The sequence below is a fragment of the Aquabacterium lacunae genome (assembly GCF_004310865.1).
Lineage (GTDB): Bacteria > Pseudomonadota > Gammaproteobacteria > Burkholderiales > Burkholderiaceae_C > Aquabacterium > Aquabacterium lacunae.
Genome location: NZ_SIXI01000003.1, coordinates 456,188 through 554,491 on the forward strand (window position 1 = coordinate 456,188; position 98,304 = coordinate 554,491).

Here is a 98,304-nt window from a genome sequence, read left to right on the forward strand (position 1 = left end):
GCCGTGCCCCAGGGCCGCTGGTCGCGCAGCCTGCACCTGGGCCGGCTGGCGGGCGAGCTGCTGGCCGGGGCCGTGGCCACGGGCGCCGGTCAGCTGGCACGGGGCGAGCGCCCTTCGTGGGCCGGCAGTGTCCTGACACCGGGTAACGCGCAACGCCTGACCGAGCGCCTGGCGCAGATGCGGGGCGCGGTCATGAAGCTGGGGCAGCTGATGTCGATGGAGGGCCAGGACGTCTTGCCTGCGCCCTTTGCCGAGCTGCTGGCCCGCCTGCGCGACCAGGCCTATGCCATGCCCGCCACCCAGCTGGCCGACGTGCTGGAGCGCGAATACGGCCAGGGCTGGCACCAGCGCTTCCGGCACTTCAGCTTTGCGCCCATCGCGGCCGCGTCCATCGGCCAGGTGCACCGAGCCGAAACCCACGAGGGCGAGGTGCTGGCCCTGAAAATCCAGTACCCCGGCGTGCGCGCCAGCATCGACAGCGACGTGGACAACCTGGGCCTGTTGCTGCGCATGCCGGGCCTGACCCCGCCCGGCGTGGCGCTCGACACCCTGCTGGCCCCGCTGCGTGCGCAGCTGCAGGCCGAGACCGATTACGCCGCCGAGGCCCGCGCCGCCACCGACTACCGCGACAGGCTGGGCGACATGCCCGAGCTGTTCGTGCCCCGCGTGAACACGGCGCACAGCACGGCCCACATCCTGGCCATGGACTTCGCACCGGGGCAGGCCCTGGCCACGCTGATGCAGCCGGGCGTGCCGCAAAGCCAGCGCGACCGCGTGGCCACGGCGCTGTGCCGCCTGGCGGTGCGCGAGTTCTTCGACATGCGCCTGGTGCAGACAGACCCGAATTTCGGGAACTACCTGTACGACGCCGACACCGGCCGCATCGGCCTGCTGGACTTCGGCGCCGCGCAGGCCGTGAGCGACGCCCGCGTGGCGCAGCTGCGCGAGCTGGGCCGCGCACTGCGTCAGGCCCACCGCGCGCGCACCCACGAGGCGGCGCTGGCCGTGGGCCTGGTGCACGCGAGCGACACCCCGGCGCAGCAAACCGCCGTGGTCAACCTGCTGTTGACGGTGGGCGAGCCCTTGCGCACGCAAGGCCCCTACGACTTCGGCGCCTCGACCCTGGTCAAGGAGGTGTTCCAGCAGGGCCAGGAACAGTTCCTGGCGTCAGGCTACGGTCAGCCCCCGCCGGCTGACGTCATGCTGCTGCAGCGCAAGTTCATGGGCACCTTCCTGCTGTGCGCCCGGCTGGGCGCGCGGGTGGACCTGGGCGAGGTGTTCGGCTCGGCGCTGGATGAAGACGCGCGCTGAGCCTGCCAGCACAGGGCCTCAGACCTGCACGCCCGCCTGCATGGCCTGCTGGTCGGCGTGGTACGAGCTGCGCACCATGGCACCCACGGCGGCATGCGTGAAGCCCAGGCGCTTGGCCTCTTCTTCATAGGCCTTGAAGGTGTCGGGGTGCACGTAGCGGCGCACCGGCAGGTGGTGGCCGGAGGGGGCCAGGTACTGGCCAATGGTGATCATGTCGATGTCGTGCGCGCGCATGTCGCGCATCACCTGGTAGACCTCTTCGTCGGTCTCACCCAGGCCCACCATGATGCCGCTCTTGGTGGGCACGTCGGGGTGCAGGGCCTTGAACTTCTTGAGCAGGTTCAGGCTGAACTGGTAGTCACTGCCCGGGCGCGCTTCCTTGTACAGGCGGGGCGCGGTTTCCAGGTTGTGGTTCATCACGTCGGGCGGCGCGGCCTTCAGGATCTCCAGCGCACGGTCGTCACGCCCGCGGAAATCAGGCACCAGGATCTCGATGCGCGTGGCGGGCGATTGCTCGCGCACCTGCCGGATGCACTCCACGAAGTGGCCGGCACCACCGTCGCGCAAATCATCACGGTCCACGCTGGTGATCACCACATACTTCAGCTTCAGCGCCGCAATGGTCTTGGCCAGGTTGGCCGGCTCGTTCACATCCAGCGGGTCGGGCCGGCCGTGGCCCACATCGCAGAAGGGGCAGCGGCGGGTGCACTTGTCACCCATGATCATGAAGGTGGCCGTGCCGTGGCCGAAGCATTCACCGATGTTGGGGCACGAGGCCTCTTCGCACACGGTGTGCAGCTTGTGCTCGCGCAGGATGTTCTTGATTTCGTAGAAGCGGGTGCTGGGCGATCCGGCTTTCACGCGGATCCAGTCGGGCTTCTTGAGCACTTCGCCGGCCGGCACGATCTTGATGGGGATGCGTGCGGTCTTGGCCTGTGCCTTTTGCTTGGCGCTGGGGTCGTAAGCGGGGGTTGCCGAGGCCTCGGTGGAGGCGCCGGCAGGGGTCGTCGGTTCAATGCTCATGGCAGGGTTCGATCGGTCGGGCGGCGGGTTGCGCCCAGGCAGCACTTTAACGCACCGGGTTTGGGCGCGCGATGGTGGATGCCCACACGCGCCGCAGGCCCGGCGGGTTCACGGGGTGAAATCAGGGCGCCAGGCGCTGTTGCAGGTGGTGGCTCAGCACCTCGGCCAGTTCGGCCGGGGCCACGTGCACGCCCAGGCTGGCCAGGTCCACCGTGGCCAGGCCGGCATAGCCGCAGGGGTTGATGCGCAAGAAGGGGCTCAGGTCCATGCCCACGTTCAGCGACAGGCCATGGTAGGTGCAGTGGTTGCTGACCTTGATGCCCAGGGCCGCCACCTTGCCCAGGCCCTTGAAGGGGTCACGCGGGTCGGCCGGCTCGCGCAGGGCTTCGTGCGCAAACGGGTCGGCCACGCGCACGTAAATGCCGGGGGCGCCCGCCACGCGGTGGCCTGTCACGTTCACGTGCATCAGGGTGCGGATGATGGCCTCTTCCAGCCGGTACACATACTCCTTGACGAAGTAGCCCAGGCGCCGCAGGTCGAGCAGGGGGTAGGCCACGATCTGGCCCGGGCCGTGGTAGGTGACCTGCCCGCCGCGGTTGGTCTGCACCACCGGGATCTGCGCGGGGCCGGGCGGGTTCAGCAGCACATGCTCGGGCTTGCCGGCCAGCCCCTGGGTGAACACGGGCGGGTGCTCGCACACCCACAGTTCATCGGGCGTGTCGGGCGTGCGGGCTTCGGTGAAGGCCTGCATGGCCTGGAAGGTGGGTTCGTAGGGCACCTGGCCCAGCATCTTCACATTCATGCGGGCATGTTAGCCGCTGGGCGGCTGACATGCTCGGTGCAGGGTTCAGGGCTCAGGCCACGGCCTGGCGCTGGAACAGCAGGCCGGGCAGGCGGGCCACTTCGCCCATCAGCTCCAGCTCCAGCAGGCGGGCGCCCAGTTCGGCCGGGCCCAGGCCCGTGCGGGCCGACAAGGCCTCCTGGCTGATGGGGCCATGGCCCATGGCCTGCAAGACTGGGTCGTCGGTGTCGGGCGAGTCCGAGGTGTCGCTGGGTGCTGCGCCCAGGGCGTGCGCCGCAGCGGCCGAGTCCGGCACGCGCGCCCCACCCCACTGCAGTTCTTCCAGCACGTCGGCCACGGTTTCGACCAGGCGGGCGCCCTGGCGGATCAGGGCGTGGCAGCCGCGGGCCTGGGGCGCATGGATGCTGCCGGGAATGGCCATCACCTCGCGGCCCATTTCAGAGGCCAGGCGCGCCGTGATCAGCGAGCCCGACTGCACGGCGGCTTCCACCACCAGGGTGCCACGGCTCAGGCCGGCCACCAGGCGGTTGCGCCGCGGGAAATGGTCGGCCTTGGGCGGCGTGCCGGGTGCGAATTCGCTCACCATCAGACCCTGGGCGGCAATGGCCTGGGCCAGTGCGGCGTGCTTGCGCGGGTACACGGAGTCCAGGCCGGTGCCCACCACGGCCACGGTGCGGCCAGGGGCTGGACCAGGGGAGCCATCGGCATTCGAGGCTTCCAGCGCGCCACGGTGGGCGGCGCCGTCGATGCCGTCGGCCAGGCCCGACACCACGGTCAGGCCAGCTTCGCTCAGGGCCTTGGCAAAGGCCCGGGCATCGGCGAGGCCCTGGGGCGTGGCATGGCGGCTGCCCACCAGGGCCACGGCCGGGGCGCCCAGCAGGGCCAGGTCACCCTCCCACCACAGCAGCAGGGGCGGGTCGACCTCGTCTTGCAGCAGGCAACGGGGGTAGGCCGGGCAGGCCAGGCTCAGCACCCCGCGATTTGGCCCGCCTTGCAGCCAGGCCTGGGCCCTGGTCCACCAGGTGGGCAACTCGGGCACGCCCGTGGCCAGCCCCTTGCGCTCGCGCGGGGTGCTCAGGGCCTTGAGGGTGTCGGGGGCCGCGCTCAGCACGGCCTGGGGGCTGCCCAGGGCGGCCAGCAGTCGGCGGGCGGCCGCAGGGCCCACCCCGGGGGTGAGCACCAGTTGCAGCCAGGCGCGCAGGTCGTCGTCGTTCACGCAGGGTCGGGGCAGCGCTGCCGGGGCGGAAGGTCAGTTCTGGATGTCAGGGCTGTACATCACGGTTGAGTGAAGCGGTCACCCGGCTTGACGGGCTCCTGCACCGACAGGATCAAGGCGTACGACATCTTCTCGAAGGGGCGGAACACGTACAGCAGGCCATGACGCTCGTCGGGCAACTTCACGCTGCGCTTGTCGGGGTCGGTGATGTCACGGATCTCGGCACCGGCGCGCCACAGGGCCAGCACATGGCCCTTCTCCACGCCGTCACGCGTGCCACGGTTGATCACCACGATCTGGTTCTGGCCAGCCGTGAGGGCCTCGCCATAGATGCTGACGATGGCGCCCGCCATCTGGGCAGGGGCACGCGGCACCACCGATTCAAACTCGCGCGGAGGCACAGGCGACAAACGGTCACTGACCATCACTTCCTGACGCACGCGGGTGATCTGCAGGGTGCCCGGCACGATCAGCGGTTTGCCATCGGCACCCGTGCCCTCCACGCCTTCACGGGTCAGATCACCCGCACCCACGTACTGCGCTTCATAGCCGAGCACCTCGCGGGTGTCCGGGTCACGCAGGGGCTTGGGTTCGCGGAACAGGCGGAATTCCTTGCGGCCTTCTGTGTCGCCGCGCACGTACACGCTTTCACCGCGCGAGGCCAGCACACGGCCTTCCTGGGTGGCGATCACACGAGGGGCCTTCACCAGCTCGTCGCCGTTGTTGAAGATCACGGCCTCGTTGAAGAAAGGCTCCAGCAGGTGCACCGGCACGGTGGCAATCGCATCGGTCAGGCTGCCTTCGCGCACGCGGGGGCTGAGCTTGACGTCACCGCCACTGGTGCCGCTGCTGATGGGCGTGCCCAGGCGCAGGCGTGCGCGGCCATTCGACTTGTCGAGGTACAGCACCTGGCCCGGGAAGATCAGGTGCGGGTTGCGGATCTGCTGCAGGTTCATGCCCCACAGTTCGGGCCAACGCCAGGGGCTTTTGAGGAACAAACCGGAAATGCCCCACAGGGTTTCACCACGCTTGACGGTGTGGCTGTCGGGCGCATTGGGCGCCAGTTCGGACAGCGGCACGCCGGCTTCGGACACCTGCTGCGCCGTGGCCTTCTGCTGCGCCGAGATCGGGAAATTGGGCACCTGCGCCTGGACCGACGCCGAGGCCAGCAGGCCCAGGCTGATCGAGGCGGCCAGGGTCAAAGCGTGCAAGGTCTTCAAAACAGTCTCCAACGTGCACTCCGGCCGCGAGCGGCGCTCCCACATGAATCCCGGAGATTGGGCACAATCTGGTCAATGATCGCCTGATTCTGCCCGCAAATTGCAAGTCGCGGCAACGACGGTTGCCCGGTGTTACGGGCCCTGTTCGTGCCGCCCGCACCTGCAGCGTTGCACGGCTTCCACAAGAGATACGAGTTGACACCATGGCCCTGCTGCCCATCCTGACCTACCCCGACCCTCGCCTGCACACCGTGGCCAAGCCCGTGGCCGAGGTCGATGACCGCATCCGCCAGCTGGTCGATGACATGCTCGAGACCATGTACGAGGCCAAGGGCGTGGGCCTGGCCGCCACCCAGATCGATGTGCATGAGCGCGTGGTGGTGATCGACACCAGCGAAGAGCGCAATGAGCCGCGCGTGCTGATCAACCCGGAGATCATCTGGCGCAGCGACGAGATGCTGACCTGGGAAGAAGGCTGCCTGTCGGTGCCCACCATTTACGACAAGGTGGAGCGCCATGCCCGCGTGCGCGTGCGCGCCCTGGGCAAGGACGGTCAGCCCTATGAATTTGATGCCGACGACGACCTGCTGTCGGTGTGCGTGCAACACGAACTCGACCACCTGATGGGCAAGGTGTTCGTGGAGTACCTGTCCACGCTCAAGCGCAACCGCATCAAGACCAAGCTGGTCAAGCGCGCCCGCGACGAGTGAGGCGCCCGCGCATGAAGCTGATCTTTGCCGGTACGCCGGAGTTCGCCCGCGAGGCACTGGCCGCCCTGCACGCGGCCGGGCATGACATCGCCCTGGTGCTGACCCAGCCCGACCGCCCGGCCGGTCGCGGCATGAAGCTGCAGGCCTCGCCCGTCAAGCAGTTCGCGCTGGAACACGGCATGCCGGTGGCCCAGCCCCACAGCCTCAAGCTCGACGGCAAGCACCCGCAGGAAGCGGCCGAGGCCAAGGCCCTGATCGAATCGGTGGGCGCCGACTGCATGGTGGTGGCCGCCTACGGCCTGATCCTGCCGCAGTGGACGCTGAGCACCCCGCGCCTGGGCTGCCTGAACATCCACGCCTCGTTGCTGCCGCGCTGGCGAGGCGCTGCGCCCATCCACCGCGCCATCGAAGCGGGTGACGCCGACACTGGCATCACCATCATGCAGATGGACATTGGCCTGGACACGGGCGACATGCTGCTGGAAGCGCGGGAAGCCATCCAGCCCACCGACACCACCGCGGTGCTGCACGACCGCCTGGCCGCGCTGGGTGGCCGCCTGATCGTCGAGGCCCTGCAAGCCCTGAACGACCAGGCCAACGGCGGCCCGGGCCTGCAACGGGTGCCGCAACCGGCCGAAGGCATCACCTACGCGCACAAGATCGAAAAGGCCGAAGCGGCCATCGACTGGGCCCTGCCGGCGGCTGTGATCGAGCGCCGCGTGCGCGCCTTCGACCCTTTCCCCGGAGCCAGCTTTCAGGTGGGTGCCGACACCGTGAAGGCCTGGGCCGCCCGGGTGGTGCCCGGCACGGGCCAGCCCGGCGAGGTGCTGCAGGCCGACGGCGAGCACCTGGTGGTGGCCTGTGGCGAGCAGGCCCTGGCCCTGACCGTGCTGCAACGCCCGGGTGGCAAGCGCCAGCCGGTGCGCGAAGCCCTGCAGGCGCTGCCCGGCGTGACACCCGGCGCACGCCTGGCGTGAAGCGATGTAAAGCCCGGGCCCCAAGCTGAACCGAACTTGAACTCCGGCCCGTCTTCCCCATCTAATAGGGTGCCGCCATGTGGCGGCTTGCCCGGCCTCCCGAAGGAGCCCTGACATGTTCAACATGATGAAAACCGCGGTCCTGATGGCCGCCATCACTGCCCTGTTCATGGCCATTGGCGCCATGATCGGTGGCCGCACCGGCATGATGCTGGCCCTGGTCGTGGCCCTGGGCATGAATTTCTTCAGCTACTGGTTCTCCGACAAGATGGTGCTGAAGATGTACAACGCCCGCGAGGTCGATGCCTCGTCGGCACCGCACTTCTACCGCATGGTGCAAGAGCTGGCGCAGCGCGCCCAGATGCCCATGCCCAAGGTGTACATCATCGACGAAGCCGCCCCCAACGCGTTCGCCACCGGCCGCAACCCGGAAAACGCCGCCGTGGCGGCCACCACCGGCATCATCAACGTGCTGAGCGAGCGCGAGCTGCGCGGCGTGATGGCGCACGAGCTGGCCCACGTCAAGCACCGCGACATCCTGATCAGCACCATCAGCGCCACCATGGCCGGTGCCATCTCGATGCTGGCCAACTTCGCCGTGTTCTTCGGAGGGCGCGATGAAGAAGGCCGTCCGGCCAACCCGATCGCCGGCATCGCCATTGCCATCCTGGCCCCGCTGGCCGCCAGCCTGATCCAGATGGCCATCAGCCGCGCGCGCGAGTTCGAGGCCGACCGCGGCGGCGCCGAGATCTGCGGTGACCCGGCCGCCCTGGCCAGCGCGCTCGACAAGATCCACCGCTACGCCCGCGGCATCCCGATGGCAGCGGCCGAGGCCCACCCCGAAACCGCGCAGATGATGATCATGAACCCGCTGTCGGCCGAGGGCATCAAGGGCCTGTTTGCCACCCACCCGGCCACGGAAGAGCGCATCGCGCGCCTGATGGCCATGGCCCGCGGCGGCCGCTGACGCACCACACTGGTTCAAGTCTCACCCTGGGGCGCCGATACAGGACAGGCGACCGCTTGTCCTGCCATGTCGGCGGGCCCATGAGGCATGAACCAGATCACCGACCAGATCGCTCGACGCTCCCGCCGCTGGCTCCAGGCCTCCTGGGCTGCGCTGGCGTGCGGCTTGCTGGCCAGCCTGTGGGGCTGGCACATGGCATCAGATCGGGTGGCGCGCGAAGCCGACCAGCGCTTCGCGCAAGATGCCGCCACGCACACCCAACTGCTGAAGCAGACGCTCGACCACTACGGCGACCTGCTGCACACCTTCCAGGCCGCTTTGGAGGCCAACCCTCAGCTCGACCGCAACGCCTTTTTGCGGCTGTACCAGTCGATCAACCCGGCCGACTACCCCGGCATGGCCGCTGTGCAGTACGCACGCTGGGTCTCGGAGGCCGAACGCCCGGCGCTGGAGCAGGCGGTGCGCAACGACCGCAGCCGCAGCCCCCAAGGCTTCCCCACCTTCAAGGTGCACCCGCCAGGCCCACGCCCGCACTACATGGCCGTGGTGTATGCCGAACCGCTGGCCAGCAACCCGCGCATCCTGGGCTTCGACCAGGCCCATGACCCGGTGCGTCGCGAAGTGATGGAACGCGCCCGTGACAGCGCCCGCCTGGTGGCCTCAGCCCCGGTGGAGCTGGTGTCTGGCACCGCCCGGGCGCGCGGGTTTGTGCTGCGGGCCCCCGTGTTCGACACCCGCCTGCCGCTGGCCACCCCCGAGCAACGTGGCGCAGCCTTTCTGGGCCAGGTGGGCTGCGCGGTAGAAGCACATGGCCTGAGCGCCCGGGTCATGCCCCAGGCCATGCGTGAGACACTGCGTTGGCGGCTGGAAGACATCGGGCCAGACATGGCAGACCGGCCCTCTGCCGCGTCGGTGCTGTTCGACTCCCAAGGGGCCGATGTGCCCACCGAGAGCGTGGCCCTCGCCGATCGCCGCACGGCGCGGTTCAAGGCGCTGGGCCGCACTTACTCGACCACGCTGATGCGCCCTCCCGTGCGAGCGCCCTGGCAAGCCCTGCCCCTGGCCACGCTGGCGGCCGGCCTGATGAGCAGCCTGGGCCTGTGGTGGGCCTTGCGCAGCGTGGGCCGCCAGCAGGCCGAGGCCGCCGCCCTGGCCGAGTCGCTGGCACAAGATGCCACCGAAAGCGCACGGCAACTGCAGTCGGTGATGAACAGCACGCAAGATGCCATCCTGACCGTGGACACCCAAGGCCAGATCACCAGCGCCAACCGGGCGGCACGCGAGCTGCTGCAACTGCCCGAAGGGGCGGTGGCCATGACACTGCGTGAGCTGATTCCCTACGCAGGCGAGAGCCCACACGGCCAGATCGAAGCCCTGCTGGCCCGCCGGGGTCTGAGCCCAGAATCACCCGCCAAGCGCGTGAGCCTGACCGACCTGCGTGGCGAACTGGTGGCGGCCGAAGTGTCGGTCAATGCCCTGATCGGCCACACGCAGGCGGCCATGCTGCTGACCCTGCGCGACATGCGCGCCCAGGAAGCCGCCGAAGAGGCCTACCGGGCCGCACAGCGGCAACTCGACGAAGTCGATGAGATGCGCCGGGTGATCGTCCACCATGCGCCCTACGCCATCCTGGTGCTCAATCGCATCGGCGTGATCCAGGCCATCAACCCGGCCGGTGAAGCGCTGCTGGGCTTCCGATCGGGCGAACTGGTGGGGCGCTCGACCACACAGCGGTTTTTCGACCCCGAACAGGTGAGCGCGCGCAGCCAGAAGCTGGCCATGCGCCTGGCGCGTCCGGTGCGCGACATGCAGGTGCTGATCCACCTGGCCGAAGAAAGCCCGGACATGCCCTCGGAATGGACCCTGATCCGTGCCGACGGCCGCCGGATCGTGGCCGAAGTGACCGTGACGGTGCTCAGGAACGAAGCCCAGGAAATGACCGGCTACCTGGCCATGGCGCATGACGTGACCTCGCGCACCGAAGCCGAACTCCAACTGCAGCACCAGGCCCTGCACGACGCCCTGACCGGCCTGCCCAACCGCAACATGGTGCAAGAGCAGCTGCGCGGCGCTGTGCAGCAGTGCGAGCGCGATGGCGGCCACCTGGCCCTGATGTTCCTGGACATCGACCGATTCAAGAAGATCAACGACACGCTGGGACACCAGGTGGGTGACGGGCTGATCGCCGAAGTGGGCCAGCGCCTGCGCAAGGGCATGCGCACCACCGACATCGTGGCGCGCCTGGGCGGCGACGAATTCGTGGTGCTTCTGCCGCGCATTGCCCAGCTGGAAGACGCCAATGTGGTGGCCCAGAAAGTGATGGACCTGTTCCACGAGCCCATGCGTGTGGGACCGCACGAACTGCGCGTGACGCCCAGCGTGGGCCTGGTGCTCTACCCGGTGCATGGCGCCGACCCGGGCACCCTGATGCGCCACGCCGACCTGGCCATGTACCAGGCCAAGAGCCTGGGCCGCAACCGCGTGCAGGTGTTCAACAGCAACCTGGAAGCCACAACGGCCGACACCCTGAAGCTGGAAAACGAGCTGTACAAGGCCCTGGAGCGCAATGAGTTGCGCCTGTTCTACCAGCCCCAGTTCGATTGCCGCACGGGCCGCATCATTGGCGCCGAGGCGCTGTTGCGCTGGGAGCACCAGGGCAAGCTGGTGCCGCCACTGGACTTCATCCCCTTTGCCGAGGAGACCGGCCTGATCGTGCCCATCGGGGCCTGGGTGTTGCGCGAGGCCTGTCGCCAGGCCCAGGTGTGGCGCATGGACACCGGCTGGCCGCTGCGCATGGCCGTGAACCTGTCGGCCGTGCAGCTGGACCAGCCCGACATTGCCGACCAGGTGTCGGCCGCGCTCAAGCGCAGCGGACTGGACCCCAAGGCCCTGGAGGTCGAGATCACGGAAACCGTGGTGGTGCGTGAGTCACTGCGGGCGGCCGATGTGCTGACGCAACTTCGCCAGCTGGGCGTGTCGGTGGCCATCGACGATTTCGGCGTGGGCTACTCCAGCTTCGGCTACCTGCGCGAGTTGCCGGTCGATCGCTTCAAGCTCGATCGCTCGTTCCTGCAGGCCATCCCGCACTCGGCTGGCGACTGCCGCCTGGCCGCGGCCCTGATCGCCATGGCGCACCGACTGGAAGTGGGCATCGTGGCCGAGGGCGTGGAAACCGCCGAGCAGATGGCCTTCCTGAAGACGCACCAGTGCGACGAAGCGCAGGGCTATCACCTGGGCAGGCCCATGCCGGCCGAAGGGTTTGCCGAGATGCTGCGACACCATGTGCAAGCCGCCGCGCTGGTGGCCACCAAGGACTGATCAGGTCGAGCCCCAGGTGGGGCGCTCACCGATGGGGCTACGCCCGTTCACTGGGCGATCAGGCTGCGGCGGCGGCGCTCCACGTAATGCGGCGACCCCACCGAGGCGGCATCGGGGCACGTGGTGCCTGAACCATTGCAGGCGATCGATTCCACCGTGTACAGACGCACGGTTGCCGGGCCGAGGCTACCGTCTGCGCGTACATCTTCACCTTCGTAGTACGGGTCGGCCGTTGTGCTGCAACTGACCGTGACGCGAAAGCCCAGGTCAGTGCGCAGATCGAGTGTCTGGCTGGCGCCATTGCAAGCGCCATCCTTCCAGATGCCACGTCGGGCCTGATAGAAGCCCCACTGCACGCCCGCATTGCTGGCCTGCACGGCGCGCGAAGCGTTGATGTCCTGGCCGAAGGTGACCTGCTGGGTCCAGCCGAGCCGCACCACGGCCGCAGCCAGTGCAGCAAGCAGCACCAGCACCAGCATGGCGGCCACGGCGCCCAGGCCGTGCATCGACAGGCGGGTTCTCATGGGCATGGGTGCATGTTCCTCATGGCACGTTCGAGACGTGGGCCCCGGCGTTCAGCAGGGTGGTCTCGCCCCCCCGCGACACCTCGATCAGGATGGACAGGTAGCCGCTTTGCTGCGTGGCACCCTTGTTGGGGTCGTACGTGAAGGTGCAACGCTTGACCTTGCTGGCCAGCACGTCGGCCCCGACCACCGAGGGGCAGGCACTGGGGTAGGCGGCATTGAATCCGTAGTTCTTCAGCCGGTACAGCTTGCCCTTGCCGTCGCCATTGGCGTCGACCGTGCCGTCGGCTCCACTGCACACGTAGAACACGGCCTTCTGGTTGCCTGGCACCACCTGGAAGCGCCCACCGTCGTAGCCGTACGGAAACTGCTTGGGCGACACCGTGAACCGGTACATGCCCTGCGTGGCCGCGGGCGTGGTGATGCCCGTGATGGCCGATCGGTTGCTGCCTTCGTAAATGTCGTTGGCGCTCTGGTTGTTGATGACCACCTCGTCACCCACCGCGGCCATGGGCGACAGGGGGTTGAGCACATCGAACACGGTGGTGACGGTGGTGGTGTCCAGCGGCGCCGAGCAGGTGCTCGACGGCGTGCTGCAACCCGGCGGGTCATCATTGACCGTGTCAGGCCCGCGCCGGTACCGACCCGAGGTGAGAAACGGCACCACCTCGAAACACTGCTGCCCCCCGGGCATGCGGATCGAATTGGGCACGCCCATGCGCACATCACGCACCATGCGGCGCAAGGCCAGGTCGGCCTGGTCGATCAGCTCGGCGCGGGTGCGCACCCCCACATAGCTGCCCACCGTGGGCTTGACGACGATGGCCACCGTCACGGCCAGGAAGGCGGTGACCACGATGACCACCACCATCTCGACCATGGTGAAGCCGCGAGCGCGCCTCATGGTGTGCCCCCGGCGTAGTCGGTGCGCCAGCCCACCAGCTGCAGGCTCTCGGCCCCGCGGGAGGCCGTGACCTGGATGCGCAGAGAGCCGGCCACACCACCCAGCGTGCCCGATTGCACCGAGATGCTCACGGAATAGCCGGGCAGCTCGCTGATCGTGTTGCCTTCGATGTCGCAAACCTTGCCTGTGGTGGCATAGCCGTTGTAGTCGGACACTTCGTTGTAGGTGTCGCGGGCACAGCCGCTGGGCGCGGTGTTGGGCTCAGATTCTCGGAAGGGCTTGAGCTGGATCTCTTCCATGAACTGGTCCGCCACCACCAGCAACTGCTTGCGAACGGCCGGGTCGGCGCTGTTGCGTGTGGTGGCTGTGAACGCGGCCATCACCCCGGCCAGGCCCACGCCAATCACGACGATGGCCACGACCATCTCGATCAAGGTGAAGCCACGGGCCTTACTCGACATACCCGGTTTCCCCCACGATGTTGATGGTGGCCACCCCGGCGGCCGTGATGGCGCGGTTGGCTGCGGTGGTGCCTGCCCCATCGGAGGTGACACGCCCGTCGGGCTGGAAATACAAGGTGCCCGCGGGGGACACGGCCGTGCCGGGCGAGGTGCTGGCCGTGGCGTACACATGGCTGCCGCCCGGGCCCTGCAAAGGCGTGTTGCAGCTGCTGGCCGGGTTGGCCGACGCGATGTTGAGCGTGACGCTGCTGGCGCCGATGTCCACACACACCAGCCGGCGGTGCGACACGGCCGACTTCTGGGCATAGCGCAGCCCGCCCATCAGCGCATCGCGCCAGCCTTCGTCACGCGCGGCCAGTGCAGCGCCGAACTTGGGCACGGCCATGGCGGCCAGAATGCCCACCAGCACCAGCACCACCACCAGTTCGACCATGGTGTAGCCCCTGGTCGAAGGGGGCATGCGCACAGTCAGCGGGCGCGCATCAGTCCACATCCTGGATGCTCATGGTCTTGGTCGACTCGGGTGAATACACACCGAACGAGGCCGTGGCCTTGGGGTCGCAATAGCTCTTGGTGCCATTGGCTGCGGTGCACACGGTGCGCAGCCAGGTCATGGGGGTGGCCAGGGTGCCCAGGCTGAGGGTGACGTCCACCGTGCCGGTGTTCTTGGCCCCTGGCGCGGTCAGTTTCAAGGCACCGTTGCCCGACGCGAGTGTGAGCGCATTGCCGCCAGTGGTGAGCACCTGCACGCCACCCTTGTGGCTGCGGTTGTTGGAGGTCAGGAAGCCGTTCATGGGCAGGAGCGAGGTGGTGGTGCAGGTGTCGTCTGCCGCCGGGGCCCAGCTCTTGCCCGTCCAGTACTGCAGTTGCACAGGCATGGACAGCGTGGACTTCTCTGAACCATAGGCGTTGGACAGGCGGATGCGCCCTTGTCGCAGGTTCAGGCCACTGAGCGTCTGGGTGGTGGACGCGATCACAGCGCCCACGCCCGCCGTGTCCAGGCCTTGCACCGCCACCGAGACCGAATCGAAGGGTGACTGCAGGGTGCCTGCCGCAGGCAGCGGCACCGTGAAAGCCCGTGCACTGCTGGCGGTGCTCGTGGCGCTGCTGCTGAAATCGCTGCGCGGGATGGTCAGCGCGCTGCCGTTGTAGCTGACCTGCACGTCGTGCGTGGCGTACGCCCCGGTGTAGTTGGCCGTGGTGTCGCCATTGGTGTTTTGCGCCGTGACCTGCACCGGGAACGGCTGGCCCAGGTAGGTGAAGGCACCGCAGGCCTTGACGCCGCTGACCCCGAACTGCGCCGGGATCACCCGCAGGCGCTTGGCCTGCGACACCAGGTTGCTGGCCGCGCCCAGGTAGTCGGCCAGCGAGGCCGTGAAGTCCAGGGTGCCGACGTCGTCCCAGCTGGTGCTGGAGGCCAGCTCCCTCGTGCTGCTGTTCCATGTCAGCGCCGGCAGGGCATCAGGCTGAACCGAAGAGCCGGCCGGCAAAATCGCCGTGGCCAGCGTCGGCAAGGACAAGCCACTTTCCGAGCCGAAGCTGCCCGCCACCTGCCCGGACTGGGTCAGGGCCTGCACCTTCACGGGAATGGTCTCGCCCGCCTTGAACACGTTCTGGGACGATGCCACCTGCAAGCCCCCCGGGTACACGATGGCACGTGTGCGAGCCGTCAGGTTGGCCAGGCCCAGGGTGTTGGTCAGGCTGGTGCCCAGCACGGCAATGTCGAGCTGCACAGGCCCCACATCGTTGTAGTTGAACGAGGCATTCACGCTCTTGCCGCCCGAGATGGTCGAAGTGACCAGGTTCAGCGTGGAGGCCACGCCACTGGTCAGCGCCGTGCCGTTGATCACAGGCCGCGTGCCGTTGGCTGAGCTGTAGGTGGCCGTGACACTCAGTGGCAGCGTGACCGACAGCAGGGTGGACACACAGGCATTGACCTTCAGGGGCTGGGCACCGGTGTGAGTGCCGCTGCCGTCGCCCGCAGGCTGGTTGGGCAAGGACACCAGCAGTGTCACCTTGTCGACCTTGAAGTTGCAACTGCCGCCCGGGGCCGTGCCGAAGCCGCAGGTGGCTGCGCTGGAGGGCGCCGGCGTGACGCTGCTGGTCGAGACCGTGTACGTGGCGGTGGTGCTGAACAGCCCCAGGCTGAAGGTCTTGGCGATGGTGCCCGACACCGACTGTCCGCTGGGGATGCTGAAGCTGTTGCTGCCGCCACCCGAATTGAAGTTCAGGGTGCCGGTGACGCCAGCGGTGTAGGGGGCCGTGCAGGCCGCATTGGCGCAGGCCCGCACGCGGAAATTGCTGGCCGCACAGGTGCCGCCCGAGGAGGTGTCCGACAGCAGCTCAAGGTGGTGCAAGGCCACCACCGAAGCCGAGTTGTCGACATAGCTGAGCTCGTCCAGCTTGAAGGTGCGGCTGGAGTACGAACAGAACAGGATCAGTGCGCAACTGGTGAAGCGCGTGGCCTGGAACTCGACACTGTTGACGCTGACCCCCGAAGGCGGCACGTAGATCATGCGCGCGGTCTGGTTCACGTCGCTGCCGCTGGAGCCAAAGATCAACGAGAAAATGGACTCGAAGAGCCCCATGTTGTCGTAGCCCCCCACGCAACCACTGGTGTTGCTGGAGCAATTGCTGATGGTGACCGAGCTGCCGTTGCTCAGGTTGAACTTGACCGTGTTGTCGCTGTCGCCCGTTTGCAGGTTCCACAGGAAGCTGACATAGCGCGTGCCGCCCGTGAACGACACCACCAGCTTGGAGCCATTGGCCGAACCCGTGCCGCTGGTGACCTGCGCGTAGTTGTCGGCAAAGCCGGTGGGCAAGCTGGTGTTGGCGGTGGCCGTGAAGGCGCCCCCGCTGGAGCCCAACGAAGTGCTGCTGCCCACGCCCGAGGCATTGCTCAGGGTGGTGCTGCTGAAATTGATGGTTTTCAGGTTGGCATCGGTGAAGGTCTGCGGCTTGAAGCCGGCCTGGCTGGAACCGATGAATGACAGCTGGGCCCAGGCGGGCGCGACCAGCATCAGCGACAAGATCAGGGCGTGCCAGGCAGTGGCACCGGTGCGAGACAGAAGGTGTTTGAAGGTCATGACTGCAACTCTCCGAGCAGATGACTGCATGAAACGATGACCGCAGCCTGAAGTCCAGACCTTGCCAGCGCAGCGCCGTGACCTAAAGCCGAAAAAGTGGAAAAAAGAAACGACTCTTTCACATGCACAGGCGCACACCCAAGGGAAAGGCGCCAGACCACCCACGGGGCTGGCGCCTCTCGCATCACCCGGCAGTGGCTCAGTTGCCTGCGCCGATGCCCGTGTAGTTGCGGGTCAAGGCGGGGGTGACGCCCACGGCCGTGATGGTGCAGGTGGCGGTGGTGCCGATGGGGGTCAGCGCTGTGGTCGAGAGCGTGTACTTGGCGCTGTCCACACCACCTTGCACCAGATTGGCCGCGTCTTCGCAACTGTCGACCTTGATGCAGGCGTTGTCTGTGACCTGGTTGTTCTTGGCCGCGCAGCCCGCGTAATTGACCGACATGGCGCTGCCCAGCGTGCCGGCCATGCCTTCGATGGCGGCCACCTGCGCGTCAGACCGCAGATCGATGAACTTGGGCAGGGCCGTGGCGGCGAGGATGCCCAGGATGACGATGACCACGATCAGTTCGATCATCGTGAAACCGGCTTGAAGCTTGCGCATGTTGAACTCCAGGTGTGGGTGATGGTGAGGGTTGCGTGAGGTGCCTATGCCTCGAATGACGCGGTCGTTCGTGTGTTTCGGCACGTTTGGTCAGTTCTTGAGGGTGACTTTGCCCATGTCCCACATGGGCATGAACACCCCCAGAGCCAGCAGCAGCACGAGCGCACCCAGGAAGATCACCAGGACGGGCTCGATCTGTTGAGACAGGGACTTGAGCGAATACTCCACTTCGTTGCCGTACAGCTCGCCGATCTCGTCGAGCAGCTCATCGAGCATGCCGGTTTCTTCGCCAATGGCCAGCATCTGCAGCACCATGGGAGTGAACACGCCCGTGGCCACCGCAGCGCGCGTGAGCGTTTCGCCCCGCGTGACAGATTCACGCATTTGCTCGATGCGTGAGCTGATGTAAACGTTGTCGGCCGTCAGGGCCACGCTGGTCAGCGCCCTTTCCATGGGCACCCCGCTCTTGAGCGACAGCGCAAAGGCCCGCGCAAAGCGCGACAGCGTGGCCTGCGTCACGATGGTGCCCACCAGCGGCATGCGAAGCAGCGTGCGATGCCAGATGGCCTTGCCGTCGGGCGTCTGGATCCATTGCCGAAAGCCCATGAAGGCCAGCACGATCACGCCCAGCATCCACCAGCCGTATTCAAGCGTGAAGTTGGACGTGCCGATCAGGATGCGCGTGGGCAGCGGCAGCTCGGAGCCCAGGCTCTTGAACACGCCGGCAAAGGCCGGGATCACCAGGATGTTGATGACGGCAATGGCCGCCACCATGGCTGCGATGACGAACGAAGGGTAGCGAATGGCCGACTTGATCTGCTGGCGCATGAACTGCTCGAACTCCAGATGCTGGTAGAGCTTCCAGAACACGGCTTCGATCTGGCCCGAGGCCTCGCCCACGCGCACCATGGCGATGTAGAAGTTGTCGAACACCTTGGGGTGCTGCGCCAGCGAGGCCGACAGGTCCACGCCGGATTCCAGGCTGCGTCGCACCTCGTACAGCATCTGCTTCATGCGCGGGTTGTTGGCTGTTTCCTGCAGGCCCGCCAGAGCCCGCAGGATGGGCACGCCAGCCTTGAGCAGGGTGTAGATCTGGCGACTGAACAGCATCACGTCCTGAGGCTTGATCTGGGGGGTGCCAAACTCGATCTTGAACTGAGGTGCCTGCACACCGCCTTGCGTGCTGGTGCTTTGTCCGCCCGTGCTGGGCGCCACAGCGGCTGCGCCGCCGCCCGCACCACCTTCGGCCTGAATGGTCAGGGGCGTGAGGCCCTTGGCCAGCAGGATGTCGGCCACATCGCGCTGTGTGGGGGCATCCAGCTGGCCGTCCACCCGGCCCACGGGGCCCCGTGCGGTGTAGCGAAAGCGGCTCATGCGTCCACCTGGGCGCTGATGCCGATGGCCTCGGCCACGGTGCTGCGCCCTTGCAGGGCCAGCTGGGCCGCGTCATGGCGCAAGGTGTTGCGGCCAATGGCTTGGCGTGCGATCTTGGAGAACTCCGAGGGCTCGCAACGGCCCAGCGCCTCGATCAGCGGCAGGGTCATCTCCAGGTACTCGTACACGCCGGTGCGGCCGCGGTAACCCGTGTGGTTGCAGTCGGCACAACCCTTGCCATGCCACAGCGGTTTGACCGCTTCTTCTTCGGTGACCACGCTGCGCAGCCAGGCCATTTCCTGGTCGGTGGGGGTGTACGAGGTCTTGCAGCTCGGGCAGATCGTGCGCACCAGGCGCTGGGCCACGACCAGCTGCAGCGACAGCGCCACCATCCAGGCCGGCACGCCCATGTCGACCAGGCGGGCCGGGGTGGAGGCCGCATCGTTGGTGTGAAGGGTCGACAGCACCAGGTGGCCCGTCATGGCGGCACGCAGGCCGATCTCGGCCGTGACCTTGTCGCGCATTTCGCCCACCAGGATCACGTCCGGGTCTTGACGCAGCGCAGCGCGCAGGATGCGCTCGAAGCTCATGTCGATCTTTTCCTGCACCTGCACCTGGTTCAGGCCGGGCAGCCGGTATTCGATCGGGTCTTCGGCCGTGAGGATCTTGCGCTCGGTGGTGTTCAGGGCATTGAGCGCGGCGTACAGGGTGGTGGTCTTGCCGCTGCCGGTGGGGCCCGTCACCAGGATCAGGCCGCTGGGCTTGGCAATGGCACGCTCCAGGGCACCCCGCATGCCCTGGGGCATGTGCAGCTTGTCCATGTCGAGCATGCCCGCACTCTGGCTGAGCAGACGCATCACCACCGACTCGCCATGCTGCGAGGGCAGCGTCGAGATCCGCACGTCGACCGTGCCGTCTTTGAGGCGCACGGCAAAGCGGCCGTCTTGCGGCAGGCGCTTTTCAGAAATGTCCAGGCCGCTCATCAGCTTCAGGCGCAGGGCCACGGCCCCTGCGATCTTGCCGTCGGCTTCGGTCTGCACATGCAGCACCCCGTCGATGCGGTAGCGGATGCGCAGGGCCTTTTCCTGCGGCTCGATGTGGATGTCGGAGGCTCGGCTGCGCAGGGCCTGCTCGAACACCGAATACAGCAGGCGCACCACGGGCGCGTCTTCGTTGCTGGTGCTCTCGATGCCCAGCAGATCGCCCAGGTCGCTTTCGAGCTCGGCCAGCTCGGAGGTCAGCTCGCGGGCCAGGCCTTCGATTTCTTTGGTGCTGCGGTACACGCGGTCGAGCGCCACGGTCAGGTGGCCTTCGGTCACCACGGCCATGTCGATGCTTCGGCGCAGCAGGCGGCCCAGTTCGTCGTAGGCGTAAATGTCGGTCGGGTCGGCCATGCCCACCACCAGGCCCGAGCTGGGGTCGTCCAGCACGATGGCCTTCAGGCGCCGTGCATGGGCCTCCGGCAGCAACTGGGCCACGTCGGGGCGCAGCGGGTAGCGGCTCAGGTCCACAAACGGGGCATGGATCTGGCGGGCGATGGCCTTGGCGATCTGCGCTTCGGTGATCCACTGCTTGTCGACCAGCACCTGGCCCAGCTTGCGGCCGCTGGCACGCTGCTGCTGCAGGGCCTCGTCGAGCTGGATGGGCGTGATCAGCCCGTCCTGCACCAGCAGGTCACCCAGGCGAAATTTCTGAGGGCGGGTCATGGCGGGCTCCGGAAGGGTCAGCGCGGCAGCAGGTTGGCTTCCGGCTGGGCATCGCTCCAGCCCGAGCCGTCGGCCGAGATGATGGTGGGCTTGATCAGGATGACCAGCTCACGCTTGCCCACCGTCTTTTCCTTGTACTTGAAGGCATTGCCCAGCACCGGCACATCGCTGACCACGGGGATGCCACTGTCGCTTTGCGTACCGTACTGCTGCATCAGCCCGCCGATGGCCACGATCTGCCCGTCGAGCACCCGAACGATCGAGTCGGTCTCGTTGATGGAACTGGTGGCCAGCGGCAAGCGCAGCACGTTGCTGCCCAGGTCGAAGGTTTTCTGCTTCTCAGCCACCACACTGATGGCCGGGTGCACGTGCAGCATCACACCGCCGCGGTCGTCGATCTGCGGTGTCACGTCCAGCGAGATGCCACTGAAGAAGGGCTGCAAGGTCAGCTCCGGTGAGTTGACGGTGCCTGTGGCGGTGGTGACCAGGTTGCTCTTCACGTTGGTGAGGAACAGCTCGTCGGTGCCCACCTTGAGCACGGCCTTCTGGTTGTTCAGCGCGGCAATGCGCGGGCTGGACAGCACCTGCGTCTTGCCCTGGCTTTCCAGGAAGGACAGCAAGGCCGCGAAGTTGGCCCCCTGGAAGGCCAGGCCATAAAAGCCCTTGCCCAGTGCTTCGGTGACGACAGAAGAGGCCGGGTTGACGGTGGCACTGCTGTTGGACAAGGCACCGTTGTGCGACACGGTCTGCCCCGGGGCCACGCCCACGATGCCCGCCGTGACACTGCCACTGTTCACGCCCCGGAAGGCCGACCAGTTCACGCCCGTCTGCGCGGCACTGTTGAGCTGCACTTCCACGATCTTGGCTTCCAGCATCACCTGGCGCTCGATGGTGATCTGCACAGCCTTGAGGTACTCGCCCACCTGACGCAACTCGGCGGGAGTGCCTCGCACCACGATCACGCCCGCGCCCGGGTTGATCGTGACCGCACTGCCCTTGCCCAGGTTGACCAGGCTGTTGAGGGAATCACGCACATCGCGCCAGAAGTCGGTGTCGGAGGTCATGCTGACGGCCGACATTTCGAGCGCTGTGGCCGACTTGCCCGCGCCTGACGCGTTGCCGCCCCCTCCCGATGAGCCGCTGGCACTGCTGCCCGAGCCCGGGGCTTGCACGATGGAGCTGGACTGCACACGCAGGTCGCTCACGCCCTGACGGCGCCCCGGCAGGTAGCTGATCTTGAACATGCGGGTCTGCACGTCATTGGGGTAGACGAACACGCGGTTGCCCGTGAGCTTGAAGTCGTAGCCATACAGCTCGCGCAGGGCTTCCAGCGCTTCCATCACGGTGGTGTTGCGCAAACTGATGGACACCGAGCCGCCCAGGTCGGGCGGCACCAGGATGTTGTAAGGCCCACTGCCACCGAGCTGCAAGAACACCTGCGAGGCAGGCGCCTGGTTGACGACCAGGTCGAAGCGGCCTTCGGCGCCGGCACTGGCACGTGCGGCCATGCTGGCCTGGGCAGCCTGGGTGCTCAGGGTGGAAGGCGCCGCCATGCCGGTGCGCCCGCGCGCAGCCAGCTGCAGGTCAGGCGTGAGCGGGGTGGGCGCGCTCAGGGCGGCCACAGTCACCGGGGCCATGGGCGTCTGCACCTGCGTGCTGTCCTTGGGCTGGCTGCCCAGGCTGATGCTCATGCCCTGCACGGTCTGCAGCGCATCGCGGCTGCCCACCAGCGGCGCATGGCGCCCCCCCTGGGGCACGGCAGGGAAATGGTCGAGATCGGGCGTGGCCACCTGCGAGACCTTCAGGTGCATCGAGGCCACCACATGCCACCCCTGCGGCCTGGCCTTGCGTTGCTTGCCGGCTTCTGCAGGCGCATGCGCCAGCAGCACAGCGGCCGTCAACACGCCCAGGATCAGTTGAGAAGACTTCATGCTCATTCCTTGGCCTCCACAGGGGTGGCAGAAGAGTTCGGTGCACTGGCGGCCTTGGCCACCTTGGCAGCAGAGGGCAAGGCCTTGCGCGACCACAGGGCCAGGCGGCGGCTGCCGCCGCTGCCCGTGCGCAGGTTCACGCCAGAGCCGTCAATGGCCACCAGGGTGCCCAGCTCGGGCACCTTGTCGCCCAGTCGGTACACGCGGTCGTCGATGACTGCACTGCTCATGGCAGCGCCCCCCACCACCACCGAGCTCACGCGTGGCACATGCACGGCGGCGGGTCGCGCGGGCCGCATCACAGCGCCCATGCCTGCCCCCAGTGCCGGGCTGTTGCCCGCGCCCTGGGGCAGCCCCGGCGGCGCGGCCATCGGGATGGCGAAGGTCGGGCGGGTGGGGTCCGCCTGTGCGTGTGCCGTGCCCGCCCACCAGGGCAGGCCCAGCGCACCAGCGGCCCACAGGGCGCCCAGAACATGAGGTCGCAGGGTCATGGCGCAGTGATCTCCAGCGGTTCGGCGTCGGGGCTGACCGTCAGCACGCGCACATTGAGCAACAGGCGGCCGGTGTCGTCGGTGCTGAGCACCAGGCCTTGCCACAGCAGCTTGCGGGGCATCTGCTCGGCCGTGACCAGCCAGGCGAGCAGGTCGTTGAAGCCGCCGGTCATGACCACCTCCAGCCCTTGTCGGTACAGGCCCGAAGCGTCCTGCGGGCTCAGTCCCGCCTTGGTGATGTCTTCGGGGCTCAGGGTCTTCATGCTGACCAGGCCCAGATTGCCGTTGCGGGCCAGCAGGCCTTCGATCACCTGCCGCATCTCGCCGGCAGGCACCAGGCCTGACTGCAGCTCATCGAGGGCCTTGGCCTGCTGCTTGACGCTGGCGCGCAGGCGCTCCAGCTCTCCCTTGAGCTGCCCCTCCATCAGGGCCAGGTCCTGGCCTTGCCGAGCCACCTCGGCATCGCGGGCACGCACGGCCGACTCGGCCGTGGTGGCGCGCAGGCTGGCCGCCTTGTAGCGTGACCATGCCGGGGTGAACAGGCTCAGGTCCAGCAGATACCAGCACACCGCGGCACCGGCGATCACCAGCAGGCGACGCTCGCTGAGGGTTCGTGCAGCGTGCTGGCGGCGCCATTGGCGCCAGCGGCGTCGGGCCTGGTCTTCCAGCCCCTGCAGCTGACTGAAGTCGATCTTGCTCATGGCTGCGCTCCTGGCGCCGGCTGTGCGGTCGATGCACTGGACGCGGGGGCTTGGGCCGCCTCGACAGCCGATGCGGCCCCCACTGGCGCCCTGGCATTACCGCCCGCCCTGGCCTTGAGGGTAAAGGCCGTGATGCCGGCCAAGGCGGCCTGCTGTTCACCCAGTGATTTCATTTCGAGCTGCGCGAAGCGCTTGCCCTGAAACTGAGGCTCCTGCCCCAGGCGGGCCAGATAGCCCGGCAGCTGCTGCGGGCCGATCATGCGGCCACTGAGCTCCAGATCCTGCCCATTGGGCAAGATGGTCAGGCCCGTGATCCACAGGTCGCCCACGGCCTGGCGGGCCAGGGCCTTGAAGTACTCCGAATAGGGTGCACTGGTGCTGGCGGTCAGGCGCTGGATGGCGTCGTATTGGCTGCGCTGCGTGCGTTCGGTCTCGCGCAGGGCCTCGAGCTCCCCCATCGACTGAGGGCGTGGTGGGCCTTTGGGCAGATTCACCGCGCCGTCCACCAGGGCCTTTTCGGCGGTTTCGGCACGCATGGTCATGCGGGCAGACAAGGCGTTGAGGCCCATGCTCACCACCACCACCCCCCCCACCACACCGGCGGCCAGCTTCACGCCGAAGTCCAGCCCGAAGGGCTCGGGGCCCTGGGATTGCCGGGCTGTCAGGAGCTGCAGCTGGTGCTGCCCGCGAGCCTCGCCCACATCGCGCAGGGCTGCACCCAACGCACAAAGCTCGGCGAAAGTCGGGGTGGTCATCAGGGCCTGAGCGGCCTCGTCCTGCGGCTTGCAGTCCAGCCAGGCGCCCAGCTCCAGCTGGCGCACCGGCACGTAGACCAGGTCAGCCAACACCTCGACCATGCCTTCGGCTCCCGCCGGCATGGCCACGGTCAGCTCCGACAGCTGCACCTGGCTGTGCATGCGCTCGAAGGTGTCCAGCGTGCGCAGCACCTCCAGGCCCGCGCGCCCCACGGCATTGCCGCGGCCCTCGACATTGCCCGCCACGGCGTGGGCCACCACCTCGATGGTGCGGGTCATCAGCAGCTCACCCTGGAAGGTGACCACCAGCATGCCGTAGTCGTCACCAAACACCATCAAGGCGTGGGCCTTGCCCTCGGTTTCGCCCAGGGCGCAAATGTTGCGCAGGGCCGATTCGGTCACCTCGTAGGCGGCCCATCGCATGCCCTCGTCGTCCGACTCCAGCTCGATCGTGCGGCCCTTGTCACCCGGCAGCATCACGGCCATGCACGAGCGCGACATGCGGTTCTGCGAACCTTCAGGCAGCGGCAACACATCGATGGCGGCTTCTTCCAGCGCGAAATCGACCTGGTCGCGCAGGCTCCAGCGCAAGGCATCGGCCCATTCGGGCTGGGGCACATCGGGGGCCGAAGTCGAAATCAGGGCGTATTCACCACGGGCCAGCACCAGCGATGCAGCCGGCACGGCGCGGCCGTGGGCGCGCTTGAGGTTGCGGATGAGGTCGGTGAGTCCGTCAGGCTGGGCCTGCCACAGCCACGACACCGAGGGGCGCCCCTCAGCGGGCAGGCTCAGGCGCACGGCTGCCGCGGTGCCGCCAATGCGTGCCACGCCGAGTCGTTGTGCGTTCCTGGTCCGTCGCTTGCCAAACAGCTTCATGGGGGGAGCCTTTAAGAGCCTGCCCCTCCATGGTGTCAAAACCTGTTTCAGTGGACGGAAAGATAAGCGGCGGTGCTTGGGGCTTATTTCACGCCCCGGCCGCTTTTCCGACCTCGCTCAGTTCAGCAAACGTTGCGGATCGGCATCGAGTTTGGCCAGTGCATCGCGCGTGGCACGCACCGTGAGCGATTCTTCTTCCAGCGGCACCAGCAAGCCGGCCTGCAAGAAAGCACCCAGCCGATTGAGCTGGAACAGCACGCCGCGCCCTTGCGGCGAGACGAACAGGGCCAGCAGCTTGTTGCGGCCTTGCCAGGCCAGCTGCACGCGCTCCTGACGGTCACGGTAGTCGAGCTGGAACCAGGCACCCAGCTTGAGCTCGCGCGCCCAGGCCAGCATGGCCGGCGTGGGCATGGTGCCCCCGGTGGCCACCACTTCCAGGTCTTCGCTGTCGTAACCCGACAGGTCACGCAGGGTGTCGGTGTCGAGTTCGACATCGTCCATCTCGGGCAGCAGCTGGTCCAGCGCATTGAGGCGCTGGGTGATCTCGCGCAGACGCTCGGGCGAAATCGTGGCCGACTTGGCCGTGAAGGCCGCCTGCAAGGCCACATTCAAGGCCTTGAGATGCTGCTCCTGGCGCTCGGCACTCAGGCCCGCGCGGGCCATGCCCTGACGCAGGAGCTTGAGCAGAGGCGGCAGGCGCTGGAGCACCTGGTTGCGTTCTTCGCGGCTGTTCTTGGCGCTGGCCGACCAGATCAGGTCGGCGGCCATCTGCTTGAGCTCGCGGGTGTCATCGCTGCCGGGGGCTCCCAGCACCGCACTTTGCGCCAGTACATCGGCCCAGACCTTGAACAGGAACTCGCGGATGCCCTCGTGCACGGGCACCGCCTCCAGCATCTTGCGCAATTCGATGGTGTACTGGATGGCGTAGGCCTCTCGCTGCTCCAGCTGCTGGGCCAGCGAGACGCCCTTGCGGCTGGCATCGTTGCCTTCCTTGAAATAGTTCTCCAGGAACTTTTCGAATTCGACCAGCACGGTCTGGAACACGCGGCGGCCGGTGTCGGGGTAGGCCTCGACGGTCTGCACCACACGGCGCACCTCTTTGAGCAGCAGGTCCCCCTGGGTTTCCGGCTGTTCGACGGCACCGGCCAGGCCCATCACGCAGGCGCCCATGCGGTCAATCAGCAGGCGCGCCGGGTGGTCCAGCGTGGCGAAAAAGTCGGGTTCGGCCACAGCCACACGCAGCACGGGCATCTGAAGGCGAGCAAACCACACCCGCACGGTGGCCGGCAGGCGCTCTTCCATCAGGATGGCCTGGAACAGCAGCGCCACCACCTCGATGGTGGCGCGCTCGGTGGGGCTGCCGGCCGCCTGTTTGAGCTCACGCTTGCGCTCGATCAGCTCGCGGGCCAGCGCAGCAGGCTCGGGGCGCTCACCCACCGGCACGTCGACCTGCTGACGCACGGCCGCCTCGGTGCGGGCCATGGCCTGGCTCAGGCCTGTTGCCAGGGCGACCGCCCCGTCTGGCTGGCCCATCAACTGGGTGGGGTCGAAGCCCGGCACCTGACGGGCCACCACCTGGTTCAGCTTGCCCAGCACCGCCTGGGAACGGGCAGCCTGCGGCACTCGGCCCAAACCGGGCGCCTGGGTCATGAGGCGGGTTTCGTCATAGGACACGGCCCCGGCACTGCCCATGGCCGTGACACGGTTGCTGCCGGCACCCAGCGCGCCAAGGCCGCCGCCTGACACGCGCGAGCCCACGCCGGGGCTGGGCGCCATGGGTTGCACGATGCCCACGTCACGGGCACGCCGAATGAAGGGGCGCAGATCGATCTCGGGGGCCACACCATGCTCCAGCAGCAGGCGGTTGGCTTCGTGGTAGGCCTCTTCAGCCAAGGCTGCCACCTCGTCGTGCAACACGTTCTGCAGCGTCTTCCAGTGGTCGGCGGTCAGCCCCGCAGCCATCCAGGCATCCAGCACCCAGCGCGAGAGCATGGCCGGCTTGAGCACATCGCCTGCAGCTTCGCCGGGATTGGGGTCCTCCGGCAACAGGCCCCGCAGGCGAGAACACAGGTCGGTGAATTGCCAGCCAGCCTTGTCAGCCACAGCCTGGGTCAGGCGCGATGCCATGAGGTCGAGTTCGACCACCGCATCATCGACCAGGCTGAAGATGGGGGCGCCGTTGGCGCCCTCTGCAGTGGCAGGCAGACCCATGGGACGGGTGCTGGGAGTGCCTCCGCGCTCCAGCACATCAAGGGCCGCCCGAAGCGACTGGTTCAGTCCCTGAGCCCAGGGCGCACTGCTGGCGGGCCAGGCCAGAACCAGCTCGCGCCGCCGGGCATACAGACCCGGTTCGGCCGTCTGCGAGGCCAGCAGACGCGCCCCTTCGGCGCACGCCGACACCAGCGATGCAGTGCCTCGGAGCACTGTATCCAGGAAGGTGCGGCGAGCAAGTCGCGCGAGGTCGCGCGGGGAACCGAGGGTCATCGAGCCTGCATGAGTAGAGTCAAATGACTCTACACCACAGCGCCGGCGTTCGGATCGTTGGGGTCGGCGTCTTTCTTGACGCTTTTCATCAGGTCTTCGCGTTTGATGCCCAACCACATGGCCAGGGCCGCCGCCACGAACACCGACGAGTAAATGCCGAACACGATGCCGATGGTCAGGGCCAGGGCAAAGTAGTGCAGCGTGGGGCCACCGAAGATCAGCATGGCCAGCACCATGGCCTCGGTCGAGCCGTGGGTGATGATGGTGCGGCTGGTGGTGCTGGTGATGGCGTGGTCGATCACCTCGCTCACGCTCATCTTGCGCTGCTTGCGGAAGGTTTCACGGATGCGGTCGAAGATCACGACCGATTCGTTCACCGAGTAGCCCAGCACGGCCAGCACGGCCGCCAGCACCGACAGCGAAAACTCCCACTGGAAGAAGGCAAAAAAGCCCAGGATGATGATGACGTCGTGCAGGTTGGCCACAATGCCGGCCACTGCGAACTTCCATTCGAAGCGGATGGCCAGGTAGATCATGATGCCCAGCACGGTCACGCCCAGGGCCAGGGCCCCGTCGCGGGCCAGTTCGTCGCCCACCTGCGGGCCCACGAACTCGCTGCGCTGCAAGCTGACAGGCTCGGTGGCCCCGGCTCGGCACACCTGGCGGGCGCCCTTGTCGCCCTGGTCCACCGACACCTGGCCACCTTCGGCCTTGCACACCGCGGCAAACACCTGCTCGACCACCTGGCCCTGCTTCATGTCGCCGCGCAGGGGCAGGCGCACCAGCACATCGCGCGAGGTGCCGAAGTTCTGCACCTGCACATCGCCGTACTTGAGCGATTCGACCGCCTCACGCACCTTCGGAATGTTGGCGCTCTGGGCGTACTGCAGCTCGATGAGCGAGCCCCCCGTGAATTCGATCGACAGGTGCAGCCCGCGCGTGACCAGGAAGAAGACCGCGGCAGCGAAGGTCAGGAACGAAATGACATTGAAAACCAGCGCATGCCGCATGAACGGGATGTCGCGCTTGATGCGGAAGAACTCCATGATTTACTCCTGTGCCTTCCAGACCTGGCCGATGGACACGCTCTTGAGCTTTTTCTGGCGGCCGTACCAGAGGTTGACCAGACCGCGCGAGAAGAACACAGCCGAGAACATCGAGGTGAGGATGCCCAGGCAGTGCACCACCGCAAAGCCACGCACCGGGCCCGAGCCGAAGGCCAGCAGCGAGACGCCGGCGATCAGGGTGGTGATGTTGGAGTCGAGGATGGTGGCCCAGGCGTGTTCGTAGCCGGCATGGATGGCCGACTGCGGCGGGGCTCCATTGCGAAGCTCTTCGCGCACGCGCTCGTTGATCAGCACGTTCGAGTCGATGGCCATGCCCAGCGTCAGGGCGATGGCCGCGATGCCGGGCAGTGTCAGCGTGGCCTGCAGCATGGACAGCACCGCCACCAGCAGCAGCAGGTTCACGGCCAGCGCGATGGTGGAGAACACGCCAAACAGCATGTAGTAGATGCACATGAACACCGCCACGGCCACAAAGCCGTAGACCAGGCTCTTGAAGCCCATTTCGATGTTCTCGGCACCCAGGCTGGGGCCCACGGTGCGCTCTTCGATGATTTCCATGGGCGCAGCCAGCGAACCGGCGCGCAGCAGCAGGGCGGTGTCGGCGGCTTCTTCCGGGGTCATGCGACCCGAGATCTGCACGCGGCCACCGCCGATTTCGCCGCGGATGACTGGCGCGGTGACCACTTCACCCTTGCCCTTTTCGAACAGCAGGATGGCCATGCGCTTGCCCACGTTCTCGCGGGTGACGTCGCGGAAGATGCGGGCGCCGCGCGAGTCGAGCGTGAGGTGAACGGCCGGCTCCTGGTTTTCATCGAAGCCCGACTGGGCATCGGTGAGGTTGTCGCCGGTCAGCACCACCTGGCGCTTGACAATCAGGGGCATGCCGCCACGCTCCTGGTACTTTTCGGTGCCAAAGGGCACCGAGCCGCCCGCCAGGGCGGCCTGGGCCTCGGCGCCGTCGTCGACCATGCGCACCTCCAGGGTGGCGGTGCGGCCGATGATGTCCTTGGCCTTGGCGGTGTCCTGCACGCCGGGCAGCTGCACGACCACGCGGTCGGCGCCTTGCTGCTGGATCACGGGCTCGGCCACGCCGAGTTCGTTGATCCGGTTGTGCAGGGTGGTGATGTTCTGCTTGAGCGCCTGATCCTGGATCTTGCGCAGGGCCTCGGGCTTGAGCACGCCTTGCAGGGTCAGGTCACCGCTGGCATCGGTGCCGGGCGTCCAGACCAGATCGGGCAGGTTGTCGGCCACCACCGCAGAGGCGGCCTTGCGGGTGGCCTCGTCGCGGAAGCGGATGACCAGATTGTCGCCGTCACGGCGGATGCCGCCATGGCGCAGGTCCTTGTCGCGCAGCAGGGTGCGCAGGTCACCCGACAGGCTTTCGGCCTTCTGGGTGACGGCCGCGCGCATGTCCACCTGCATCAGGAAGTGCACACCACCGCGCAGGTCCAGGCCCAGGTACATGGGCGCGGCATGCAGGCTGCGCAGCCACTGGGGCGAGCGCGACAGCAGGTTCAGCGCCACGATGTAACGCGGGTCGGCCGGGTCAGGGTTGAAGGCCTTGGTCAGGGCATCGCGGGCCTTGATCTGGGTGTCGGTGTCCTTGAACCGGGCCTTGATGGAGCCGCCCTCGAACTCGACGAAGTCAGGCTGGATGCCAGCCGCACTCAGGGCCGCTTCCACGCGCGCACGGTCGTCGGTGCTGAGTTTGACCGTGGACTTGCCGCTGGACAGCTGCACGGCCGGGGCTTCGCCGAAGAAGTTCGGCAGGCTGTAGAGGGTGCCGATCACCAGGGCTGTGGCGATCAGCAGGTATTTCCACCAGGCGTAACGGTTCATGTCCGACCTTCGATTACTTCAGGGTGCCCTTGGGCAGCACCTGGATGATGGCCACGCGCTGCACCTGCAGTTCGGTGCCGGGGGCCACTTCCAGGGACACGAAGGTGTCGCCCAGCTTGCTGATCTTGCCCAGCAGGCCACCCTGGGTGACGACTTCGTCGCCCTTGGCCAGGGCCGACAGCATGGCCTGGGTTTCCTTTTGCTTCTTCATCTGCGGGCGGATCATGAGGAAGTACATGACCACGAACATCAGGACGAGGGGCAGCATGCCCATCAGGCCACTGGTGGAAGAAGCGGCCGCATCGGCGGCGTAAGCATTGGAAATGAACACGACAGGATCCTTCTGCCCGGCACAGGCCCGGGCGGTCAACGATTGTATGCGGGGGGTGGCTCAGGGTTTTCGGCAGGCCGACCACCCCGAACGGGAGGGGGGGAGGACGAAAAAGGGTCAGAGCACGTACTTGGTCTGCGGATGACCGGTCACGGCACGGTAGATGGTGTCGAGCTGTTCGCGGCTGGTGGCGCGCACCGTGAGCGTCAGGCCGATGTACTTGCCCGAACTGCTGGGCCGGCGCACGAGGTGCCGCCCTGCGTCGAACTCGGGCGCGTGCGCGACGACGAGGGCGACGATCTGGTCGATGTAGGCCTCGTCGTGCAAGCCCATCACCTTGATGGGGAAATCACAGGGGTACTCGATCAGCGACTCTTCGGGCGGGATCTGGGGCGTGGTCATGGAAGGCTCCGACGGAAAAGGCGCGGGGATCACTGGATGGCCAGGCGCAGGGCGTCCCAGGCGCGGCCGAAGAACCCGGCGCTGGGCACCGCATCCAGTGACTGCAGGGGCATTTCCTGCCAGGTCTGACCCCCGATCTGCACCTTCAGCGTGCCAACACTCTGGCCACGGGTCAAGGGGGCCATGAGCGGGTCCTGGCGCACCACGCTGGTCTTGATCTGGCCCGCCTGACCGCGCGGCACCACCACCACCAGGGGCTGGGTGCGGCCCAGCTTCACGGTGCTGGCGGCGCCCTTCCACACCGGGGCGGTGGTCACGGCCTGGCCGCCATCGAACAGCTTGACCACGTCGAAGGCGCCATAGCCCCAGTTCAGCAGCTTCTGGCTTTCGTTGGCACGGGCCTCGGGCGAGGCAGTGCCCACCACCACGCTCAGCAGGCGGCGGGTGGCCCCCGGGTTGCCAGGCACCGGGCGCTTGGCGGTGGAGATCAGGCAGTAGCCGGCGGCGTCGGTGTAGCCGGTCTTCAGCCCATCGACCGTGGGGTCGCGGTAGAGCAGCAGGTTGCGGTTGGGCTGCTTGATGCCGTTGTAGGTGAACTCCTTCTGGGAGTAATACGGCAGCGACTGCGGGAAGTCGGTGATCAGGCGGGTGGCAATGACCGACAGCTCACGCACCGTGGTGGTGTGGCCTGGCGCGGTCAGGCCTTCGGGGTTCTTGAAGGTGGTCTGTTTCAGGCCGAAGGCCTGGGCCTGGCGGTTCATCATGTCGACGAAGTTCTCGACCGTGCCGCCCACCGCTTCGGCCAGGGCCACGGTGGCGTCGTTGCCGCTCTGAACGATCATGCCTTTGATCAGGTCATCGACCTTCACGCGGGTGTTGACCTGGATGAAGGTGCGCGAGGCCCCGGTCATGCCAGTGCGCCAGGCACGCTCGGACACTGGCAGTTCCTGGGTGAGCTGCAGCTTGTTGGCCTGCAGGGCCTGGAAGACGAGGTAGGCCGTCATCAGCTTGGTCAGCGACGCCGGCTCGACCGTCTGATCGGGCTGGCGCGAGGCCAGGGTCATGCCGGTGGACAGGTCCTGAAGGATGAAGGCGCGGGCGGCCACCTCCGGTGGCAAGGGCATCAGGGCCGAGGGGGCAGCCGACGCGCTGGCGGTGGGAGCCGACTGGGCCAGGGCCGGCGCGGCCAGCAGGCTCAGGCCGACCGACAGGGTCAGGGCCGACAGGGCACGGGAGAACGTGGAGGAAGAGGGCATTGTGTGAACACTGCAAAAGACCGGGGGGCAAATGGGGCCCGCCCGGAGGAACTCAAGCCCCGCACGCCGGTGCGGAGGTAAAGAAATGCCAAGGCACGTTGCGAACGCCGGCACCCCGCTCAGGGCGACACCGGCCGGCGGGCGGCCAGGTGCTGACGAACCACGTGGCGCACGGTGTGCAGCTGACCATGGAAAAAATGACCCGCGCCAGGCAGCACGGTCAGGGGCAGGCTCTGGGGCCGGGCCCAATCGAGGATGTCGGCCAAGGGCACCACGTCGTCTGACTCGCCTTGCAGCACCAGCGTGTCGGCCGGCACATGGGGCACACCGTAGCGCACCGCAGGGCTCACCAGCACCAGGGCGTGCAGGCCCTGGCCCTGCGCGGCCAGGCGCTCGGCCGCCACCGCGGCACACCGCCCGCCGAACGAGAAACCCGCCAGGGCCACCGGCAGGGTGCGCCAGGCCGGGTCCATGCGGTGGTGGGCCAGCACGGCCAGCAGGTCGTCGACCTCGCCACGGCCTTCGTCCCAGGCCCCCTCGGACCGGCCCACGCCACGGAAGTTGAACCGAACGGTCACCCAACCTTCCATCACGAAGGCCCGCACCAGGGTGTGAACCACCTTGTTGTCCATGGTGCCGCCCATCAAGGGGTGCGGGTGGGCCACCACCACCAGGCCGCGCGGGGGCTCGACGCCCTCCGAAGCTGCAGCGGCGGCATCCGGGCCTTCGACCACCACTTCGAGGGCGCCCGCGGGCCCCTCGATCAGCTCGGAAGCAGGTCGTCCGATCATGCGCGCACCTGCCCCCTCAGCGGCCGATGCAGGGCGACAGCACGAGGCGATCGACCACCTCGCCCTTGGCCAGGTGCTTGTCGACGATCTCGTCGATGTCGGCCTGGTCGACAAAGGTGTACCAGGTGCCTTCGGGGTAAACCACAGCCACCGGGCCTCCGGCACAGCGGTCCAGGCACCCGGCCTTGTTCACACGCACCTTGCCCTGGCCGGCCAGACCGGCCTCTTTCACGCGCTGCTTGCAATGGTCGAAGCCCGCCTTGGCACCGTGCAGGGCGCAGCAATCTTCGCCGTTGGGGCGTTCATTGAGGCAGAAAAAAATGTGGCGCTCGTAATAGCTCATGGGTGCATTCTAGGAGTGGGTGGGGGTGTCGAGGGCGCGGGAAGCCGCACGGCCCAGCAGCCAGACAAAGGCCGCATAGGGCCACAGCAGGCCGAACCACCTCGACAAACCGTGAAAACGCACGAAGCGCCCATGCTCCCATGCCTGCAGGGTGAGCGCATGGTAGGGGTCTTGCGGCAGGCCATGCACGAGCACCACCAGGCCCGCCAGCACCGCCATGCCGGCCAGCGCGGCGGCGGTGCGGCTGCGATCGAGGAGCAAGGCGCCGAGCACCGAGCCGAGCAGCAGGCCCTCGACAGCCTGCACGTTCAGCCACACCAGCAGGTGCTCGGGCCCGAAGTTCAGCGCGGCCGACAAGCTGGAGCCCAGCACGGCCATGGCCACGGCGCCGGCCAGCAGCACCAGGCGCAGCCCCATGGGACGCGCCACGGCGCAGGCCAGGCACATGGGTGCCAGCACGCCCAGGGCCACGATCAGCACATCCCGCAGGGGCTGCCACCAGGGCGCCGGCAGGGTCATGGCCAGCGGCAGGAACACCGACAAAGGGTCGGCCTCGGGCACCAGCCAGTGCTGCCAGGGGGTGTCGGCCAGCACATCGACCAGCCACAGCTTCAGGGGTGGCCACAATTGGCCCTGCGCCAATGGCAAAGGCGGCGGGAACAGCAGGCCCAGGGGCCACATCCACAGCAAGGCCAGCCCCCAGCCCGCCTGAGGGATGAACCAGCGCTCACGCAGGCGGTGCCAAACGTCGACCAGGCCGAGGGCATGCAGGGTGATGGCGGCCATCACGCCCCATGCTGCACCCAAGGTGTTGAGCGTCCAGTCAGAGATGGATGGGGTGCGCGTGGGCAGCATGAACTGCGCGAGCTCCAGTCCGTAGGACAAGGCCGAACAACCCAGCAGGGCCCCCACGGCCGCCAGGCCCACATGCCAGCCACTGCGCAGCAAGGCCAGGCACATGATGGCGCCCAGGGGCATGTAGCCCAGCAGGTTCTCGACCAGGTCCTTGGTCTGCTCGGAGGGCAGCTTGGGCAGGGCCCAGCCGAACACCCCCGGAGATGGCCAGACAAAGCCCGACAGGGGGTACAGCGTGGCGTACACCACCAAGGCCACGGCGATCCAGGTCAGGGGCCAGGCCGCACTGCGGTAAAGGGACATGCGGAAAGCCTTGGGCGGCAGGCGCGGGCAGGCCGCGTCAGAAAGGCTTGACGACCACCAGGATCACGATGGCGGCAAACAGCAGCACCGCCACCTCGTTGAACACCCGGAACCACACATGGCTCTTGGTGTTGGAGAAGTCTTCAAAGCGACGCAGGCGGGCCTTGCACACATGGTGGTACCCGATGGCGCCCACCACCAGGGCCAGCTTGGCGTGCATCCAGCCATTGCCCGGGCCGCGGCCAATGCCGTAATGCAGCCACAGGATCAGCCCCAGCACCAGGGCCACGCCCATCAGGATGCTGGTGAAGCGGTACAGTTTGCGGGCCATGAGCAACAGGCGCTCGCGCTCGGCATGGCTGTCCTTGGGCACCTCGGCCAGGTTCACGAAGATCCGGGGCAGGTAGAACAGGCCTGCAAACCAGCTGGCCACGAAGATGATGTGGAGGGCTTTGATCCAGAGCATGGAGGCATTATGCGGCGCCGCAACAAGCAGCCACCGGCCAGCCAAGGGCTGATTCTGGAAAAAAAAGAGCCCCGGCTGAATGCCGGGGCTGTGAAGCCTTAGCGCTGTCATCACGGTAAGGCACCTGCTCAGGGAGGAAAAGCAGGGGATGAGGCCTTGCGGCGTATCATCCGGGATCAATTATAGACCGGTTCGCCGAACATGCGAAGTCGAGATGTCCGAAATCGCACATTTCTCATCGTTTTGTCATGAAGACCGGGCCCCGCTGACGCCCCTGCCACGCACCGCACGCCATGTCCTTCCTGCAGCACTTCCCGCACCACCGCCCCCGCCGCCTGCGCAAAGACGAGTTCACACGCCGCCTGGTGCGTGAGCATGCGCTCACATCAGCGGATCTGATCTACCCGGTGTTCGTGCTGGACCAGGCCGAGGGTACGCAAGACATCCCCTCGATGCCAGGGGTGAAGCGCCTGGGCCGTTCGGCCCTGTTCGAGGCAGCCGAACAGTGCGTGGCCCTGGGTATTCCGGTCATGGCGCTGTTCCCTGTGATCGACCCCAGCCTGAAAACCCCCGACGGCCAGGAAGCGCTGAACCCCGAGGGGCTGGTGCCGCGCACCGTGCGCGAGCTGAAAAGCCGCTTCCCTGGGCTCGGTGTGATGACCGATGTGGCGCTCGACCCCTTCACCAGCCATGGGCAGGACGGCCTGCTCGATGACACCGGCTACATCCTGAACGACGAGACCGTGGCCGTGCTGACCCGCCAGGCCCTGGTGCAGGCCGAAGCCGGCGTGGACATCGTGGCCCCCTCCGACATGATGGACGGCCGGATCGGCGCCATCCGCCAGGCGCTGGAATCGCAGGGCCTGATCCACACCCGCATCATGGCCTACAGCGCCAAGTACGCCAGCGCCTTCTACGGGCCCTTCCGCGACGCGGTGGGCAGCAAGGGCAACCTGGGCAAGGCCGACAAGAAGGTCTACCAGATGGACCCGGCCAACAGCGACGAGGCCCTGCGCGAGGTGGGCCTGGACATCGCCGAGGGGGCCGACATGGTCATGGTCAAGCCCGGCATGCCCTACCTGGACATCGTGCGCCGCGTGAAGGACGAGTTCCACGTGCCGACCTTCGCCTACCAGGTCAGCGGTGAATACGCCATGCTCAAGGCCGCCGCCGCCAATGGCTGGCTGGACCACGACGCCGTGATGATGGAAAGCCTGCTGGCCTTCAAGCGTGCGGGCGCCGACGGCGTGCTGACCTACTTCGCACTGGAAGCCGCTCGCCAGCTGCAGGCACGTTAAGCTCCCCAGCATCCGCGTCTCGTCGATCACCTGCCCCTCCTGGGAGTGCCGTGCGTTTTTTCTGGATCCATGACGGTTTCACCGAACTGCCTGAGTGGCCCACCCACCTGCAGGGGCCGGGCTTTCTGTGGGTGACCTCCGGCAGGCGCGAGTTCGAGGTGCAGCTGGCCGACATCCAGGGGCAGCTGCAGCGTCTGACCGGCGGCAACCTGGTCGACCTGCACGTGTCCGACCTGCTGAACCCGCAGCTGCCCTCGCAGTACGACTACACCTCGTGGTATGACCTGCTGGTGTTCCGCCGCCTGGCCGCACGGCCGGGCACCGAGCGCATGTTCCTGGATGAAGAGCACGGCACGGCCAGTTCGGCCCGCCAGGCCCTGGCCAGCATCGACACCAGCCCCGTGGGCTTCGCGCTGTTCGACAAGCTGCTGCTGACCGTGCACCCCACCGATTGCTCGGTGCGTGACTTCTTCGTGCAGCGCTTCAGCCAGATCGGCGCGATGCAGAGCCGCTCGGAACACGACCCGCGCCCTGAGCCGCTGCTGAACCCCGCACCGGACGAAGACGCCCACCTGGGCGCCGATCCGGCCCTGCAAGGCCTGAACGACCACGGCGGGGGCCATGGGCGCGGCACGGGCAGCCGCATGCCGGCCAGCCCAGCCGACCTGATGCTGCGGGTGGTCAACCACATGGTCGACAGCTACCTCGACCTGCGCCGACTGCTGACCCGCCAGTTCGGCTACCTGCAGCACGAGCTGCTGTCGGCACGCAACCGATTCACCAGCTGGCAGGCCCTGCTGGAATCGCGCAACGCCCTGCACCTGCTGGAAGACACCTGCGAAGACCAGCGCAGTGCCGTGCAGGAATGGATCGACGCCCTCGACGAATGGCCCATGCCCGAGGACCGCGGCGCAGCCCGCGAGCGCGAGCTGCTGAGGGTGCGCTCTCGCGACGTGCACGAGCACATCGAACGGGTGCTGACCCATGTGCGCCGCCTGGAGGCCTCGGCCGAAAGCGCCGTGCAGATGCACTTCTCGCTGCAGGGCAGCCGCACCAACGACATCATGAAGACGCTGACGGTGCTGACGGCCGTGTTCCTGCCGCTGAACCTGATCACCGGGGTGTTCGGCATGAACTTCGACTTCCTGCCCCTGATCCACACCTCGGCCGGCTTCTGGGTGGCCCTGGGCCTGATGGGCCTGGTGGTGGTCGGCCTGCTGTGGTGGTTCAGGCGGCAGCGCTACCTGGGTGACTGAGTCACGCCACGCGGGCATTCAGCCCAGGTTGTCCTGCACGAAACCCCAGTTCACCAGCTTGTCGGTCACGGCATGGATGTGGTCGACGCGGCGGTTCTGGTAGTCGAGGTAGTAGGCGTGCTCCCAGACATCCAGGGCCAGCAAAGGCCTGGCACCCACGGTCAGAGGGCTGTCGCCACCACCGGTGCGGGTGACCCTCAACTGGCCATCTTGCAGCACCAGCCAGACCCAGCCGCTGCCGAACTGGGCCGCAGCGGCTTTGGCCAGCTCCTGCCGAAGCGCATCGACCGAGCCAAACGACTGCTCGATCTTCTGCTTCAGGGCGGCAGGCGGCACCCCGCCCCCCTTGGCCCTCAGGCCCTGCCAATAAAAGGTGTGGTTCCACACCTGACCCGCGTTGTTGAACAGGGCGGTCTTGGCAGGCTGCCCGGCCGAGCTGGTGATCAGGCTCTCCAGCGATTGCTCGGCCTGGGGCGTGTCCTGGATGAGCTTGACCAGGTTGTCGAAGTAACCCTTGTGGTGCTTGCCATAGTGAAAAGACAGGGTCTGCGCCGAGATGACCGGATCGAGCGCCTGCTCGGCAAACGGCAGAGGCGGCAGGCTCATGGCCGACGAGGCTCGCGCGGCAGAGGGCCACCAGGCGGCGCCGGTGGCCAGAGCCAGCCCGGCCGCTGAGGTGTTCACCAGGAACTGACGTCGGCCTTTGGCGCCTGTGTTGGTGGCCGTGGTGGCGGCAGGTGTGGTGGCAGGTGTGGTGGCGGCAATCGAAACGCGAGTGTGCATGGGAGGGCTCCTGTGGTGAATGGTGGCGTCATGGCGCCACCATATGCTGTCGCCACTAGGTGCCGCTGTCCATCCCACGATGTGAACTTGCGTCAGACAGCACCTCGCGCGCCAGACACAGGTCGTCCCAGGCCAGGGCCTTGTCGGCCGGGTTGCGCAGCAGATAGGCCGGGTGGTAGGTGACCACCAGCGGTACGCCTTGGAAGTCATGCACGCGACCGCGCAGCTTGCCGATGGGCTCGGCAGTTTTCAGCAGCGACTGCACGGCGAAGCGGCCCATCGCCACGATCAGGCGGGGCTGCACCAGCGCCACCTGACGCAACAGGAAAGGCTCGCACTGGGCCACTTCTTCGGGCTGGGGGTTGCGGTTGCCGGGGGGCCGGCACTTGATGACGTTGGCGATGAACACCTGCTCTTCAGGCGGCGCCTCGGCGCGGGTCAGTCCCACGGCCGTCAGCATGCGGTCGAGCAATTGGCCTGCGCGGCCCACGAAGGGCTCGCCGTGACGGTCTTCCTGCTCGCCAGGGGCTTCGCCCACCAGCATCCAGTGCGCCTGCGGATGGCCCACGCCGAACACGGTCTGCCGGCGGGAGTGACACAGGCCGCAGGCCTGGCAGCCAGACACAGCCTCGCGCAAGGCCGGCCAGTCCATGGCCTCGACGCCCACGGGGCGAGGGCCCAGCGCCAGGGCCTCAGCCGACACGGAGGGCAACACACGCGGGGCCTGGCCCCGCGCCTCGGGATCGGCCTTGGGCGGTCGACCCATGGCTGGCGAGGGTGGGGCCGCAGGCGCAAGCGCACTCGCGGGCCTCGTGCCGTGGGCCACGGGGCCCGCTGAGCCGGCCATTGCCGGTTCGGCAGACACGGTGGGCGCCACCGGCTCGCCCGGCGCCACCACCACGGGGCGCGCTTCGGCCTCATCGGCTGTGACGGGCCAGAAGTTCTGCACGCCCAGCTCGCGCAGCATGGCCAGTCGGCGATCAGTCCAGCGCGGCGTCAAGGGCCACCTCCCGCTTCATGACCACGGCGTCTTCTCGACCGCCCACAGCCGGGTAATAGTTCTTGCGCAGGCCCACCGCCAGGTACTGGTGGCGGGCATACAGCGCGCGGGCGCGCCCATTGCTCGGGCGCACTTCCAGCCAGATGGCTTCCTGACGGTGCGTGCGCGCCAGGGCCACCAGCAGGTCCAGCAGCAGGCTGGCCACGCCCTGCCCGCGCACGCGGTCGGCCACGGCGATGTTGAGCAGGTGCAGCTCGTCGACACCGAACATGACCACGCACACCCCGACCACCCCCCCATCGGGCAGGCAGGCCACCCGTGTCCAGTAGCCGCTGGCCAGCGAGGATCGGTAGTTGTCCGGCGTCCAGGCGTGGATCGGGTGCGCACAGGCCAGCTGCTCGAAGGCCACCACGGCAGGGATGTCCTCGGGCCTCATGGGGCGCAGCACCAGTTCCGCCAGCAAGGGCGACACCGATCCCGAACCCTGAGGGGCCACCCCAGACAGGGCCGCCATCAGGCACGCTCCGCCAAAGCCGCGGCCACCCGGTCGGCCGCTCGCTCTGCCGTGGTCTGGGCCACCTTGTCTCGCACGTACAAGGGCAGCGCCAGCGCCGCATCGCAAGCCAGCCCCTGGGCCCAGGCCTGCCGCGCCAGCACGGCCAGTGCGGCGCCCTCGGGTGCGGCTTCTGGCACACAGCCCACGCCGGCTGCACCCAGGGCCTGCGCCTGTTCGGGGAATGCCGCGAGCGCCGTGCCACAGGCCCACACCCGGCCGAGGCCCGTGGCATCGGGAGAAGCCGTCACATGAGCCAGCGCGGTGTCGGTCAGCCGGGCCGCAGGCCACAAGGCCGGCTGCGCCAGCGCACACCAGCCCTGCGCCGGGCGCCACCCCCAGGGCTGCGCATACACCTCGCTCATGCGGGCGTCTTGCAGCACCCACACCACGGTTGCCGGGTGGTCGCTCAACTGCGTCGCCAAAGGGGTGCAGCGCTGACGGGCCGATTCAGCCACCAGGGCCAGGGTGTCCAGCGGCAACACGGGCAGCCCCAGCCCCAGGGCCAGGCCTTGCGCCACCGAACACGCCGTGCGCAGGCCCGTGAAGGCCCCAGGCCCCCGGCCAAAGGCGATGGCCTGCAAGGCGCTGCGTGGCACACCCGCTTCGTCCAGCAAAGCCTGCACGCCAGGCAGCAGACTGGCCGAGGCCTGGGCGCCCCCGCCCAGCGCCCGCACCCAGGTGCGCTCGCCCTGACAAAGGGCGAGGTGCACGACCTCGGTGGCGGTGTCCAGGGCGATCAGGCAAGGCGTTTCAGACATGCCGCCAGTGTACCGACTGGCGGCCCACCGGCCCTTTGTGGCGCAACGCTTCCGCAGTCGCCACTATCATGCGCGCATGCTCAGCCGTCTGCCTGCCCTGCCCCCGCCTGCCTTGGTCAGTCGGGTGTTTGCGCTGGGGGTGTCCCTGGCCCTTGCGCATGGGACACAGGCACAAGCACAGGTGCCCACCGAGCACGCCTCCCGCTGGCCCAGCGCATTGGCCTCCGCCTGGCAGGCGACCGGCCTGTCCGCCCAGAGCGTGTCGGTGTGGGTGCAGGCTGTCGAGGCCGAGCAGCCCCTGCTGGCCATTGCCCCCGACAGCCCACGGCGCATGGCCTCGGTCATGAAGCTGGTGACCACCGGCGTCGCGCTTCAGACCCTGGGGCCGGCCGCCACCTGGCAGACACCGATCGGCCTGACCGGCACACTGAGCCCCGACGGCGACCTGCAGGGGTCGGTGCACATCCGGGCTTCGGGTGACCCTTCGCTGGACGGCATGCGCCTGCGCGAGGCCCTGACCCAGTGGCGCGAGCAGGGACTGCGACGCATCCGCGGTGACGTGGTGGTGGACCACAGCCTCTGGACCTTGCCGCCACATGACGCCGCAGCCTTCGACAACGCGCCCTGGAAGCCCTACAACGCCGGGGCCTCGGCCTGGCTGGTGGCCCACGGGGCGGTGACCCTGCGCTTCGAGCTGGACGGCCCCACCCGCCCCCGCGTGCGACTCAGCCCCCCGATGGACGGCGTGACGGTGATCAACCAGCTCACCTTGTCAGACGGCCCTTGTGGCAACTGGCGCGAAGGCATCCGGCTGGAGGCCCCATCGGACGTCGGCGAACGCAGTTTGCGTCTGCAAGGGCGCTACCCCACAGCGTGCCTGGCGCAGAACTGGCCGATCCGCTGGCCCTCCAGCACACCGCTCGAACACAGCGCCCGCACCTGGCTGGCCGCCTGGCAGGCCCTGGGCGGCAGCCTCGACGGACAGGTGCGCGAGGGCCCGTGGCCCCCTGGCCAGCCCGTGTGGTCCACCTGGACCTCACCGCCCTTGCACGAGGTGGTTCGCGACATCAACAAGTTCAGCAACAACGTGATGGCGCGCCAGCTCTTCCTGAGCCTGGCCACGCCGCATGGCCCGGCTCAGCCGCCGCTGGCTGGCGATGCCCTGACCGTGGCCCGCGACGTGGCCGCCCGGCACGTGCGCCTGCGCACCCAGGGCCCGGACGGGGCCAGCCCTTGTGAAGGTGAGCACCTGGTGCTGGACAACGGCGCCGGCCTGTCGCGCACCGAAGGCGCGACCGCCCGCTGCATGGGCCACTGGCTGAAGGCCCTGTGGCAGTCACCGCAAATGCCCGAATGGCTGGCGTCACTGCCGATTGCGGGCGTGGACGGCACCGCGCGCCGCATGACCGGCGCCGTGGGCCAGGCCCATCTGAAAACCGGCTCACTGGACGACGTGGTGAGCCTGGCGGGGGTGGTGCATGCCTCCCGTGGCCAGCGCTACCTGGTGGTGGCCGTCGTCAACGACCCGAAGGCCGAAAAGGCGCGCCCCGCGCTGCAGGCCCTGTTGCAATGGATTTCGCAGGACACCCCATGAGCTTGTTTGTGCCCGGCCTCAGCACCCTGGACGCCACCGTGATCGAAGGCGTCGGCAGCCTGGCGGCCATGCTGACCACCGGCTCCTTCATCCCTCAGGCCTGGCTGACGTTCCGCACGAAAGATGTCAGCGGCATCTCTCTGGGCATGTACAGCGCATTCACCACGGGCGTCGCCCTGTGGCTGCTGTACGGCATGGCCATGGGCTCGTGGCCCATCACGGTGGCCAACGCCATCACGCTGAGCCTGGCCATGGCCATTTTGCTGATGAAGCTGGTGTACGGAAAGCAATGACCGGCCCCTTGGGGGCCACGCACATCAGAACGGGTTGTTGCTGACCCGGGTGAAGGCCAGAGCACCGACTTTGGCCTGCCCCGTCGGCCCCAGCACATAGTCACTGGCCCACAGGTGGCTGTACAGCAGGGCACCCGCGACCGTCGAACTGCCGCCGACGGTTTGCGCGCCGTCGTACACACAGTCGAGCAGCGACGACGAGGCGGAACCGTCCGGCTTGAACAGGGCCGATGTGTTGCACATGGCCTGGGTGGTGTTGATGCTGCCGTAATTGGCGGGATTTTCGGCAATGTCCTTGATCAGGTCGTAAGCCTTGACCAAACCGACCTTGGTGCCGTCGTTGACCACCCCGTTGAGACCGATGAGGCCCGCATTGAAGGCTTGCGTGAGCTCGTTGACCGTGGTGTTGTAACCGGCGGCACCAGGCGCCTTGCCAAGATCCGGAACGGTCACAACCACCACACGAGCCCCTGTCGACAACAGCCCATTGATGGCCTGACCGAGGCGCTCGCCACGGGCTTTGAGCTCGGTCTTGGCGGCATCCAGCTGACTGGGCGTGACCTTGACCAGGGCCAGTTGCTCCAGCACGTCATTCTGTCCAACCCACACAGTCACCAGCACGCCCTCACGCAGTTCGCCACGGCGTGCACCGAAGGTTGCGATCACGTCGTCCACCTTGGCGCCAACCTGGGCATAGGTTTCAGCCCCGGTCTTGTCGGCTGGGCAGGCCGTGCCGTAACCCAGGTTGTAGCTGTTGGCGAGCACCTGGATCCACAAACGACCTTCCAGGCTGCAGGCCCACAAGGTGCGTTGCTGCCGCTTGTGAACCGGGCTGGTGTTGAAGGTGGTCGAGGTCTCTTCGCGGATCAACCGCAGCGCGCCGGTATCGACCGAATAAACCGGGTTTGCATAAGTTTCCGCAGACAGACTGCTCAACACGGCGTCGTTGGTCTGGTACTCACCATCGATGAAGAAGGCCTGGTCCTTGACCACATAGTTCACGCCGTATTTCTGCCCCGCCACGGTGACGCCACCGACCGTCTGGGTGCCGATGAAACTGAGCTCGTCACCGAAGGAGATCATGCGTGAAGGCGTGAAGGTCTTGACCCGATCGCCCCCACCGCAGGCACTCAAGCCCACCGTCAGAGCGGCCGCGAGGGCCACAGCCCCCAGACGGCGCACGGCGCGGGCAGACGAAACAGAGCGGCGAACAGCGGCAATCGACATGGAATCTCCAGCAAAAGGGCCTGCGGCATGCACGGGCACGGAAGGCCACGCGGGCTGCAGCAGGACAAGCCTGCAAGCATACCGCCAGATTGTGTGCTGCCTGTGAAGGCGTTCGCCGGGGCGCCCTCAGGCCGCGGCGGCCCGCAGCAGGCGGTCGCGCACGCCGTCCCAGGCCGATTCGTCGGGCGGCGTTTCCACCCAGATTTCTTCGATGCCCAGGGCGTCCATGTCGCGCAGGTCGGCGAACAGGTCGTGCGCGGCCTGGGTGGCCTGCGCGGGCATGGCCTTGAAGATGACGCCTGGCTGCACGGGCCGGTGGGCCCAGGCGCTGCGCGAATAGGCGGCCACCTTGGGGATGGGGTTGTGCCAGCCGGCCAGCACCGGGATCAGGCCGTCGAGCGCCTTGAGCAAGGCGGCTTCGGGCATCAGGCGCACTTTGGCGCGCGGCGCGTAGTGGGCCAGCAGGGTGCCCGAGGCCCGGGGCGCGGTCGGGTCCGGGGCTTCGGGGCGCGACCAGCCGATGGGCTCGCCGGCCACCACCTCCAGCTCGTCGCGGGTCAGGCGGCCGGGACGCAGCAGCACCGGGTGACCGCGGCTGCAATCGACGATGGCCGATTCGATGCCCACCTGGCAGGCGCCGCCGTCGAGCACCCACAGGTCGTCGTCGACGAACTCGCCCATGACGTGGTCGGCCCGGGTGGGGCTGATGCGGCCGAATCGGTTGGCGCTCGGTGCGGCTACGCCCAGCACACCCAGCTGGGCGGCTTCACGCAACAGGGCCAGGGCCACCGGGTGGTCGGGGCAGCGCAGGCCGATGGTGTCCTGCCCGCCGGCCGAGGCCGCGGCCAGCCCAGGCTTGCGCGGCACGATCACCGTGAGCGGGCCGGGCCAGTAGCGGGCCATCAGGCGCTGGGCCACGGGCGGCAGGGCCTCGGCAAAAGCCAGGGCCGCATCGGCATGGTGCACGTGCACGATCAGGGGGTGGTTCGAAGGGCGCCCTTTGGCCGCGAAGATGCCGGCCACGGCCGCATCCTGGTCGGCACGGGCCCCCAGGCCATACACCGTCTCGGTGGGAAAGGCCACCAGGTGGCCCTCGGCCAGCCGGCGCGCGGCCTGGGCAATGGCGTGCGGGTCGGCCTGGGGGTCGAGGCGGGTGGGCTGGGCCATGGGATGTTGCCGGGGGTCAGAAAGCTTCGATGCCCAGCAGGGCAGCGGCCTTCAGTGCCACGTCACGCGCGGCTTCGGGCGTGGCGCCGGTCACGGTCAGGTGGCCCATCTTGCGGCCCTTGCGTGCGTCGGTCTTGCCGTACAGGTGCAAGTGGGTGCCGCTCAGGGTCAGCACGCCGGCCCAGTCAGGCTCGACCTGCGTGGTGCTGCCCGCCGGGAACCACAGATCACCCAGCAGGTTCAGCATCAGGCAGGGGCTGTGCAGCACGGGCTCGACCAGCGGCAGGCCGGTCATGCAGCGCACCTGCATCTCGAACTGCGACACGTCGCAGGCGTCGATGGTGTGGTGGCCGCTGTTGTGCGGGCGCGGGGCCATTTCATTGGCCACCAGGGTGCCATCGGCCAGCACGAAGAATTCGATGCACAGCACGCCCACATAGTTCAGCGAAGCGGCGATCTGGCGGGCGTTGGCCACGGCCTGCGCGGCCAGCTCGGGGGCCACACCAGGGGCCGGCGCGGTGGTCACGGCCAGGATGCCGTCGCGGTGCAGGTTGCGCTGCACGGGGAAGTTCACCACGGTGCCGTCGCGGCCGCGGGCCACGATCACGCTGACCTCGAAAGCCAGCGGCAGCATCTTTTCCAGCACGCAGGTGACCTGTTTCAGGTCGGCCCAGGCGGCGTTGAGCTCGTCACGCGTCTTCACGCGCACCTGGCCCTTGCCGTCGTAGCCCATGCGGGCGGTTTTCAAAATGCCGGGCAGCAGGCTGTCGGGCACGGCGGCCAGTTGTTCGGGCGAATCGATCACGGCGTGGGGTGCGCAGGGCACGCCGCAGCCGGTGAAGTGGGCCTTTTCACGGGCGCGGTCCTGGCACACGCTCACGGCCGCACCACTGGGCGCCACCGGGCGGGTGGCCGCCAGGGTGTCGAGCGCTTCGGCCGGCACGTTTTCGAACTCGGTGGTCACGGCCGCGGCCACGGCGCTCATGCGGGCCAGGCCGTCGGCATCGAGGTACGCCGTCTGGATGTGGGTGTGCGACACCAGGCCGGCCGGGCTGGTCGGGTCGGCATCGAGCACCGCCGTGGCGTACCCCATGCTCTGGGCCGCGTGCACGAACATGCGGCCCAGCTGGCCGCCCCCCATCACGCCCAGGGTGGCGCCGGGCAGGATCACGCCTTGGCTCATCACTTGGGGTCCAGGGTCAGGTCGGCCGTCATGGCCTCGGCCGCGGCGGTCTGGCGGGCGCGGAAGGCGTCCAGCTTGTCGCGCAGGGTGGCATCACCGTTGGCCAGCATGGCCACGGCGAACAGGGCCGCGTTGGCCGCCCCCGCGGTGCCGATGGCGAAGGTGGCCACGGGCACGCCCTTGGGCATCTGCACGATGGAATGCAGGGAATCGACCCCCTGCAGGTGGCGCGAAGGCACCGGCACGCCCAGCACGGGCACCGGGGTCTTGGCGGCCAGCATGCCCGGCAGGTGGGCCGCACCGCCGGCCCCGGCGATGATGGCTTGCAGGCCACGGCCACGGGCTGTCTCGGCGTAACGGAAGAGCTCGTCGGGCATGCGGTGGGCCGAAACCACCTTCGCTTCGAAAGGCACACCGAACTCGGTCAGAATCTCGGCAGCAAGGCGCATGACGTCCCAGTCGCTGCTGGACCCCATCACGACACCAATCACGGGCGATGCGCTGTTCACGCCGCTCTCCTCAGGTACAAAACCTCGATTTTAGGCTCGCATGATCGACATCACCCTGGAAAACTTCGAATCCGACCTCATGGCCGCCTCCATGCAGGTGCCTGTGCTGCTCGACATCTGGGCCCCCTGGTGCGGCCCCTGCAAGCAGCTGGGCCCCGTGCTGGAGAAGCTGGAAGCCGAGTACGGAGGCCGTTTCCTGCTGGCCAAGCTGAACGCCGACGACGAGCCCCAGATCGCGGGGCAGTTCTCGCAGATGTTCGGCGTGCGCTCGATTCCGTTCTGCGTGATGCTGGCTGGCGGGCGCCCGGTGGACGGCTTCGTGGGCGCCATTCCCGAGGCCCAGATCCGCGAGTTCCTTGACAAGTACGTGATGCCGGGCGATGGCCTGATGGCCGACGAGCCCGCGGACGACGTCGACTCGGTGGATGAAGCCGGCGCCGACGGTGCCGACCCGGCACTGGCCAAACTGCTGGAGGCCATCGACCGCGACCCGTCAACCGACGAGCCCCGCTTCGAGCTGGTCAAGCTGCTGCTGGAGCGCGGGCAGGTCGAAGCCGCCCAGGCCATCTTCGAGCCCATCGCCGCCAAGGGCACAGGCCCGGTGCCCGACCGGCGTGTGCAGGCCTTCGGCATGTACATCGAGGCCGCCGTGGTGGCCCCGAGCGCCCGCAGCGCGGCCGAACTCGACGCGGCCATTGCCGCCAACCGCCGCGATTTCGACGCCCGCTTCGAGCTGGCCCAGACCCATTTCGGCGCCGGCCGCTTCACCCACGCCATGGACGCCCTGCTGGAAATCATCATGCGCGACAAGGCCTGGTCCGACGAAAAGGCCCGCAAGACCTATGTCGGCATCCTGGAAGTGATGAGCAAGCCCGTGGTGCGCGAGCCCAAGCGCGCCCCCGGTCAGCCGGGCCAGCCCGGAGGCCCCGGTGCCCCAGGCGGCGCACCGGGGCAGCCCCCGAAGCTGGAAGTGGCCGGCAAGGTCGAGGTGCAACCGGCCGACCCGGTGATCGACGCCTACCGGCGCAAGTTGAGCATGGCGATCTTCTGATCACCCCTCATTCACGGGGTGTCGCCGTGCACGGAATTTCACCAACATAATCTGATTGATTCAGACAAAACGAGGGTTTCATGGTCCGGAATTTCACCCACCTGTGCGGCCTGGTCGGCATCCTGGCGCTGAGCGCCGGTGCCCACGCAGCCACCATCACCCCGACCTCTGTGTCAGGCTCCGGCGTCTACTCGGGCGCCCTGAGCGAATTGACAGACGGCATTTACCCCGCCGATTACAGCCTTTGGAATGCGCCAGGCACCGTGTCCTGGGTTGGAACGGCCCCGACCTTCGTGTTCGACCTCGGCCAGCTCTACACGCTGAAGGACATCACGCTCACGGTCGACAACAACGACTACTACTTCCTGCAGGTGTCGACCAACGGCTCGCAGTGGAATGCGTTGACCACAGTGCTGGCCTTTGATGGCCCCGTGACCAGCGGCATGGACACCTTCAGCAGCGAAACGGGCTCGCCCGACTACTCGGCGTTCATCGATTTCCAGCCCCAGACCGTCCGTTACGTTCGCTTGTCGGCGGTGGGTGGCGACGAACTGTATTCGGTGGGCGAGGTGTCGTTCCAAGGCGCCGCCGCCGTGCCTGAGCCACAGGCCATTGCGCTGATGCTGGCCGGTGTCGGCGTGGCCGGTGTGGCTGCCCGTCGCAAGCGCCAAAGCTGAAACTGACCAGCAGTCATTGAGGCTGCACGGGCGTCGACGCCCTGCCATGGTCCAGCCGCCTTCGGGCGGCTTTTTCATGGCCGCAACGCGCATACTCAACACCATGACCGATTCTCAAAGCCCATGCATTCGCCGCCCCTTTCGCCCCTGATTTCGGCTTCGGCCCTGCGCGCTCGCCTGAGCCGCGAAGAGGCCATCACCCTGCTGGACTGCCGTTTCAACCTGGTCGATGTGCTGGCCGGGCAGGCCGCATTCGGGCAGGGGCACATCCCGGGGGCGGTGTACGCCCACCTGGACTTCGACCTGTCGGGCCCCAAAACTGGCCAGAACGGGCGACACCCTCTGCCCACACGGGATGCCTTCGCCCAAACGCTCACACGCTGGGGCGTGCAGCCAGGCCGCACGATGGTCTGCTACGACGCGCAGGGCGGCATGTTTGCGGCGCGGGCCTGGTGGATGCTGCACTGGGCGGGGCACACCGACGTGCAGGTGCTCGATGGCGGCTGGGCCGCCTGGCAGACCTCCGCGGATGACGCCACGGCCGCCGGCGCGCCAGCCGATGCGCCCCTCCCCGACCCAGCCCTGCCCAGCATCGCTGTGGTGAGCACCGCCGATGTGCTGGCCAACCTCGAGGCCTCCGCTCCCTTCACCCTGCTCGATGCCCGCGCGCCCGATCGCTTCCGCGGTGAAAACGAAACGCTGGACCCGGTGGGCGGGCACATCCCCGGGGCTTTGAACCGCTTTTTCCAGCAGAACCTGCAGGCCGATGGCCGCTTCAAACCAGCCGCGCAATTGCGCGCCGAATTCACCCAGGCCCTGGGCACGGTGCCCGCTGAGCAGGTGGTGCACCAGTGCGGCTCGGGGGTCACTGCCTGCCACAACCTGCTGGCCATGACCGTGGCCGGCCTGCCGGGTTCGCGCCTGTACGCCGGCTCGTGGAGCGAGTGGTGCAGCGACCCGTCCCGCCCTGCAGAACGCTGATCCACGGGAAATCGAGCCCCCTCAAACGACTGCCATTCAGCGGAAACCCGAATGCCCTGAAGTGTCGCCAAACGAACAATTGCCCATCAGACAAAAAGGTCCGTCAGATGCCTGACGAGGCCAGCCCTTCTTCAACAAGGACAGACAGATGAGCAAGACCTTCCAGGCCGCACTGGCCAAAGTTTCCCTGGGCCTGAGCGCCCTGGCCCTGGCTGCCGCCGCACACGCTGTTGAAAACGGCCCCGCCCCCACCGAAACCTCGGTGACCGGCAACGGCTCGTTCGCCACCGCCAGCGCCAAGATCGCCACCCCCAACGGCTACGGCTCGGGCACCGTGTGGTACCCCACCGCCGGTTCGGGCTACGGCCTGATCGTGGTCGGCCCCGGCTTCACCGAAACCGAAAACGCCATCAACTGGTGGGGCGCCCGCCTGGCCTCGCACGGCTTCGTGGTCGTGACCGTGGGCACCAAGACCACGCTGGACCAGCCTGAAAGCCGCGGCAAGCAGTTCATGGCCGCCCTCAAGCAAGTGGTCTCGCTGGAAGCCACCGCGCCCTACAAGGGCAAGATCGACGCCTCCCGCCAGGCCGTGGCTGGCCACTCGATGGGTGGCGGCGGCACCCTGGCTGCCGCCCGCGACAACCCCAGCCTGAAGGCCGCCATCCCGCTGGCCCCGTGGCACACCCTGAAGGATTTCTCGTCGGTGAAGGTGCCCACCCTGGTCATCGCCTGCGAAAAGGACATCATCGCCCCCGTGTCGTCGCACGCCAAGCGCTTCTACGACAGCATGAACGCCGCCACGCCGCACGCGTTCGCCGAACTGGCCGGTGCCGACCACTTCTGCGTGAACAACAGCACCTCGGCCGCCAACAAGGCCACCGACACCAAGCTGGCCGTGTCCTGGCTGAAGGTGTTCATGGACAACGACCAGCGCTACCTGCCCTTCCTGAAGGAAACCAAGCCGGCCGCCAACCTGTCGCGCTACCTGACCGCCGGCTTCTGATGGCGCAGGCTGGCCCCAGGTCAGCCTCAGCCACCCGGCCCCCAAGCCCCGCCAGCCTCGTGCTGCGGGGCTTTGTTCATGGAGGATCCCGCGCAAGCGCTACGATGTGCCCATGAAAGTTGCCGCCCTGCAGATGGTCTCCACGCCCGACGTGGCCCGCAACCTGGCCACGGCCGAACGCCTGATCCGCCAGGCCGCGGCAGACGGCGCCGAGCTGGTGGCCCTGCCCGAATACTTCTGCCTGATGGGCCAGCGTGACCGCGACAAGCTGGCCATTGCCGAGCCCGACCTGGGCGACGCCCTGCCTTCGCCGAAAGCGCCCATGCAGAGCCTGCTGGCGCGCCTGGCCCGCGAACTGGGCCTGTGGCTGGTGGGCGGCACCCTGCCCCTGCACAGCCACACCCCAGAGCGCGTGTGCAACAGCGTGCTGGTGTACGCCCCGCAAGGCCAGCGGATGGCCCGTTACGACAAGATCCACCTGTTCTGCTTCGACGACGGCACCCAGCGCTACGACGAGGGCGCCACCCTGCAGGCGGGCCGCCAGCCCGTGGCCTTCACCGCCACCGACCGGCAGGGACAGCCCTGGCGCGTGGGCCTGGGCGTGTGCTACGACCTGCGCTTTCCCGAGCTGTTCCGGGCCCTGAGCCAGCCGGAGCCCTGCGACCTGTTCATCCTGCCTGCGGCCTTCACCCACACCACCGGCCAGGCCCACTGGGAAGTGCTGTTGCGTGCCCGCGCCATCGAGAACCTGGCCCATGTGCTGGCGCCGGCACAGGGGGGCCTGCACGAGAACGGCCGGCGCACCTTCGGCCACAGCCTGGCCATCGGGCCTTGGGGCGAGGTGCTGGCCGTTCAGGCCGAAGGCGAAGGTGTGGTCATGGCCACGCTGGACCGCTGCGCCCAGGCCACCCGCCGCCAGCAACTGCCCGCGCTGCAGCACCGCGTGCTCTGAGCCGGCCTGCGCGACCAGGGCGTGGCGCGCGCACCACCGCGGCTGCATCCTGGCTGTCCGCTTCAGACAGCCCACCCCATTTGCCAGGGTTTCACACATGGGCAGGCCTGTCGGGGCTCACGACACTGGGCCACACACCTCAGGAAGCGCCCATGCCTGCTCGCCACCACCCGAATCTTCTTGCGTCGCTCTGCCGGCCTTGGTGGGGCATGGCCCCGATGTCCACCGCCGTGTCCATGCTGCTCTCGCTGCTGGCGGCCGCGCTGCCCCACCCGGCCGAGGCGGCCACCGTGCGATGCACCGACACCATCGCGGCCGAGGCCCAGGTGCTCAACAACGGCTTCGGGTTCAACCCCAGCAACACTCGCCACGTGCTGACCGGTCTGCACAGCGGCAATGTGGGACGGCTTCAGCTGGCGCGCACCCACGTGGCCGTGGGCAGCCAGGAGAAAAAAGGCGTGCCCGCCGTGACCGACCAGGTGGTGTACTTCAGCGAGGGCCGCGACTTCGTGGCCGCCAACCGGCGCACCGGGTGCGAATACTGGCGCCAGAGCGCCGACAAGCGCAGCACCGCCCTGGTGGGCGGCAATGCCGTGCGCAGCTCGGCCATCTACCACCTGCCTGCGCACAACGGCCGCAAGGCCCTGGTGATGGGTGGCGACTTCTACGGCACCTTCTACGCGCTCGACGCGCAAACCGGCCAGCTGGTGTGGAAAGCCTTCCTGGGCACCGACACCAGCCGGCACTTCATCACCGGCTCACCGGTGGTGCACCAGGGCACGATGTTCGTGCCTGTGGCCACCAAGGAGGTCATCACCACCGTGCTGGACGTGCTGTCGGCCTGCTGCAGCAGCCACGGCATGCTGCAGGCACTCGACCCCTACACCGGCAAGATCAAATGGACGTACCACACCACGGCCAACGCGGTGTACGACGCCAAACTGGGCTTCAAGGGCCCCAACGGGGTGAGCCTGTGGGGCACGCCCACCATCGACGCGGCCCGCAACGCCGTGGTGATCGGCACCGCCCAGAACCTGAGCCCGCCCACCACCGCCAACTCGGATGCCGTCATTTCGCTGGACATGAGCACGGGCAAGGTGCGCTGGGTGTTCCAGGCCACCGCCAAAGACACCTGGAACGCCGCCTGCCTGATGCCCAAGGGGCTCGACGGCCACTGCGCCGTGCCGGGCGGCAAAGACCTCGACTTCGGCGCGCCGCCCATCCTGGCCACCTTGCCCGACGGCACGCAGGCCATCGTGGCCGGCAGCAAAAATGGTGTGGTCTACAGCCTGAACCCCGACACCGGGGCCCTGAACTGGCAGCAGCGGCTGGGTGTGGGCAGCACGCTGGGCGGCATCCACTGGGGCATGGCCATCGACCGGCAGCGCGTCTATGCAGCCGTCACCGACCTGTGGGTGAACAAGCTGGCCCGCTTGAACGTGAGCAACCTGATCGCCGCACCGGGCACCCTGGGCGCCGACATCCACGAAGAAGTGGGCGCCCGGCCCGGCATTTATGCGCTGGACCTGCGCACTGGCGAGCGGGTCTGGGAGCGTCACGACACGCATGAATCCGACGGTGTGCGCTACAACAGCATGTACTCGGCCGCACTGAGCGTGACCAACGACGTGCTGTTTGCCGGCAGCCTCAACGGCATCGTTCGGGCCCTGAGCACGCAAGACGGCCAGGAATTGTGGCGGGCCGACACCGCCGTGGCCACCCTCGATGTGCACGGCGTGCCTGGCCAGGGGGGCTCCATCGACTCGGCAGGGCCCGTGCCCGCCGGCACCGACCTGTATGTCAATTCGGGCTACAAGAGCTTTGGCGGCAAGAACGCCTACCAGGCCGGCGAAGGCAACACCCTGTTTGTGTTCCGACTGCCCTGAGTGCGGCCTGTGTTCAGAGCAAGGGTGGCAAGTTGTCGCCCTGGCTGCCGTCCATGCCCGGCAATTCATTGCCGAACAGGTTCAGCGCGCTGTGCTGAAACCGTGACCGGAAGGTCTTGCGGTCGATCAGCTTTTGCTGCGCCTCGGGCGGCAAGTCGGTGATGCGCAAGATGTTGCGCTCGAGCAAGGCGTCGATCAGGTCTTCCAGCACCCGCACCAGGCCGGCGTCCAGGCGGGCAAAGCCCTCCGAGGCGGCATCGGCGCGGTTGAAGAACGCCCGCACGTCGGGGTGTTCCTGCGGCAGCACCTCGGCGCCGGGCACGGCGTCCACATGGACGCTGGAGATCTGCCCCTGGGCATTGCGCAAGACGTAGAACATGCTTCCTCGACGGCAAGGTGACGAGCTTCCTTTGTAGCGGAAAGCAGTCCACAGCCCTGCGCAAAAGATCACGGACAAGACCGGTCAGTTCGGTGCTTTGTCATGGCCGCACCACCCTTCAGAGTCGGGCAGCGAGGTCGATATCCCCGAAGTACAAGGCCCCCGCGGAATGCGGCGGCTGCCCACTCACCGAAAGGAAATCTCCATGCCGATCCTGTCGCGTCGTTTGTTTGTCGCCACCCTGAGCCTGGCCGCCCTGGCCGCTGCACCTGCCGCCCAGGCGAACAGCGTGGCCACCAAGGACGAAGCCGTGGCCATGGTCAAGAAGGCCATCGCCTACGCCAAGGCCAACGGCAAGGACAAGCTGTTCGACGAGGTCAACAACAAGGCCGCCCAGTTCATCGACCGCGACCTCTACATCTACGTGGCCGATCCAGCAGGCAAAGTGCTGGCCCATGGCGCCAACGCCAAGCTGGTGGGCAGAGACCTGCAGACCCTGAAGGACGCCGATGGCAAGCCCTTCGTGCTGGACATCATCAAGATCGGCGAGAGCAACAAGCCGGGCTGGGTGGAATACCGCTGGCCCAACCCCGTCACCAAGCAGATCGACGACAAGGTCACCTATGTCGAAAAGCACGACGGTGTGATCTATTGCGCCGGCGTCTACAAGTGACCTGCCCGCTGGCCCATCAGCACGGCTGAAGGGCCCCAGGGAGGGCCGCTGCCCTGCCCTTGCCTTCCATCGCAGAAAGCCTGCCATGTCTGTGCTGACCAAATTCAAGGTGTCCCACCGCCTCGCACTGGGCTTTGGCCTGGTGTCGGCGATGTTGTCGGTCGTGTGTGCTGTGGGCGTGTTCAACGCCCAGCGGGCCAAAGGCCTGATCGAGTCGGAACTGCTGGCCTCGCAGACGCTGCAAACCGAAGCCTTGGCCATGTTGAGCGCCGTGCTGCAGCAAGACATCTCGGTGCGCAACATCGGCCTGCTGACCGACCCCAACGCCATGCAGGGGCAAGCCAACGAGGCCCGCAAGGCCAACAAGGCCGTGGGGGCCATCATCGAGCGGGTCGGGCAGCAACAACTCAATGAGCGCGACCGCGCCATGCTGGCCGAGATCCGCCAGCTCAACGACAAGAGCGTGCCGGTCACCGACGAGGCCATCGGCTTTGCCGTGTCCTACCAGCCGGAAGACGCGGTCAATGTCATCAACGGGCAGCTCGACGGGCTGTCACAGAAACGCCGCGCACTGGTCATGCAGTTCGCCGACCACCAGCGCGCCCGCACCGAGGCCGTGAGCCAGTCGCTGGTCAAAGGCGCACGCAACGCCGCCATGCTGATGCTGGGCGTGGGCCTGACCGGCCTGGTGCTGGCCGTGGCCGCCGCCATGCTGGTGGGTCGCTCGATCACGCAACCGCTGCGCGACGCCAACCACGCCGCCCGCCGCGTGGCCGAAGGCGACCTCACGGTCGACCTCAAGGCCGATTCGCGCGACGAAATCGGCGAGCTGGTGGGCGCCATGGGCGCCATGGCCGACAGCCTGCGCCGCATGATCGCCACCATGCGGCAATCGGCCGAGAACATCCACATGGCCTCGGCCGAGATCGCCAGCGGCAACCAGGACCTGTCCATCCGCACCGAGCAACAGGCCTCGTCGCTGCAATCGACCGTGTCCACCGTCACCGGCATCACCGAAACCGTGCGCCACAACGCCCTGTCGGCCCGTCAGGCCAGCGAGCTGGCCGTGAAGGCCGCCACCGTGGCCGAAGAGGGCGGCAACCGTGTCAACGAGGTGGTGCGCACCATGGACGCCATTTCCGATTCGTCGCGCAAGATCTCCGACATCGTGGGCGTGATCGACGGCATCGCCTTCCAGACCAACATCCTGGCGCTGAACGCCGCTGTGGAAGCCGCCCGCGCAGGCGAGCAGGGCCGCGGCTTTGCCGTGGTGGCCTCGGAAGTGCGCTCGCTGGCCCAACGCAGCGCCAACGCCGCCCGCGAGATCAAGACCCTGATCAGCAGCAATGTGGAGAAGGTGGAAACCGGTTCACGCCTGGTGACCGACGCCGGCAGCACCATGTCGGACATCGTGAGCTCCAGCCAGCGGGTGGCCCAGATCGTCTCCGAGATCACGCAGGCCACCACCGAGCAGGCCCAGGGCCTGGAGCTGGTGCACATGGCCATTGGCGGCATCGACCAGGCCACGCAGCAGAACGCGGCCCTGGTGGAGCAGGCCGCCGCCGCAGCCGAGAGCCTGAAGGATCAGACCCGCAGCCTCAACGACGCAGTGGCGATCTTCAAGACCGACGCCAACAGCCGGGTCGAAGCCGCGCTGTTTTGAGCACGACGGGCGGGCCCTGAACCCGGCCAGGTTCAGAGTTGGCCGTACGAGTGCAGGCCCGACAGGAACATGTTCACGCCCAGGAAGGCGAAGGTGGTGACCACCAGGCCCACCAGCGACCACCAGGCCGCGAAGGTGCCGCGCAGGCCCTTCATGAGCCGCATGTGCAGCCAGGCCGCGTAGTTCAGCCACACGATCAGGGCCCAGGTTTCCTTGGGGTCCCAGCTCCAGTAGCCGCCCCAGGCTTCGGCCGCCCAGAAGGCACCCAGGATGGTGGCGATGGTGAAGAAGGCAAAGCCCACGGCAATGGCCTTGTACATCACGTCGTCACACACTTCGGGCTTGGGCGTGAAGGCATTGATGGGGCCGCGCGCCAGGATGACCAGCACGAAAAAGCCCAGCACGCCGGCCAGCATGCGGCCGGTCTTGGCCACGGCCGAGGCGGTGTCGGGCGCGAGGTCACCGGCCAGGCTGAAACCCAGCAGGGGCAGGCCCATGGTCACCACCGGCACGCCCACCAGGCCCACCCACAGGGCTTTGGGCGTGGCGGTCTTGAGCAGGTAGGCCAGCGCCACCATGGCGGCCAGCGCGAAGGTGCCATAGCCCACGAAGTTGGCCGGCACGTGGATCTTCATCCACCAGCTCTTGAGCGCCGGCACCAGCGGCTGGATGCTGCTGGCGTCACGGGTGATGGCATACCACAGCATGAAGGCCACCGAGGCCATCACGATCAGCATGACGAAGGCGCCCAGGCCTTGCAAGGACTGGCCGGCACGGCGGAAGCGGTCTTCGTAATACAGCCAGTAGGCGGTGGTCAGCCAGGCGAACAGCACGAACACTTCGTACAGATTGCTCACCGGGATGTGGCCGATGTCCGGGGCAATCTGGTGGCTTTCGAACCAGCGCACCACCGTGCCGATGCAGGCCATGTACACGCCCGCCCAGGCCATCTTGGAGCCGATCATCAGCGGGGTCTGGCGGCGCAGCAGCAGCCCGGCCCAGTAGCTCACCGTGCTCATGGCAAACAGCACGCTCATCCACATGATGGCGCTCTTGCTGGACAGCACGTACTTCATCCAGAACAGCTGCTCGCCAGCGGCCAGGTCCACGCCGTAGTCGTCGGTGGCCCGGTTGTACAAGGCAATGGCCAGCGCAGCCCCCAGGCCCGTGCCGGCAAACAGCCAGCGCAAGGGGCTCCAGAACCAGCCCAGGGCAATGGCCGAAGGCGCAGCGCACAGGGTGATGCCCTTTTCGTAGACGTCCATCGCAGCGCCATAACGCTGGAAGGTCCAGGCCGTCACGGCCAGGATCGCCAGGGCAAAGGCCCAGTCCAGCGGGGTGCGCTGGCGGGACATGGAAGCGGCCGGTGGGGCCTGCAGGACGGTGCTCATGCGGGTCCTTTCTCTGTGGCAGGCAACAGGGCCTGGCGCAGTCGGTCAAATTCGTTGTCGGTGTCCAGCGTCTGGCGCGTGGACGACAGGGCCATCTTCAGCTGGGTGTGGCCACCCTCGGGCGCGGCCTGCAGCCACACCCACACGCGGCGCTCGCGCACGTACAGCATCGCGAACACCCCGATGATCAGCAGCACACAGCCCAGGTACACCAGGTTGCGACCCGGGGTGCGGGTGGCCTGGAACACGCTGGCCTGCTTTTGCTCGAAAGTGTCCAGCGTGAACACCACCGGCACCGGGTAGGCCATGGCGTCGGACATGGCCAGCACCGATTGCTGCATGAAGTTCTGGTCACGGGTCTCGGCCAGGTTCAGCGGCGGCAGGTCGGCCCTTTCACGGGCGATCTCGGTCAGCGCCAGGATGGCGCCATTGAGCATCTGGATCATGGTGCCCGAGGCACGCTCCTGCTCGGCAGGCGGCACCACGCGCTCGATGAACTGCCCCAGCCCCACCAGCCCGCCTTCGTTGCGCTGCTTGGGGTCGTACTGAAGGCCGGCAAAGATGTCGAGCACGCGCAAGGCCGAGGTGGCCAGCTGCTGCTGCAGCTCGGGCTTGTCGGTCGGGGCCGAGCCCCGTGCAAAGCGCTGCGAGGCCTCGGCGCGCAGGGCCGGGTCGAACAGGGCATTGCGCATCAGCAGCCAGCCCTGCATGGTCATGTTCTCGTCGGCCGGCACGCGCAAGAAGCGGAAGCCCTCCTGCAGCGAATTGCGCACGCCCAGCAGGAACACCGGCTGGTCGTTCAGGCGCACCGGCACCATGTAGTTCTGGAACTCGTGGGCCTGGCCGGCGCTGTCGCGCAGCTTGTACGTGATGCTGGGACCGATGTTGGTGAGCTTCTTGCCGCCCTTTTGCGCACCCGAGCCCAGCTGCTGGCTGAGCCCTTCGAGGTTCACGCCGCGCGGGTCGGTGCCACCGGCCTTGGCGCCCTGCGGGTCGGCGCGGCTGAGGTCTTCCACGTTGATCACGCGCAGCTCGCCGATCTCCAGCGTCATGGTCAGCCCGCCCATGGCCTGCGCCGGCAGCGGGATGCCACGCCCACCCACCGTGCCGGTGACCAGGGCCTCGCCTTCGATGCCACCGCCCACCAGGGCCACCGGCTTGAGCTTGACCTCCGAGCCCCCGTCCTGGAAGCTCGACTGGAACAGGGTCACGCCCTTGTAGGTGAAGGGCTTGTTGACCTCGACCACGGCCTCGTGGCGAGACTTGTCTTGCAGGTCATGCACCACGATCTCGCTGGCAAAGCGCTTGGGCATGCCGGTCTCGTAGTACTCGACGATGAACTTCTTGAGCTGCACATCAAACGGCAGCGGCTGCACCAGCATGCCCTTTTCCACGTTCACCACGGCCTGGCCATTGGTCTGGCCTTCGGGCACGTAGAGCTGAGCGCGGTAGGCCGGGTTGCTCAGGCTGAGCACGGCCTTGTCGCTGGGGTTTTCGCCCGTGCGGAAGGGTTGCAACTGGCTCCACCAGGCCTGCACGTTCACGACCAGATCGCCGTCGAGCAGACCGCCCACGCACACCAGCACGATGGACAGGTGGGCCGCGATGTAGCCCAGCTTGTTGGCAGACCCGCGTCGGGCGGCCACCATCACACCCGCAGGTTCTTTCTCGGAAGCTTGCGAGCGGGTCTGCGACTTGACCTGCCAGCCCAGGCTCTGCAGCCACTGCTGCACATGGCCCTGCGCCTGTTCGAGCCCCACAGGCAACTCGCCCTGGGCCTTGTGGTGGAAGGCGTCCAGCGAACGCACCCGCACATGCTCCTTGAAGGTGCGCAGGTCGACCAGGATCTTGGGGGTGTTCCGCGCGATGCACAGCGAGGTCGACACCACCAGAAACGCCAGGATCACCAGGAACCAGCCGGAGCTGTACACCCTGAACAAGCCCAACGCGCCGAACACCTCGGTCCAGAAAGGGCCGAAGGTGTCGACATACCCCACCAGGGGCTCACCCTGCTTGAGGATGGTGCCGATGGTCGAGGCGATGCAGATGACCGTCAGCAGCGTGATCGCAAAGCGCATCGACGCCAGCAGGTCCAGCAGGTCGCGCCAGACAGCACGCGCCGGGGGGCGGGACAAGGGTTCGATAACGGCAGACATTTGACGAAGTTCAATGAAAAGAACGCTGGCTCAAACTATAGGCGAGCGCACCCCGAACGGCATTGCGACAAGAAAAAGGCGGAGCCACTTTGGGTGGATCCGCCTGTTCAAGGGGGCCGAAACCGGTGTCTCGACCCTAGGGTTCAGGAGCAATGTCCGGATTTCAGTGCAGGCCGGCGATGTAGTCCGACAGTGCGGCGATTTCCTTGTCGCTCAGGTTGGCGGCGATGGTGCTCATCTGGGCGCTGTTGGTGCGCTCGCCCTGGCGGAAAGCCGTCAGCTGGGCTTTGGTGTAGTCGGCGTGCTGGCCGCCCAGGCGCGGGTATTGGGCCGGGATGCCGGCACCGTTGGGGCTGTGGCAGCCTGCGCAAGCCGGCACCGACTTGGCGGCGATGCCACCACGGTAGATCTTCTCACCCAGGGCCACGGTGTCCTTGTTCTGGGCGAAGCCTTCCTTGGCCTTCTTGGAAGCGTAGAACGCTGCCACGTTGCGCATGTCGTCGTCGCTCAGGGCCGAGGCAAAGCCCAGCATCACGGCGTTCTTGCGCTTGCCCGACTTGAATTCGTGCAGCTGCTTGACCAGGTACTCAGGGTGCTGGCCTTGCAGGATGGGGAAGGACGGCGCACCGCGCGAACCATCGATGGCATGGCAGGCCACGCAGACCTGGGAGGCCTTGGCCTCACCGGCGGCCAGATCAGGCTTGGCGGCCTTGGTGGCGCCAGCGGCGAACGCAGCGCCCGACAGGGTGGCGGCCACAGAGGCCACAGCGAACAGGTTGAGTAGACGGTTCATGGTGATCAGTGGGGTGATCAAAGGCGGCGCCATCGCCACCAAACCACGGGATTCTACAATGTCCCATGGCCCAAGATCCGCGACCCAAATCCAAGCCGGCACCCCGTCCGGTCCACAAAACCCCTCAGGCGCCTCGACAACGCGCCGCCACGCCGGCCGAACAGGCCTTGTCATGGGCCCATTCGGCACGTTTTTTCATCACGGCCGCCCGCATTGACCAGCTGCCGTTCAACGAGCTGCCCGAGATCGCCTTCGTGGGCCGCTCGAACGCCGGCAAGTCCACCGCCATCAACACCCTGGGGCAGCAGCGCCAGCTGGCTTATGCCTCCAAGATGCCGGGGCGCACGCAGCACATCAACCTGTTCCACCTGGGCCCGCGTGAGGCGCCCAACCAGGTCTGGGCCGACCTGCCGGGCTACGGCTATGCCGCGGTCGAACGCTCGGCCAAGCTGCGCTGGCAGGACGTGATGGCCCGCTACCTGGAAGTGCGCCGCAGCCTGTCGGCGGTGGTGCAGATGGTCGATTCGCGCCACGGCTTCACCGAACTCGACCTGCAGCTGCTGCAGTTCGTGGCCCCGCGCGTGCAGACCGGCGAAGTCAAGCTGCTGGTGCTGCTGACCAAGGCCGACAAGCTCAACCGCAAGGAAGGGGCCGAGGCGCTGCGCCAGGCCCAGGCGGCGCTGGGCGAGATGGCCTCGGAAGACGCGGACATCGGCGTCACGCTGTTCTCGGGCCTGAACAAGACCGGCGTGGGCGATGTGGCGCAGATCCTCCAGGGCTGGGCTGCCAGCCCCGAAGACGCCCTGCGCATCGCGCAGGAGCGCCAGGCCCTGAAAGAAGCCCAGGAAGGCCAGGAACCCCTGGCCGATGACGAAGGCACGCTGGGTGCCGACTTCGACGAGGGCTGAGGCCCTCTCGCTCAGGTTCCGATCAGGCCCTGATCAGGCGCCCGTCAGGCGGGTCAGCGCTTCGCGGTACTTGGCCGCGGTGTGCTCGATCACGTCGGCGGGCAGCGCGGGCGACGGCGCCGTCTTGTCCCACAGCTGGCCATTCACGGTGGCCTGCTCCAGCCAGTCGCGCAGGAACTGCTTGTCGTAGCTGGGCGGGTTCTGGCCGGCCGCAAAGGCGGCTTCGTAGCCTTCCACGGGCCAGAAGCGCGAGGAATCGGGGGTGAGCACCTCGTCCATCACGGTCAGGGTGCCTTGCTCGTCGAGGCCGAACTCGAACTTGGTGTCGGCAATGATGATGCCCTTGGTCAGGGCGTAGTCGGCCGCCTTTTTGTACAGGGCAATGGCCAGCTCGCGCACCTTCTCGGCCATCTCGGCCCCGATGATCTCGCTCATCTTGTCGAACGAGATGTTTTCGTCGTGGTCCCCCACGTCGGCCTTGGTGGCCGGGGTGAAGATGGGCTCGGGCAGCTTGCTGGCGTTCTTCAGGCCGGCCGGCAGCTTCACGCCGCACACCATGCCGTTGTCCTGGTACTCCTTCCAGCCCGAACCGGCCAGGTAGCCGCGCACCACGGCTTCCACCGGCAGCGGCTTGAGCTTCTTGACCAGCATGGCGCGGCCCTCGACCTGGGCGCGCTCGTCGGCACTGACCACGCTGGCCGGGTCGTCGCCGGTCAGGTGGTTGGGGGCCACGTCTTTCAGCAGCTCGAACCAGAACAGGGCCATCTGCGTGAGCAGCGCACCCTTGCCGGGGATCGGCTCGCCCATGATGACGTCGTAGGCGCTGATGCGGTCCGAGGCCACCATGAGGATGCGGTCGTTGCCCACAGCGTAGTTGTCGCGCACCTTGCCACGAGCAAGCAGGGGCAGAGACTTCAGGGCGGAGGTGTGCAGGGCGTGGGTCATGTCGGCAGGCAGCAAGGTCGCAAAACCCGTATTGTGCCGCCACCGTCACCCTCCCGTGCGCCTCAGGCGCCTGCGTGCCTGGCCTTGTTGGCGGCCATGGCGCGGGCCTGGTCGGCACGGCGATCGGCCTCGACCCTCTGGGCGGCCGGGCGCTCGCCGATGAACTTCATGTAGGCCTTCCAGTCGATGCCGGCGGCGGCCACCAGGTCTTCACCGTAGATGACCTTGCTGGCCAGAGCGGCCAGCGGCAGGCTCACGTGCACGGCACAGTCGGCCTGGGTGAAGCGGTCACCGGCGGCATAAGGGCTCAGCACCAGCAGCTGCTTGAGCGCGGCCAGCTTGGCCTGCAGGTCGGGCTTGACCCGGTCGATGAAGCTTTGCGGCAGCGTGCCGCCAAAAAAGGCCTGGGGATAGAGCTGGCGGGCGCACAGCTCGACATGCAGGTCCATGTAGGTGATGATCTCGCGCACCTTGGCCGCCTGCCAGGGGTCGGCCGGCATCAGCGGCGGGGTGGGCCATTGCGCCTCGATGTAGTCGAGGATGACCTGGCTTTCGCTCAGGAAGCCGTGCTCGGTCTCGATGTAGGGCACCTTGCCCAGGGGCGAGCGGTCTTCCTTGCCCTCTTTGCCGAAGTGCACCAGCACTTCTTCGAACGGCACGCCCTTTTCCAGCAGGGCCAGCTTGACCTTGTTGTAGTAGTTCGAGAGCGGGAATCCGTAAAGCTTGAGCATGGGGGCGTCTCCAGTGAAAGGTGGGCATCGGGCGCAGCCCGTGGGCCAGGGTGCGTTCGCGCGTTCATCCTGCCACGTCGCTGCCTGTCGTGCGCACCCGCGCCAGCCAGGCGTCGAGGTCGGGCAGCACTTCGTTCAGGTCCAGCGGCTTGGTCCAGTAACCCTGGAAGCCCTGGGCTGAGGCACGGTCCATGGTGTCCTGCAGGGCATCGGCTGACACGCCGATGGCCGGCACTTGCGCGAGGCCCGGCAAGGCACGGATCTGCTGCAGCAGGGCCATGCCGTCGGTGTCGGGCAGGTGCATGTCGAGCAACAACAAGCCCGGCATGTGCTGCGCCAACCACTGCAAGGCCTCCTGGCCCGTGCCCACGCGCACCAGGGTGCAGTCGGGGCGAAGCTCCAGCACCGACTCCATGACCAGGGCATTGACGTCGTTGTCTTCCACGTACAGCACCAGGGCCTGAGCCTGTGCCGCATCAGGCACAGCCGCCTGCCGCAGACCCAGCCCAGCGGACATGGCCACCTCGGAGGGCGACGCTGGCGTGGTCAGTGGCAAGGTCAGACGGAAACAGGCCCCGCCACCCGGTCGGTTGGTGACCTGCAGCCGCCCGGACATCATTTCGACCAGGCCGCGCGTGATGGCCAGCCCCAACCCCGCCCCCTCAATGCCCGTGCGCTCGGCACCCAATCGGTTGAAGGGCTCGAACAGCAGGCCCAACTGTTCGGCGGTGAAACCAGGCCCACGATCGAGCACCTCCAGGCTCAGCGCCCCGCCGTCAGCCCGCCAGCGCACCTCGGCTTGCCCGGCGCTCGCTCCGTACTTGATGGCGTTGCTGAGCAGGTTGGTCAGGCATTGCAGCAGGCGGTGCCGGTCGGCCAGGCACCACAGGGGCTCGGGCGACTCGCCCTGCACCACCACCCGGACCCCTCGGGTCTGGGCCTGGGGCACCAGCCACTGCACAGACTCATCGACCAGTTCGGCCACAGCCACCGGGGCCAGACTCAGGCGCAGACCGCCGGCCTGCATGCGGGTGATGTCGAGCACCTCGTCCACCAGTTGCAGCAAGGTGCGCCCCGCCTGCTCGATGCGGTGCACACGGTCCCGGTGCACGGGCGCCTGCACGCCCACCCCCGGGGCCAGCAACAGCTGCGCAAAGCCCAGGATGCCATTGAGCGGGGTGCGCAACTCGTGGCTCACACGGGCCAGGAATTCGTGGCGAGCGCGGTGCAGCCGTTCGGTGGCTTCGCGTTCGGCCACCTGGGCCTGCAAGCGCTTGCGCTCGGTCACGTCGGCCGTGTAGCCATGCCACAGCACGCCGCCATCGGGCTGCGCGTGGGGTGACGCGTGGGTTTCGCGCCAGCCCTCGCCTTCGGGCAGCAGCACCCGGTACTCGGCCCGCCAAGGGCTGAGCTGGCGGGCCGATTCGGCCAGGTCCTCGGCCACCTGGGCACGATCGTCAGGATGCAGGCTGCGCCACCAGGGGGCCGCATCGTCCACCACGCTCATGGGAGGCAGGCCGTGCATCTGCCGCAACTGGTCACTGGCATAGGGAAAGCTCCAGTGCCCAGCGGCGCTGCGCCGCATTTCGAACAGCAGGCCGGGCACCTGCTCGGCCGCCCGCTTGGCACTGAGCAGCTGCTCTTCCAGGCGCCGGCGCTCGCGCCAAGGGAAAAACACAAACTGGATGCGGCCGTCTGTGCCCGGCTGGCCCGGCAGGTAACGGGCCTTGATCAGCACGTCGAGGCGCTGTCCAGCCTCCGTGAGCACCGACATGGAGAGCTCGGCCAGCTCGCCATGCAGCTTGAGCAGGGGCAACAGATAGGAGTGGTAAAGCAGCCGGGCGGCCGGGGTCAACACCTGGTCGATGCTCCGGGCCTGCAGGCCCGCCAGCCCGTACCCCAGCATGTCGCACAGGGCCTGGTTCGCACGCAGGATCTGCCCACGGTCCGTGACCAGCATCAAGCCCACCGGCACATCGTCAATGTGCCAACCCTCGTTGGCGCTGTGCATCAACGGCTGTCAGTCTGCAGGTAATGCCGCAGCACCTCGATGGTTTCCTGCGGGTGGCTCATGTGCGGACAGTGCCCTGTGGCCTGCAGTTGCACCAGGGTGCTGCGCGGCAGGTGTTGATGCACATAGTGCCCTACAGACTCCGGGGCGATGGCGTCGTCGCTGCACTGCATCACCAGCACGGGCACCGGCACGTGGGGCAGGTCGGCCCGGTTGTCGCCGAAGAAGACCAGGCGAGCGAAACGCTGGCCGATGGCGGGGTCACCTGCACAAAAGCTGTTGGCCAGTTCCTGGCTGAGCTCCTGCCGGTCGGTGTTCTGCATCACGACGGGCGCCAGGTAATTCGCCCAGCCGATCATGTTGCTCTCCATCATGCCCAGCAGGCCCTCGATGTCGGCCGCCTCGAACCCTCCATGGTAGTGCGGCGGATCATTGATGTAGCGGGCCGACGGGCCGACCATCACGAGGTGAGCGAACAGTTCGGGTCGCGCAATGGCTGCGAGTGCACCGATCATGCTGCTGACCGAATGGCCCACAAACACCACCTGTTGCAGCCCCAAGGCATCACACACGTCGATCAGGTCCTGTGCATAGCCGTTGAGGGAGGCATACCGCTGGGGATTCCAAGCCGAGGCGTCCGAGCGCCCACACCCGACATAGTCAAACAGCACGACGCGGTGATCACGGGCCAGGTCGGGTGCGACGAAACGCCACATCTGCTGGTCACAGCCGAACCCATGCGCGAACACCAGGGTTTGCGCCCCCTCGCCCATCACGGTCACGTGGTTGCGCTCAAGGACAGTGGTGGTCGACATGCAAGCTCCCGGGCATGGCCCGTTCAGCAACATGCTCCGGGCTCGGTATGTGCCGGATATTGTCGGTGCCGCACCAGCCCACCGTCCAATGGCCCCAATACCTGGCGGGGTATTGGGGCCTGTCCGTTCAAAGACCCAGCAGCTTGAGCCGGTTGGCATGCGTGCGGTAGGTGGCCACGGGCGCAGCGCCCCACCCCACCAGCCCGGCCAGCTGGTTGACGGTGTGAAAATGGTTCATGGGGTAGTTGTTGCGCAGCACACGGCCCAGGTGGGCCGAGCACTGCCCGACCAGCCCGTCATTGGGCTTGCCCTTGAAGGCCAGCCCCGTGAGGGTCATGGCGTAGTCGAACGGGTTCAGCGGGTTGTAGAACTGGCCAATGCCTGTCCACGAGTAGTACCGAATGCCCTGAACCACCGGGGCACCTTCGCCGCAATCGGAAGCCGGCACCGCCGCCGGGAAGCGCCGGTTGAAATCGGCCGCGCCCGCGCTGTTGAGCGAGGCCAGCCCGCCCAGCGAGTTCTGGGGCAGTTCGGGATGCCCCGACAAGATGGCCTCGAGCTTGCCCACGCCATTGACCACCGACGACAGCACCGTGGTGAACTGCGGGCCTGCGGTGTCCGAGGTCTGCTGGATGAGGTCGGCCACGTCCGAGCCCTTGTTCGGACCCGACACTGCCGTGACCGAGGCCACCCAGTCGGGTCGCACGGCCGCCACGTAACGCGACGACTGGCTGCCATGGCTGTGTCCGATCAGGTGCACCTTCTTGGCGCCGGTCAGGGCGCGGATCTGCTCGACCTGTCGCAGCAATTGTTCGCCACGCACTTCCGAGCTGTTGAAGGCCGACACGGCCGTCACGTGCACATCGGCACCATGCTTGCGCAGGTCGTCCGGGATGCCATGCCAGTACTGCACCGGGCCCATCTGGTCGAATCCGGCCATGCCGTGGGCAAGCACGATGGGGTAACGGGTGCGGGCATAGCCGCCGGTGTCGGTGGCCTGGGCCTGGGGCGCCAGCACGGCCAGGGCCAGCAGGGGGGCGGTCAGCATCAGCGGCGAACGGGTCATCGGGGTCTCCTCATCAGGTGTGGGAACGCCCGAAAATTCTCGATCGCAGACAATGCAATCGAATTAACGTTTCGCGACAGACAAGGGGCCAAACACGCCACGCCGTGGCGAAGGCGATGCAAACGTCACGAAAGGGCCCTGGGGTGGCTCAGGGTTCTCACGAGGGCCACACTCAGGCACAACAAAAAGCCGCCCCGTGGGGCGGCTGGATGCTCATGCAGGCACCGAGGCTCAGGCCACGACCTGGGCCAGCTTGCCGCTGGCATAGGCGGCGGCGATGTCCACCAGGCTCACGGGCTTGATCTTGCCGGCCTGGCCTTCGCAACCGAACTCCAGGTAACGCTGCTTGCACACCTGCTTGGCGGCTTCGCGGGCGGGCTTGAGCCACTCGCGGGCGTCGAACTTGTCCGGGTTCTCGAACATGAACTTGCGCACGGCACCGGTCATGGCCAGGCGGATGTCGGTGTCGATGTTGATCTTGCGCACGCCGAACTTGATGGCTTCCTGGATTTCCTCGACGGGCACGCCGTAGGTTTCCTTCATCTTGCCGCCGTACTGGTTGATGATGGCCAGCAGCTCTTGCGGCACCGACGACGAACCGTGCATCACCAGGTGGGTGTTGGGGATCCGGGCGTGGATTTCCTTGACGCGGCTGATGGCCAGGATGTCACCGGTGGGCTTGCGCGAGAACTTGTAGGCGCCATGGCTGGTGCCAATCGCAATGGCCAGGGCGTCCAGCTGGGTTTCACGCACGAACACGGCGGCCTCTTCGGGGTCGGTCAGCATCTGGCTGTGGTCCAGCTTGCCTTCGGCGCCGATGCCGTCTTCTTCGCCGGCTTCACCGGTTTCCAGGTTGCCCAGGCAGCCCAGTTCGCCTTCGACGGTCACGCCCACCTTGTGGGCCATCTCGACCACCTTGCGGGTCACGTCGACGTTGTACTCGAACGAAGCCGGGGTCTTGCCGTCTTCCATCAGCGAGCCGTCCATCATCACCGAGCCGAAGCCCAGGTCGATGGCGCCCTGGCACACCTTGGGGCTGGTGCCGTGGTCCTGGTGCATCACCAGGGGGATGTGGGGGTAGGCTTCGACAGCGGCCTGGATCAGGTGCTTGATGAAGCTCTCGCCAGCGTACTTGCGGGCACCGGCGCTGGCCTGCAGGATCACGGGAGCACCGACTTCGTCGGCAGCGGCCATCACGGCCTGCACCTGCTCCAGGTTGTTGACGTTGAAAGCCGGAATGCCGTAGCCGTTTTCGGCGGCATGGTCCAGCAGCTGGCGCATGGAAACGAGTGCCATGTGGATCCCCAGAAAAGTTGATGAAAGACGGGTAGGTTCGTGGTCGGGCGGATTCTAACGAGCCCAGATGAGGCCGGCCCACCACAACCGAATGGGCACGCAGCAGCCGATCTGGCGCAAACCGCCAGCTTCACGCCTCTTTTTGTGGAGAATGTCACACAGAAATCCGCAGAATGCGGCTGCGGGCACCCCCCTTGTGTGCAGGGTGCCTGTTGCCTGTGGTGGGCTGCCTGTTGTCCATGACCCCTCCTCACACTCAAAGCCGCTTGCCACCCATCGACCGTTCGCTTCGTCAGGCGATCCGGGCTGAACAGGTGCGGATGCTGCTCGGGCACGCCAGTGTGGTCACTGTGCTGGCCACGGGCTTTGCTTGCCTTCTGGCCTATTACGCAGCCAGCCATGTGCCGCCTGAGCAGGTGCACCTGTGGCTGGCGCTGAAAGTGCTGGTCACGCTGCCGCGCATCGCACACGCCGAATGGTTCCGTCGCCACAAGGTGGCGCCAGATCGCCGCACGCTGAAGATGGTGACGGGCCTGCTGCTGCTCGACGGCCTGGCCTGGGGTCTCGCGGGCATCATGCTGATCCCGCTGCACGACCAGCAAAATGCCACGTTCATCAGCGCCTGCCTGATGGGCGTGGCCTCGGTGGCCACCTTCACGCTGCATGCCCACTGGGTGGCCAACCTGGCCTATTGCGTGCCCATGATCGTGCCGGCTGCGCTGCACCTGATGTCCCGCCAAGACGCCTTTGGCTATGTGGGGGGCAGTGCGCTGCTGCTGTTCCTGTCGGTGCTGATGCTGGTGTCTCGACGCGCCCACCGCAACATCGGCGAGATGCTGTGGCGCCGTTTCCTGATGGACCGCGTGGTGGCCGACAAGGAGGAGGCTCTGCGGCAGTCCGAGCGACAGCACGCGATCAAGAGCCAGTTCGTGGCCACCATGAGCCACGAACTGCGCACCCCACTGCACGGCATCCTGGGCGTGACACGCCTGCTGCTGGAAGACCACCCGGGCCCCCAGAGCAAGGACCGGCTGGGGCTGGTGCTGCGCTCCGGCGAGCACCTGTTGTCCATCATCAACCACATCCTCGATTTCTCGCGCATCGACGCCGGGCACCTGACCATCGAGAGCCAGCCCTTTGACCTTGACGCGCTGCTGGAAGACGTGGTCAACCTCACGGCCATCAATGCACAAGCCCGTCAGCTCACGCTCAAGGGGCACCTTCAGCTGCCCAAGCCCTGCTGGGTGCTGGGCGATGCGCCCCGTGTTCGTCAGGTCATCCTGAACCTGGTGGGCAATGCCATCAAGTTCACCGAAAAGGGCGGCATCGACCTGCGCGCCTTCCGTCACCCCGAGAGCGGGCTGATCGTGGTGCAGGTGCGCGACACGGGCGTGGGCATCGCGCCGGACGACCTGCGCGCCATCTTCGACCCTTACCGACAGGCCGGTAACGCCGTCGGCATGGCCGTGGGCGGCACCGGTCTGGGCCTGACCATTTCGCGCGAGATCAGCCGGGCCATGGGCGGTGACATCACGTGCACCAGCGCCGTGGGGCAAGGCTCGACCTTCGAGTTCAGCGCCTACCTGCCGCCCACGGAGTCGCCACAATCGAATCCGAATCTGCGCCGGACCCTCAACAAGCCCGGCCTGTTCAACGACGCCGGGCACAGCGAGATGCCCTCAGGCCCGCTGCAAGGCACCATCTTGCTGGCCGAAGACAACGACGTGAACGCCCTGATCGTGCAATCCCAGCTGGAACAACTGGGCCTGGAAGTGATCCATGCGCACAACGGACAGCAGGCCCTGAGCCGGCTGACCGATGCCACGCAAGCCAGACCCGACCTGGTGCTGATGGACTGCCAGATGCCCGTGATGGACGGCTTCGAGGCCACCCGACGCCTGCGCCAGCACGAGGCCCTCAACCGCCTGCCGCGCCTGCCCGTGGTGGCGCTGACCGCCAGCGCCATGGCCGAGGACAACGCCCGCTGCCTGAGCGCAGGCATGGACGCCCACTTGCCCAAGCCCTTCGAAGACGCCGACCTGGTGCGCCTGCTGTCGAGCTATCTGCAGCGTGCTCAGGGCGCCGCGACGACCTGATCCAGCTCTTTCGGGCTGCGGCGCGGGTTCGACCAGCCCGAACTGACCGCCGCAAACACCTGGATGTCGGGGTGGTAGGTCTGCTTCATGAACGGGTACAAGCGGTGGTGCTGCTCGTACCAGGTGTGATCCGCATGGAGCACATCGAAGGTCAGCACGCAGTGCTCGATGTAGCCGGCATACGGCAGTGCCACCCATTCGTCCTGACCGTTCACCGGCTTGAACCCCAGTGATCGGTAGATGCGGTCCAGCGGCCGGCGCGCGCCGACCACCATGTGCTGGACCTGCGTGGCATAGCAATACAGGTACAAGGCCTTGAACAGGGCCAGGCGCACATTCATCTGGTTGTAACCCGGGCGCACCGACAATCGACTCACCTCGACCAGCTGGTGCCCCTGCAGGTGCTGCGGCAAGGTCACGGCCTGCTCGATGGGCAAAGGCTGGTGGGCATTGAGGTGGATGCGGATGGTGCCGACCGCCTCACCGCTGAGCTTGTCTTCGGCCACGAACACCACGGTGCCGGGTGCGCGGTCGTACTGGTCGGGCTGCATGAGCCGCTCGCCCAGTTCGGGCACATGGTGCCCGTAAGACATGGCCCGCAATGTGCACACCTTGCCCAACTGGGCTTCGGTGCGCACCAGCCTGACCACGAAGGGCAAGGCGGCGGTCTGGACATCGTCATGGGCCAGAGTGGAATGCTCTGACGCAAACGCCCGATCTGGTGCCGAAGGCTGCATGTGTCATCTCCCTGAAACTGCGAGAAGGCGCAAAGGCTGCAAGGCCACGCTTTTCACATGGCAAAAATTCTTGCATGCCTTGTCAGTTTTGGGAAGGGCGATGACAGCCCTGTGGCAGTGAGCCCCCCTGCTTGCAGGGGCTGCCTTGCGGCAGGTCAGGCTTTCACTTCACACACCTTGAGCATGTTGGTGCCACCGGGGTAGCCCATGGGCTCGCCGCAGGTGATGGCATAGGTGTCTCCGGGCATAAGCACGCCACGTGCCACCAGCACCGCCTCGGCATGGCTCAAGGCCTCGTCACGGTCGGTGTAGCTGGGCACCAGCAAGGGGCGCACGTTGCGGTACAAGGCCATGCGGTGCATCGCATTGGGCTGCGCCGTCAGCGCGAAGATGGGCACGTGGATCTTGTGCCGGCTCATCCACAGCGCCGTCGAGCCCGATTCGGTCAGCGCGATGATGGCCTTGCAACCCAGGTGGTAGGCGGTGAACAGCGCCCCCATGGCGATCGACTGGTCGATGCGGGCGAAGGTCTTGTTGGTGAAGTCGGCGTCCAGAGAGACCTCTTCGGCGCGCTCGGCCTCCATGGCGATGGCCGCCATCTGCTCGACGGTTTCGACCGGGTACTTGCCGGCGGCCGTCTCGGCGCTCAGCATCACGGCGTCGGTGCCGTCCAGCACGGCATTGGCCACGTCCGACACCTCGGCGCGGGTGGGCACGGGGTTGACGATCATCGACTCCATCATCTGGGTCGCCGTGATCACCACCTTGTCCATCTCGCGGGCCAGCTTGATCATGCGCTTTTGCAGCGCGGGCACGGCGGCATTGCCCACCTCCACGGCCAGATCCCCACGGGCCACCATGATGCCGTCCGAGGCCTTCAGGATGCTTTCCAGGTTGGGGATGGCTTCGGTGCGCTCGATCTTGGCGATCAGGGCCGGCCGATGGCGCCACTGCTCACCGGCCACATTGGCCAGCTGGCGCGCCATTTCCATGTCGGTGGCGCTTTTGGGGAACGAGACGGCGATGTAGTCGCACCGAAAGCTGGCGGCCGTCTTGATGTCTTCCATGTCCTTGGCGGTCAGGGCTGGCGCGGTCAGGCCCCCACCCTGCTTGTTGATGCCCTTGTTGTTGGACAGCTCCCCACCGATCTTGACGACCGTGTGCACCTTCTCGCCTTCGACACGGTCGACCACCAGCACGATCAGGCCATCGTTGAGCAGCAGGGTGTCGCCGGGCTTCACGTCGCGCGGCAGCTCCTTGTAGTCCAGGCCCACGCCCTGCAGGTCACCGGGTTCGGTGCGGGCAGCGTCGAGCACGAAAGGCGCGCCGTTTTCCAGCTGCACCTTGCCCTCGGCGAACTTGCCCACGCGGATCTTGGGGCCCTGCAGGTCGGCCATGATGGCCACCACCTTGCCCACCTTGTGAGCCACCTCGCGCACCAGGTGGGCGCGGTCGACGTGGTCCTGCGCCTTGCCGTGCGAGAAGTTCAGCCGCACCACGTCCACGCCGGCGCGGAACATGCGCTCAAGCACGTCAGGGGAAGAAGAGGCGGGGCCCAGGGTGGCAACGATCTTGGTGGAGCGGGGCATGGTCATCGTGAAGAAGCAGCCCTCGTGGGGCCGATGGCCAAAGTTTCACATCAAAAAACCTCGGCCGATCATGCGGCGAGCCACAGAGAAACCCGCCACTCGTGCGCAATGTCGCAAGCCCTGGTGTGAGATTCGGACAAGATCATTACAATCACCGCAACATCAATCACCCAACTGTAATGCGGCGCACACCATGCCCCTGCCCTACACCAGCCCACCCACGGCCAAAGGCCTGATCCAGAGCCTGCTGCTGGCCGCCGAGGGCGAGGCCTTTCCGTCGCGGCAGCTGGTGGCCGCCGGGGCCCTGTTCGGCATCAGCGAGAACAACATCCGCGTGGCCCTGGTGCGGCTGCAGAACGAGGGCCTGGCCGAGGTCTCCGGGCGCGGCTGCTACACCCTGGGCCAGGGTGCGCAAGGCCTGGGCCAGGCCATTTCGGCCTGGCGGCATGTGGAAGCACGCATGGTGCCCTGGCAGGGCCAGTACGTCGGCGTGCACGTGGCAGCCCTGGCCCGCAGCGACCGCACCGCCCTGGCCCGTCGCGAACGGGCCCTGCAGATGCTGGGCTTTCGCGAAGTGAGCAAAGGCCTGCTGATGCGCCCGGACAACCTCGACGGCGGTGTGGGTGCCTGCCGCGAGCGCCTGTTGCAGCTGGGGGCCGATGCCGCCTCGCTGGTGTTCGGCATGCACACGCCGTGCGAGCAGATCACGGGCCAGCTGGGCGGGCTCTGGTCGGTGGTGCAACTCAACCAGCGGTACCGCCAGACCTGCGAACGGCTGCAGCGCTGGCTCGACACCCACCACCAGCTGCCCCCTGACCAGGCCGCCCGAGAGGCCTACCTGCTGGACAAGGTGGCCGTGCGGCAGGTGGTCTGGGACCCACTGCTGCCCGACGAATGGGTCGATGCCCCCGCTCGCCGCGAGATGTTCGCGCTGACACGCGCCTTCGACGCCGCCGGCCGCGACATCTGGACCCGCTTTTTCCGTTACAGCGACGGCGATTGATGCCGAACACTCCGTACACACGTCAACGTCTGCAGTGCCCACCATGTCCAGCCTGACCCTCGGCCCCGACACCCCCCGCCACATCGTGTTCTCGCACGCCAACAGCTTCCCGGCGGGCACCTACCGACGCCTGTTCCGACAATGGGAAGACGCCGGCTTCCAGGTGCATGCGGTGGAACGCTACGGCCATGACCCGCGTTACCCCGTCACCCGCGACTGGCCGCACCTGGTCGAACAGCTGCACCACCTCGTGCGCGACGACATCGGTGAACCCGTGTTCCTGGTGGGGCACTCGCTGGGCGGCTACCTCAGCATGATGCTGGCCAGCCGCCACCCGCAGTGGGCCCATGGTGTGGTGGTGCTCGACTCGCCCCTGCTGTATGGCTTGAAGGCTGCGGGCATCGGCCTGGCCAAGAACCTGGGGCGCATGCAGCACATCATGCCCTCGGCCGTGGCCATCCAGCGCACGCACGAATGGCCCACGGTGGAGGCCGCGCGCACGCACTTCGAGATCAAGGACAAGTTCGCCGCCTTCCACCCCGAGGTGCTGGCCGACTACCTCCAGTGCGGCCTGACCTCGCGCCCCGACCAGACCACCGTCACGCTGCAGTTCCGCCGCGAGATCGAGGCCCAGATCTACAACACCATGCCGCATCGGTTGCTGCAGGACTTCCGCCGCAAACCCCAGCAGTGCCCCATGGCCTTCATTGCCGGCCGGGATTCGAAAGAGCTGCGCAGCGTGGGACTGCAGGGCACACGCCAGCTGTTTGGGCAGCACCTGTCCTGGATCGAAGGCTCGCACCTGTACCCGCTGGAACAACCCGACACGACCGCCTCAGAAGTGCTCAAATGGCTGCAACAATTCGCGCAGCAACGTCAGGCAGCCTGAGGCCCCTTTGTCCCCTTCGACCGCCCCCCTTCCCGCAGATGAACGCATCCCCTTCCTGACCGTCACCAACTGGGTGCGGTCGGCCGCGGTGTGCGGCTTCCGGATCGAGCCCTTTTTCCTGGAAATGGGGCTGGACCTGGCACGGCTGCATCCCACCGAAGCCACGGTGTCGGTCGAAGAGATCCAGCTGCTGATGGCGCGTTGCGTGGCCGAAGCCCGCCGGCAAGACCCTCAGCTGCACTTCCCGCAGGTGCTGGGGGAAACCTTCGCCTTTGAATACCTGGCCGACGTCGAAACCTTCATCACCACCAGCCCGACGCTGCGGGCGGCCAGCCCTGCGCTGGACTGGATTTCGGCGCTGGTCAACCCGCACATGGCCCTCAAGCTGCAAGAGCATGGTCAACAAGCGCGGCTGATGCTGAGCTTCACCCGCGAAGACGCCACCCCCGGCACCACCTGGCACTTTGCAGAAGCCGTGTTCGTGACGTTCTGCAAGTTCGCCCGCCTGATGCTGGGTGAGCCGGCCCAGACCGGTCAGCTCAGCTTCCAGCACGCCCAGCCCGAGGGCGCACCGCCGCTGCGCAATGCGCTCGACCTGCCCGTGCTGTACGGCCAGCCCGTCAATGCCATCCTGTTCGAGCGGGCCCTGCTCGACCGCCCTTTGCGGGGCGCCCTGCCCTCGCTGCACCAGGCCGCCGGCCAGCGCGTGGCCGAACAACTGTCCCGTCAGCGCGAGCAGCAGCAACCCGCTGCCTCACGGCCTGACCCGCACAGCCTCACGGCCCAGATCGAAAGCCGCCTGCTGCGCACGCCCGCCCTGCTGGGCGAAGGCATCGAGGCCCTGGCGGCCGACCTGGGTCTGCACCCGCGCACCCTGCAGCGCCGCCTGCGCGAAGAAGGGCAGCAGCATTCGGGCATCGTCAACCAGATCCGCCACCAGCTGGCGGTCGACTGGCTCAAGCACAGCCACGACAGTGTCGAAGACATTGCCGAGCGCCTCGGGTTCGCCGACCGGCGCAGCTTCAGCCAGGCCTTCCAGCGCTGGCAGGGCGTCAGCCCCAGCGAGTTTCGCCGCCAGGGTAATCCCTAGGCTGCACTGTCGCTGAAACTGGCCGCCTTGTCGCGGTCTGGTCTTGTGAGGCTGCCCCGGGCTGCCTACAGTGGCCCCATTGGCTCCATGCCGTCCATGGTTTTGCAGTGCCCCCATGACCGACCACCACCAAGCTCCCCCCATCGTGCCGCGCATGAAGCTCGATTTCGGGCTGGACGCCGAGCGCGGCGCCGACATCCCGCGCCACTGGATGGACAACGACGCGTTCAAGACGCGCTTCTTTGACGCCATGTCCACCCTGTTCCCCGTGGGCGAAAAGTTCTTCATCACCTGCGTGCGCGATTTCCGCGATCGCATCACCGACCCGAAGGTGCTGCAGGACATCAAGGACTTCAACCTGCAAGAGGCCCAGCACAGCCTGGTGCACGGCCAGTACAACGACCGCCTCAAGGCCCAGGGCGTGGAAGTCGACATGATCCTCAAGGGGCAGGAGCACCGCCTGTTCCACGTGCTGCGCAAGCACCTGTCGCGCGAATTCACGCTGGGCATCACGGCAGCGGCCGAGCACATCACAGCCATCATGGCCGACGCGTTTGTGGAACGAGCCGAGATCATGAAGGGCGCCGAGCCCCGCATGCGTGCCGTCTACACCTGGCACGCCATGGAAGAGATGGAGCACAAGGCCGTGGCCTACGACGTGCTGGTGAACGTGGCCAAGGCCTCGTACTTCACCCGCGCCCTGTCGATGCTGCTGGTCACCGCCCTGTTCCCCTTCCACACCTTCCGCATCATGCGCCACATGTTCGATGTGGACGGCATCCGCGGCTGGGCCCGCATGCGCACCTGGGCCAAGGGCCTGTGGTGGTTGTACAAGCCAGGCGGCCTCTTCCTGCCCTTGGCCGGCCGCTACTTCGAATACCTCAAGCCGGGCTTTCACCCCTGGTCGCACCCGGTGGTCAAGAGCTACGAGCCCTGGCTGAACCTGATGAAGCAGCATGATCCGGTGGAAGCCGGCAACCGACTGTATGCCCGGCTGGCGGCCGAGCAAGGAGTGAACTGACATGAGCCAAGCACACGACATCACACCCCGCGAAAAACTCGACTTCGACCTGCAGGGCGACATCCCCAAGTACTGGTTCGGCGGTGACCCGTTCAAGACCCGCCTCTTCGACGCGATGTCGACCATCTTCCCGGAGGGCGAGCGCTACTTCATCAGCTGCGTGCGCGACTACCGTGACCAGGTGACCGACCCGCAACTGCAGCGCGACATCAAGGACTTCATCCGCCAGGAAGGCCAGCACGGCATCGTGCACTCGCAGTACAACGACCGGCTCAAAGCCCAGGGCATCGATGTGGACATGCTGGAAGGCCGCATGCGGCACCTGATGTTTAACGTGATCCGCAAGTACGTACCCAAAGCCGCCACGCTGGCCGACACGGCCGCGGCCGAGCACATGACGGCCATCATGGCGCATGGGTTTTTCGAGCGCAAGGAAGTGCTGGACAGCGCCGACCGGCGCATGCGCGCCATGTACGCCTGGCACGCCATGGAAGAGATCGAGCACAAGGCCGTGGCCTTCGACGTGATGCAAAAGGTGGCCAAAGTGGGCTACCTGCGCCGCACCATCGCCATGGTACTGGTGACCCTGGGCTTCAACTTCCATGCGCTGCTGATCACCCGCTACATGCTGCAGGTCGACGGCTTTTCGCGCTGGCAGCGCATCAAGATGTTCGCCAAGGGCCTGGCCTGGCTGTTCGGCCCTGGTGGGCTGTACATGCCCATGTTCGGGCACTACATCCAGTACTTCAAGCCTGGCTTCCACCCGTGGCAGATGGGCCAGATGCGCAGCTACCAGCTGTGGCTGGACACTTTCAACCGCACGGGTGACCCGATCGCTGCGGGCGAAGCCCTGCACGCAGCGGGCGCCTGACACGCCACTCAGGCCTGCCCCGTCTGTGAAAAAGCCTCCCCATGGGGAGGCTTTTCTTTGGGCGCCTGCTGCTGGCAGACCGCGGGGCTGGGGCCCGATCAGCCCGCTGCGCGCTTGCTCAGGATTTCGAAGGCCGGCAGGGTCTTGCCTTCCAGCACTTCCAGGAAGGCGCCGCCGCCGGTGGAGATGTAGCCCACCTGCTTCTCGATGCCGTACTTGGCGATGGCGGCCAGGGTGTCGCCACCACCGGCAATGCTGAAGGCGCTCGATTCGGCAATGGCTTGCGCGATGGCCTTGGTGCCCTGCTCGAAAGCTTCGAACTCGAACACGCCCACGGGGCCGTTCCACACCACGGTGCCAGCGGCCTTGAGCTGGGCGGCCAGCTTGGCGGCGGTCTTGGGGCCGATGTCCAGGATCATGTCGTCGTCGGCCACATCGGTGGCGGCCTTCACGGTGGCGGGGGCGTCGGCAGCAAAGGTCTTGGCCACGACCACGTCTTCAGGGATGGGCACGTTGGCGCCACGGGCGGCCATGCTGTCGATCACGGCCTTGGCCGCACCGATCAGGTCAGGCTCGGCCAGCGACTTACCGATCTTCAGGCCAGCGGCCAGCATGAAGGTGTTGGCAATGCCGCCGCCCACGATCAGGCCGTCCACGTTCTTGGCCAGCGATTCCAGGATGGTCAGCTTGGTCGACACCTTCGAGCCGGCCACGATGGCCAGCAGCGGGCGCTTGGGGTTGGCCAGGGCCTTGTTGATCGCGTCGATCTCGGCGGCCAGCAGCGGGCCGGCGCAGGCCACCTTGGCGAACTGGGCGATGCCGTAGGTCGTGCCTTCGGCGCGGTGGGCAGTGCCGAAGGCGTCGTGCACGAAGATGTCGCACAGGGCAGCCATCTTGCGGGCCAGCTCTTCGTTGTTCTTCTTTTCGCCCTTGTTCAGGCGGCAGTTTTCCAGCAGCACGACCTGGCCGGGCTGCACGGTCACGCCGTCGACCCAGTTGCTCACCAGGGGCACGTCACGGCCCAGCAGCTCGCCCAGGCGCTTGGCCACGGGGGCCAGCGAGTCTTCGGGCTTGAACTCGCCTTCGGTGGGGCGGCCCAGGTGCGAGGTCACCATCACGGCACCACCAGCCTTCAGGGCCATCTCGATGGCGGGCACCGAAGCGCGGATGCGGGTGTCTTCGGTGATGTGGCCGGCTTCGTCCTGGGGCACGTTCAGGTCAGCGCGGATGAACACGCGCTGGTTGGCCACCTTGCCTTGGGCCACGAGGTCTTCGAGTCGGAGGATGTTCATGGTGAGGGATGAAATCGAGGGAATCCACAGCCCACGTCGGGGCAACCCCACATTGTAGGCAAGGCCGTTTGCCCGCGGCCAGCCCCCTGTGCATGGGTTCAGGCAGGTTGGCGTGGACGGCTCGCGTCAGAGTGGCCAGCCCAGCACCACCCGGCAGAAGGTCAGCACGCCCATGCCCACCACGATGGTGCCCAGCATGTCGCGCCGCCAGGCGGCCCAGGCCATGGCCAGCACGGCGGCCGGCCAGCGGGGGTCTTGCCAGTGCGGCTGCCACTGCCCCTGCACCAGCAGGATGTCGGGCGCCACCACGGCGGCCAGCGCCGCCAGCGGGGCGTACTTCAGGCCGCGCTCCACCCAGGCGGGCAGGCGCCAGTCGGCACGGCTGATGAAAAAAAAGCTGCGGGTCAGCATGGAAATGCCCGCCAGGCCTGCCATGCCCAGCAGCATGTCGCCGGTGCTCAAGGGGCTGCTCATGGAGCCCCCTGGTCGGCGCCCGCAGGCGCCCTGGGCGCCTTGCCTGGCGCAGCCACCCGCTCGGCCAGCAGGCCTGCCGCCACGGCCGCGGCCACAGCCACCACAATGTGCAGCTTGAACGGCATGCCGTAGGCGGCCACAGCAGCCGTGCCCGCCAGCGCGGCGCTCAGGCCCGTGAGGCGATCTTTCACCAGCGTCACCAGCAAACCCAGCAGCGCCAGGGTGCCGGCAAAGCCCATGCCCCAGTGCATGGGGATCTGGTCCGCAAACCACACCCCGGCACAGCAGGTCAGCACCCAGGTCGACCAGTTCACGGCAAACAGCCCCATGAAGTACGCCAGAGCGTCGGGGTGCCGCGCGTCGGCTGGGGGGCTCTGTCCATGGCGCTGCTGGGTGAGCACGTAACACAGGTCAGCACACAGGTAGCCCGCCAGCAGGCGCTGGCGCCAGGGCAGTGCCATCAGGTGGCGCCGCATCTGCACGCTGAAGATCACGAAGCGAAGGTTCACGCAAAGCGCCGTCAGCCAGATCACCCACAGTGGCGTGCCGGTCATCATCAGGGGCACGGCCGCCAGCTGGGCCCCGGCCGAAAACACCGTCAGGGCCATGGTCAGCGCCAGGGGCACGCTCAGGCCCCCTTTGACCATGGCCACCCCGGTGATCAGGGCCCAGGCCAGCATGCCCGGGGTCACGGCCCACATGTCGCGCATGCCGCGTCGGCACTCCGGATGGCGCCACAACGCGGGTGACCACAGGCTCAGTGCGGCGTCCTCAGGCGGGCGCTGTGCCGGTGGCGTCTCCATGGCAGAAGGGGCATGCATGCACCCGATTGTGCCCGCACGCCCCTGCCCCTCGCTCTGGCGAGGTCAGTGTTCGTCTTTGGCTTTCTTGCCGCCCTTGCCTTTGCCGGTGTCCTCAGCCTCGGAGGCGGCTTCTTCGCCGTCCACCACCTCCTCACCCTCATCAGCGGCCGAGGGCTTGGGGGCCGCCTTCTTGGGTTTGGCGGGCGGCTCAGGCGGCGGACGTGGCACCACCGGCGCGATGCCGTCCAGCTTGTTCTCGCGCATGTACTCGTCCATCTCGCGCCACCCCCCGTGCACAGCCGATTTGTCGGCTTTGGGGTTCAGGGTGTAGCAGTCTTCGATGGCGCGCATGGCGTGCCGGCAGGCGCTGCCAATGGCCTTGGCCTCGGCCAGTGCGCGCTCCTGGGACTTGGCCGGGGTCTCGATGCCCAGCTGGTCACAGCCGCTCAGCATCAGCGCCACCGCCAGCGCCAACCCCTTGAAAATCGTTCGATCGTGCATGCGTTCGGTCAGGTCAGAAGAGCTCGATCTTCGGCCCTTCCGATTCGGCCAGCTCCAGCTTGGGGGCAGGGGCCTGACTCAGGGGCATCTCGACGTCGAGGTGGCGGATGCGCTCGACCTCGGCATGGGCCACTCTCTGCGAATGGGTGACGTAGTTGTTGGTCCAGCGCGCCATCAGTTCTTCCAGCTTTTCAGGCGGGGGCGGCGCCTTGCCACCCACCAGCTTGTACAGCGCGGCGCTGTGATCTGACAGGCTGCCCAGGGCCGACTCCACCTGCTCCAGCACCTGGCGATTGATGTCCTGGAACTGCATGTTGCCCAGGGCATTGATGATGTCGGTGGTCACCTCGCGCATGCCATCGTCCATGGTGCGAGACAGGTCCACCAGATAGGGCACGACCTCGGTGAGCTTCTGGCTGATCTCGCTGACATGCTGGGCCAGTTCGGTGAACTGGTCGTTGGCGCTGTCCGACTCCAGCTGCGAGGCCGACTCCAGCTCGCCATCGATGGCCAGGGCCACGGCGTTGATGCCTTCGGTGATCTGGCTGGCCGCTTCGGCCGTCTGAGCCGACAGGCGGCGCACTTCGGCCGCCACCACCTTGAAGCCTGCGCCTTCTGCACCGGCCCGGGCTGCTTCGATCGACGCGTTGATCGACAGCAGGTTGGTCTGACGAGAAATGTCGGCGATCATCACCGCCAGCGGTGTCAGGTGCCGAACCTGGTCGACCACCTTGCGGATGCGTTCCTGGTTCTGCTTGCGCGCCTCGACGAAGCTGCGCTGATGCTGGGTCAGCGACTGGAGGGCATCTCCATTGCGGCCGGCTTCGGTCAGCGAGCTTTGTGAGAGCACCTGCGAGCGCTGCACTGCGTTGTTGATCTGCTCCTGCAACTCGGCGCTGAGCCGGTGCACTCGGTTCAGCCGTTCGACCATCTCCAGCACGGCCGACTCCGATGTCTTGATGGTCACGGTCACCTGTTTTTGCAGGATGGCGAAGCACTGCTCCAGCAGGCCCAGATCATCCGAGATGATGTCGGGCAGCGAGTCCCTGCGCGGCCACAGACGGATGCGGCTGAGCAGCAGGCCCATGGCCACACTGCCAAAAGCCAGGGGCACCACCACCCAGGGGTTGGCGCCGATCCACAGGTGGTTCACCAGGGCCACCACCGTGCCCCAGGCCAGCGCTGCCAGCCCCTGCATCAAGGCCATGCGCAGCCGACGCTGCCGGGCGAATTTCAGCTCGGCATCCAGCGGGCTTTCCTTCGCGCTGTCATGATCGGTCTCGACGCTGTCCATGTGACACCCCTTCCGCCTCATGCACCCGGCAAGACTTGCTTGACGACCTTGAGCAAATCCGTGCCCGATACCGGCTTGACCAGCCATCCCGTGGCCCCCAAGCGCTTGGCTTCGTCCCGCTTGACCTGCTGACTTTCTGTCGTCAGGGCCAGGATGGGCGTGAAGCGCAGCACCTTGCGGGCTTCCGAGATCAAGGTCAGGCCGTCCATCTTCGGCATGTTGATGTCGGTGATGATCAGGTCAGGCTTCAATCCGGCTTTCAGCTTGGCCATGGCCTGCTCGCCATCGCCCGCCGTGTCCACCTTGAAGCCCCCGATCTCCAGCGTGCTCTTCAACGACATCAGCATCGTCGTTGAATCATCTACCAGGAATACTGATTTCATGATCTCTGTCCTCACCCAAGGCGCCAACCTGTCACGTTAAGTTCAAGCGGCTTGCGCCTGTTCGGCCCGTACTTTCAGTGCAGCCGCCAGCAAGGGGTCTGCAATCTCACCCAGAATCCGGGGCTGCACCGCCAGCAGGACCTGGAAGACCGCGGCGTGCAGGTGCTGGCACTTGCTCAGGTTAACGGCCGGACTGGGGTGATTCTTGAGCCACTGCAGCAAGGTTTCCGCGTCTTCGACCGACACCACACCCTCCAGGGCGGCATGCTTTTTGAGGTATCGAATGCCCATCACAGCAACTCCTTGGGGTTGAGGACCATCAGCACGCTGCCGTCGCCCATCAGGGCTGTGCCTGCGAAGCCCGTCAGGCCCGACAGCACGCCCTCCAGGGGCTTGAGGATGATGTCGCTGGCGCCGTGGAACTGGTCCACCAGCAAGCCGACGTGCTCACCCAGCAGGCGCACCACCAGCACGGCGGTTTCGCCCTCTTCATTGATCTGGGCCGGCTCATCCAGGGCCAGCAGCTCGTGCAGCGACTTCAGCGGCACGATGCGGCCCCGCAGCACGGTGGTGCTGGCCTGCTTGAACTTGTGGATGTCATCGACGTGCACGCGCACAGTCTCCACGATCATGTCCATGGGCACACCGAACCGGCGACCACCCACCTCGATGATCATGACATTCGTCACGGCCATCGACAGCGGCAGCGACAGCCGGATGGTGGTGCCCTTGCCGTGCACGCTGCTGAGCTGGACCGTGCCGTTGATGCGCTCGACAGCCGTGCGAACCACGTCCATGCCCACACCGCGGCCCGACAGGTCCGAGATCTGTTCGGCCGTCGAGAAGCCCGGCAGGAAGATCAGCTGCACGGCCTCGTGGTCGGTGAGCGAATGCGCCTTATCGGCCGGGATCAACCCACGTTCAACCGCCTTGTTGCGGATGCGGTTCGGGTCGATGCCCGCACCGTCGTCGATGATCTCGATGATCACCCGATCCGACTCCTGACGGGCCAGCACCTTGATCGAGCCCTGCGCCTGCTTGCCTGCAGCCCGCCGCGCTTCAGGCATCTCGATGCCGTGGTCGAGGCTGTTGCGCAAGATGTGGATCAGCGGGTCGGCCAGTGCTTCGATCACATTCTTGTCGGCCTCGGTCTCTTCGCCTTCGATCTCCAGGCTCACGTCCTTGCCCAGCTTCTTCGAGATGTCGCGCACCAGGCGACCGAAGCGCTGGAACACCGTGCCCACAGGCAGCATGCGCACCTGCATGATGGCGTGCTGCATGTCTTCTGCAATGCGGTTGATCACGGCGTATTGCGCCTTGATCTCTCGGGCCAGTTCCCTTTGCTGGAACACCTGCTCGGCGCGCTGCGCCAGGTAAGGCAAGGCGTTCTTGGCCACCACCATTTCGCCGATCAGGTCCATCAGTCGGTCGATCTTTTCCTGCCCCACCTTCAGCACCTTCTGGTTGCCGTGGTGGTTGCCCTCTTCGCCGCTGCCCAGCCCGGATTTTCGAGCCCCGGCATCACCGCCGCCCGCACCCGCAGTGGCGGCAAGATCGGCACCGCCACCCACCGGCGGATTCTGCTGGGCCCAGGTGGCCACCTGCGCTGCAGAGGCCTGGGGTGGCATGGCAGTCAGCGACGCCAACTGCTGCAGGGCATCGTCATCGCTCAGGCTGGACAGCAAGCCGCTCAGCGCACGGCGCACAGCCGCGAGCGTGCCCAATCCCAGGCCGGGACGCTTGAGCAGCATGATCTGGTCGTTCCACAACTGCAGCACACGCTTGCGTGCCACTTCACGCACACGCGCCTGCGGATCCTGCACCGGCTCAGCCGCCGCGGGCTCGGCTGGGGTGGAGCTCGCCAAATCGACCGCCATTGGCACATGGCGGGGATGCTCGGCCAGCACCAGGCAGTCCACCTGCTCCGGCACATAGCGGAAGTGCTCCTGCACGTAGGCCAGAGGGGCATCGCACACCAGCACGAAATCGAGGTTGCAGCGGTAGCAGTCCAGCGCATCAGTGGCCGGCCAGGGCTCCACGGTGGCCACGTCCAGGTGCACCAGGCCCGGTGTCAGCTTGACAAGGTTCCAGGGGTCTTCGCCCTTGAAGAAGCATTCCGGCTCAGGGCGGTAACGCACCGCCACCGCCTGAGGGTGCTGCGTTTCGAGAGCCTCGGGCCAGCGATCGGCCCAGTCGGGCCGAGGTGCTGCAGCGGGCATGGTAGCCACCGGCTCACTGGCAGCCGTGGACATGGACGCAGAAGCCACCATGGATGCTGCCACCTTGGCCGCCGAGCCATCGAGGTGAGCGCGCAGGCTGGCGGCCAAAGCCTGAGACCGGCCGTCGGCTGCCGGGTCGATGCTGCCCTTGGCCTCGATCTCATCGACCATCAGGGCCGTGAAGTCCATGGCCTCCAGCAGCGCATCGGCGATCTGGTCGTTGTAGCTCAGCGTCTGGTTGCGCACACGGTCGAGCAGGTCTTCGCCCGCATGGACCACCCGCTCCAGCGGCTTGAACTCGAACAGCCCGCAATTGCCTTTGAGCGTGTGCACCAGGCGGAACAGGTCGTTGAGCAGCTCACCATTGGTCGGATCCTTCTCCACCTGCAGCAGCCGCTGGCCAATGCCCTCCAGGCACTCGCGGGCCTCCAGGATGAACTGATCCAGCAGTTCGGTCTGGTTCATGCACTCACTCCTTCCGCGGCCTTCAGCGCGGCATCGCCATCACCCAGCAACAGGGCGGCGGTCAGCACCAGCTCCTGCGGCTTGGCCGGCTTGATCAGGTAACAGTTGGCACCGGCATCCTGTGCCGCTGTGGCGTCCTGCACCTGGGCCTCGGTCGAGACCATCATCACCGGGGCCTGGGGCACATCCTGCAGCTTTCGCAACTCGCGCACAAAGCTGTAGCCATCCATCTTGGGCATGTTGATGTCCACCACGAACAGGTCAAAGGGCTGATCGGCCGACAAGGCATGCACCTTTTCCAGCGCTTCCAGGCCATTGATCGCTTCTTCGATCTGCCAGCCGGCATCCCCCAGGATCTTGCGGTGGTACATGCGCACCGTGGCTGCGTCGTCGACAACAAGAATTCGGCTCATGCTCCCCCCTCCATCGGCTTCTGATAGACCATGGCGTCGGGGAAGCGACGCACGGCAAACAGTGATGAGATGCGGCTCATGGATTCCGAATGCCCCAGGCAGACAAAGCCGCCGGGCCGCAGGGCATCGAACATGGCCTCAGCCGCCATGCGGCGCGAGAGGTCATCGAAATAGATCAGCAGGTTGCGACAGAAGATGATGTCGATGTCGCGGAACTTGCGCGTGTCATTGACCTCGCTGAGGTTCACGCGGCTGAACTCCACCGCATCGACCAGATCGCGCGAGATCAGCCATTGCCCGTCCTTCTGCTCGGTGAAGTACTTGGCCAGGTAGGGCTTGGGCAGGTTGGCCACCGAACGGGGCGTGTACAAGCCCCTCTGCGCCGACTGCAGCACCTGCGTGTCGATGTCCGACGACAGGATCTCCACGTCGTAGTCATTGATGCGCGGCCAACGCTCGAGCAGGTAGATCGCGATCGAATACGGCTCTTCGCCCGTGGACGAAGGAATGGACCAGATGCGGATGCGCTGCCCGGCCCTGCGCCGCGATGCCACCTCGTCCATCATGCTGTTGACCAGGCACTCGAACTGGTACTGCTCGCGAAAGAAGTAGGTCTCATTGACCGTCATCGCGTTGACCAGCGCCTGCATCTCCTCGCCCTTCGACTCGAAGCGCAAGCCCACGAAGTACTGCCTGAAATTGTCGGAACCGGTGGCTTCGATGCGTTCGATCAGACGCTTGTCAACGAAGTAGCGTTTGCTGTCGTCGAACTGGATGCCTGTCTTGCGGTAGAAGAACTCGCGGAACTTCTGAAAGTCCGCGTCCGTGATCACCGGTGTTTCCAGCGCGGCGGTTCTCATGATCCCTGAATCCTTTGTTCGGCCAGGTCGGCCGCAAACCCGATGAAGGGGTCGCCACCGAAGCGCGAGCGCGCGCTCTGAATCGCAGGTCGCAGGCTTTCGCTGCCCACTTCCGCAGCCACTTCCAGCGCTGCGGCGACCACGTTCACATGCACATCGTTTTTCAACGAATGGCTCAGCCAGTCCACCACGCGCGGGTGCTTGAGGTCACCCAGCAGGTTCACCGTGAAGATGCGCACGTCCACATCGGCATCCCTGAGCAGGCCATCGATGCTGCCCCCCACGTCATCGGGCAGGCCCGACAAAGTCTCGATCGCGCCATTGCGCAGGTTCGGGTCTTCCGAGCGCAGCAAGGGCAACAAGCCCTGCACCACGGCCTGCCCCCCCACCTGGCTCAACGTGGTGAACATCACCTCGCGCACCGACAGGTCACGCTCCTGAGGCAAGGCCTCGCACAGCGGGGCCATCAGGTCGGGGTGCTGCACCAGGTCACGCGCCGCCCAGCGCCGCGTGCTCACGTCCGGGTCGTTCAGCTGTTCGAGCAGGCCCTGCCCATCCCGGCCGTAGTCCCTTGCCGCGATCTTGCGCAGTCCGACATTCTCCGAAATCTTCTTGAGGCCCATTTGCAATGCTCCGGTTCAACCCAGCCAGCTTTGCAGCTGCTCGGCGATGTCACTCGAAGGAAGTACCACCGAAGCACCCCCTTTCTGAATCAGCTCATGAGGCATGCCGAACACCACACACGACGCTTGTGATTCGGCGATCGTGCGCGAGCCCTGCCGGTGCATGCGCGACATCTGCTCGGCGCCATCGTTGCCCATGCCCGTGAGCAGCACGCCCACCATCTTGTCGGGCTTGTAGAGCTTCATGGCGCTTTCCACCAGCACATCCACCGACGGGTGCCAGGGGTGTCCTGGCGTCTCGGGCTTGGGCATCACCGTGGGGCGCCCCAGACGCTCGGCGATCACCACATCGCCCCCACCTCGGCCGATGTACACATTCCCCGGCTCCAGGGGGCACGGTGCGGTCACCTCGCGCACGCGCAGGTTGCACAGCCGGTCCATGCGCTGTGCGAAGGCATTCGTGAAATTGGGCGGCATGTGCTGCGCCACCACGATCGGCCACGGAAAGGAGGCCGGCAGGGGGGGCAGAATGTCTTCCAGGGTGCGGGGCCCGCCGGTCGACACGCCAATCAGCACCACACCCGTGGTGCCCAGCACGGCGGGTCGCGGGGCCAACGCGCCAGGAGAGCCTGACGATCGAGCTGGAGCAGGCGTCGGACTTGGCGGGCGCGAGGCCCCCATGGGCCGCCGCTTGGCCGACAGTGCAGGTCGAGCGCGCAAGGCCGCCTTCACCTTCTCCAGCAACTGCACCTTGATGTCATCGATGGTCAGCGAGATCGTGCCGCCCGGCTTGGTGATGAAGTCCACCGCGCCCAGTGCCAGCGCCTCGAAGGTGGCCAGGGCCCCTTGCTCGGTCAGCGAAGACACCATCACCACAGGCGTGGGCCGCGCCGACATGATCAGCGACAACGCCGTCAAGCCATCCATCTCTGGCATGTTGATGTCCAGCGTGATCGCATCGGGCAACCAGGCCATCAGCTCCGACACCGCCTCGGCCCCGGTGCGGGCCGTTTTCACTTCATAGCCGGCCCCCTCCAGCACCTGCACCAGCAGGCGCCGCATCAGGGCCGAATCGTCCACCACCAGCACCCGTGCCATGGTCAATCGCCTCCCGAGGGTGCATCAGGCCGCATGCGCCAGTGTGTCAGCGCCATCGCCCAGTTGCCGCATGACCGCCATTTCCTGACCTTCCAGCAAATGGCGCGGGTCGATGAGCATCACCAGGCGCTTGTCGCCATCCAGCTTGGCCACCTGCTGGATCAGTCGCGTCTGCTCGGCCGACAAAGCCGGGGCCTGCGTGATGTGCGCGCGCGGAATGCGAAGCACCTCGGCCACCGAATCCACGATGAAGCCCGTGCGCAGCCCGCCCAGCAGATAGACCATGATGCGCTGGCCCTCGTGGCGCTCGATGGCATCGAGCCCCAGCCGCTTGCGCTGGTCGATCACCGGCAGCACTGTGCCTCGCAGGTTGATCACCCCCTCCACGAAGTGGGGCGTCTTGGGCACTCGCGTCAGCACCTCGGGCACCCGCACGATCTCCTGCACCGACATGATCGGCACGCCGAACTCTTCAGCGCCCAGTCGGAAGATCACGGCCTGGATGTCGTCGTCGTCCGTGCTGAGGTCTTCGTTGTCATCGCGCATCGCAGCATCCTTGTTGTCAGGGCCCTGGGCAGAGGTGTCGCCCACATCGGCTGCAGCCTGAAGGGCATCCAGCCCCAGCAGGCGATCGGTCGCAATGATCGACACCAGCCGCTTGCCATCGTCCAGCCGACAAATCCTGGAAAACTCGTCCAGGCTGTGGTCGGCCGCCAGAATCCCCGGCATCGGGTCGGCCTGCGACAACGGCACGCTCATCACTTCCTTGACCGCATCCGTCACCAGCCCCACCTGACGCCCATCGGGCAAGGCCACCACCACGATGCGGTGCTGCTCGCTCAATCCGTCGTCACTCAGCCCGAACAGACTGCGCAGGCTCACCAGCGGCAACAGTCGGTCACGCAGAGAGATCAGCCCCAGCACGTGGTAAGGCGCATTGGGCACCGCCGTGATGCGCTCGGGCACCTGCACGATCTCCTGCACTGCGGCAATGTCGATGGCGTACTCCTGACCGGCCACGGCAAACGACACCAGGCGCAACTCCTCGCTGTCGCGTGCATCATCGGCCGGCTCATCCATGCGCGTGTCGCCAGCGCCGCCGTTGCCCTCGTAGCCCGAGCGTCCGGCTCCCACACCGGCGAACTGCCCGTCCACCAGTTTCTCGAAGTCCAGCGTCAACAGCATCTCGGGCTTGCCATCGGCCCCCGTCTGCTTGATCACCCCGGTCAGGTACTCGCCGGCCACCACGGACCGGATGGCATCGGCCGACTCGATCTGGCTGGGCTCCACGCTCACCACACTGGCCACACGGTCTACCACGAAGCCCAGCGGTTGCCCCAAGTTGATCACCAGCGCTCGCGTGGAATCATCATGCGGCTGCTCGCCACACCCGAACATCCGCCGCAGGCTGATGATCGGCAACACACGCCCGCGCAGGTTCGACAGCCCGTCGAGTGTGGCAGGTGCCAGCGGCAATCGGGCCACGTCCGGCACTCGGATGATCTCCTGTACCGGCCCCATGGGCACCGCAAACAACTCACCCGCCACCTGGAAGGTCACGAACTGGTTGTCCTGCAGTCGCCCGTCTTCGGCATCACCGTCTCCGGTGGCGCCCACTTCCTCGGAAAGGATGGCACTCACGGCGCATCTCCTTGTTCAAGGTCACGGTGGCACGGCCCTTCAGGAGCCGCTCTGCAGTTCGTCGGCCAGCGACGCGATCTCTTCGATCGCAGCGGCCAGCTCTTCGGCGCCTTGCGACTGCTGCCGCGCAGCCGCAGCAGCCTGCTCAGCGGCCTTTTCGGCCTCCTGCGCAGCACCCGACACCTGCTCCACACCCACCTTCACCTGCGACAGGGCCGTGACGATCTCCTGTGCCGCAGAGGCCGCCGTCTGGTTGCCCTTCTGCACCTCGGCCACATCGCTTTCGATCTTGCCCAGCGATGCAGTGGTCGACTTGGCCTTCTCCACCTCGCTCAGCGCCGACGAGCTGATCTCGACCAGGTCACGCCCCACCAGGGCAATCTGGTCCTGGATCGACTTCACCATGTCCTTGATGCGATCGGCGTTCTCAGCCGAATCGTGGGCCAGGTTGCGAATGTCGGTGGCCACCACCACGAATCCCTTGCCGTACTCGCCCGCGCGAGCCGCTTCGATCGATCCATTGACCGCCAGCATGTTGGTCTGGATCGACACCTGGGTGATCGCATCGACGATCTTGTCGATCTTGCGGGAGACCAGCTCCAGGTCCTTGATCTGGCGGATGCTGGCCTTGGTGGCTTCCACACTGTCCGAAATGCTTTTGATCAGGCCGTCCACCGCACGCTTGTTCTCCGTCATCAGGCTCTTGATGGTGCCTGCGCGCTCGTTGGCCTGGCTGGCGCGCTCTTCGGCCAGCTGCGCCCCGCGTTCAATCTGGCTGATGGCGGCGGCCGACTCGGCCGTGGCTGCTGCCTGGCTTTGAGCCCCTTTGCGGATCTGCTCCAGCGCCACCATGATCTGGCTGGCCGACCGGTTGATCTCCTGCACCGCCGACGACAGCTCTTCGGCAGAACTCGCCACCTCCTCGGCGCTCTTGGCCACATCGGTCGAGTTCTTCAGATCGTCGGCGATCTCGGACAGGCTTTGCGCCGTCTGCTCGCATTCGGCCAGGGCAGCGGTCTGCTCACCCACGGTCTTGGACGCCTCTTCGCACGCCGCAGATTGCTCCGACGACGCAGCGGAAATCTGCTCGGCCCCCTTCAGCGCCTGCTGTGCCGCCACATTGCTCTGCGTGGCAGCCGACGCAATCTCTTCGGCCCCACCGGCGATCAGGGCAGCGTCGGCCGAAATGCGCTGAAGCTGCTCCAGGATGATGTCGGTCTTCTCGACCTCTTCCTTCACAGCCGTGGCCGATTCATTGATACCCTCGGCGATCACCTTCACCTCGCCCTGGATCTGCCCCACCAGCTCCTGGATCTGCTTGGCGCTCTTCTCCGACGTCTCGGCCAGCGTGCGCACCTCATCGGCCACCACCGCGAAGCCCTTGCCATGCTTGCCAGCGCGCGCGGCCTCGATGGCGGCGTTCAGCGCCAGCAAGTTGGTCTGATCCGCAATACGGGCCACAGCCTTCACGATGTCACCGATGTTGGCTGCCTGGCGCTCCAGCTCGGCCACCATGCGCACCGACTCGGCCTGCCGGTCGGCGGCCACCGCCACGTTGGTCACGGTCGACTTGACCTCCAGATTGATCGTCGCAGCGAGCGCCTGCATGCCCAAGGCCATGTCCTTGGCCATGGATACAGCCGACAACTGGCGGGTGATCGCACCGGCCACCTGGGTGATGGCGGCCAGCGATTCCTGGGCTGCTCCGGCAGCCTCTTCAGCTCCGGTGGCGATCTGCTCGGTCGCACGGCGCAACTCCTCCGCAGCCGATGAAGATTCATTGATACCAGCGGCCAGCTGGCTGGTGGCTGCAGCCACCCGTTCAGCAGCCTGCTGCTGCTTGGCCAGCGTGCGCGCACGCTTGCGCTGCGCATCGGCATCTCGGGCCACGGTCTTGTTGACCACGCCTGCCACGGCGTGCAGGGCCACCGACGAATCGTCCCCGCTGCGGGGCTTGCGAACCAGCGACATATGAGCTCTCCTTGAGCATCCGTTGCATGCTTGGGCAAGTCGGCATCCGCCGACCGCCCGCCTAGACTCATTTCGGCGCGAGTTCGACAGGCTTGACTCGCCCCTTGCGGCTGAAAGCACCGCAAAAGGTCGGCATCAAAACCCGGATTGCCGCGCAGACAACAACGAGGTTAGGAATATTGAAACGGACGCAACAAGGTCAGACTTCACGGATAAAGCCTGAAGAAACCGGTCACATCATGAGAGCGTGCCACGTGCACGCAAGACTCCCGGGTCTCCACCCGGGACAACAACACGAACAACGCCTCACTGCACGCAAGCAGTGGGCTCGGAAACGACGAACTCCCACAAGTCGTTCTCCGCAAACCGCCCGGACACCCAAAAAGCCAGGTGGATCAGCACCCGCAGCGCTTCCGCATCAACCGGGTCGTCTGTGCGCAGCACAATGGATTCCAGCACCCATTCACGCTGCACGGCATCGAGCAGACCACTTTGGACAATCTGCCCCCACAGCGCAAGCGCGTCTGACTCAAGTGCTTCGATCTCAACGGGGGTCAACACGCGCATCCCGCGCACCTCAGTGGGCATCAAGGCCCAACTGATCGCTGCGCCGTCCAGAAACCCAAGCGCAGCCTCGACCTCAGGCCCCTCGAAGCCTGCAGCCACCATCTTCTTGTGCAAAAGCTCGCGCCCAGGCAAAGCGCCTGGGTGCCAATAACTTTCACAAACAAAAGACAAAGCGTCAAACATCTGGGAATCTAAAAAGCAAAAAGCCCTCGTCAAACTTAGGTATTTTGACGAGGGCTTGGGCATTGATTAGCCTGACGATGTCCTACTTTCACACGGGAATCCGCACTATCATCGGCGCTGAGTCGTTTCACTGTCCTGTTCGGGATGGGAAGGAGTGGGACCAACTCGCTATGGTCATCAGGCTGAACTGGTGAGTGTACTGCCTTGGGGCAGTTCACTGGCATGCGTATCAGCTTGGGCTGTGGGCTCGGGGTCGGTGTCATGCACTGACCTTTGCGCTCACAGTCGAGCGTTCAAATCTGTAGAGTCTTATCAGCTGTTGTCAGACGATTGCTCACGTCTTCGATGTCACTTCTTCACCTTCGAGAAGTCGACTAACGTGCAGTCTTTGAATGTCCTGACCACGATGGTCCAGGCTGCGCCTGTCATCGGATCAAAGTTATAGGGTCAAGCCTCACGGGCAATTAGTATTGGTTAGCTTAACGCATTACTGCGCTTCCACACCCAACCTATCAACGTCGTGGTCTACAACGACCCTTCAGGGGGCTCAAGGCCCCGGCAAGACTCATCTTGAGACGAGTTTCCCGCTTAGATGCTTTCAGCGGTTATCTCTTCCACACTTAGCTACTCGGCGATGCCACTGGCGTGACAACCGATACACCAGAGGTGTGTCCACTCCGGTCCTCTCGTACTAGGAGCAGGCTCTCTCAATCTTGCAGCGCCCACGGAAGATAGGGACCAAACTGTCTCACGACGTTTTAAACCCAGCTCACGTACCTCTTTAAATGGCGAACAGCCATACCCTTGGGACCGGCTACAGCCCCAGGATGAGATGAGCCGACATCGAGGTGCCAAACACCGCCGTCGATATGAACTCTTGGGCGGTATCAGCCTGTTATCCCCAGAGTACCTTTTATCCGTTGAGCGATGGCCCTTCCATACAGAACCACCGGATCACTTAGTCCTAGTTTCCTACCTGCTCGACTTGTCAGTCTCGCAGTCAAGCACGCTTTTGCCTATGCACTATGAGCACGATTTCCGACCGTGCCTAGCGTACCTTCGAACTCCTCCGTTACGCTTTGGGAGGAGACCGCCCCAGTCAAACTGCCCACCATACACTGTCCCCAATCCCGATTCAGGGACCAAGGTTAGAACCTCAAACACACCAGGGTGGTATTTCAACGTCGGCTCCACCAGAACTAGCGTCCTGGCTTCAAAGCCTCCCACCTATCCTACACAGATCTGTTCAAAGTCCAATGTAAAGCTACAGTAAAGGTTCATGGGGTCTTTCCGTCTTTCCGCGGGGAGATTGCATCATCACAAACATTTCAACTTCGCTGAGTCTCTGGAGGAGACAGTGTGGCCATCGTTACGCCATTCGTGCAGGTCGGAACTTACCCGACAAGGAATTTCGCTACCTTAGGACCGTTATAGTTACGGCCGCCGTTTACTGGGACTTCGATCAAGAGCTTGCACCCCATCAATTAATCTTCCAGCACCGGGCAGGCGTCACACCCTATACGTCGACTTTCGTCTTTGCAGAGTGCTGTGTTTTTATTAAACAGTCGCAGCCACCGATTCTCTGCGACCTCGTTGGGCTCCCCTTGTACAGGTTCACCTACTAAAGGCACACCTTCTTCCGAAGTTACGGTGTCAATTTGCCGAGTTCCTTCTCCAGAGTTCTCTCAAGCGCCTGAGAATACTCATCTCGCGCACCAGTGTCGGTTTGCGGTACGGTCGTGTGTAGCTGAAGCTTAGTGGCTTTTCCTGGAAGCAGGGTATCACTCACTTCGTCTGCAAGCAGACTCGTTATCACCCCTCATCTAAGATCCCCGGATTTGCCTAAGGACCACGACTACAGGCTTGAACCAACTATTCCAACAGTTGGCTGAGCTAACCTTCTCCGTCCCCACATCGCACTACACATCGGTACAGGAATATTGACCTGTTTCCCATCAGCTACGCATCTCTGCCTCGCCTTAGGGGCCGACTCACCCTACGCCGATGAACGTTGCGTAGGAAACCTTGCGCTTACGGCGAGGGGGCTTTTCACCCCCTTTAACGCTACTCATGTCAGCATTCGCACTTCTGATACCTCCAGCATCCTTTACAAGACACCTTCGCAGGCTTACAGAACGCTCTCCTACCACTCACAGTAAACTGTGAATCCGCAGCTTCGGTAACTGGCTTGAGCCCCGTTACATCTTCCGCGCAGGACGACTCGATCAGTGAGCTATTACGCTTTCTTTAAATGATGGCTGCTTCTAAGCCAACATCCTGACTGTTTTAGCCTTCCCACTTCGTTTCCCACTTAGCCAATTTTAGGGACCTTAGCTGGCGGTCTGGGTTGTTTCCCTCTTGTGTCCGGACGTTAGCACCCGGTGCACTGTCTCCCAAGCTGTACTCATCGGTATTCGGAGTTTGCATAGGTTTGGTAAGTCGCCATGACCCCCTAGCCTAAACAGTGCTCTACCCCCGATGGTAATACTTGAGGCACTACCTAAATAGTTTTCGGAGAGAACCAGCTATTTCCGAGTTTGTTTAGCCTTTCACCCCTATCCACAGCTCATCCGCTAGTTTTGCAACACTAGTCGGTTCGGACCTCCAGTGCGTGTTACCGCACCTTCATCCTGGCCATGGATAGATCACTCGGTTTCGGGTCTACACCCAGCGACTAGACGCCCTATTCGGACTCGATTTCTCTTCGGCTTCCCTATTCGGTTAACCTTGCCACTGAATGTAAGTCGCTGACCCATTATACAAAAGGTACGCCGTCACCCTTGCGGGCTCCGACTTTTTGTATGCATGCGGTTTCAGGATCTATTTCACTCCCCTCCCGGGGTTCTTTTCGCCTTTCCCTCACGGTACTTGTTCACTATCGGTCGATTACGAGTATTTAGCCTTGGAGGATGGTCCCCCCATCTTCAGACAGGATTTCACGTGTCCCGCCCTACTTATCGTGCACTCAGTTCCACAGAAGACTTTTCTCATACGGGGCTATCACCCACTATGGCCGGACTTTCCATTCCGTTCTGATAAGTCAACTGCTAAAGAGCACTAGGCTGTTCCGATTTCGCTCGCCACTACTTTCGGAATCTCGGTTGATGTCTTTTCCTCGAGTTACTTAGATGTTTCAGTTCACTCGGTTCGCCTCAACAACCTATGTATTCAGTTGTTGATACCCTTGCGGGTGGGTTTCCCCATTCGGATATCTCCGGATCAAAGCTAATTTGCCAGCTCCCCGAAGCTTTTCGCAGGCTATCACGTCCTTCATCGCCTGTAATCGCCAAGGCATCCACCACATGCACTTAGTCACTTGACCCTATAACTTTGAACCCTGCAGCTTTCGCTGCAGGCAAGTCAGAGTTCAAGGACTGCTTTGAGCGCCTGGAACTTCTTCCAGGCACGCGTTATTCGCCTTCTCTTTTGATGAATCATTCATCAAAGTTTGGTGACGCAATCATCTGATTGCTGGTGGCACGGTGCCAATTCCGTAGAACTGACTTTCCACCAGCAATGCTGATTCGACTCTACAAATTTTTAAAGAGCAGCGCGGCAACTTCTTGGAAGCTGCTGCAAACACAAACACTGTTCAATCCAGTGTTTGTGTTTGCAACCTTCATGGGTGCAGTGAATCAATGGTGGAGGATGACGGGATCGAACCGACGACCCCCTGCTTGCAAAGCAGGTGCTCTCCCAGCTGAGCTAATCCCCCCTTGGCTGCACCATGCTGCGTTGCTCGGCCGCTTGCATAGCGATGCTATGCAGCACAACCTCGCGCCTTGCCTGGCACACCCAACGACGCGCGACCAACAGGTCCGGTCGTTCCTGACAACTTGGTGGGTCTGGTTGGATTCGAACCAACGACCCCCGCCTTATCAAGACGGTGCTCTAACCGACTGAGCTACAGACCCAACTGTCTTCACTCTGCGCTCTCAATCAACAGCCGATAAGTGTGGATGCCTGGCACGCGTATCTCACAGCGTGTGCATTTTCTAGAAAGGAGGTGATCCAGCCGCACCTTCCGATACGGCTACCTTGTTACGACTTCACCCCAGTCACGAACCCTGCCGTGGTAATCGCCCTCCTTGCGGTTAGGCTAACTACTTCTGGCAGAACCCGCTCCCATGGTGTGACGGGCGGTGTGTACAAGACCCGGGAACGTATTCACCGCGGCAAGCTGATCCGCGATTACTAGCGATTCCGACTTCACGCAGTCGAGTTGCAGACTGCGATCCGGACTACGACCGGGTTTCTGGGATTGGCTCCCCCTCGCGGGTTGGCAGCCCTCTGTCCCGGCCATTGTATGACGTGTGTAGCCCTACCCATAAGGGCCATGAGGACCTGACGTCATCCCCACCTTCCTCCGGTTTGTCACCGGCAGTCTCATCAGAGTGCCCTTTCGTAGCAACTGATGACAAGGGTTGCGCTCGTTGCGGGACTTAACCCAACATCTCACGACACGAGCTGACGACGGCCATGCAGCACCTGTGTCCAGGTTCTCTTTCGAGCACTTCCACATCTCTGCAGAATTCCTGGCATGTCAAGGGTAGGTAAGGTTTTTCGCGTTGCATCGAATTAAACCACATCATCCACCGCTTGTGCGGGTCCCCGTCAATTCCTTTGAGTTTCAACCTTGCGGCCGTACTCCCCAGGCGGTCAACTTCACGCGTTAGCTTCGTTACTGAACAGCAAGCCGTCCAACAACCAGTTGACATCGTTTAGGGCGTGGACTACCAGGGTATCTAATCCTGTTTGCTCCCCACGCTTTCGTGCATGAGCGTCAGTACAGGTCCAGGGGATTGCCTTCGCCATCGGTGTTCCTCCGCATATCTACGCATTTCACTGCTACACGCGGAATTCCATCCCCCTCTACCGTACTCTAGCCATGCAGTCACAAAGGCAGTTCCCAGGTTGAGCCCGGGGATTTCACCTCTGTCTTGCATAACCGCCTGCGCACGCTTTACGCCCAGTAATTCCGATTAACGCTCGCACCCTACGTATTACCGCGGCTGCTGGCACGTAGTTAGCCGGTGCTTATTCTTCAGGTACCGTCATCCCCCCGGGGTATTAACCCAGAGGATTTCTTCCCTGACAAAAGCAGTTTACAACCCGAAGGCCTTCTTCCTGCACGCGGCATTGCTGGATCAGGCTTGCGCCCATTGTCCAAAATTCCCCACTGCTGCCTCCCGTAGGAGTCTGGGCCGTGTCTCAGTCCCAGTGTGGCTGGTCGTCCTCTCAGACCAACTACAGATCGTCGGCTTGGTAGGCCTTTACCCCACCAACTACCTAATCTGACATCGGCCGCTCCAATTGCGCGAGGTCTTGCGATCCCCCGCTTTCACCCTCAGGTCGTATGCGGTATTAGCTGCTCTTTCGAGCAGTTATCCCCCACAACTGGGCACGTTCCGATGCATTACTCACCCGTTCGCCACTCGTCAGCATCCGAAGACCTGTTACCGTTCGACTTGCATGTGTAAGGCATGCCGCCAGCGTTCAATCTGAGCCAGGATCAAACTCTTCAGTTTAATCTCTGCAAATAAAAAAACTCATCTCGGAATCGATCGAAGATTAGCATTAGCTTATCTTTAATCTCTTCATGAGTATTTGGCACCGCATCAAACAAATCCCGAAGAATCTGCCTGACGCCACTGCTTGGCAGCGCACCAAACACCCACGCTTATCGGCTGTTAATTTTTAAAGAACTGTTTCGCTTTCTCGACCACCGCCTTGCTGCTTTGTCTGCAGCGCCGTGATCAGCGAAGAGGCAAGACTTTATCTCGTCTTGACCATCTTGTCAAGCGCTTTGCTGGAGTTTTTTCAAATCACCGCGAAGATCACTTCAAAAGATGGCTCTTGCTTGACCCACAACTGGCCCGACTGGGGCCCAGTGTGCCCCGCGCTATGCGCCAGGCTGTGCGGTCGCAAGACCTGCTCGATTGCTGTGCGCAATGCACCTGTTTCTCAACCCCTGGCAACTTGCCAGCGCTCCATACAGAGGGAGCAAAAAGCCCTCGTCAAACTTAGGTATTTTGACGAGGGCTTGGGCATTGATTAGCCTGACGATGTCCTACTTTCACACGGGAATCCGCACTATCATCGGCGCTGAGTCGTTTCACTGTCCTGTTC

At 65.9% G+C, this 98,304-nt stretch carries 85 protein-coding genes, 2 tRNA genes and 3 rRNA genes (1 of these 90 running past the window's edge); 24 read left to right on the forward strand and 66 right to left on the reverse strand.

What is annotated here, in order from left to right:
* Positions 1-1,311 carry the 3' portion of an ABC1 kinase family protein gene (locus EYS42_RS09450; protein WP_245503578.1) on the forward strand. 60 nt of this gene lie to the left of the window's left edge, so the window shows 1,311 of its 1,371 coding nt (coding positions 61-1,371); the start codon falls outside the window, past its left edge; it ends in the stop codon at positions 1,309-1,311.
* An 18-nt stretch (positions 1,312-1,329) separates the two neighbouring features.
* On the opposite strand, the gene lipA is transcribed toward EYS42_RS09450, so the two are convergent.
* The 4 genes from lipA to EYS42_RS09470 all read right to left on the reverse strand — a co-directional run bounded on the left by lipA (position 1,330) and on the right by EYS42_RS09470 (position 5,617).
* Positions 1,330-2,334, reverse strand: coding sequence for a lipoyl synthase (lipA, locus tag EYS42_RS09455; RefSeq protein WP_130967902.1), 1,005 nt, complete (start codon positions 2,332-2,334; stop codon positions 1,330-1,332).
* A gap of 121 nt (positions 2,335-2,455) precedes the next feature.
* Positions 2,456-3,136 (reverse strand): lipoyl(octanoyl) transferase LipB, encoded by a 681-nt coding sequence (lipB, locus tag EYS42_RS09460; RefSeq protein WP_130967903.1) that lies wholly within the window; start codon positions 3,134-3,136, stop codon positions 2,456-2,458.
* A gap of 52 nt (positions 3,137-3,188) precedes the next feature.
* Positions 3,189-4,352 (reverse strand): DNA-processing protein DprA, encoded by a 1,164-nt coding sequence (gene dprA / locus EYS42_RS09465; RefSeq protein WP_130967904.1) that lies wholly within the window; start codon positions 4,350-4,352, stop codon positions 3,189-3,191.
* A gap of 59 nt (positions 4,353-4,411) precedes the next feature.
* A complete protein-coding gene (locus EYS42_RS09470; RefSeq protein ID WP_130967905.1) occupies positions 4,412-5,617 on the reverse strand; it encodes a LysM peptidoglycan-binding domain-containing protein in 1,206 nt (401 codons plus the stop codon).
* A 158-nt stretch (positions 5,618-5,775) separates the two neighbouring features.
* On the opposite strand from EYS42_RS09470, the gene def reads away from it, so the two are divergent.
* From def to EYS42_RS09490, 4 genes are all read left to right on the forward strand, one after another.
* A complete protein-coding gene (gene def, locus EYS42_RS09475; RefSeq protein WP_130967906.1) occupies positions 5,776-6,282 on the forward strand; it encodes a peptide deformylase in 507 nt (168 codons plus the stop codon).
* Positions 6,283-6,293: 11 nt separating this feature from the next.
* A complete protein-coding gene (gene fmt, locus EYS42_RS09480; protein ID WP_130967907.1) occupies positions 6,294-7,259 on the forward strand; it encodes a methionyl-tRNA formyltransferase in 966 nt (321 codons plus the stop codon).
* A gap of 115 nt (positions 7,260-7,374) precedes the next feature.
* Complete coding sequence (gene htpX, locus EYS42_RS09485) at positions 7,375-8,226, forward strand: zinc metalloprotease HtpX (protein ID WP_130967908.1); 852 nt, start codon at positions 7,375-7,377, stop codon at positions 8,224-8,226.
* An 87-nt stretch (positions 8,227-8,313) separates the two neighbouring features.
* A complete protein-coding gene (locus EYS42_RS09490; protein ID WP_130967909.1) occupies positions 8,314-11,544 on the forward strand; it encodes a bifunctional diguanylate cyclase/phosphodiesterase in 3,231 nt (1,076 codons plus the stop codon).
* Between the two features lie 47 nt (positions 11,545-11,591).
* On the opposite strand, the gene EYS42_RS09495 is transcribed toward EYS42_RS09490, so the two are convergent.
* From EYS42_RS09495 to EYS42_RS09600, 22 genes are all read right to left on the reverse strand, one after another.
* The gene (locus EYS42_RS09495) at positions 11,592-12,074 is read right to left on the reverse strand and encodes an MSHA biogenesis protein MshP (RefSeq protein WP_245503579.1); all 483 of its coding nucleotides are present in this window, start codon (positions 12,072-12,074) and stop codon (positions 11,592-11,594) included.
* A 13-nt stretch (positions 12,075-12,087) separates the two neighbouring features.
* On the reverse strand, positions 12,088-12,972 hold the full coding sequence (locus EYS42_RS09500) for a prepilin-type N-terminal cleavage/methylation domain-containing protein (RefSeq protein ID WP_130967910.1): 885 nt from the start codon (positions 12,970-12,972) through the stop codon (positions 12,088-12,090).
* Positions 12,969-13,433, reverse strand: coding sequence for a type IV pilus modification PilV family protein (locus EYS42_RS09505; RefSeq protein ID WP_130967911.1), 465 nt, complete (start codon positions 13,431-13,433; stop codon positions 12,969-12,971). Before EYS42_RS09505 ends, EYS42_RS09500 begins: the two co-directional genes overlap by 4 nt.
* The gene (locus EYS42_RS09510; protein ID WP_245503580.1) at positions 13,423-13,893 is read right to left on the reverse strand and encodes a prepilin-type N-terminal cleavage/methylation domain-containing protein; all 471 of its coding nucleotides are present in this window, start codon (positions 13,891-13,893) and stop codon (positions 13,423-13,425) included. The genes EYS42_RS09505 and EYS42_RS09510 overlap by 11 nt, the downstream gene beginning before the upstream one ends.
* Positions 13,894-13,915: 22 nt before the next feature.
* Positions 13,916-16,519, reverse strand: a complete 2,604-nt coding sequence (locus EYS42_RS09515; RefSeq protein ID WP_130967912.1) for a DUF8613 domain-containing protein — start codon at positions 16,517-16,519, stop codon at positions 13,916-13,918.
* A 199-nt stretch (positions 16,520-16,718) separates the two neighbouring features.
* The gene (locus EYS42_RS09520; protein ID WP_130967913.1) at positions 16,719-17,120 is read right to left on the reverse strand and encodes a type II secretion system protein; all 402 of its coding nucleotides are present in this window, start codon (positions 17,118-17,120) and stop codon (positions 16,719-16,721) included.
* A gap of 90 nt (positions 17,121-17,210) precedes the next feature.
* Positions 17,211-18,494 (reverse strand): type II secretion system F family protein, encoded by a 1,284-nt coding sequence (locus EYS42_RS09525; protein WP_130967914.1) that lies wholly within the window; start codon positions 18,492-18,494, stop codon positions 17,211-17,213.
* Entirely contained in the window at positions 18,491-20,200 is a 1,710-nt protein-coding gene (locus EYS42_RS09530; protein ID WP_130967915.1) for a GspE/PulE family protein, read from the reverse strand. The genes EYS42_RS09525 and EYS42_RS09530 overlap by 4 nt, the downstream gene beginning before the upstream one ends.
* A gap of 17 nt (positions 20,201-20,217) precedes the next feature.
* A complete protein-coding gene (gene mshL, locus EYS42_RS09535; protein ID WP_165456704.1) occupies positions 20,218-22,131 on the reverse strand; it encodes a pilus (MSHA type) biogenesis protein MshL in 1,914 nt (637 codons plus the stop codon).
* 2 nt (positions 22,132-22,133) lie between these two features.
* Positions 22,134-22,622 (reverse strand): hypothetical protein, encoded by a 489-nt coding sequence (locus EYS42_RS09540; RefSeq protein ID WP_130967917.1) that lies wholly within the window; start codon positions 22,620-22,622, stop codon positions 22,134-22,136.
* Positions 22,619-23,323, reverse strand: a complete 705-nt coding sequence (locus tag EYS42_RS09545) for a type II secretion system protein M (RefSeq protein WP_130967918.1) — start codon at positions 23,321-23,323, stop codon at positions 22,619-22,621. The genes EYS42_RS09540 and EYS42_RS09545 overlap by 4 nt, the downstream gene beginning before the upstream one ends.
* On the reverse strand, positions 23,320-24,906 hold the full coding sequence (locus EYS42_RS09550; RefSeq protein WP_130967919.1) for a PilN domain-containing protein: 1,587 nt from the start codon (positions 24,904-24,906) through the stop codon (positions 23,320-23,322). Before EYS42_RS09550 ends, EYS42_RS09545 begins: the two co-directional genes overlap by 4 nt.
* A gap of 165 nt (positions 24,907-25,071) precedes the next feature.
* Complete coding sequence (locus tag EYS42_RS09555) at positions 25,072-27,438, reverse strand: DUF1631 family protein (RefSeq protein ID WP_130967920.1); 2,367 nt, start codon at positions 27,436-27,438, stop codon at positions 25,072-25,074.
* Between the two features lie 29 nt (positions 27,439-27,467).
* Entirely contained in the window at positions 27,468-28,484 is a 1,017-nt protein-coding gene (secF, locus tag EYS42_RS09560) for a protein translocase subunit SecF (protein WP_130967921.1), read from the reverse strand.
* Between the two features lie 3 nt (positions 28,485-28,487).
* Entirely contained in the window at positions 28,488-30,344 is a 1,857-nt protein-coding gene (gene secD / locus EYS42_RS09565; protein ID WP_130967922.1) for a protein translocase subunit SecD, read from the reverse strand.
* A 13-nt stretch (positions 30,345-30,357) separates the two neighbouring features.
* Positions 30,358-30,675 (reverse strand): preprotein translocase subunit YajC, encoded by a 318-nt coding sequence (gene yajC / locus EYS42_RS09570; RefSeq protein ID WP_130967923.1) that lies wholly within the window; start codon positions 30,673-30,675, stop codon positions 30,358-30,360.
* A 117-nt stretch (positions 30,676-30,792) separates the two neighbouring features.
* On the reverse strand, positions 30,793-31,077 hold the full coding sequence (locus tag EYS42_RS09575; RefSeq protein WP_130967924.1) for a YbeD family protein: 285 nt from the start codon (positions 31,075-31,077) through the stop codon (positions 30,793-30,795).
* Positions 31,078-31,106: 29 nt separating this feature from the next.
* Positions 31,107-32,333 carry a D-alanyl-D-alanine carboxypeptidase family protein gene (locus EYS42_RS09580; RefSeq protein WP_130967925.1) on the reverse strand — a complete coding sequence of 409 codons (1,227 nt, stop codon included), beginning with the start codon at positions 32,331-32,333 and terminating at the stop codon, positions 31,107-31,109.
* Between the two features lie 119 nt (positions 32,334-32,452).
* Positions 32,453-33,124 (reverse strand): alpha/beta hydrolase, encoded by a 672-nt coding sequence (locus EYS42_RS09585; protein WP_130967926.1) that lies wholly within the window; start codon positions 33,122-33,124, stop codon positions 32,453-32,455.
* Between the two features lie 16 nt (positions 33,125-33,140).
* Complete coding sequence (locus EYS42_RS09590; protein ID WP_130967927.1) at positions 33,141-33,467, reverse strand: (2Fe-2S) ferredoxin domain-containing protein; 327 nt, start codon at positions 33,465-33,467, stop codon at positions 33,141-33,143.
* 9 nt (positions 33,468-33,476) lie between these two features.
* A complete protein-coding gene (locus EYS42_RS09595) occupies positions 33,477-34,625 on the reverse strand; it encodes a VanZ family protein (protein WP_130967928.1) in 1,149 nt (382 codons plus the stop codon).
* Between the two features lie 37 nt (positions 34,626-34,662).
* On the reverse strand, positions 34,663-35,091 hold the full coding sequence (locus EYS42_RS09600; RefSeq protein ID WP_130967929.1) for a CopD family protein: 429 nt from the start codon (positions 35,089-35,091) through the stop codon (positions 34,663-34,665).
* A 293-nt stretch (positions 35,092-35,384) separates the two neighbouring features.
* Between EYS42_RS09600 and hemB the strand changes: the two genes are divergently transcribed.
* Both hemB and EYS42_RS09610 read left to right on the forward strand, forming a co-directional pair.
* Positions 35,385-36,389, forward strand: coding sequence for a porphobilinogen synthase (gene hemB, locus EYS42_RS09605; RefSeq protein ID WP_130967930.1), 1,005 nt, complete (start codon positions 35,385-35,387; stop codon positions 36,387-36,389).
* 50 nt (positions 36,390-36,439) lie between these two features.
* The gene (locus EYS42_RS09610; protein ID WP_245503581.1) at positions 36,440-37,645 is read left to right on the forward strand and encodes a magnesium transporter CorA family protein; all 1,206 of its coding nucleotides are present in this window, start codon (positions 36,440-36,442) and stop codon (positions 37,643-37,645) included.
* 18 nt (positions 37,646-37,663) lie between these two features.
* Here EYS42_RS09610 and EYS42_RS09615 read toward each other — a convergent pair whose 3' ends face one another.
* Genes EYS42_RS09615 through tsaB form a run of 4 tightly spaced genes read right to left on the reverse strand, consistent with a single transcriptional unit; the run spans position 37,664 to position 40,742 of the window.
* On the reverse strand, positions 37,664-38,428 hold the full coding sequence (locus tag EYS42_RS09615) for a superoxide dismutase (protein WP_130967931.1): 765 nt from the start codon (positions 38,426-38,428) through the stop codon (positions 37,664-37,666).
* Between the two features lie 55 nt (positions 38,429-38,483).
* Positions 38,484-39,395, reverse strand: coding sequence for a uracil-DNA glycosylase (locus EYS42_RS09620; protein ID WP_130968009.1), 912 nt, complete (start codon positions 39,393-39,395; stop codon positions 38,484-38,486).
* Positions 39,396-39,408: 13 nt separating this feature from the next.
* A complete protein-coding gene (gene rimI / locus EYS42_RS09625; protein ID WP_130967932.1) occupies positions 39,409-39,942 on the reverse strand; it encodes a ribosomal protein S18-alanine N-acetyltransferase in 534 nt (177 codons plus the stop codon).
* On the reverse strand, positions 39,942-40,742 hold the full coding sequence (gene tsaB / locus EYS42_RS09630; protein ID WP_130967933.1) for a tRNA (adenosine(37)-N6)-threonylcarbamoyltransferase complex dimerization subunit type 1 TsaB: 801 nt from the start codon (positions 40,740-40,742) through the stop codon (positions 39,942-39,944). The genes rimI and tsaB overlap by 1 nt, the downstream gene beginning before the upstream one ends.
* Here tsaB and dacB point away from each other — a divergent pair.
* Positions 40,741-42,336, forward strand: a complete 1,596-nt coding sequence (gene dacB, locus EYS42_RS09635; protein WP_130967934.1) for a D-alanyl-D-alanine carboxypeptidase/D-alanyl-D-alanine endopeptidase — start codon at positions 40,741-40,743, stop codon at positions 42,334-42,336. The genes tsaB and dacB overlap by 2 nt on opposite strands.
* Positions 42,333-42,629, forward strand: a complete 297-nt coding sequence (locus EYS42_RS09640) for a SemiSWEET transporter (RefSeq protein ID WP_207301141.1) — start codon at positions 42,333-42,335, stop codon at positions 42,627-42,629. The genes dacB and EYS42_RS09640 overlap by 4 nt, the downstream gene beginning before the upstream one ends.
* A gap of 24 nt (positions 42,630-42,653) precedes the next feature.
* Here the strand turns inward: EYS42_RS09640 and EYS42_RS09645 are convergent, their stop codons facing one another.
* The 4 genes from EYS42_RS09645 to purE all read right to left on the reverse strand — a co-directional run bounded on the left by EYS42_RS09645 (position 42,654) and on the right by purE (position 46,682).
* Positions 42,654-43,856: an SGNH/GDSL hydrolase family protein gene (locus tag EYS42_RS09645; RefSeq protein ID WP_130967935.1), complete on the reverse strand. Its 1,203-nt coding sequence runs from the start codon at positions 43,854-43,856 to the stop codon at positions 42,654-42,656.
* 126 nt (positions 43,857-43,982) lie between these two features.
* Positions 43,983-45,023 carry an L-threonylcarbamoyladenylate synthase gene (locus tag EYS42_RS09650; RefSeq protein WP_130967936.1) on the reverse strand — a complete coding sequence of 347 codons (1,041 nt, stop codon included), beginning with the start codon at positions 45,021-45,023 and terminating at the stop codon, positions 43,983-43,985.
* A gap of 16 nt (positions 45,024-45,039) precedes the next feature.
* On the reverse strand, positions 45,040-46,206 hold the full coding sequence (locus EYS42_RS09655; protein ID WP_207301142.1) for a 5-(carboxyamino)imidazole ribonucleotide synthase: 1,167 nt from the start codon (positions 46,204-46,206) through the stop codon (positions 45,040-45,042).
* Positions 46,206-46,682 carry a 5-(carboxyamino)imidazole ribonucleotide mutase gene (purE, locus tag EYS42_RS09660; RefSeq protein ID WP_130968011.1) on the reverse strand — a complete coding sequence of 159 codons (477 nt, stop codon included), beginning with the start codon at positions 46,680-46,682 and terminating at the stop codon, positions 46,206-46,208. The genes EYS42_RS09655 and purE overlap by 1 nt, the downstream gene beginning before the upstream one ends.
* A 73-nt stretch (positions 46,683-46,755) precedes the next feature.
* Between purE and EYS42_RS09665 the strand changes: the two genes are divergently transcribed.
* The 6 genes from EYS42_RS09665 (at position 46,756) to EYS42_RS09690 (ending at position 53,265) form a co-directional block, all read left to right on the forward strand.
* Positions 46,756-47,766 carry a tetratricopeptide repeat protein gene (locus EYS42_RS09665; RefSeq protein ID WP_130967938.1) on the forward strand — a complete coding sequence of 337 codons (1,011 nt, stop codon included), beginning with the start codon at positions 46,756-46,758 and terminating at the stop codon, positions 47,764-47,766.
* A gap of 80 nt (positions 47,767-47,846) precedes the next feature.
* Positions 47,847-48,443: a discoidin domain-containing protein gene (locus tag EYS42_RS09670; protein ID WP_130967939.1), complete on the forward strand. Its 597-nt coding sequence runs from the start codon at positions 47,847-47,849 to the stop codon at positions 48,441-48,443.
* A gap of 123 nt (positions 48,444-48,566) precedes the next feature.
* Positions 48,567-49,424 (forward strand): sulfurtransferase, encoded by an 858-nt coding sequence (locus tag EYS42_RS09675; RefSeq protein WP_130967940.1) that lies wholly within the window; start codon positions 48,567-48,569, stop codon positions 49,422-49,424.
* A 148-nt stretch (positions 49,425-49,572) separates the two neighbouring features.
* On the forward strand, positions 49,573-50,427 hold the full coding sequence (locus tag EYS42_RS09680) for an alpha/beta hydrolase family protein (RefSeq protein ID WP_130967941.1): 855 nt from the start codon (positions 49,573-49,575) through the stop codon (positions 50,425-50,427).
* A gap of 112 nt (positions 50,428-50,539) precedes the next feature.
* The gene (locus EYS42_RS09685) at positions 50,540-51,379 is read left to right on the forward strand and encodes a carbon-nitrogen hydrolase family protein (protein ID WP_130967942.1); all 840 of its coding nucleotides are present in this window, start codon (positions 50,540-50,542) and stop codon (positions 51,377-51,379) included.
* A gap of 209 nt (positions 51,380-51,588) precedes the next feature.
* On the forward strand, positions 51,589-53,265 hold the full coding sequence (locus tag EYS42_RS09690; protein ID WP_165456705.1) for an outer membrane protein assembly factor BamB family protein: 1,677 nt from the start codon (positions 51,589-51,591) through the stop codon (positions 53,263-53,265).
* A gap of 13 nt (positions 53,266-53,278) precedes the next feature.
* On the opposite strand, the gene EYS42_RS09695 is transcribed toward EYS42_RS09690, so the two are convergent.
* On the reverse strand, positions 53,279-53,644 hold the full coding sequence (locus EYS42_RS09695; RefSeq protein WP_130967944.1) for a hypothetical protein: 366 nt from the start codon (positions 53,642-53,644) through the stop codon (positions 53,279-53,281).
* A 205-nt stretch (positions 53,645-53,849) separates the two neighbouring features.
* On the opposite strand from EYS42_RS09695, the gene EYS42_RS09700 reads away from it, so the two are divergent.
* On the forward strand, positions 53,850-54,317 hold the full coding sequence (locus EYS42_RS09700; protein WP_130967945.1) for a cache domain-containing protein: 468 nt from the start codon (positions 53,850-53,852) through the stop codon (positions 54,315-54,317).
* A gap of 85 nt (positions 54,318-54,402) precedes the next feature.
* Positions 54,403-55,980 (forward strand): methyl-accepting chemotaxis protein, encoded by a 1,578-nt coding sequence (locus tag EYS42_RS09705; protein ID WP_130967946.1) that lies wholly within the window; start codon positions 54,403-54,405, stop codon positions 55,978-55,980.
* Between the two features lie 32 nt (positions 55,981-56,012).
* Here the strand turns inward: EYS42_RS09705 and ccsB are convergent, their stop codons facing one another.
* The 3 genes from ccsB to EYS42_RS09720 all read right to left on the reverse strand — a co-directional run bounded on the left by ccsB (position 56,013) and on the right by EYS42_RS09720 (position 60,320).
* A complete protein-coding gene (gene ccsB / locus EYS42_RS09710; RefSeq protein ID WP_130967947.1) occupies positions 56,013-57,371 on the reverse strand; it encodes a c-type cytochrome biogenesis protein CcsB in 1,359 nt (452 codons plus the stop codon).
* Entirely contained in the window at positions 57,368-59,506 is a 2,139-nt protein-coding gene (locus EYS42_RS09715; RefSeq protein WP_342635518.1) for a cytochrome c biogenesis protein ResB, read from the reverse strand. The genes ccsB and EYS42_RS09715 overlap by 4 nt, the downstream gene beginning before the upstream one ends.
* 184 nt (positions 59,507-59,690) lie before the next feature.
* Positions 59,691-60,320 carry a c-type cytochrome gene (locus EYS42_RS09720; RefSeq protein WP_130967948.1) on the reverse strand — a complete coding sequence of 210 codons (630 nt, stop codon included), beginning with the start codon at positions 60,318-60,320 and terminating at the stop codon, positions 59,691-59,693.
* 65 nt (positions 60,321-60,385) lie between these two features.
* Between EYS42_RS09720 and yihA the strand changes: the two genes are divergently transcribed.
* Entirely contained in the window at positions 60,386-61,228 is an 843-nt protein-coding gene (gene yihA / locus EYS42_RS09725; protein WP_130967949.1) for a ribosome biogenesis GTP-binding protein YihA/YsxC, read from the forward strand.
* Positions 61,229-61,261: 33 nt separating this feature from the next.
* Here the strand turns inward: yihA and EYS42_RS09730 are convergent, their stop codons facing one another.
* The 6 genes from EYS42_RS09730 to fba form a co-directional block, all read right to left on the reverse strand.
* Entirely contained in the window at positions 61,262-62,173 is a 912-nt protein-coding gene (locus EYS42_RS09730) for a phosphoribosylaminoimidazolesuccinocarboxamide synthase (RefSeq protein WP_130967950.1), read from the reverse strand.
* 62 nt (positions 62,174-62,235) lie between these two features.
* Positions 62,236-62,904, reverse strand: a complete 669-nt coding sequence (locus EYS42_RS09735; RefSeq protein WP_130967951.1) for a glutathione S-transferase family protein — start codon at positions 62,902-62,904, stop codon at positions 62,236-62,238.
* Positions 62,905-62,968: 64 nt separating this feature from the next.
* Entirely contained in the window at positions 62,969-64,915 is a 1,947-nt protein-coding gene (locus EYS42_RS09740) for a hybrid sensor histidine kinase/response regulator (protein WP_130967952.1), read from the reverse strand.
* Positions 64,915-65,730 (reverse strand): alpha/beta fold hydrolase, encoded by an 816-nt coding sequence (locus EYS42_RS09745; protein WP_130967953.1) that lies wholly within the window; start codon positions 65,728-65,730, stop codon positions 64,915-64,917. Before EYS42_RS09745 ends, EYS42_RS09740 begins: the two co-directional genes overlap by 1 nt.
* A gap of 127 nt (positions 65,731-65,857) precedes the next feature.
* A complete protein-coding gene (locus tag EYS42_RS09750) occupies positions 65,858-66,796 on the reverse strand; it encodes an esterase/lipase family protein (RefSeq protein WP_130967954.1) in 939 nt (312 codons plus the stop codon).
* Between the two features lie 231 nt (positions 66,797-67,027).
* On the reverse strand, positions 67,028-68,092 hold the full coding sequence (fba, locus tag EYS42_RS09755) for a class II fructose-bisphosphate aldolase (RefSeq protein ID WP_130967955.1): 1,065 nt from the start codon (positions 68,090-68,092) through the stop codon (positions 67,028-67,030).
* A gap of 239 nt (positions 68,093-68,331) precedes the next feature.
* Between fba and EYS42_RS09760 the strand changes: the two genes are divergently transcribed.
* On the forward strand, positions 68,332-70,188 hold the full coding sequence (locus EYS42_RS09760) for an ATP-binding protein (RefSeq protein WP_165456706.1): 1,857 nt from the start codon (positions 68,332-68,334) through the stop codon (positions 70,186-70,188).
* Here EYS42_RS09760 and EYS42_RS09765 read toward each other — a convergent pair.
* Positions 70,167-70,925 (reverse strand): N-acyl amino acid synthase FeeM domain-containing protein, encoded by a 759-nt coding sequence (locus EYS42_RS09765; RefSeq protein ID WP_130967957.1) that lies wholly within the window; start codon positions 70,923-70,925, stop codon positions 70,167-70,169. The genes EYS42_RS09760 and EYS42_RS09765 overlap by 22 nt on opposite strands.
* 155 nt (positions 70,926-71,080) lie before the next feature.
* Positions 71,081-72,514: a pyruvate kinase gene (pyk, locus tag EYS42_RS09770; RefSeq protein ID WP_130967958.1), complete on the reverse strand. Its 1,434-nt coding sequence runs from the start codon at positions 72,512-72,514 to the stop codon at positions 71,081-71,083.
* A gap of 193 nt (positions 72,515-72,707) precedes the next feature.
* Here pyk and EYS42_RS09775 point away from each other — a divergent pair, with 193 nt between their 5' ends.
* The 5 genes from EYS42_RS09775 (at position 72,708) to EYS42_RS09795 (ending at position 77,388) form a co-directional block, all read left to right on the forward strand.
* On the forward strand, positions 72,708-73,517 hold the full coding sequence (locus EYS42_RS09775) for a PaaX family transcriptional regulator C-terminal domain-containing protein (RefSeq protein WP_165456707.1): 810 nt from the start codon (positions 72,708-72,710) through the stop codon (positions 73,515-73,517).
* A gap of 43 nt (positions 73,518-73,560) precedes the next feature.
* The gene (locus EYS42_RS09780) at positions 73,561-74,406 is read left to right on the forward strand and encodes an alpha/beta fold hydrolase (protein WP_130967960.1); all 846 of its coding nucleotides are present in this window, start codon (positions 73,561-73,563) and stop codon (positions 74,404-74,406) included.
* A 7-nt stretch (positions 74,407-74,413) separates the two neighbouring features.
* A complete protein-coding gene (locus tag EYS42_RS09785) occupies positions 74,414-75,496 on the forward strand; it encodes a helix-turn-helix transcriptional regulator (RefSeq protein WP_130967961.1) in 1,083 nt (360 codons plus the stop codon).
* Between the two features lie 115 nt (positions 75,497-75,611).
* Complete coding sequence (locus EYS42_RS09790; protein ID WP_130967962.1) at positions 75,612-76,517, forward strand: metal-dependent hydrolase; 906 nt, start codon at positions 75,612-75,614, stop codon at positions 76,515-76,517.
* A 1-nt stretch (position 76,518) separates the two neighbouring features.
* A complete protein-coding gene (locus EYS42_RS09795; RefSeq protein WP_130967963.1) occupies positions 76,519-77,388 on the forward strand; it encodes a metal-dependent hydrolase in 870 nt (289 codons plus the stop codon).
* Between the two features lie 98 nt (positions 77,389-77,486).
* On the opposite strand, the gene EYS42_RS09800 is transcribed toward EYS42_RS09795, so the two are convergent.
* The 20 genes from EYS42_RS09800 to EYS42_RS09895 form a co-directional block, all read right to left on the reverse strand.
* Positions 77,487-78,680, reverse strand: coding sequence for a phosphoglycerate kinase (locus EYS42_RS09800; protein ID WP_130967964.1), 1,194 nt, complete (start codon positions 78,678-78,680; stop codon positions 77,487-77,489).
* Between the two features lie 126 nt (positions 78,681-78,806).
* Entirely contained in the window at positions 78,807-79,154 is a 348-nt protein-coding gene (locus EYS42_RS09805; RefSeq protein WP_207301143.1) for an AzlD domain-containing protein, read from the reverse strand.
* Positions 79,151-79,975 (reverse strand): AzlC family ABC transporter permease, encoded by an 825-nt coding sequence (locus EYS42_RS09810; protein ID WP_245503583.1) that lies wholly within the window; start codon positions 79,973-79,975, stop codon positions 79,151-79,153. The genes EYS42_RS09805 and EYS42_RS09810 overlap by 4 nt, the downstream gene beginning before the upstream one ends.
* Positions 79,976-80,020: 45 nt before the next feature.
* Positions 80,021-80,458, reverse strand: a complete 438-nt coding sequence (locus tag EYS42_RS09815; RefSeq protein ID WP_130967965.1) for a hypothetical protein — start codon at positions 80,456-80,458, stop codon at positions 80,021-80,023.
* Between the two features lie 13 nt (positions 80,459-80,471).
* Positions 80,472-81,752 (reverse strand): methyl-accepting chemotaxis protein, encoded by a 1,281-nt coding sequence (locus EYS42_RS09820; protein ID WP_165456708.1) that lies wholly within the window; start codon positions 81,750-81,752, stop codon positions 80,472-80,474.
* 17 nt (positions 81,753-81,769) lie between these two features.
* On the reverse strand, positions 81,770-82,135 hold the full coding sequence (locus EYS42_RS09825) for a response regulator (protein ID WP_425358883.1): 366 nt from the start codon (positions 82,133-82,135) through the stop codon (positions 81,770-81,772).
* 42 nt (positions 82,136-82,177) lie between these two features.
* Positions 82,178-82,426, reverse strand: a complete 249-nt coding sequence (locus tag EYS42_RS09830; protein ID WP_130967967.1) for a hypothetical protein — start codon at positions 82,424-82,426, stop codon at positions 82,178-82,180.
* Positions 82,426-84,819, reverse strand: a complete 2,394-nt coding sequence (locus tag EYS42_RS09835; protein WP_130967968.1) for a chemotaxis protein CheA — start codon at positions 84,817-84,819, stop codon at positions 82,426-82,428. Before EYS42_RS09835 ends, EYS42_RS09830 begins: the two co-directional genes overlap by 1 nt.
* Entirely contained in the window at positions 84,816-85,232 is a 417-nt protein-coding gene (locus EYS42_RS09840) for a response regulator (protein ID WP_130967969.1), read from the reverse strand. The genes EYS42_RS09835 and EYS42_RS09840 overlap by 4 nt, the downstream gene beginning before the upstream one ends.
* Positions 85,229-86,092, reverse strand: a complete 864-nt coding sequence (locus EYS42_RS09845; protein WP_130967970.1) for a CheR family methyltransferase — start codon at positions 86,090-86,092, stop codon at positions 85,229-85,231. Before EYS42_RS09845 ends, EYS42_RS09840 begins: the two co-directional genes overlap by 4 nt.
* Positions 86,089-86,715 carry a HEAT repeat domain-containing protein gene (locus EYS42_RS09850; RefSeq protein WP_130967971.1) on the reverse strand — a complete coding sequence of 209 codons (627 nt, stop codon included), beginning with the start codon at positions 86,713-86,715 and terminating at the stop codon, positions 86,089-86,091. Before EYS42_RS09850 ends, EYS42_RS09845 begins: the two co-directional genes overlap by 4 nt.
* Positions 86,716-86,730: 15 nt before the next feature.
* Positions 86,731-87,813 (reverse strand): protein-glutamate methylesterase/protein-glutamine glutaminase, encoded by a 1,083-nt coding sequence (locus EYS42_RS09855; protein ID WP_130967972.1) that lies wholly within the window; start codon positions 87,811-87,813, stop codon positions 86,731-86,733.
* Between the two features lie 24 nt (positions 87,814-87,837).
* Positions 87,838-89,454: a chemotaxis protein CheW gene (locus EYS42_RS09860; RefSeq protein ID WP_245503584.1), complete on the reverse strand. Its 1,617-nt coding sequence runs from the start codon at positions 89,452-89,454 to the stop codon at positions 87,838-87,840.
* Positions 89,455-89,493: 39 nt separating this feature from the next.
* Positions 89,494-91,425, reverse strand: a complete 1,932-nt coding sequence (locus tag EYS42_RS09865; RefSeq protein WP_130967973.1) for a methyl-accepting chemotaxis protein — start codon at positions 91,423-91,425, stop codon at positions 89,494-89,496.
* A gap of 306 nt (positions 91,426-91,731) precedes the next feature.
* The gene (locus EYS42_RS09870; protein ID WP_165456709.1) at positions 91,732-92,175 is read right to left on the reverse strand and encodes a DUF494 family protein; all 444 of its coding nucleotides are present in this window, start codon (positions 92,173-92,175) and stop codon (positions 91,732-91,734) included.
* Between the two features lie 69 nt (positions 92,176-92,244).
* Positions 92,245-92,357, reverse strand: a 5S ribosomal RNA gene (gene rrf / locus EYS42_RS09875).
* A gap of 261 nt (positions 92,358-92,618) precedes the next feature.
* Positions 92,619-95,497: ribosomal RNA gene (locus tag EYS42_RS09880) — 23S ribosomal RNA — on the reverse strand.
* A gap of 317 nt (positions 95,498-95,814) precedes the next feature.
* Positions 95,815-95,890: transfer RNA gene (locus EYS42_RS09885), tRNA-Ala, on the reverse strand.
* Between the two features lie 122 nt (positions 95,891-96,012).
* Positions 96,013-96,089, reverse strand: a tRNA-Ile gene (locus tag EYS42_RS09890).
* An 85-nt stretch (positions 96,090-96,174) separates the two neighbouring features.
* Positions 96,175-97,703 (reverse strand): 16S ribosomal RNA (locus EYS42_RS09895).
* Together the 16S, 23S and 5S rRNA genes with 2 tRNA genes alongside form the textbook arrangement of a ribosomal RNA operon.
* Positions 97,704-98,304 lie beyond the last annotated feature (601 nt).

Coding starts and splice junctions, on each gene's coding strand:
- lipA (WP_130967902.1), bottom strand. CDS start 2,334: ATGAGCATTGAACCGACGACCCCTGCCGGCGCCTCCACCGAGGCCTCG.
- lipB (WP_130967903.1), bottom strand. CDS start 3,136: ATGAATGTGAAGATGCTGGGCCAGGTGCCCTACGAACCCACCTTCCAG.
- EYS42_RS09470 (WP_130967905.1), bottom strand. CDS start 5,617: ATGTGGGAGCGCCGCTCGCGGCCGGAGTGCACGTTGGAGACTGTTTTG.
- def (WP_130967906.1), top strand. CDS start 5,776: ATGGCCCTGCTGCCCATCCTGACCTACCCCGACCCTCGCCTGCACACC.
- fmt (WP_130967907.1), top strand. CDS start 6,294: ATGAAGCTGATCTTTGCCGGTACGCCGGAGTTCGCCCGCGAGGCACTG.
- htpX (WP_130967908.1), top strand. CDS start 7,375: ATGTTCAACATGATGAAAACCGCGGTCCTGATGGCCGCCATCACTGCC.
- EYS42_RS09490 (WP_130967909.1), top strand. CDS start 8,314: ATGAACCAGATCACCGACCAGATCGCTCGACGCTCCCGCCGCTGGCTC.
- EYS42_RS09495 (WP_245503579.1), bottom strand. CDS start 12,074: ATGCCCATGAGAACCCGCCTGTCGATGCACGGCCTGGGCGCCGTGGCC.
- EYS42_RS09500 (WP_130967910.1), bottom strand. CDS start 12,972: ATGAGGCGCGCTCGCGGCTTCACCATGGTCGAGATGGTGGTGGTCATC.
- EYS42_RS09505 (WP_130967911.1), bottom strand. CDS start 13,433: ATGTCGAGTAAGGCCCGTGGCTTCACCTTGATCGAGATGGTCGTGGCC.
- EYS42_RS09510 (WP_245503580.1), bottom strand. CDS start 13,893: ATGCCCCCTTCGACCAGGGGCTACACCATGGTCGAACTGGTGGTGGTG.
- EYS42_RS09515 (WP_130967912.1), bottom strand. CDS start 16,519: ATGACCTTCAAACACCTTCTGTCTCGCACCGGTGCCACTGCCTGGCAC.
- EYS42_RS09520 (WP_130967913.1), bottom strand. CDS start 17,120: ATGCGCAAGCTTCAAGCCGGTTTCACGATGATCGAACTGATCGTGGTC.
- EYS42_RS09525 (WP_130967914.1), bottom strand. CDS start 18,494: ATGAGCCGCTTTCGCTACACCGCACGGGGCCCCGTGGGCCGGGTGGAC.
- EYS42_RS09530 (WP_130967915.1), bottom strand. CDS start 20,200: ATGACCCGCCCTCAGAAATTTCGCCTGGGTGACCTGCTGGTGCAGGAC.
- mshL (WP_165456704.1), bottom strand. CDS start 22,131: ATGAAGTCTTCTCAACTGATCCTGGGCGTGTTGACGGCCGCTGTGCTG.
- EYS42_RS09540 (WP_130967917.1), bottom strand. CDS start 22,622: ATGACCCTGCGACCTCATGTTCTGGGCGCCCTGTGGGCCGCTGGTGCG.
- EYS42_RS09545 (WP_130967918.1), bottom strand. CDS start 23,323: ATGAGCAAGATCGACTTCAGTCAGCTGCAGGGGCTGGAAGACCAGGCC.
- EYS42_RS09555 (WP_130967920.1), bottom strand. CDS start 27,438: ATGACCCTCGGTTCCCCGCGCGACCTCGCGCGACTTGCTCGCCGCACC.
- secF (WP_130967921.1), bottom strand. CDS start 28,484: ATGGAGTTCTTCCGCATCAAGCGCGACATCCCGTTCATGCGGCATGCG.
- secD (WP_130967922.1), bottom strand. CDS start 30,344: ATGAACCGTTACGCCTGGTGGAAATACCTGCTGATCGCCACAGCCCTG.
- EYS42_RS09575 (WP_130967924.1), bottom strand. CDS start 31,077: ATGACCACGCCCCAGATCCCGCCCGAAGAGTCGCTGATCGAGTACCCC.
- EYS42_RS09580 (WP_130967925.1), bottom strand. CDS start 32,333: ATGCCCTCTTCCTCCACGTTCTCCCGTGCCCTGTCGGCCCTGACCCTG.
- EYS42_RS09585 (WP_130967926.1), bottom strand. CDS start 33,124: ATGATCGGACGACCTGCTTCCGAGCTGATCGAGGGGCCCGCGGGCGCC.
- EYS42_RS09590 (WP_130967927.1), bottom strand. CDS start 33,467: ATGAGCTATTACGAGCGCCACATTTTTTTCTGCCTCAATGAACGCCCC.
- EYS42_RS09595 (WP_130967928.1), bottom strand. CDS start 34,625: ATGTCCCTTTACCGCAGTGCGGCCTGGCCCCTGACCTGGATCGCCGTG.
- EYS42_RS09600 (WP_130967929.1), bottom strand. CDS start 35,091: ATGCTCTGGATCAAAGCCCTCCACATCATCTTCGTGGCCAGCTGGTTT.
- hemB (WP_130967930.1), top strand. CDS start 35,385: ATGTCCTTCCTGCAGCACTTCCCGCACCACCGCCCCCGCCGCCTGCGC.
- EYS42_RS09615 (WP_130967931.1), bottom strand. CDS start 38,428: ATGCACACTCGCGTTTCGATTGCCGCCACCACACCTGCCACCACACCT.
- EYS42_RS09620 (WP_130968009.1), bottom strand. CDS start 39,395: ATGCTGCGCGAGCTGGGCGTGCAGAACTTCTGGCCCGTCACAGCCGAT.
- rimI (WP_130967932.1), bottom strand. CDS start 39,942: ATGGCGGCCCTGTCTGGGGTGGCCCCTCAGGGTTCGGGATCGGTGTCG.
- dacB (WP_130967934.1), top strand. CDS start 40,741: ATGCCGCCAGTGTACCGACTGGCGGCCCACCGGCCCTTTGTGGCGCAA.
- tsaB (WP_130967933.1), bottom strand. CDS start 40,742: ATGTCTGAAACGCCTTGCCTGATCGCCCTGGACACCGCCACCGAGGTC.
- EYS42_RS09640 (WP_207301141.1), top strand. CDS start 42,333: ATGAGCTTGTTTGTGCCCGGCCTCAGCACCCTGGACGCCACCGTGATC.
- EYS42_RS09645 (WP_130967935.1), bottom strand. CDS start 43,856: ATGTCGATTGCCGCTGTTCGCCGCTCTGTTTCGTCTGCCCGCGCCGTG.
- EYS42_RS09650 (WP_130967936.1), bottom strand. CDS start 45,023: ATGGCCCAGCCCACCCGCCTCGACCCCCAGGCCGACCCGCACGCCATT.
- EYS42_RS09655 (WP_207301142.1), bottom strand. CDS start 46,206: ATGAGCCAAGGCGTGATCCTGCCCGGCGCCACCCTGGGCGTGATGGGG.
- purE (WP_130968011.1), bottom strand. CDS start 46,682: ATGGGGTCCAGCAGCGACTGGGACGTCATGCGCCTTGCTGCCGAGATT.
- EYS42_RS09665 (WP_130967938.1), top strand. CDS start 46,756: ATGATCGACATCACCCTGGAAAACTTCGAATCCGACCTCATGGCCGCC.
- EYS42_RS09670 (WP_130967939.1), top strand. CDS start 47,847: ATGGTCCGGAATTTCACCCACCTGTGCGGCCTGGTCGGCATCCTGGCG.
- EYS42_RS09675 (WP_130967940.1), top strand. CDS start 48,567: ATGCATTCGCCGCCCCTTTCGCCCCTGATTTCGGCTTCGGCCCTGCGC.
- EYS42_RS09680 (WP_130967941.1), top strand. CDS start 49,573: ATGAGCAAGACCTTCCAGGCCGCACTGGCCAAAGTTTCCCTGGGCCTG.
- EYS42_RS09685 (WP_130967942.1), top strand. CDS start 50,540: ATGAAAGTTGCCGCCCTGCAGATGGTCTCCACGCCCGACGTGGCCCGC.
- EYS42_RS09690 (WP_165456705.1), top strand. CDS start 51,589: ATGGCCCCGATGTCCACCGCCGTGTCCATGCTGCTCTCGCTGCTGGCG.
- EYS42_RS09695 (WP_130967944.1), bottom strand. CDS start 53,644: ATGTTCTACGTCTTGCGCAATGCCCAGGGGCAGATCTCCAGCGTCCAT.
- EYS42_RS09700 (WP_130967945.1), top strand. CDS start 53,850: ATGCCGATCCTGTCGCGTCGTTTGTTTGTCGCCACCCTGAGCCTGGCC.
- EYS42_RS09705 (WP_130967946.1), top strand. CDS start 54,403: ATGTCTGTGCTGACCAAATTCAAGGTGTCCCACCGCCTCGCACTGGGC.
- ccsB (WP_130967947.1), bottom strand. CDS start 57,371: ATGAGCACCGTCCTGCAGGCCCCACCGGCCGCTTCCATGTCCCGCCAG.
- EYS42_RS09720 (WP_130967948.1), bottom strand. CDS start 60,320: ATGAACCGTCTACTCAACCTGTTCGCTGTGGCCTCTGTGGCCGCCACC.
- yihA (WP_130967949.1), top strand. CDS start 60,386: ATGGCCCAAGATCCGCGACCCAAATCCAAGCCGGCACCCCGTCCGGTC.
- EYS42_RS09730 (WP_130967950.1), bottom strand. CDS start 62,173: ATGACCCACGCCCTGCACACCTCCGCCCTGAAGTCTCTGCCCCTGCTT.
- EYS42_RS09735 (WP_130967951.1), bottom strand. CDS start 62,904: ATGCTCAAGCTTTACGGATTCCCGCTCTCGAACTACTACAACAAGGTC.
- EYS42_RS09740 (WP_130967952.1), bottom strand. CDS start 64,915: ATGCACAGCGCCAACGAGGGTTGGCACATTGACGATGTGCCGGTGGGC.
- EYS42_RS09745 (WP_130967953.1), bottom strand. CDS start 65,730: ATGTCGACCACCACTGTCCTTGAGCGCAACCACGTGACCGTGATGGGC.
- EYS42_RS09750 (WP_130967954.1), bottom strand. CDS start 66,796: ATGACCCGTTCGCCGCTGATGCTGACCGCCCCCCTGCTGGCCCTGGCC.
- fba (WP_130967955.1), bottom strand. CDS start 68,092: ATGGCACTCGTTTCCATGCGCCAGCTGCTGGACCATGCCGCCGAAAAC.
- EYS42_RS09760 (WP_165456706.1), top strand. CDS start 68,332: ATGACCCCTCCTCACACTCAAAGCCGCTTGCCACCCATCGACCGTTCG.
- EYS42_RS09765 (WP_130967957.1), bottom strand. CDS start 70,925: ATGCAGCCTTCGGCACCAGATCGGGCGTTTGCGTCAGAGCATTCCACT.
- pyk (WP_130967958.1), bottom strand. CDS start 72,514: ATGCCCCGCTCCACCAAGATCGTTGCCACCCTGGGCCCCGCCTCTTCT.
- EYS42_RS09775 (WP_165456707.1), top strand. CDS start 72,708: ATGCCCCTGCCCTACACCAGCCCACCCACGGCCAAAGGCCTGATCCAG.
- EYS42_RS09780 (WP_130967960.1), top strand. CDS start 73,561: ATGTCCAGCCTGACCCTCGGCCCCGACACCCCCCGCCACATCGTGTTC.
- EYS42_RS09790 (WP_130967962.1), top strand. CDS start 75,612: ATGACCGACCACCACCAAGCTCCCCCCATCGTGCCGCGCATGAAGCTC.
- EYS42_RS09795 (WP_130967963.1), top strand. CDS start 76,519: ATGAGCCAAGCACACGACATCACACCCCGCGAAAAACTCGACTTCGAC.
- EYS42_RS09800 (WP_130967964.1), bottom strand. CDS start 78,680: ATGAACATCCTCCGACTCGAAGACCTCGTGGCCCAAGGCAAGGTGGCC.
- EYS42_RS09805 (WP_207301143.1), bottom strand. CDS start 79,154: ATGAGCAGCCCCTTGAGCACCGGCGACATGCTGCTGGGCATGGCAGGC.
- EYS42_RS09810 (WP_245503583.1), bottom strand. CDS start 79,975: ATGCATGCCCCTTCTGCCATGGAGACGCCACCGGCACAGCGCCCGCCT.
- EYS42_RS09815 (WP_130967965.1), bottom strand. CDS start 80,458: ATGCACGATCGAACGATTTTCAAGGGGTTGGCGCTGGCGGTGGCGCTG.
- EYS42_RS09820 (WP_165456708.1), bottom strand. CDS start 81,752: ATGGACAGCGTCGAGACCGATCATGACAGCGCGAAGGAAAGCCCGCTG.
- EYS42_RS09825 (WP_425358883.1), bottom strand. CDS start 82,135: ATGAAATCAGTATTCCTGGTAGATGATTCAACGACGATGCTGATGTCG.
- EYS42_RS09830 (WP_130967967.1), bottom strand. CDS start 82,426: ATGGGCATTCGATACCTCAAAAAGCATGCCGCCCTGGAGGGTGTGGTG.
- EYS42_RS09835 (WP_130967968.1), bottom strand. CDS start 84,819: ATGAACCAGACCGAACTGCTGGATCAGTTCATCCTGGAGGCCCGCGAG.
- EYS42_RS09840 (WP_130967969.1), bottom strand. CDS start 85,232: ATGAGCCGAATTCTTGTTGTCGACGACGCAGCCACGGTGCGCATGTAC.
- EYS42_RS09845 (WP_130967970.1), bottom strand. CDS start 86,092: ATGAGAACCGCCGCGCTGGAAACACCGGTGATCACGGACGCGGACTTT.
- EYS42_RS09850 (WP_130967971.1), bottom strand. CDS start 86,715: ATGGGCCTCAAGAAGATTTCGGAGAATGTCGGACTGCGCAAGATCGCG.
- EYS42_RS09855 (WP_130967972.1), bottom strand. CDS start 87,813: ATGGCACGGGTGCTGGTGGTGGACGATTCGGCCCTGATGCGGCGCCTG.
- EYS42_RS09865 (WP_130967973.1), bottom strand. CDS start 91,425: ATGTCGCTGGTTCGCAAGCCCCGCAGCGGGGACGATTCGTCGGTGGCC.
- EYS42_RS09870 (WP_165456709.1), bottom strand. CDS start 92,175: ATGTTTGACGCTTTGTCTTTTGTTTGTGAAAGTTATTGGCACCCAGGC.